This is a genomic window from Pseudomonas sp. LY-1 (genome assembly GCF_053502595.1).
Genome location: NZ_CP094353.1, coordinates 976,960 through 1,089,165 on the forward strand (window position 1 = coordinate 976,960; position 112,206 = coordinate 1,089,165).

Genomic DNA, 112,206 nt, shown 5'->3' on the forward strand with positions numbered 1-112,206 from the left:
CGGCGCGGGCGTTCGCGTGCCCAAGCCGTATGACTTCCTCGAAGGCGTGCTGTTGATGGAACTGGTGGCCGACGAGTACGGCGATGCGGCGCCGCGCCTGAACGACGTGGTGCTGGAGCCGGACCAGGCGCGCGAGTACCACGCGTTCCTGATCTCCCAGATCGTGCTGATGTTGTGTACCGGCCTGGTGCATGGTGACCTGTCCGAGTTCAACGTACTGCTCACGCCGACCGGCCCGGTGATCATCGACCTGCCCCAGGCGGTGGATGCGGCGGGCAACAACCACGCGTTCAACATGCTGGAGCGGGATGTGGGCAACATGGCTTCCTACTTCGGGCGCTTTGCCCCAGAGCTGAAGAAGACCAAGTACGCCAAGGAAATGTGGGCGCTGTACGAAGCCGGCACCTTGCACCCGGCCAGCATCTTGACCGGCGAGTTCGACGAACCGGAAGAACTGGCCGACGTGGGCGGCGTGATCCGCGAGATCGAAGCGGCGCGACTGGACGAAGAGCGGCGCCAGGCGGCTCGCGCGGCGGATGATGCGCCACCGAGCAAAACGCCTGACGAACCACCGCCACCGCCTTGGATGCAGTGACCCCCAAGCTGTTGTCGATCTAAACAGTGTGGAAGTGATCTTCAAACAATTGGAGATCTAAAAAGTGTAGAAGTGATCTTCAGGTAATTGGAGATCTAAAAAGTGTGGAAGTGATCTTCAGGTAATTGGAGATCTAAATGTGGGAGGGGGCTTGCCCCCGATGGCGCCATGTCAGTCGATACTTATATTGACTGATCCACCGCTATCGGGGGCAAGCCCCCTCCCACATTGGTTTTGTGTACACCCCTTACCCCCTTCAGACGCAACAACCACCCGACGTGTGGAAGTGATCTTCAGGCAATTGAAGATCTAAAAATATGGGAATGATCTTCAGGTAATTGGAGATCTAAAAATATGGGAATGATCTTCAGGCAATTGAAGATCTAAAAATGTTGGAATGATCTTCAGGTAATTGGAGATCTAAATGTGGGAGGGGGCTTGCCCCCGATGGCGCCATGTCAGTCGATACTTATATTGACTGATCCACTGCTATCGGGGGCAAGCCCCCTCCCACATTGGTTTCGTGTACACCCCTTACCGCCTCCCCTTTCAAGCGCAGCAACCTCCCGACGTGTGGAAGTGATCTTCAGGCAATTGAAGATCTAAAAATGTTGGAATGATCTTCAGGCAATAGAAGATCTAAAAATGTGGGAGGGGGCTTGCCCCCGATAGCGCCATGTCAGTCGATACGTGTATTGACTGGTCCACCGCTATCGGGGGCAAGCCCCCTCCCACATTGGTTTTGTGTACACCCCTTACCCCTTCAGGCGCAGCAACCACCCGACGCCAATTCCTTGAGAATCGGACAGTCCGGCCGATGATCGCCGTGGCAGTGTTCCACCAGGTCCTGCAACGTATCGCGCAACTGCCCCAGCTCCAGAATCTTTTGGTTCAGCTCCTCGATATGCTGGCGCGCCAGGGCCTTCACATCGGCGCTGGCCCGTTGCCGGTCCTGCCACAACGTCAGCAGCTTGCCGACTTCTTCCAATGAAAACCCCAGGTCCCGCGAGCGTTTGATGAACGCCAGGGTGTGCAAGTCGTCGGCACCGTACACGCGATAGCCGCTCTCGGTGCGATGGGCGGCTTTGAGCAGGCCGATGGATTCGTAGTAGCGAATCATCTTGGCGCTCAAACCGCTTGAACGCGCCGCCTGGCCGATGTTCATGCTCATGGATGTGGGTCCTCCAGATCCTTGGGTTTCCAGGTTTTCAACAACAGCGCATTGCTCACCACGCTGACGCTGGACAAGGCCATCGCCGCGCCGGCCAACACCGGGTTGAGCAGGCCGAATGCCGCCAGGGGAATACCGATCAAGTTATACACAAAGGCCCAGAACAGGTTCTGGCGGATCTTTGCGTAGGTCTTGCGGCTGATCTCCAGCGCGGCCGGCACCAGGCGTGGATCGCCGCGCATCAGGGTGATGCCGGCAGCGTGCATGGCCACGTCGGTGCCGCCGCCCATGGCGATGCCGATGTCGGCGGCGGCCAGGGCCGGGGCGTCGTTGATGCCGTCGCCGACCATCGCCACCACGCAGGTTTTTTTCAGTTCGGCGACGGTGGCGGCTTTGTCGGCCGGGAGCACTTCGGCGTGGACATCGTCGATGCCCAGCGCCTGGGCGACTACCCGCGCACTGCCGCGATTATCGCCGGTGAGCAAATGGCTGCTGATGTGCCGCGCCTTGAGTTGGGCCACGGCTTCCAGCGCACCGGGCTTGAGAGTGTCGCCGAAAGCGAACAGCCCGAGTACCCGCGGTTGCGCGCCTTGCTCGATCAGCCAGGACAAGGTGCGGCCTTCGGCCTCCCAGGCCTTGGCCGAAGCGTTCAGTGCGCCCGCGTCCAGCCCGTTGTCTTCCAGCAGGCGGCGGTTGCCCAGGGCCAGCGGCCGACCGTCGAGGGTGCCGGCAATGCCGCGCCCGGTCAGGGACTGGCTGGCGCTCACATCGGCCACGTTTAGCCCTTGTTCGCGGCAGGCATCCAGCACCGCCTTGGCCAGCGGGTGTTCGCTGCCGCGTTGCAAGGCGCCGGCCTGTTGCAGCAGCAGCGGTTCGTTGCCGTCGACTGCCGCCAAGTGGGCGATCTTCGGCGTGCCGGAAGTGAGCGTGCCGGTTTTGTCGAATACCACCGCGCTGACGGCGTGGGCGCGCTCCAGCGCTTCGGCATCCTTGATCAGGATACCGTGACGCGCCGCTACGCCGGTGCCGGCCATGATCGCGGTCGGTGTGGCCAGGCCCAGGGCGCACGGGCAGGCGATCACCAGCACCGCGACCGCATTGATGATCGCAGTCTCCAGCGAAGCGCCATACAGCCACCAGCCGAGCAGCGTGAGCAAGGCCAGCACCAGCACCGTCGGCACGAACACCTGGCTGACTTTATCCACCAGTTTCTGGATCGGTGCCTTGGCCGCCTGGGCGTCTTCCACCAGGCGGATGATGCGCGCCAGCACGCTTTCCGCGCCGAGGGCCACGGTGCGGACCAGCAAGCGCCCTTCGCCGTTGATCGCGCCACCGGTGACCTTGTCGCCCGGTTGTTTCGGCACTGGCAGGCTTTCGCCGCTGATCAGCGCTTCGTCGGCATGGCTTTGGCCGTCCACCACTTCCCCGTCCACCGGGAAGCGCTCGCCGGGTTTGACCAGCACGTGGTCGCCGAGCTTGAGCGCATTGATCGCGACGTCTTCTTCGCGGCCGTCAACCACCCGAATCGCGCGCTCCGGGCGCAAGGCTTCCAGGGCCCGGATGGCGCTGGCGGTCTGGCGTTTGGCGCGGCTTTCCAGGTATTTGCCGAGCAGCACCAGGGCGATCACCACCGCCGAGGCTTCGAAATACAGGTGCGGCATGCTGCCGACGGGCGCGGTGAGCCATTCGTACAGGCTCAGACCGTAACCGGCGCTGGTGCCGATCGCGACCAGCAGGTCCATATTGCCGGCGCCGGCGCGCACGGCTTTCCACGCGGCGATGTAAAAGCGCGCACCGAAGATGAACTGCACCGGCGTGGCCAGGGCGAACTGGACCCAGGCCGGCAGCATCCAGTGCAGGCCGAAGGGCTGTGCCAGCATCGGCAGCACCAGCGGCAACGCGAGCACAATCGCCAGCAGCAGCGCCCAACGCTCGTGGTGCAGGCGCTGGGCTTGATCGGCATCGGTCTTGGTTTCGCTTTGGGGCAGCGACGCGCTGTAGCCGGCCTTGTCGACGGCGGCGATCAGCACGGCGGGGTCCATCTGGCCGAGCACCTCGATATGGGCGCGCTCGTTGGCCAGGTTCACGCTGACACGTTGCACCCCCGGCACCTTGCCCAGCGCGCGCTCGACACGCCCGGCGCAGCTGGCGCAGGTCATGCCGCCGATGGGCAGGTCAAACGTGGTGGTTCCATTCATGGGGCAGTCCTCCTGAAGAAGTTGCCCCTAGGATCAACCTTGACCTGTGGGGAAGGTCAAGCGTCTTTAGTATCCCAATGTCGCAGGTTTGAGGTACATGCCTTCCGGGCCTTGGGCGATGCGTAATTTGCGCACGTCACCGACCTTCAGCGTGATGTTCTGCGCGGCTGGCGCCAGCAGGCCCGGTAGGCAACCCGGCGCTTGGCCCGGCAGCAGCTTCAGGCGCAGCGACACATTGCCGGCCGGCAGGTTGAACGCGGTGGACTGTTCCTGGAACAGGCGCCCGGCCAACTGGTCCTGGATGTACAGGCCGATCTCGCAGTTGGTCGGTACTTCCAGGCGTTCGCGGGAAATGATCAGCACCGCATAGTCTTCGGCCGCGCTGGCCATGGGCGCAGCGGCAGACAAACTCATCAGGCCGACAAGGCCAAAAAACGACCAGCGCATGGCGAATGCTCCGTGGTTCACATCAAAGATGGGTGAAGCTTGGCCGACTGCGTCACCGAATACCAGCCCGGCGGCTATTTTTGCCGCTTGACCTTGCCATCGTGACAAGGTCGATACTGCGTCCACCCTCATTAAAGGAGTCATGTCATGCAAGTATTCAACGTTGAAGGAATGACCTGCGGCCATTGCGTCCGGGCAGTGACCCAGGCGGTGCAGAATCAGGACCCGGCAGCCGAAGTGAAAGTCGACCTCGCGGCCAAGCAAGTCAGCGTGCAAAGCCAGTTGAGCCGCGACGTGATCGCCGGCTTGATCCGTGAAGAAGGCTACAGCGTCGCCTGATTTAATAGTTAGCGAGCTATCGTAATGTTCAACGCACCCAAGCGCGGCTAGACTGTCGGGCTGCCGACATACTTGGGTGCCTGATGAACCTGCGCATACTCCTGATTTTGGGCGCCTTGAGCGCCTTCGCGCCGCTGGCGATCGACTTTTACCTGCCGGGTTTCCCGGCGATGGCGACGGCGTTCGCCACCGATGAAAAACATATCCAGCTGACCTTGGCGGTGTATTTCGGCGGCCTGGCCATCGGCCAATTGATCTACGGCCCGCTGGCGGACCGCTTTGGTCGTCGTGTGCCGCTGCTCAGCGGGGTCACGTTGTTTACGCTGGCCTCCTTCGCCTGCGCCTATGCGCCGTCTTTGGAATGGCTGATCGGCGCACGTTTCGTGCAGGCCCTCGGCGGTTGCGCGGGCATGGTGATTTCCCGCGCGGTGGTCAGCGACAAGTGTGATGTAGTGACCTCGGCCAAGGTGTATTCGCAACTGATGCTGGTGACCGGCCTGGCGCCGATCCTTGCGCCATTGGCGGGCGGGCTGATGGTCGGGGTGTGGGGCTGGCAGTCGATCTTCCTGGCCCTGACGGTGTTCAGCGTGATGGCCGCGATCGCAGTGGCGGTCGGTTTGCCGGAAACCTTTCCGGCCCATCAGCCTCGGCAACCGTTGTCCGGGTCGCTGCGCCGCTATATCGACCTGTTGTCGGACCGGGTCTACCTCGGTTACGCCCTGACCGGGGGCATTTCGATTGCTGGGATGTTTGCCTACATCGCCGGTTCACCCTTCGTCTTTATCAAGCTCTATGGTGTGCCCGCCGAGCATTTCGGCTGGGTATTCGGCTCCAACGCCGCCGGCTTTATCCTGATGGCCCAAGTCAATGCGCGCTTGCTCGCCAAGCGCGGGCCGGCGTTCTTGCTGTCGCGCACGGTGTGGCTCTACATGCTGGCGGCGTTGGCGCTGCTCGGCGTCGCGGCCTTGCGCACCGATGCGTTGTGGCCGTTGCTGCTGCCGCTGTTTATCTGCATCGCCAGCCTGGGCTGCATTTTGCCCAACACCTCGGCCTGCGCCATGAGCGGGCAGGGCGCGCGAGCCGGTAGCGCCTCGGCAATGCTCGGTTGCATTCAGTTCGGCGTGGCGGCGGGGGCGGCTTCGTTGGTGGGCGTGTTGCACGACGGCACGGCGATGCCGATGGCGATGGTCATCAGCTTGTGCGGGGTCTTGGCGGTGACGATTGCACTGTCGACCCAGCGCCTGCAACGGGCACGTGCCCTACAGGCGCAGGTCTGAAAGACGTCAGCCAGCGGCAGCGGAGCGTTGCTGGTCGAGTGGGAAACGGTGGGGCGCCTGGATGCGCGCTTGCAGGGTCTCGGCGAAGGCGCGGGCTTCGGCCTCACTGCGGAAGGTGATGGCTTCGCCGTCGAGACGGACCTGCCATTTATTGCCCGGGGATTTTGCTAACGCTTTTATCAGGATCTTCATTGCTGACTTCCTCACGTAAAAGAATCGTGGCAAAGGCCGCCAATATAAACCCGAATACGTTCACAATGATGACAAAGGTCAATTCCCTGACTAGTGGTGTCGTCCATCACTTACACGAATGACGGACGACACTGACAGACCTCTTTTAGAACCCTTCCAGCACGATCTTACCCTTGGCCTTGCCGCTCTCGAGCAGCGCGTGGGCGCGGCGTAGGTTCTCGGCGTTGATCACGCCGAAGTGCTCGCCCACGGTAGTTTTCAGAGTGCCGGCATCGATCAGCTCGGCGACGCGATTGAGCAGGTTGTGTTGCTCGATCATGTCCGGCGTCTCGAACATCGAGCGGGTGTACATGAACTCCCAATGCAGCGACAGGCTCTTGCGCTTGAGTTTGCTCACGTCCAGGGCCTTCGGATCGTCGATCAGCGCCAGCTTGCCTTGGGGCTGCAGGGCTTCGACCAGTTGATCCAAATGGTGGTCGGTCTGGGTCAGGCTGGCGACGTGGGTCACCTGGGCCACACCCGCGTGTTTCAGGGCGTCGCTCAGCGGCTGGCTATGGTCGATCACCAGGTCGGCGCCAAGGGCCTTGGCCCAGGCCTGGGTTTCCGGGCGCGACGCGGTGCCGATGACCTTCAGTGCGGTGAGCTGGCTGGCCAATTGGGTCAGGATCGACCCCACGCCGCCGGCAGCGCCGACGATCAGCAGGCTCTGGCCTTCGTCCTTGTTACCCTCGCGCACTTGCAGGCGTTCGAACAACAGTTCCCAGGCGGTGATGGCGGTCAGCGGCAAGGCGGCCGCGTCGGCAAAACCCAGGCTCTTGGGCATATGGCCGACGATGCGCTCGTCCACGGTGTGCAGTTCGCTGTTGCCGCCCGGGCGTACCAGGGAGCCGGCGTAGAACACGTTGTCACCGGCCTTGAACAGCGTCACTTCACTGCCGACGGCCTTGACCACACCGGCCACGTCCCAGCCGAGCACCTTGGCGGCGCCGTTTTCCGGGGCGACGTTCTGGCGGACCTTGGTGTCCACCGGGTTGACCGAGATGGCTTTGACTTCCACCAGCAGGTCGCGCGGGCCGGCGACCGGTTCCGGCAGCTCGATGTCTTGCAGGGATTTCGGATCGTTGATCGGCAGTGAGGCGTAGTAGGCAATGGCTTTCATGGGGGCTCCAGAAGTAGGGAGTTGACTGTAGGAGCGAGCTTGCTCGCGAAAAACTCACAGGGGCCGCGCTGAATCAAAAGCGCGGCGTCATCGTTTACGATTTTCGCGAGCAAGCTCGCTCCTACAAAAAAGGGCGGTGATCAGGCAAGAAATTTCAGGCGCTTGAGTTCGAAGTGCGCGAGTACGTCGGCGGCCTTGGCGCGGAAACTCTGGATGTGTGCGCTCTGGTCGTGGTCGGCCAGGGCCGCGTCGTCGCGCCAGCGTTCGAGCATGTAGAACGTCTCGGGATGTTGCAGGTCCTGGTGCAGGTCGTACTGTTCGCAACCGGCTTCCTGGCGGGTCGGTTCCAGCAGGCCGCGCAGCAGCGACTCGAGGGTGTGTTGTTGGCCAGGTTTGGCGATCAGCGTGGCGATGACGTTAAAGGCAGCGGACATATTCGACTCCTGACACGGGCTGTATGGGATGGGCAGATGATTGGCTATTTCCGATGCAGATAAAAGCGGCTAAAACAGCAGTCTGTTTCAACAATATTTTGATAATGGGTGGAATTGGATGCTGCGCTTTGATGATTTGCAGTTGTTCGTGCGCGCAGCGGACCTGGGCAGTCTGTCGGCCGCGGCGCGGGTCATGGACCTGTCGCCGGCGGTGGCCAGCGCGGCGTTGAAGCGTATCGAACAGCAACTGGGCACGCGCTTGCTGGCGCGCTCCACTCGCAGCCTGCGCCTCACCGCTGAAGGGGACGGCTTTCTCGGATATGCGCGTGCCGCACTGAGCTCGCTGGACGAAGGGCGGCGGTTATTGGCCAGTGGCCAGGACCATGTCAGCGGTGTGCTGCAACTGTCGGCACCCTCGGATTTTGGTCGCAACCAGCTGTTGCCCTGGCTCGACGAGTTCCAGCGTGACTATCCGCAACTGACGGTGCGCCTGTTGCTGGGCGACCGCATTGCCGACCTGTTCCGCCAGCCGGTGGATATCGCCCTGCGCTATGGCGAACCGGAGGATTCCAGCCTGGTCGCGCTGCCCGTCGCGCCGGATAACGTGCGCGTGCTGTGCGCGGCCCCCAGTTATCTCGAGCGCCACGGCGAACCGCGGCATCTGGAGCAACTGGCCCAGCACAATTGCCTGCTGTATATGCTCGGCACTCGCGTGCATGACCACTGGACGTTTCATGACGGCAAACGCGAAGTCAGCCTGACTGTCGGCGGCGACCGCTTCAGTGACGATGCTGACGTGGTACGGCGATGGGCTGTCGCCGGGGTGGGCATCGCCTACAAGTCCTGGTTGGATGTGAGCAGCGACGTCCGCGCCGGACGCTTGCGCGTGATTCTGCCTGAGCTGCGCGGCGAGCGGACGCCGCTCAACCTGTTATGCGCGCATCGCGCGCAGTTGAGTAAGCCCATCAAACTGCTGCGGGAAATGCTCGTGTCCCGTTGTGCGACATTGACCGCGCAGTGGTCGGAACAATTCACCAGTGCGTAATAGCCTCCACTAAAGCCGGAAATTTCACTCAGATCCTGTCCCTATCCGCGCTGTCAGACGCCGGGGAACTGGCTGCTTGCGCACCTATACTTTGGCGCCAACCACAGCAGAGAAATGATTTAACAAGGAGTGAACACATGGAACAGGCACCTTGCATCAGTCAGATAGCCAGCTTGCTCGCCGAGCCAAAACGCACCGCCATGCTCTGGGCCTTGATGGACGGCTCGGCCAAGTCTTCCCAGGAACTGGCGACGCTCACGGGGTTGTCGCCGGCCTCGGCGAATGCCCATCTGGCGCGGCTTACCGGCGGCGGTTTGCTGCGTGTCGAAGCGCGTCGCGGCAAGCGGTTGTTTCGTGTGGCGGCGGCGGATGTCAGCACCGCCATCGATGCCTTGGCCAGCACCACCATGGCCAGTGCGGCGCGCAGCTCACCGCAGGCTTCACCGCTGACCCTGGCGGCGCCGGCCCCGCTGCGCCATGCGCGGTTATGCCATGGGCACCTCGGCGGCGAACTGGCGGCGCAACTGTATCAGCGGATGATCGCGGCCGGCTGGATCGAGCGCCACGAGCTCCGCACCCAAGTCACGGTCAAAGGCGCGCAGCACCTGGCTGGCCTGGGCATTTTCACCCAGGCGCTGGCCTTGCCGCTGGTGTGCGACTGTTTCGATTGGAGCCAGCAGCAACCGCACCTGGGCGGCGCGCTGGGAGCCGGGCTATTGCAACTGTTTTTGCAGTCGAACTGGATCCGTGCGGTCAACGAGTCCCGCGCCTTGCTCGTCAGCGACACCGGGTTGGCGGAAATCACCCGGTTGGCCGTGCCCGACGCGCTCTGACCCGGATGACGTCGTTCAGAGTTGCGATCAGGTCGCACCCAGCAATAACCCGGAAAAACCATGGCCCACACTCCCAGAGGGGATTATTCACACAGGGGATGGGGCATGGGTACGCACGGCTATAGCGCGGCAGAACGGCTGGAACGGTTGCCCATCAGCGGTTACCACCGAGTCATTTTTATCATCATCGCCCTGGCGTTTTTCTTCGACTCCATGGATCTGGCGATGATGACTTTCCTGCTCGGCTCGATCAAAGCCGAGTTCGGCCTGAGCACGGCCCAGGCTGGCTTGCTGGCCAGTTCGAGTTTTTTCGGCATGGTGGTGGGCGCGTCGTTGTCCGGGATGCTCGCCGATCGCTTCGGGCGCAAGCCGGTGTTCCAGTGGAGCATCGTGTTGTGGGGGATCGCCAGCTACTTATGTTCCACGGCGCAGACGGTGGAGACGCTGACGCTGTTTCGCATCCTGCTCGGCATTGGCATGGGCATGGAGTTTCCGATCGCGCAGTCGATGCTCTCGGAGCTGATTCCGGCCAAGGGGCGCGGGCGCTATATCGCGTTGATGGATGGCTTCTGGCCGTTGGGTTTTGTGGCAGCGGGGGTGCTGTCGTACTTTTTGCTGCCGCTGATCGGCTGGCGCGACATCTTCCTGGTGCTGGCGGTGCCGGCGGTGTTTGTGCTGGCGATCCGGTTTTTTATCCCGGAGTCGCCGCGCTGGCTGGAGCAGGCCGGGCGGCATGCGGCGGCGGATAAGGTGTTGCTGGGGATCGAGACGAAAGTGCGCGACTCCCTGGGCCGCGCCGAGTTGCCGCAGCCGATTCGCCTGCCGCGGGTGGAGAGTGTGCCGGGCAACTTCTTCTCGGCGTTCCAGCAATTATGGTCGGCGCAGTATCGTCAGCGCACGATGATGATCTGGAGTGTGTGGTTCTTCGCCTTGCTCGGCTTTTATGGGCTCACTTCCTGGTTGAGTGCCTTGCTGCAGCAGTCGGGGTTTGCGGTGACCCAGTCGGTGTATTACACGGTGATCATTTCCCTGGGCGGGATTCCCGGCTTCCTGATGGCGGCCTGGCTGGTGGAGCGTTGGGGGCGCAAGCCGGTGTGCGTGGTGACCTTGCTCGGCGGCGGGGTGATGGCGTTTCTGTATGGGCAAAGCGCGGTGTTCGGCGGCAATGTCGGCCTGCTGATCGCCTCGGGGTTGTTGATGCAGTTCTTTCTGTTTGGCATGTGGGCGGTGCTGTACACCTACACGCCGGAGTTGTACCCCACCTCGGCGCGGGCGACGGGGGCCGGGTTCGCTTCGGCGATCGGGCGGGTCGGGTCGTTGCTCGGGCCGTTGGTGACCGGGCTGGTGTTCCCGATTACTGGGCAGGGCGGGGTGTTTGCCCTGGGCGCATTGTGCTTTGCGGTGGCGGCGCTGGTGGTGTGGGTGTTTGGGATGGAGACGAAGGGCAAGACCCTGGAAGAGTTGAGCGAGATCTAACCGGCAATCCACAACGAATGTGGGAGCGCGCTGGCTCCCACATTGTCAGTCGCGGTTTACGCCGTCAGGGCTTCACCAGCCGCGCATCCAGGCTGTTTTGCGCCAGGCGTTTGGCCTGGTCCTGGGTCATGCCCAGGGCGGTGTACAGCGCATGGAAGTTCTCGGTGACGTAGCCGCCGAAGTACGCCGGGTCGTCCGAGTTCACCGTCACCTTCACCCCACGCTCGAGCATGTCGAGGATGTTGTGCTGGGCCATGTCGTCGAACACGCGCAGCTTGGTGTTGGACAGCGGGCACACGGTCAGCGGGATCTGTTCGTCGATGATCCGTTGCATCAGGCGCTCGTCTTCGATGGCGCGCACGCCATGGTCGATACGCTGGACTTTCAGCAGGTCGAGGGCTTCCCAGATGTACTCGGGCGGGCCTTCTTCGCCGGCGTGGGCCACGGTGAAGAAGCCTTCGTTGCGGGCACGGTCGAACACACGCTGGAACTTGCTCGGCGGGTGGCCCATTTCCGAACTGTCCAGGCCCACGGCCACGAACGCATCGCGAAACGGCAGCGCCTGGTCGAGGGTTTTCTCGGCTTCGGCTTCGCTCAAGTGGCGCAGGAAGCTGAGGATCAGGCCGCTGGTGATGCCCAGTTGCTGCTCGCCATCTTTGAGCGCGGCGGCGATGCCGTTGAGCACCACTTCGAACGGCACGCCACGGTCGGTGTGGGTTTGCGGGTCGAAGAAGGGTTCGGTGTGGATCACGTTCTGCGCTTTGCAGCGCAGCAGGTAGGCCCAGGTCAGGTCGTAGAAATCCTGGGAGGTGCGCAATACATCGGCGCCCTGGTAATACAGGTCGAGAAACTCTTGCAGGTTGTTGAAGGCGTAGGCCTTGCGCAGGGTGTCGACGTCGTTCCATGGCAGCGCAATCTTGTTGCGCTCGGCCAGGGCGAACAGCAGCTCAGGCTCCAGCGAGCCTTCCAGGTGCAGGTGCAGTTCAGCCTTGGGCAGGGCGTTGAGCCAATCGTACATGTCTAAAATCTCATCGGGTGCAATGGCGGCATTCTACAGGCCATGACTGAAATAATCGGCAAAACCTGACCAAGAGGAGAGTATTGGATCTATTCGCGCAGGGGCGCTGCGAACTAAGATGTAACGAAACGTTAGCGATGTACTGCAGTCTGTACCCCGTCAATGACTGATTTGCCGCACAAAAGGCCCGCAATGCTCACCTCTCTCAAGCAAGAAAAATTCATGCTGCTGGCGCTGATCGCCGCCGTCGCCGCGTACCCGCTGGAGCACTGGATGCTCCATAACGGGCAAATGGTCGCGCTGCTGGCCGGCCTGGCGCTGATCGGCTTTATCGTGGTGGCGTCGATGCGCGTCGCTCACCATGCCGAGCAGTTGGCGGAAAAGGTCGGCGACCCCTACGGCACCATGATCCTGACCCTGGCCGCCGTGCTGGTGGAAGTGGTGATCCTGGCGATCATGATGAGCAACGAACCGTCGCCGACCCTGGTGCGCGACACCATCTACTCGGCGGTGATGCTCGATATCAACGGCATCCTCGGCCTGGCCGCGCTGATGGGGGGCATCAAGCACGGCGAACAGTCCTACAATGACGATTCGGCGCGCACCTACAGCGTGATGATCCTCACCGCCATGGGCGTGTCGATGGTGGTGCCGGAATTCATCCCCGAAGCGGACTGGAAAATTTACTCGGCCTTCACCATCGGCGCGATGGTGGTGCTCTACACCCTGTTCCTGCGCATGCAGGTGGGCCCGCACAGTTATTTCTTCAGCTACAGCTACCCGGAAAAACGCCGCAAGACGTTGCCGGAAGAACAGGCGCCGCCGGTGAACCTGGCATATGCCATCGGTACGCTGGTGTTCGGGGTGGTTGTGATTGGCGCGCTGGCCGAGGTGATGTCCAAGACCCTCGACCTGGGCCTGGAAGGCACGGGCGCTCCGCCGGTGATGACGGCGATTGTGGTCGCGGCCATCTCGGCGGCACCGGAGATTCTGACCGCCTTGCGCGCCGCCCTGGCCAACCGCATGCAGTCGGTGGTGAACATTGCACTGGGCGCATCGTTGTCGACGGTGATCCTGACGGTGCCGGTGATGGAAGCGATGGCGCTCTACTCCGGCCAGCCGTTCCAGATGGCGATGACGCCGGTGCAAAGCGTGATGGTGTTGATCACGCTGATCGTCAGTGCGATCAACCTCAACGATGGCGAAACCAACGCCATCGAAGGGATGACCCACTTTGTGTTGTTTGCGACCTTTATCATGTTGTCGCTGTTAGGGGTGTAGGCGTGAGCTTGCTCGCGAATAATCTGAGAGCGCCGTGTGAATCAGAACACCTGCGTTAGCGTTGACGTTTTTCGCGAGCGAGCTCGCTCCTACAAAGGGTTGATCAGGTTACGGGCGGCCTGGCTGTGATCGGCAATCAAGCCTTTGAGGTCGAGGCCCTCGACCTGGCCGTCGATCACCCGCCATTGCCCGCCGATCATCACCCGGTCCGCCCGGTCGGCGCCGCACAACAGCAGCGCCGAAATCGGATCGTGACTGCCGGAGAAGCGCAGTTCGTCCAGCTTGAACAGCGCCAGATCGGCCTGCTTTCCTACGGCTAACTCACCGATATCCGAACGACCGAGCAACTGCGCCGAGCCTTTGGTCGCCCAGCCCAGCACGCCTTGCGGGGTGATTTTTTCCGCGCCATAACGCAGGCGCTGGATGTACAGCGCCTGGCGGGCTTCGAGGATCATGTTCGACGCATCGTTGGAGGCCGAACCGTCCACGCCCAGGCCGATCGGGGCTCCGGCGGCGAGCAGGTCCAGGGTCGGGCAGATGCCGGAGGCCAGGCGCATGTTCGAGCTTGGGCAATGGCAGATCCCGGTGCCGGCGGCGCCCAGGCGGGCGATTTCATCCGGGTTGAAGTGAATGCCATGGGCCAGCCAGGTGCGCGGGCCGAGCCAGCCGACGCTGTCGAGGTAGTCCACGGTGCGCAGGCCGAAGCGTTGCAGGCAGAAGTCTTCCTCGTCGAGGGTTTCCGCCAGGTGCGTGTGCAGGCGCACGTCGAGGCTCGCGGCCAGTTCGGCGCTGGCTTGCATGATTTGCGGGGTGACGGAAAACGGCGAGCAGGGCGCCAGGGCGATCTGGATCTGCGCGCCGTCGCCGCGTTCGTGGTACTGGCGGATCAGGCGCTGGCTATCGTCCAGAATCACCGCGCCCTGTTGCACGGTTTGCTGCGGCGGCAAGCCACCGTCGGCTTCGCCCAGGCTCATGGAGCCGCGAGTGAGCATGGCGCGCATGCCCAGTTCGCGCACTACGTCGACTTGCACGTCGATGGCATGTTCCAGGCCGTCCGGGAAGAGGTAGTGGTGGTCTGCCGCCGTGGTGCAGCCTGAGAGCAGCAATTCCGCCAGCGCGACTTTGCTGGCCAGGGCGAGTTTTTCCGGAGTCAGCCGCGCCCACACCGGGTACAGGGTCTTCAGCCACGGGAACAACGGCTGATTGACCACCGGCGCCCAGGCGCGAGTCAGGGTCTGGTAGAAGTGATGATGGGTATTGATCAGCCCCGGCAGCACCACATGTTCGCGGGCGTCGAACACCTGCGTACAGGGCTGTGCAGGCGCTTGCCCGATGCCCAGCAGTTCGCTGATCACACCGTCTTGCAGCACCAGGCCGCCACGGGCATCGAGGCCATTGGCAGTGAAAATCGCGAGGGGGTTTTTTAACCAGATACGGGTCGCAGGCATGGGCCGGCTCCTCTGAATGATGGGTTCAGGTTTGCCAGCTCAGTGTTGCCCTGTCTGCTGATCCAGGGTCGCCGGTGAAGGCGAGGTGGCTAGATTACGTGTAGTTCTAGATCGGGTCTACCGGTAGGAACGCGCTGCTCTCGAGAAGCGTGTTCCCACCTTTGATGGCGGCTTACCAGGGAATGGTATGGCCCCGGTAGTCCACGAAGTGGTGGCCGCCTTTGCCGGTGTAGGCATTCACCTGATCAAGCAGGCCGCGCACGCTGGTCTCGACGTCGATGTGTGCGTTTTCGCCGCCCATGTCGGTCTTCACCCAACCCGGATGCAGGGAAAGCACTGTCATTTTTTGCTCGCCGAGTTGGGTGATGAAGCTGTTGGTCATCGAGTTGAGGGCTGCCTTGCTCGCCTTGTAGAGCGCCAGCTCGGAACCGTCGGGGATGGTCACGCTGCCCAGGACTGAACTCATGAACGCCAGCACGCCGGAATCTTTGCGGATCTGCCCGACAAAGCGCTGGGCCAGGTTGATCGGCGCCACGGCGTTGGTGAAGAACAACTGGCCGACTTCCGCCAGGGTGGCGTGGCCAGGTTCCTGGTTCGCCGGGCCCTTGACGCCGGCGTTGACGAACAGCAGGTCGAATGTGCGTTCCTTGAGGCGCTGGCTCAGGGCGATCACGGCTTGCTGATCGTCCATGTCGAGTTTCTCGATCTGTACCGGGCCCACGGCTTTCAGGGCGTCGGCCTTGTTCGGGTCACGCACGGTGGCGGTCACGTCCCAGCCATCCTTGAGCAATTGCTTGACCAGGCCAAGGCCCAGCCCGCGTGAGGCGCCGATGATCAGTGCGGTTTTTGGCGTAGACATGCAGAGCTTCCTTTGACGTCGCGGTTCAGGGCGTTCAGCGAACAACATTAGCAGTTTCAACGTTGCAGCAGGATACGCCCCCGGCTCAGGTCGGCAAGCTGGTTTTGCAGGGTGTCGATGTGTGCTTCGCCCAGGGCCAGTTGCAGCTCCACGCCGTTGGCGGTGAAGTGTTCCTCCAGCACCAGCCCGCCGAGTTCGGCGACCCGCAACTTGACCAGGTTCAGTTCGGAAAACCCGCAGTCGCAGCTCAACGGCACGCGGCTGATCAGCTCGATGCGCTCGGCGGTTTGCAGGCATTTGTTCGCGCCGCCGCCATACGCCCGCGCCAGCCCGCCGGTGCCCAGTTGGATGCCGCCGTACCAGCGAATCACCAGCACCACCACCTGATCGAAGCCCTGGGCCTCGATGGCGGCGAGGATCGGTCGCCCGGCGGTGCCGCCAGGTTCGCCGTCGTCGTTGCTGCGGTACTGGTCGGCGAGTTTCCAGGCCCAGCAATTGTGCGTGGCGTTCAGGTCGCTGTGCTGCTCGATGAACGCCTGGGCTTCTTGCGCGCTGGTGATCGGTGCGGCCAGGGTGATGAAGCGGCTTTTGCGAATTTCTTCGCGGAATTCGCAAAAGCCGGTGAGGGTGAAAGGCATAGGCGGTGTCGTCTAGAGGGCGGGCTTGATGCCACAGCCTTTGAGAATGATGTGGATCAGGTTGGTGCCGGCGTCTTCCATATCTTGTTTGGTCAACTTGGTGCGCCCGGTGACGCGGCAGATCTGGCTGGCGAAGTCGGCATAGTGCTGGGTGCTGCCCCACAGCAGGAAGATCAGGTGGACGGGGTCGATGGGGTCCATCTTGCCGGCATCGATCCAGGCCTGGAACACGGCCGCCCGGCCGCTGAACCAGGCGCGGTAGTCCTGGCCGAAGTATTCGGTAAGGCATTCGCCGCCGCTGATGATCTCCATGGCGAAGATCCGCGAGGCTTGCGGCTGTCGTCGGGAAAACTCCATCTTGGTGCGGATGTAGCGGGTGAGGGCCACGGCCGGGTCGTCCTCGGCGGTCAGCGCGTTGAAGGTGCTGTCCCACAGTTCGAGGATATTGCTGAGCACCGCGACGTACAGGCCCATCTTGTTGGTGAAGTAGTAGTGCAAGTTGGCCTTCGGCAACCCGGCGCTGGCAGCGATGGTGTTCATGCTGGTGCCCTTGTAGCCGTGACGCGCGAACTCGTCTTCGGCCGCTTGAAGAATCGCTTGCTCGTTCTTTTGCCGAATGCGGCTGGCGGGCTTCCCGGCGTGGGTGCTGTGGGCAGGAACTTCGAGGCTCATGGAGGTTTCCGTGCTGATCGATAGAGACGATGTATGCACAGATAACCCACCCTCAAGCCTCAGACAAGTCCTGATGCAATAAAACCCTCAAAGCGGTTCCAGCGTATCGCCATGTGGCGCGCTGTTTGCTGCGGGGCTCGCTTTGGCTTCCGGCAGTAACAGGCACAATGCGATGGCGGTCAGCCCGCCGCTGGTGATGGCCGAGTCGAACAGGTTTTGCACCAGCGTCGGCATCAAGTGCAGCAGGTTCGGTTGGGCGGCAATGCCCAGGCCGACGCCGAACGAGGTGGCGATGATCAGCATGCTGCGTCGGTCCAGCGGCGCCTGGGCGAGAATACGCACGCCGGCCGCCGCCACGCTGCCGAACATCACCAGGGTCGCGCCGCCCAATACCGGTTTGGGGATTTGCTGCAGCACCGCGCCGATCGATGGAAACAAGCCGAGGCAAAACAGCACCACGCCGATGTACAGGCCGACATAGCGGCTGGCCACACCGGTGAGTTGGATCACGCCATTGTTCTGGGCGAACGTGGTGTTGGGGAACGCGCTGAAGGTGGCGGCGATCATGCAGCTCACCCCGTCGCCGAGTACGCCGCCCTTGAGCCGGTTTATATAAGACGGGCCGCTGATGGGCTGGCGGGCGATCATGCAGTTGGCGGTGAGGTCACCCACGGTTTCGATGCTGCTGATCAGATAAATCAGCGCGATGGGTAGGAAGGCGCTCCAGTCGAAGTTGAAACCATAACGAAACGGCATCGGCAGGCTGATCAACGGCAGGTCGGGCAGGGCCTGGGGCACCAGTTTGCCGCTGAACCAGGCCGCGAGGCTGCCGAGGGCCAGGCCGATGATGATCGCCGAGAGGCGTACCCAGGGTGTGTTCGAGCGGTTGAGCAGGATGATCGTCAACACCACGAACAGGCCCAGTGCCAGGTTGATGGGCGCGCCGAAATCGGCGGCATTGAACCCGCCGCCGAGGTCGGTGATACCCACTTTGATCAGGCTGATGCCGATCAGGGTAATCACGATCCCGGTGACCAGCGGCGTGATCACCCGGCGCAGTTGCCCGATAAAACGGCTCAGCACGATTTGTACGGCGGCACCGAAAAAGCACACGCCGAAGATCATTGCCAGGATGTCTTCCGGGCTGCCGCCGCGTTGCTTGACCAGGAAGCCCGCCGACAGCACGGCGCCGAGAAACGCAAAGCTGGTGCCCTGCAGGCAGATCATGCCGGCGCCGATGCCAAACGGCCTACGCGCCTGGATGAAGGTGCCGACACCGGACACCATCAGCGCCATGCTGATCAGGTACGGCAGGTGAGCCGCCAGGCCCAGGGTCGAGCCGATGATCAGCGGGGGCGTGATGATGCCGACGAAGGCGGCCAATACATGTTGCAGGGCGGCCAGTAGGGCGGGCAGGGGTTTTGGGCGGTCGTTGAGGCCGTAGATCAGGTCGCTGGGGCTGGACGTTTCTGGTGGCATGGCGGGCAAACTCGAGTCGGACGGTTCTAGGTCCTTGTGCTCTTGCAAAAAGCTGTCCACTTGCTCAGCTTTTTGTGCGAGGCCCGAATTAGCGGGTTGCCGCCAGGCTGTCGAGGAAACTTTCCAGCACCAAATGAGGGCGCCGCCCCTTGCGCGTGACCGATGCCAGGCTTAAATCGTAAAAACGTGTAGCCGGTTTCAGCGCGCGTAGTCGGCCTTGTTGCACCCACAGGCTGGCGTAGTGATCGGGCAGGTAGCCGATGTAGCGGCCGGTGAGGATCAGGAACGCCATGCCTTCGCGGTCCGAAGCGCTGGCGGTGCAGTTGAGGGCCTGGTAGTGGGCCTGGATCTCGGCGGGCAGGCGGAAGGTGGGGGCGATCGCATCCTGGTCGTCGATGCGTCCATCCTCCAACTGCTTGTCGTCGGCATAGAACAGCGGGTGGCCGACGGCGCAGTAGAGCAGCGAGCGTTCGCTGTACAGCGCCTGGTATTCCAGGCCGGACAGCGCGCTGGCCTGGGGCACCACGCCGACATGCAGGCGGCCGTCGAGCACGCCTTGTTCCACTTCATTGGGGGCAATCATGCGGATCTGGATCTGCACGTCCGGGCCGCGTTCCTTCAATTGCGCCAGGGCATGGGTGATACGCATGTGGGGCAGGGTGACGAGGTTGTCGGTGAGGCCGATGATCAGTTCGCCGCGCAAATGCTGATGCAGGCCGTTGACCTCGGTGCGAAAGCTTTCCAGGGCGCTCAAGAGTTGCAGTGCCGACTGATAGACCTCGCGGCCTTCCTCGGTCAGCGAGAATCCGGCACGCCCGCGCTGGCACAGGCGCAATCCCAGGCGTTGCTCCAGATCGCTCATTTGCTGGCTGATGGCCGAGCGGCCGATGCCGAGCACGGTCTCCGCCGCCGAGAAGCCGCCACACTCCACCACACTGCGAAAGATGCGCAACAGGCGAATATCGAAGTCGCTGACTTGGGCCAGGGGGTCGGGTCGACGGATGCTCATAGTTTAGTCAGGGCCTGACTGAAGGTTAGAAGAGTTGGATTTCACAGACTTTATCCTCGTGGCAATTTAGCTGCAAGAACGCTTTTCAATCCCGGCGCTGCTTTTTGCCTTGCGAGGTTTTGCTGATGAACATGTCCGAAAACGCCCCTTCGTCCCTGGCCAGCCAACTGAAGTTGGACGCTCACTGGATGCCTTACACCGCCAACCGTAACTTCCAGCGTGACCCGCGCCTGATCGTGGCCGCCGAAGGCAGCTGGTTGACCGATGACAAGGGCCGCAAAGTCTACGATTCGTTGTCGGGGCTGTGGACCTGCGGCGCCGGGCACACCCGCAAGGAAATCCAGGAAGCGGTCGCCAAGCAACTGGGCACGCTGGACTACTCGCCGGGCTTCCAATACGGTCATCCGCTGTCGTTTCAACTGGCGGAAAAAATCACCGACCTGACCCCGGGTAACCTCAATCATGTGTTCTTCACCGACTCCGGTTCCGAGTGCGCCGATACGGCGGTGAAGATGGTGCGTGCGTACTGGCGCCTAAAAGGCCAGTCTACCAAGACCAAGATGATCGGCCGCGCCCGTGGTTATCACGGGGTGAACATCGCCGGCACCAGCCTGGGTGGCGTCAACGGCAACCGTAAGATGTTTGGTCAGGCGATGATGGACGTTGACCATCTGCCTCACACCTTGCTGGCGAGCAATGCATTCTCGCGCGGCATGCCGGAGCAGGGCGGTATTGCCCTGGCCGATGAACTGCTCAAGTTAATCGAGTTGCACGACGCGTCGAACATCGCTGCCGTTTTTGTCGAGCCGATGGCCGGCTCCGCTGGCGTGTTGGTGCCGCCACAGGGTTATCTCAAGCGTCTGCGTGAAATCTGCGACCAGCACAACATCCTGTTGGTGTTCGACGAAGTGATCACCGGTTTCGGCCGTACCGGCTCGATGTTCGGCGCCGACAGCTTCGGCGTGACCCCGGACCTGATGTGCATCGCCAAGCAAGTCACCAACGGTGCGATCCCGATGGGCGCGGTGATTGCCAGCAGCGAGATCTATCAGACCTTCATGAACCAGGCGACGCCGGAATACGCGGTGGAATTCCCCCACGGCTACACCTACTCGGCACACCCGGTAGCCTGCGCGGCTGGCCTGGCGGCATTGGACCTGCTGCAGAAGGAAAACCTGGTGCAGAGCGTCGCCGAAGTCGCTCCGCACTTTGAGAATGCGCTGCATGGTTTGAAGGGCAGCAAGAACGTGATCGACATCCGCAACTACGGTCTGGCCGGCGCGATCCAGATTGCCCCGCGTGACGGTGATGCCATCGTGCGTCCGTTCGAGGCTGGCATGGCCTTGTGGAAAGCCGGTTTCTACGTGCGTTTTGGCGGCGACACCCTGCAGTTCGGGCCAACCTTCAACAGCAAGCCGCAGGACCTGGATCGCCTGTTCGATGCCGTCGGCGAAGTGCTGAACAAGATCGACTGATTTCTCCTTCTATATAGAACAACTTTTCAGGAGCCCTGCATGAGCCTTATCCAGCATTTGATCGACGGCCAGTTGGTCAGCGAATCCGGTCGCACCGCCGATGTGTACAACCCGTCCACCGGCCAGGTGATTCACCAGGTGCCGCTGGCCAGTCGCGAAACCATCCAGCGCGCGATCGACTCGGCCAAGGCCGCATTCCCGGCCTGGCGTAATACGCCCGCGGCCAGGCGTGCCCAGGTGATGTACCGTTTCAAGCAGTTGCTGGAGCAGAACGAAGCGCGCATCTCGCAGTTGATCAGCGAGGAGCACGGCAAGACCCTGGAAGACGCGGCGGGGGAATTGAAGCGTGGCATCGAGAACGTGGAGTACGCGTGCTCGGCGCCGGAAATTCTCAAGGGCGAGTACAGCCGCAATGTGGGGCCGAACATCGATGCCTGGTCGGATTTCCAGCCGTTGGGCGTAGTGGCCGGGATTACCCCGTTCAACTTCCCGGCGATGGTGCCGTTGTGGATGTACCCGCTGGCGATCGTCTGCGGCAACTGCTTTATCCTCAAACCGTCGGAGCGTGATCCGAGTTCGACGCTGCTGATCGCGCAATTGCTGCAGGAGGCCGGCCTGCCTAAGGGCGTGCTGAGCGTGGTGCATGGCGACAAGGGCGCGGTGGATGCGCTGATCGAGGCGCCGGAGGTCAAGGCCTTGAGCTTTGTGGGCTCGACGCCGATTGCCGAGTACATCTACGCCGAAGCGACCAAGCGCGGCAAACGCGTGCAAGCGCTGGGCGGCGCGAAGAACCATGCGGTGCTGATGCCGGATGCCGATCTGGATAATGCGGTCAGTGCCTTGATGGGCGCGGCCTATGGTTCCTGCGGTGAGCGTTGCATGGCGATCTCGGTGGCGGTGTGTGTGGGTGACCAGGTGGCGGATGCATTGATCGCCAAGTTGGTGCCGCAGGTCAAGGCGCTGAAGATTGGCGCGGGCACCTCGTGCGGCCTGGATATGGGGCCGCTGGTCACCGGCCAGGCGCGGGATAAGGTCAGCGGCTATATAGAAGACGGTGTGGCGGCGGGCGCTGAGCTGGTGGTCGATGGTCGTGGCTTGAGCGTTGCCGGGCATGAACAGGGGTTCTTCCTCGGCGGCAGTTTGTTTGACCGCGTGACGCCGCAGATGCGTATCTATAAAGAAGAGATCTTCGGGCCGGTGTTGTGCGTGGTGCGGGTCAATAGCCTGGAAGCGGCGATGCAACTGATCAACGATCACGAGTATGGCAACGGCACGTGCATCTTCACCCGTGACGGTGAAGCGGCGCGTCTGTTCTGTGACGAGATTGAAGTGGGCATGGTCGGCGTGAACGTTCCACTGCCGGTGCCGGTGGCCTACCACAGCTTTGGCGGCTGGAAGCGCTCGTTGTTTGGCGACTTGCATGCTTACGGGCCGGATGGGGTGCGTTTCTATACCCGGCGCAAGGCTATTACCCAGCGCTGGCCGCAGCGGGCCAGTCATGAAGCGTCACAGTTTGCCTTCCCTAGCTTGTAAGACGCGTTGAAAGCCGGCCCTAAGGGGCCGGCTTTCGCGTTTTTGCGGCCTTTTTGACCGATATGACAGAATTGTGAAGAAAGGTGTTGACGGCAAATCCTGGACGTCTATAATTCGCCCCACTTCCGGCGCAGTCGAAACGGAAAACTCATTGGTAAACAAAGAGTTACGCAAGATTCGACAGCGACCTGCTTCAGTTCATCGAAGCCTGGAAGGAGTTGGTAGAGCAGGGTTGTTTGGCTCTATTAACGTTTCGGTCTTCTCGGTCGAAAGCGGAGAAAAAGAGGTGTTGACAGCAGCGTGTAACGCTGTAGAATTCGCCTCCCGCTAACGAGAGATCGGAAGCGCAAGTGGTTGAAGTTACAAAGGAAACTTTGAAAACTTCTGAAAATAATCACTTGACAGCAAATGAGGCTGCTGTAGAATGCGCGCCTCGGTTGAGACGAAAGATCTTAACCAACCGCTCTTTAACAACTGAATCAAGCAATTCGTGTGGGTGCTTGTGGAGTCAGACTGATAGTCAACAAGATTATCAGCATCACAAGTTACTCCGCGAGAAATCAAAGATGTAACCAACGATTGCTGAGCCAAGTTTAGGGTTTCTTAAAAACCCAAAGATGTTTGAACTGAAGAGTTTGATCATGGCTCAGATTGAACGCTGGCGGCAGGCCTAACACATGCAAGTCGAGCGGTAGAGAGAAGCTTGCTTCTCTTGAGAGCGGCGGACGGGTGAGTAATGCCTAGGAATCTGCCTGGTAGTGGGGGATAACGTTCGGAAACGGACGCTAATACCGCATACGTCCTACGGGAGAAAGCAGGGGACCTTCGGGCCTTGCGCTATCAGATGAGCCTAGGTCGGATTAGCTAGTTGGTGAGGTAATGGCTCACCAAGGCGACGATCCGTAACTGGTCTGAGAGGATGATCAGTCACACTGGAACTGAGACACGGTCCAGACTCCTACGGGAGGCAGCAGTGGGGAATATTGGACAATGGGCGAAAGCCTGATCCAGCCATGCCGCGTGTGTGAAGAAGGTCTTCGGATTGTAAAGCACTTTAAGTTGGGAGGAAGGGCAGTTACCTAATACGTGATTGTTTTGACGTTACCGACAGAATAAGCACCGGCTAACTCTGTGCCAGCAGCCGCGGTAATACAGAGGGTGCAAGCGTTAATCGGAATTACTGGGCGTAAAGCGCGCGTAGGTGGTTAGTTAAGTTGGATGTGAAATCCCCGGGCTCAACCTGGGAACTGCATTCAAAACTGACTGACTAGAGTATGGTAGAGGGTGGTGGAATTTCCTGTGTAGCGGTGAAATGCGTAGATATAGGAAGGAACACCAGTGGCGAAGGCGACCACCTGGACTGATACTGACACTGAGGTGCGAAAGCGTGGGGAGCAAACAGGATTAGATACCCTGGTAGTCCACGCCGTAAACGATGTCAACTAGCCGTTGGGAGCCTTGAGCTCTTAGTGGCGCAGCTAACGCATTAAGTTGACCGCCTGGGGAGTACGGCCGCAAGGTTAAAACTCAAATGAATTGACGGGGGCCCGCACAAGCGGTGGAGCATGTGGTTTAATTCGAAGCAACGCGAAGAACCTTACCAGGCCTTGACATCCAATGAACTTTCTAGAGATAGATTGGTGCCTTCGGGAACATTGAGACAGGTGCTGCATGGCTGTCGTCAGCTCGTGTCGTGAGATGTTGGGTTAAGTCCCGTAACGAGCGCAACCCTTGTCCTTAGTTACCAGCACGTAATGGTGGGCACTCTAAGGAGACTGCCGGTGACAAACCGGAGGAAGGTGGGGATGACGTCAAGTCATCATGGCCCTTACGGCCTGGGCTACACACGTGCTACAATGGTCGGTACAGAGGGTTGCCAAGCCGCGAGGTGGAGCTAATCCCAGAAAACCGATCGTAGTCCGGATCGCAGTCTGCAACTCGACTGCGTGAAGTCGGAATCGCTAGTAATCGCGAATCAGAATGTCGCGGTGAATACGTTCCCGGGCCTTGTACACACCGCCCGTCACACCATGGGAGTGGGTTGCACCAGAAGTAGCTAGTCTAACCTTCGGGGGGACGGTTACCACGGTGTGATTCATGACTGGGGTGAAGTCGTAACAAGGTAGCCGTAGGGGAACCTGCGGCTGGATCACCTCCTTAATCGACGACATCAGCTGCTCCATAAGTTCCCACACGAATTGCTTGATTCATTGAAGAAGACGATAAGAAGCAGCCCGAAATTGGGTCTGTAGCTCAGTTGGTTAGAGCGCACCCCTGATAAGGGTGAGGTCGGCAGTTCGAATCTGCCCAGACCCACCAATTTTGTGTGGGAACCTGTAGAAATACGGGGCCATAGCTCAGCTGGGAGAGCGCCTGCCTTGCACGCAGGAGGTCAACGGTTCGATCCCGTTTGGCTCCACCACTACTGCTTCTAGAAGTTAAAAGCTTAGAAATGAGCATTCCATCGTGATGATGGTGAATGTTGATTTCTAGTCTTTGATTAGATCGTTCTTTAAAAATTTGGGTATGTGATAGAAAGATAGACTGAACGTTACTTTCACTGGTAACGGATCAGGCTAAGGTAAAATTTGTGAGTTCTCTTAATTGAGAAATTCGAATTTTCGGCGAATGTCGTCTTCACAGTATAACCAGATTGCTTGGGGTTATATGGTCAAGTGAAGAAGCGCATACGGTGGATGCCTTGGCAGTCAGAGGCGATGAAAGACGTGGTAGCCTGCGAAAAGCTTCGGGGAGTCGGCAAACAGACTTTGATCCGGAGATGTCTGAATGGGGGAACCCAGCCATCATAAGATGGTTACCTTACACTGAATACATAGGTGTAAGGGGCGAACCAGGGGAACTGAAACATCTAAGTACCCTGAGGAAAAGAAATCAACCGAGATTCCCTTAGTAGTGGCGAGCGAACGGGGACTAGCCCTTAAGTGGCTTTGAGATTAGCGGAACGCTCTGGAAAGTGCGGCCATAGTGGGTGATAGCCCTGTACGCGAAAATCTCTTAGTCATGAAATCGAGTAGGACGGAGCACGAGAAACTTTGTCTGAATATGGGGGGACCATCCTCCAAGGCTAAATACTACTGACTGACCGATAGTGAACTAGTACCGTGAGGGAAAGGCGAAAAGAACCCCGGAGAGGGGAGTGAAATAGATCCTGAAACCGTATGCGTACAAGCAGTGGGAGCCTACTTTGTTAGGTGACTGCGTACCTTTTGTATAATGGGTCAGCGACTTATTTTCAGTGGCGAGCTTAACCGAATAGGGGAGGCGTAGCGAAAGCGAGTCTTAATAGGGCGTCTAGTCGCTGGGAATAGACCCGAAACCGGGCGATCTATCCATGGGCAGGTTGAAGGTTGGGTAACACTAACTGGAGGACCGAACCGACTACCGTTGAAAAGTTAGCGGATGACCTGTGGATCGGAGTGAAAGGCTAATCAAGCTCGGAGATAGCTGGTTCTCCTCGAAAGCTATTTAGGTAGCGCCTCATGTATCACTGTAGGGGGTAGAGCACTGTTTCGGCTAGGGGGTCATCCCGACTTACCAAACCGATGCAAACTCCGAATACCTACAAGTGCCGAGCATGGGAGACACACGGCGGGTGCTAACGTCCGTCGTGAAAAGGGAAACAACCCAGACCGTCAGCTAAGGTCCCAAAGTTATGGTTAAGTGGGAAACGATGTGGGAAGGCTTAGACAGCTAGGAGGTTGGCTTAGAAGCAGCCACCCTTTAAAGAAAGCGTAATAGCTCACTAGTCGAGTCGGCCTGCGCGGAAGATGTAACGGGGCTCAAACCATACACCGAAGCTACGGGTATCACGTAAGTGATGCGGTAGAGGAGCGTTCTGTAAGCCTGTGAAGGTGAGTTGAGAAGCTTGCTGGAGGTATCAGAAGTGCGAATGCTGACATGAGTAACGATAATGGGTGTGAAAAACACCCACGCCGAAAGACCAAGGTTTCCTGCGCAACGTTAATCGACGCAGGGTTAGTCGGTCCCTAAGGCGAGGCTGAAAAGCGTAGTCGATGGAAAACAGGTTAATATTCCTGTACTTCTGGTTATTGCGATGGAGGGACGGAGAAGGCTAGGCCAGCTTGGCGTTGGTTGTCCAAGTTTAAGGTGGTAGGCTGGAATCTTAGGTAAATCCGGGATTCTAAGGCCGAGAGCTGATGACGAGTTATCTTTTAGATGACGAAGTGGTTGATGCCATGCTTCCAAGAAAAGCTTCTAAGCTTCAGGTAACCAGGAACCGTACCCCAAACCGACACAGGTGGTTGGGTAGAGAATACCAAGGCGCTTGAGAGAACTCGGGTGAAGGAACTAGGCAAAATGGCACCGTAACTTCGGGAGAAGGTGCGCCGGTGAGGGTGAAGGACTTGCTCCGTAAGCTCATGCCGGTCGAAGATACCAGGCCGCTGCGACTGTTTATTAAAAACACAGCACTCTGCAAACACGAAAGTGGACGTATAGGGTGTGACGCCTGCCCGGTGCCGGAAGGTTAATTGATGGGGTTAGCTAACGCGAAGCTCTTGATCGAAGCCCCGGTAAACGGCGGCCGTAACTATAACGGTCCTAAGGTAGCGAAATTCCTTGTCGGGTAAGTTCCGACCTGCACGAATGGCGTAACGATGGCGGCGCTGTCTCCACCCGAGACTCAGTGAAATTGAAATCGCTGTGAAGATGCAGTGTATCCGCGGCTAGACGGAAAGACCCCGTGAACCTTTACTATAGCTTTGCACTGGACTTTGAATTTGCTTGTGTAGGATAGGTGGGAGGCTTTGAAGCGTGGACGCCAGTTCGCGTGGAGCCAACCTTGAAATACCACCCTGGCAACTTTGAGGTTCTAACTCAGGTCCGTTATCCGGATCGAGGACAGTGTATGGTGGGTAGTTTGACTGGGGCGGTCTCCTCCTAAAGAGTAACGGAGGAGTACGAAGGTGCGCTCAGACCGGTCGGAAATCGGTCGTAGAGTATAAAGGCAAAAGCGCGCTTGACTGCGAGACAGACACGTCGAGCAGGTACGAAAGTAGGTCTTAGTGATCCGGTGGTTCTGTATGGAAGGGCCATCGCTCAACGGATAAAAGGTACTCCGGGGATAACAGGCTGATACCGCCCAAGAGTTCATATCGACGGCGGTGTTTGGCACCTCGATGTCGGCTCATCACATCCTGGGGCTGAAGCCGGTCCCAAGGGTATGGCTGTTCGCCATTTAAAGTGGTACGCGAGCTGGGTTTAGAACGTCGTGAGACAGTTCGGTCCCTATCTGCCGTGGACGTTTGAGATTTGAGAGGGGCTGCTCCTAGTACGAGAGGACCGGAGTGGACGAACCTCTGGTGTTCCGGTTGTCACGCCAGTGGCATTGCCGGGTAGCTATGTTCGGAATAGATAACCGCTGAAAGCATCTAAGCGGGAAACTAGCCTCAAGATGAGATCTCACTGGGACCTTGAGTCCCCTGAAGGGCCGTCGAAGACTACGACGTTGATAGGTTGGGTGTGTAAGCGCTGTGAGGCGTTGAGCTAACCAATACTAATTGCCCGTGAGGCTTGACCATATAACACCCAAGCAATTTGCGAACTCGAAAGAGACCAGATTGCGGTGTGTGAAGACGAAACGAACCGAAAGTTCGACTCTTACAAAACACCGAAAGCTATCACATACCCAATTTGCTGAAGCGAGGCCAGCTGGCCACGACTCAGTACCCGAATTTCTTGACGACCATAGAGCATTGGAACCACCTGATCCCATCCCGAACTCAGCAGTGAAACGATGCATCGCCGATGGTAGTGTGGGGTTTCCCCATGTGAGAGTAGGTCATCGTCAAGATTAAATTCCAGAACCCCTGTTTGCTTACGCAGACAGGGGTTTTGTTTTGGGCGGTCGGAAAGGCTCAAGTGGCTCGCCCCCCTCGGTACTCGACAAAATTGCGCAGTTATTTCTGAACCAGACCACTAGAATAGGTACCTAACCTTTTTTAGCGTCCGAGCCCTATCTATGCCCGATCCGGTTGATGCCCCCAAGGTGTCGGATTTACCCCTGGACGACCTGGTGGCATGCCATGAGTGCGATTTATTGATGCGCAAACCTGTGCTCGCCCTCGGCGAAAAAGCCCAGTGCCCGCGCTGCGGTTACGAGCTGTACGCGCATCGCCACAACGTCGTCGAACGAAGCCTCGCCTTAGTCTTGGCAGCGCTATTGCTGTACATCCCCGCGAACTTTTTGCCCATCATGCAGCTCAATCTACTCGGGCAGTCCTCGGAGGACACCGTGTGGACCGGCGTCGTCGGCCTGTTCGACACCGGCATGCACGGCGTCGCTGCCGTCGTGTTCCTGTGCAGCATGGGTATTCCCCTGCTCAAGTTGCTCTGCCAATTGGCGGTGTTGCTCAGCATCCGCTGGAACATCGGTCGCAGTTACGGGCTGCTGCTCTACCGCATTTACCATCACCTGAGAGATTGGGGGATGTTGGAGGTGTACCTGATGGGCGTCCTGGTGGCGATCGTAAAGCTCGCCGACATGGCCTCCATCACGATTGGCCTGGGTCTGGTCTGCTTCGTCAGCCTATTAATGGTTCAGGTTCTGCTTGAGGTGGTGATGTCGCCCCACCAGATCTGGCAAGCACTGTCAGGAGAGGATGATCATGCGGGCGATTGATGCAGGCATTCTGATTTGTACCGAATGCCACGAATTGAACAAGCAAGAACCGGACACCGATGAGCAAACCTGCACCCGTTGCGGTGCGCTGGTCCATGCCCGTCGCCCCAACAGCCTGACGCGCACCTGGGCCTTGCTGATCACCGCTGCGATTCTCTATATCCCGGCCAACCTGTTACCGATTATGACCGTCAATTCCCTCGGCCAGGGCGATCCCAGTACCATCATGTCCGGCGTGATCCAACTGGTGCAGCACGGCATGTTCCCCATCGCCGCCGTGGTGTTCATCGCCAGCATCCTGGTGCCGACGTTCAAGCTCGTAGGTATTGGTCTGCTACTGTTCTCGGTGCAGCGTCACCAACCGCTGTCGGCGCAACAACGGATTATCATGTACCGCTTTATCGAATTCATCGGCCGCTGGTCCATGCTGGATATCTTCGTGATCGCCATCCTGGTGGCGGTTGTAAACTTTGGACGGCTTGCCAGTGTCGAGGCCAACCTCGGCGCGGCGGCGTTCGCCAGTGTGGTGATCTTGACGATGCTTGCCGCAGTAACTTTTGATCCCCGACTGATTTGGGATAACACGGAGTCGGACGACGACCATGAGTGATTTGCCTAAAGCTAAAACCCGCCCGGCTTCCAACTGGTCGGCTATTTGGGTACTGCCCCTGATCGCCCTGATCATCGGCGGTTGGTTGGGCTGGCGTGCCTACTCTCAGCAAGGCATCGAGATCCAGGTACGCTTTGAAAGCGGCGAAGGCATCCAGGTCAACAAGACCGAAGTAGTCTACAAAGGCATGCCCGTGGGCAAGGTCAAGACCCTGGCCCTGGACGACGAAGGTAACAATCGCGGGGTGATTGCCACCATCGAGATGAACAAGGACGTCGAGCAATACCTCAAGACCAATACGCGCTTCTGGCTGGTCAAACCCAGCGTCAGCCTCGCCGGCATCACCGGCCTGGAGACCCTTGTGTCAGGGAACTACATTGCCGCCAGCCCCGGCGACGGTGAGCCCACGCGCAAATTCAAGGCGCTGTCCGAAGAACCGCCCTTGTCCGACGCCAAGCCAGGCCTGCACCTGACCATCAAGGCCGACCGCCTTGGCTCGCTCAACCGCGGCAGCCCAGTGTTCTACAAGCAGATCCAGGTCGGCCAGGTCAAAAGCTACCTGTTGTCCGAGGACCAGAGCACCGTCGAGATCAAGGTCTACATCGAACCGACCTACGCCAGCCTGGTGCGCAAACACACGCGTTTCTGGAACGCCAGCGGCATCAGCATCGACGCCAACCTCTCCGGTGTGAAGGTGCGCAGCGAATCGCTCTCCAGCATCGTCGCCGGCGGTATCGCCTTCGCCACCCCGGAGAATCGCAAGGACAGCCCGCCGACCGACCCGAGCCTGCCCTTTCGCCTGTATGAAGACTTCGACGCCGCCGCCGCCGGCATCAAGGTCAAGGTCAAACTCACCGATTTCGAAGGCCTGCAGGCCGGGCGCACCCCAGTGATGTACAAAGGCATCCAGGTCGGCAGCCTGAAAACCCTGAAGATCGACCCGGACCTGTCCAGCGCCAACGCCGAACTGACCCTCGACCCATTGGCCGAAGACTACCTGGTACAGGACACCCAGTTCTGGGTGGTCAAGCCGTCGATTTCCCTGGCCGGTATCACTGGGCTCGAGGCGTTGGTCAAAGGTAACTACATCGCGATTCGTCCCGGTGACAAAGGCACTCCACCTCAACGGGAATACGTGGCTCGCGCCAAGGCGCCGCCCTTGGACCTGCGTTCCCCTGGCCTGCACATGGTGCTGTTCACCGACAGCCTCGGCTCGCTGGATGTCGGCAGCCCGATCCTCTACAAGCAGGTCAAGGTCGGCTCGGTGCAGAGCTACCAGTTCTCGCGCAAAAACAAACAACTGGTGATCGGCGTCCATATCGAGAAGGAGTACGCCAACCTGGTCAATGGTTCGACGCGTTTCTGGAACGCCAGCGGCGTGACCCTGACCGGCGGCCTCACCGGCGGTATCCAGGTGAAAAGCGAATCCCTGGCCAGCCTGATGTCCGGCGGTATCGCCTTTGAAACGCCGGAACCGAACGTGCCGCTGAAAAAACGTATCCCACGTTTCCGCCTGTTCGCCGATCGTGAAACGGCCAATCAGAGTGGCACCCTGGTGACCATCAAAGTCGACCGCGCCGACGGCCTGCGCCCCGGCACCCCGGTGCGTTTCAAAGGCCTGGACGTCGGTAAGATCGAGAGCGTCGACCTCAGCGCCGATCTGCAATCGGTGCTGCTCGGTGCGCGCATCACCCAGGTCGTGGATCGCATCGCACGCGTCGGCAGCCAGTTCTGGGTGGTCAAGCCGGAACTGGGCCTGATGAAAACCTCGAACCTGGAAACCCTGGTCACCGGCCAATACATCGAAGTGCTGCCCGCGCTGAAAAACGCCGGGCCGCAGAAGAGCTTCGTCGCGTTGGACCAGCCACCCGAAGCCGTCCATCAGGAGGCTGGCCTGAGCCTGGTACTGAGTGCCGCACGCCGTGGTTCGCTCAAAGAAGGCGTGCCCGTCACTTACCGCGAAGTCACTGTGGGCAAAGTCACCGGCTACGAATTGGGCCAGACCGCCGACCGCGTGCTGATCCACATCCTGATCGAGCCCAAGTACGCGGCGTTGGTGCGCAGCGGCAGCCGCTTCTGGAACAGCAGCGGCTTCGGTCTCGACTTCGGCCTGTTCAAAGGCGCGACGGTACGCACCGAATCCCTGGAAACCCTGGTTGCCGGCGGCATCGCCTTCGCCACGCCCGATGGCGAACGCATGGGCAGCGCCGCGCGGCCGCAGCAAACCTTCCCGCTGTTCGACAAGTTTGAGGATGAGTGGCTGACCTGGGCGCCTAAGATTCCGCTGGGCAAGTAGGCCGAGGCGCGGCTATCGCGGGCAAGCCCCCTCCCACAGATGAGCGCATTCCTACAGGATAAACGCGGTCACTTGTGGGAGGGGGCTTGCCCGCGATGAGGCCCTCAAAAACACCACCAAACCCCAGCCCACAAAAAAGGCCGCGATCCATAAGATCGCGGCCTTTTAGCATTTCACCGCCGAACGTCAGACCTCATCCAACTCCGGCTCATCCGCCTGCACAGTCACCGTTGCCTTCACCGCATCATGGCGCCGGATGTACTTCCAGTCCGCCTCATCGATGTAGATCCCGTTCGGCCCGCTGCCGCCCTCCAGGTCGATCGCTACCTGGGCCGACACCTGCGGCTTCACGCTCGCCAGGATCGGCACGAAGCCCAGCTGCAGGCTGGTTTCCAGCAGCGCTGCCTGGTTCTTCTCATCGATGTCGGCCGCTTCGTCGAGGTAGTACGGCAAGCGCACGCGCCCGGCCTGGTCGCGGTCCATCAGGTGCAGCAACAAATACATGTTGGTCAGCGCCTTGATGGTCATGGTGGTGCCGTTGGACGCCGCGCCATCGATGTCGGTGTGAATCACCGGCTGGCCATGCACCTTGGTGATCTCGAACGCCAGCTCGAACAAGTCCTTGAGGCCCAACTGGTTGTGGTTGGCCGCCACCAGGCGCGCCAGGTATTCCTTGGCCTCTTCGTTCTTGTTGTCCTGCTCGGCGCTCTGGCTCAAGTCGAACACCGACAGGGTTTCGCCTTCTTCGTACTGACCGGCGCTGTGGATGATCTGGTCGATATGCTTGAGCGCTTCCTTGTTCGGTGCCAGCACGATGCGGAAACTCTGCAGGTTCGACACCTGGCGCTTGTTGATCTCGCGGTTGAACAAGGCCAGCTGGTGTTCCAGGCTGTCGTAGTCGCTGCGGATATTGCGCAAAGTCCGTGCGATATCGGTGACCGCCGCGCGCCGTGCCTTGCCCAGGGTCAGGGCTTCGTCGGTACGGTGAGCATAGGCGTTGATCAGCAGTTGCAGGCGCCGCTCCACGTCATCCTCGCTGTCGAACTTGGCCACGCCCTTGAGGCGAACCTGGGCGTAAAGCGCTTCGATCTGGCCATCAGCGCGCAGCAAGCCTTGCCAGCTGTCCTGATAGTCATTGAGCAGCGGCAGCAGGTTGTCCATGGAATCGTCGACCGGGTCCATGAACGGCGTGCCGAACGGCAAGTCCGCCGGCAGCAACTGGCGACGGCGCAAAGCGTCATCCAGGGTGCGTTGCTTGGCTTCCATATCGCCGATCTGGCGACCGACCAGTTGCAGCTTGGCCGACAGTTGCTGGACACGTTCGGTGAACGCGTCGCTGGAGCGCTTCAATTCATCCTGGGCGGCTTCCATCTGCGCCAGCTGTTCCAGCTTCTCACCTTCTTCGGCGCTCAGGGTTTGCGCACGGCGGAAATCTTCCAGGGCCTTTTGCGCGTCCAGCACTTGCTGGTACAGCGCTTCGGTCTGGGTTTTGCTCGCGGCGCGGTCAGAGGCCACCGCCTGCTGCGTCTTGAGCTGCTTGAGTTCTTTTTCCAGGCGCTCTTTCTGGTCGCGCAACGCCGCGCGATCCGCCAGGGCCTGCAAGGCGGGCGGTTCGATGTGGGAGATGTCGATCGACAGCCCCGGCACTTCAAAGCGCTCGCCCTTGAAACCATCGAGGATCAGTTCCAGGGATTTGACCCACTGGCCGTCCTCATCCAGCGTGATGCCATGCTCACCCAGCGGCAGGCTGAACAGCGAACTGTTGAACAGACGCATCAGACGCTCGACATCCTGCTGTGAGAATTCTTCGCGCAGCTTGGCGTAGCTGTTGTTGTCTGCGTGATCGAGCTGTTGCTTGACCGACTTCAGGCGTTTTTCCAGCTCGCGCAGGCGCTCGTCCAAGTCCTCGGCGCTGAACTGCCGCGACTGCGCCAGGGCGCCGGCGAGTTCATCGTGGGCATCCTTGGCTGCCAGCAGTTGCTGTTCCAGCACCCTGACATCATCGACCAGCGCAAAGCGATGCTTGAGCACCGACAGCTCGCCCAGCCAACGCTGGATACCGCTGATTTCGCGCTCCAGGCGCATCAGCTCCTGGGTGCCGCCACGTTGGTCGTGCTGCAGCGCGTCCTGCTCGTTGCGGTAGTGCTCGGCCTGGATGGTCAGCTCTTCCTTGCGCGCACTGGCGTAGTCCGACCAGGTGCCCAGCAGCGAGTCCAACAGCGGCGACAGGCGATGCAATTTGCCGCGCAGGATGTCGCGTTGTTTCACGCCATTGGCCAGGGCCTCGACCAGCGGGCCGGCGGCGACCAGGGAGTTGTAGTCCTGCTCCATGCGTCGCACGTCGCGGAAGGCTTCTTCACACGCGGCGATGTAATCGACACTGCCGGAGCGCAGGCTGTGCTCGAACGCATCGAGGAACAATTGCTTGAGCTTGGCTGCGGTGATTTCGCGCATGTGCAACAGGTTGATAAACAGCGCGCGGAAGGTCTTCAGGCTCTGTTCGCTGGTGGAACGCAGCGGGATCAGCGTCAGGTCCAGTGGGATCGACGTGTGGCCGCCGACCAGCAAACGGCGTAGTTCATCGGGCTTGAGTTCGTAGGCTTTCAGGCCCTCGCGCTCCAGGTTGGTGAACAGCTCTTTCTGGCGCAGGCAGGTGTCGTTTTTCTGGTAGTGGGCCAGGTCGAGCTTGCCGGCGTAGGCAAAGAACTGGTGACCGAAACCACCGCCCGGGCCGCGCCCGACCACGCCGATCACATGCGGGCCGTGGGGCAGGGAGACTTCCACGAGGATGTAGCTGGTGTCGGTGGCGAAGTAGAAGCGCCGCGATTGTTCCAGGGTGTACTTGCCGAAACTCATGTCCGACATGCGCGCCAGGATCGGGAACTGCAAGGCGTTGATCGATGCGGATTTACCCAGGTTGTTCGCGCCGTACACCGACAGCGGCTCTTCGAGCGGGAACAATCCGAGGCTGTAGCCGGCGGTATTCAATAGGGCGAAGCGGCGGATGCCGTAGCGTTCCTTGCTCATGCGTCGGTCTCCTGTTCTTCGGCAATGGCGCGGGCCAGGGCGTCTTCTTCGCTTTCGTCGGCAAAGTCGCTCAAGTCCAGCGGGTCATCGGTCTTCAGCAGTTTTTCATCGCTGTCTTCGTCGATGATCACCGGTGTCGGCAATGGCAGCACGCTGTGGATGCTGGCCGCGAGGTCGCGGTCCTGTTGCACCGACAGGCACACATCGAGGAAGCGATGCATCGGCGGCAGGAAGCGATAGATGCCGTTTTCTTCGCTGGCAAAACCCAGTTGGGTCATGCGGCGCATGATTTTCTCTTCGAGCTCTTCCTGGGTTTGCACTTCGGCCTGGATAAACAGGTCGCGGTATTTTTCCAGCAGCGACGGCAGTTCATCGCGGCCGAGGCTGCCGCCGTCGAGCACGGCAATCGGGTCGCGGCCCTGGTCGGCCAGGTGCTCGACGATGATAAAGGTGAACAGCGCCAGGCGCTGCGCGGTCTTGTTCACCTGCGCGCTGGCGATGGCCGAATCCGGCACGAAGTAATAGAAACCACGGGTATCGCACACCAGTTCAAAGCCCAGGGCCTTGAACAGCGTGCGGTACTGGTCCTGGAAATTCGACAGTTGCGCGTACAGCTCCGGGTCGCGGCGGCTGACGTGGTAACCCTTGAACAGCTCGCGAAAGATCGGCGCCAGCTGGGACAGTTCGGATAGATCAAGATGCATAAGGGGTGCTCGCAGAATTCTCGGCGGCGTCGGGCGTGGCCGGGAGCAGGGCGAATGAGCGCAGGCTGACCTGATGCTCGTGTGTGTGGTAATCGCGGCGTTCCAGGCGCTCGCGCTTGAAGCGTTTTTCGCGGGACAGGCGCGAGAACCAGTAGAGCAATTCGTCGGTGGCGCCGTCCGGTTCCTGTTCCAGCAGCCATGTCATCAGGTCCGGCATCGGCAGCGCGTCTTCGCAGCGTTCGAGCATTTCCTTGACCGTGCGCGGTGCGCGCTGGGCTTCGCCTTTATGGGACTTGTGCGCCTTGGGGAAGCGCGCCGGTTTCGGCTCGAAGTTCGCCAGGGCGTACACGTAGGCCTCGACCTGGCTCGCGCTGCCGAGGAAGGTGCTTTGCGGCCGGGTAAACATCGGCATCGCGGCCTGCGGCACCGCGTCCAGGCCTTTACGGCGAATGGCCGACAGCGCCAGCGCGGCGCCACGGGTCACGGCGTTGTGCCGACGCGCTTCTTCACGCAGCGGCAGCAGCAGCTCGCGGGCGTGACGCAGGGTCAACTGGGCGCTGGTCTGCATTTCGAGGATGCGCGCGTGGGTGCGCAACAGCATGTCGTCGTCGACCAGATGGCCGAGGCGCTGCTGCTCGGTGAGCAGGCGCAGCAGCACGTTTTCGACCTTGCGCACGCCTTGTTCGAAGGCGCCGTCGGCGTTCACCAATTGGATCATCGGTTCGACGTATTCGTCCCAGGTCGCCAGCACTTCGGCGTAGCGCTGACGCAACGGGATCTGCCGGTCGCTGGTCTTGGCGCGGTCGGCCACGGCGGCGAGGGCTTGTTCGTCGTTGGCGAGTTTTTTCAGCACGTCGCGCACGCGCATGTCGAGCAGGCGCAGTTGCCGGGCCAGGTCGTGGCCGTCACGGATGTCGAAGGCGTCCTGGATATAACCGGCCAGGCGCTCGAGGTGGCGCAGGTAGGCTTCGATTTCCAGGCACAGGCCAAGCCGGTGCTCCTTGCGAAGATAGGCGAGGAAGTCGTGGATCTGCGCATTGAGCTCGAAACGGTTCGGGCTCTTGGCGACAGGCACCAGGATATCCAGGCGAATCCACACGTCCAGCAGGCTGGTGATGTCCTGGGGCGTGCTGTCCAGTTGTTGGGCGGCCAGTTGTGCGCGCAGCTCGCCGAGGCTCAGGGTGCCTTGGTCGAAGTGTTCGCACAGTGGCTCAAGTAAGGCCCAGTGTTCGGCGAGGGCGCGCAGGACGCGCTTGGGTTCGATCATGGGAATGGCCGGCTGGTTGGCGATTAAAAGTCGCGATTGTACTGCATCAGGCGCGGGATTTATCCACAGCCGGTCAGTGCGCAGTGGGCGATTGTTACCGAACAGCGGTAGAATCCCCGCTCTTTACTTATCCACAAGTGGCCGAGCTGTGCTTATCGAGTCCCGACGTCGCGCTTACTTGACCGCCATGCAGGTGGTCAACTGGCTGCCCCGCACCGAACTGCCGTTTGCCGCCCCGTCGCGGCCCGAGCTGCTGCAGGCGCTCGAGCCCGATGACGGATTGGAAACGTCGGGCGAGGAGGCGGCTGCGCCCGTGGCGGTGGTCAAGCCTGAGCCGCCGACGCGGCCGGTGGTCGAACGCGCCAAGGTCGAGGTGCCACGCCCGTCGCCGATGGCCAAGCCGGCGGTGGCTGAAGAGGCGGCCCCGGTGGTCAAGGCGCCTGTCGTCCCACCGCCGCGGTTTGCCCTGCAATTGCTGCGGGCCGGGCGTTGCCTGTTGCTGGTCGAGCTGCCTACCGGCGAGCGCTTCCAGACCCGCGACCCGGCCTACATGCTGCTCAAGGACATGCTGCGCGCTGCCGGCCTGCCCGACAGCCCGCAAATCGTCGGCGACCCGGTGCGCTGGCCGTTGCTGGTGCGCGGCACCATGGACCAGGGCCCGGACGCCGCGCGGGATTTTGTGCAAGGTTTTGTGTCGGCACGCCTGGAAGACGAACCCTGCGTGTGCCTGTGGCTGATCGGCCTGCCCGCCGTGCGGTTTGCAGGCGAAGCCGATGCCGAAGTCTGGTACCGCGAACTGCAGGTCGAAGGCCTGGGCTCGGTATGGGCCCTGCCGGGCCTGGAATTATTAATGGAAGAGCCACAGCGTAAGGCTGATGTCTGGCAAGCCATGCGCCGGCTGATGGCGCGCTGGAAAACAATCGATGAGTGAGGCTTTATCCTTCCGCCCGATGACCGAGGCCGACCTCGACGCCGTGCTGAAAATCGAATACGCGGCATACAGCCACCCCTGGACCCGCGGGATCTTTCTCGACGGGCTGGGCAAGTACCAGATCTGGCTGATGTTCGAAGGTGAGCAGCAAGTGGGCCACGGGGTGGTGCAGATCATCCTCGATGAAGCGCATTTGCTGAACATCACCGTCAAACCGGAAAACCAGGGCCGCGGCCTCGGCCTGGCGCTGCTCGAGCACCTGATGTCCCGCGCCTATGCCGCCAGCGCACGGGAATGTTTCCTCGAAGTGCGTGACAGCAACGCCAGCGCGTTCCGGCTGTATGAACGCTATGGCTTCAATGAAATCGGCCGTCGGCGCGATTACTACCCAGCCGTCGGCGGTCGCGAAGATGCGGTCGTGATGGCCTGCACCCTGGTCGACTGAACACGCAACCCATGTGGGAGGGGGCTTGCCCCCGATGGCAGTGTGTCAGTCAACACATGTATTGTTGACAGTGTGCTATCGGGGGCAAGCCCCCTCCCACATTTGGATCTACGGTGTGTCAGCGGTTGCCGTTGACAGGCTCGCGCTCGGCCAGTTCGGCTTCGTCCAAGCCATTGCCGCCGCCAATTTCATCCTCGTCGACGATGCTCAGGTCCCAATCGGCCTGTTCGCCTTCGCCTTCTTCCTGTGCATCCCGTGCGCCGTCCTCGCGGATCAGGTTTTCCGGGCTCATCTCGTCATCGGTCGTCTCGGCCTCGCCCACCCGTTCGTCGCGCATCCGGCGTTTGCGCTCGACAAGCGGCAGTTCATCGCCGATTCCCGCCTTCGGCTCTTGATCGTCAAAGTCCAGCTCGCGCACCGAGCCCATGCGATCCTCATTGTCATCAATCGGTTCCGGCTGTGTAGCGCCGTATGGACGTCGTGATTCAGTCATGGCCAATCCTCATACTGTGGGGCTTATAGTGTGTGGACAGGCCTGGCGCACCAAGATTCAAGTCATCGCCTGCCGTCTATCTTTATTCCGGGCGTGACCCGGACGGGCGGTCGTCTGTCAAAGCTGCGCATCATTCCTGAGGCTTTCCCTGATGAACGAACTACAAGAGCTGCTTGATAACAACGAACGCTGGGCGGATGCGATCAAACAGGAAGATCCCGAATTCTTCGCCAAACTGGCCCGCCAGCAAGCACCGGAATACCTGTGGATCGGCTGTTCCGACGCCCGCGTACCGGCCAACGAAATCGTCGGCATGCTGCCGGGTGATCTGTTCGTACACCGTAATGTGGCCAATGTGGTGCTGCACACCGACCTCAACTGCCTGTCGGTGATTCAGTACGCCGTCGATGTGCTCAAGGTCAAACACATCCTGGTCACCGGCCACTATGGCTGCGGCGGTGTGCGGGCGTCGATGCAGGACCGTCAGTTCGGCCTGATCGACGGCTGGCTGCGCACCATTCGCGACCTCTACTACGAAAACCGCGATCTGCTGGCCAAGCTGCCGACTGAGGAAGAGCGCGTCGACCGCCTCTGCGAATTGAACGTGGTTCAGCAGGTGGCCAACGTCGGTCATACCAGCATTGTGCAAAACGCCTGGCACCGGGGGCAGAGCCTGTCGATCCACGGTTGCATCTACGGCATCAAGGATGGCCGCTGGAAGAGCTTGAACACCACCATCACTGGTTTTGAGCAGTTGCCGCCGCAGTATCGCTTGCGCCCGCTGGGTGAAGCCTAAGGGCGCTTGCGCTCGCGCCACAGGGTCATGAACGTCTGCCCTTCGGCGTTCAGTGGCTCCTGGCTGCCGGTGATCCAGCCCCGGCAGTTCAGCTCGCCGCATTGGCACGCGAACTGCCGGAACAGCGCGTCCTCGGTGCTGGCGTAATCCAGGGTCAACAGGGCGCCGGCCGCGATGGGCTGCACGGTCCAGAGCTCCAGGTAGGTGGTGTCCAAAAATACATTCGGGTTGCAGGAGTGGCGCAGCAGGCCGCAGAACCAACAGTCGTACAAGTGGATGCGCGGCGACAGTTGCAAGGTGTGTGGGCGTCGCTCGTTCACCGCGTAGCCGGAGACCTTGGCAATGCGTATGCGACTCTCAAAGGCGATGCGCGCCTTGACCCTGGCCCCGGCGCCGTCCCTGGCGTGGCTGACCTGGAAGTGTTTGGACGAAGGGTAGCCCTGCCCGACGAACAGTGTCTTGAACGGGTAAAGGCAGTCATTCACAGGGTTTACAGCCTTATCCATGGCGCGAGTTTTCATAACTCTCCTGGGTTGGGCTGCATCGACTTGCGGGTGATGTCTGACTGGCAGTCTTGCAGCGGAAGGGCCCGGATCAAGACTCGCTGAACATAACGCCGATTTCTACTGTCAACTTTGACAGTAGAAATCGGCGTTTTTTTGCGCTTTTACAGCGCCGGGGCGCTGATCGTCGGGGTGGGCGCGGCGTCTTTCAGCTGTTTGAGCTGGGCTTTGATCGCGGACGTGGCGCATTTGGCGTTGGCCTGTTCCGGGGTCAGGTTGCGCACCGAGGTGTAGAACAATTCGCAGGTCTGTTCTTTACGCGTGACCTGCCAGGTGTTCATGCACGCCTTGAGCAGCACATTCGCATCGCTCGCCGGTTTCTGGCCCATTCCGGCTTGCCAGCAGGCGGCGCTCAAATCCTGGCCCATCACTTTCAAACCGGCCTCGTCGGCCTTCTGCTCGTTACCGTCATACGTGTCGGGGCTTGCCGCGTACCAGATGTAACTGGGGTGGTTGGCGCCCAGGACCGAGACGGTTTTGCCGGGGATCGGGCTGATTTGCGCCAGGCCCAGCACACCCACGGTTTGCCCGTATTGTTGCTTGATCCAACTGCGCACCGGTGCGCCGAACGCGACCATCGGCAACGCACCTTTGGGCGGCAGGCTCAGTTCCTTGACCATGCGTGTCTGGTAGTCGGTGAAGTAGCTGTAGACGTTTTCCAGGTCTTTCCCGGCGTTGGACGGCGCGGCGATCGGGGCGATGTCGATGATGGTCTGGTAGGCCGGGGTTTCGCTGGCCGGAATGCCATTGTCGACGAGCAGGGTGGCCCAGCGGTCGGTGGTGGCCGATTCCAGGTAATCCTGGGCCTGGGTCAGCGAGTAATCCGGCGGAAAGTGCAGCAGCTCGATGCTTTTGCGGTTTTCCAGGGCCATGCCCAGCGGCAGGAACAAGTACCAGTTGTAAGCCCACTTGCCATCGCTATTGAGCCGGCTCGCGCCCTGGTAGGCCAGGTCGGCGGTAGCGAGCAAGCTCGTCAGCGGCTGGCCATAGTTGTCGGGCACGCCGCTGAAGGTCGCCGCGACCTGGCCGTCATGCTTTCTGACGCTGACCTTGGCACGGCTGTAACCGTCGCGCTGCAGGCTCTGGTTGAGGTAGTGCTCGACGGTCTGCTCCAGCGTCCACGGCCGGAAGCAGATCACGTTGCAGTTATTGGGGTAAGCGAACAACTGGGTAACCCGTTGCGTGCTGCCCAGCGGTACTTCGATGTCGGCCTGTACGACCGCACTCGCGATCAGTGCGGCCAAGGTGAAGGACAACCTGGTCGGTTTAAACATAGATGATTCCTTGTCAGCGAGAGCCCGTCTGCGCGGGGTGAAAGCCCACCTCCACACAGTAGCGGCTGACCAGGAAAACCGCGTGCAAAATCGCCGGGCGTGTCGCTATTGGATAAGCCGTCCTACACCTCGAACTGCAACGCATTGCTCAAGTCGCCCATCGGTTTCTGGCCGCGGGCGATCATGGCGTCGTCGCGCCGCTTGAGCCCGTCCAGTGTCTCCAACTGGAAGACGCGGGTGATCAGGCGCAGGATCGACGCGGTGTCGTACACCGTATGGTCCACCGTGCCTTTGCGCGCGAACGGCGACACCACCAGGGTCGGAACCCGTGTGCCAGGGCCCCAGCGGTCGCCCTTGGGCGGTGCCACGTGGTCCCACCAGCCGCCGTTTTCATCGACGGTCACCACCACCACCATGTTTTTCCACTGCGGGCTTTCCTGCAGCACCTTCAGGGCGCGGGTGATATGGCGGTCACCCGAGGCCACGTCGGCATAACCGGCGTGCATGTTGAGGTTGCCCTGGGGTTTGTAGAAGGTTACGGCGGGCAGCTTGCCCGCCTGCGCGTCGGCAAAGAACTTGTTGGTGCTCGACTCATCGCCCAGGCCCGCGTCGCGCAGGCGCTTGTCACGCTCCGCGCGGTTTTCCGGGCCCTGTTGCTTGAAGTAGTTGAACGGCTGGTGGTGATACTGGAAGTTGGGGATCTTCGGAATGCCGCCCGAGTCCTTGAACTGTTCCAGCGTCGCTTGCCAGGCCCCGGCGTACCAGGCCCAGTCGATGTTCTTTTTCGACAGCTTGTCGCCGATGTGTTCGTGGGTCTGCGGCACCAGTACGTTGGGCAGGTCGGGCTTGGCGTAGTCCGGGTTTTGCGGGTCGCGAATCCAGGTCGGCCAGTAGGGCGGGGCCAGGGTGTTCACGGCGTAACCGTCCGGGGTCAGCGCGCTCGGGCCGAACTGCGGCGGGCCGCTCATGGCGCTGGCCGGGGATTTGTCCAGGGGCTTGAGGCGTGGGTCGGTGGGATCGTCGCTTTGCAGCGTGGCGATCTGCGCCTTGGCCACCGACTGCGCGGCGTTCGGATAAACCGGCGCGGTCGCGCTGATCAGGTATTGGTGGTTGAGGAACGAGCCGCCAAATGCGCCCTGGAAGAAGTTATCGCAGAGCACAAACTCCTTGGCCACGTCCCACAGGCGCAGGGAATAACGGCTCTGGGCGTAATGCCCCATCACCAGGCCGCCGGAATCGGCCCAGGCGACGAAATTGTCGTTCTTGCCGCCGTTGATCTGCATCTGGTTCTGGTAGAACACGTGCCACAAATCCCGGGTGACCAGGCTCAAGGGCAGGTCTTCGGCGTTCGGGCCCTTGAGGGCGAACGGGGCGTTGGGCAGGTTTTCCTGGAATTGCACTTCGCTGGGGTAGGTCACCCCGTCGACGCTTTGCGAGCCGACTTGCAACACACCACCCCACACCGGGGGCAGGGTGGTCAATACGCTGGCGTCGCGGTCGCGCTGCTGATAGTCGGCGGGAGACAACGCCGACAGCGGTTTCTCCAGCCCGGGGAAATCGGCAAACAGGTTGTTGAAGCTGCGGTTTTCGGCGTAGATCACCACGACGGTTTTCACTTGGTCGTGTAATGCCTTATCCAACTCTTGCGGCGTGAGCGGCCGAGGCAGCGGTTTGCCCGGCGCGTCGCCGGGATTGCCGCAGGCACTCAAGGTCGCGCCCACCCCCAGCACCGCTGCGCCGCCGAGGAAGCGCCGCCGGCTGGTGTCTACCGGCGGTTGATCGATGGAATCGGGGGCCGGGCGGTCTTCGTGCTCGTCACTCATTGCGGGAGTCCTTGCTGGCGGTTTGTTGCAAGATATTTCGCCAGGACGGTAGCAGTGGAATGTGACGCAGGGAAGACAGCTTGAAGTTACACGCGTTAAGCGGAAAGCCTGGAGCTACAAACCTCAAGCTTGCCGCTGCGTTTAAGGCATCACCGGCGGCAAATACTTCAACGTCGTCCCCAACGCCCACAACAAAAACAACACCAACGGCGCGTGTACCAGCAACTGCACGAACGAAAACCCGATCAGATCCCGCGCCTTCAGCCCCAACACGCCCAGCAACGGCAGCATATAAAACGGGTTGATCAAATTCGGCAGCGCCTCGGCCGCGTTGTAGATCTGCACGGCCCAGCCCAGGTGGTATTGCAGGTCAGTGGCCACTTGCATCACGTAGGGCGCTTCGATGATCCACTTGCCGCCGCCCGACGGGATGAAGAAACCCAGCACCGCCGAGTACACGCCCATCAACAGGGCATAGGTGTCGTGGGAGGCGATGGAGGTGAAGAAGGTCGAGATATGGTGAGCCAGGGTCTGGCCGTCGCCGCCCTTGACCACCGTCATCAGCGCGGCAATCGAGCCGTACAGCGGGAACTGGATCAGCACGCCGGTGGTGGTCGGCACCGCGCGGGCGACCGCGTCCAGAAAACTGCGCGGGCGCCAGTGCAGCAGCGCACCGACCATGATGAACAGGAAGTTATAGGTGTTCAGCCCGGAAATCGCGCTGATCGCCGGTTTGGTCGAGAACTCGTGGAACAACCAACCTGCCGCCAGCACCGCCAGCAGGATCGTCAGCACCGGGCTGTGTTCCAGCCATTCGCCCGGGCGTGTCGGGGCCTGCGGCGTGGGCAGGTTGAAGGCCGGGTCGACCCCGCAGGCCTTGGCGTCACGGGCGCTGTTCGGGCCGGGCGCGGTGGCGTAGGCGATGATCAGCGAGACCACGATCAGCGCCAGCAGCAGTACGCCGGATTGCCACAGGAAGATGGTGTCGGTGAACGGGATCACCCCGGTGATCGACAGGATCGACGGCGGCAGACTGGCCGGGTTGGCCTGCAACTGCGCGGCCGACGACGACAGCCCGAGCGCCCATACCGCGCCGAGCCCCAGGTAGGCCGCGGCACCGGCAGCGCGGTAGTCCATGCGCAAGTCCGTGCGCCGCGCCAATGCGCGCACCAGCAAACCGCCGAACACCAGGGACAGGCCCCAGTTGAGCAACGAGGCAACCATGGAAATCAACGCCACCCAGGCCACGGCCGAGCGGCCGTTCTTCGGGATGCGCGCCAGGCGGTCGATCAGTTTCACCGCTGGTGGCGAACTGGCGACCACGTAACCGCCGATCACCACGAAGGCCATCTGCATGGTGAACGGGATCAGGCTCCAGAACCCATCGCCAAACGCCCTGGCGGCTTCGGTCGGCGCGGCGCCCATGCCCAGGGTCGCCACGGCGACAATGATCACGGCGAGGGCGGCAAACACCCAGGAGTCGGGAAACCAGCGTTCGGCGAAATTGGAGCAGCGCAGGGCAAATCGGGCATAGCGGCTTTCTTCGATAGCATCGGCCACGAGTCATTCCTCTTGTAATTGTTATGGTTTTGGCAGTTTTACGGCATGTTCCGCTACGGCCATTGATATGGGAATGCAGTTATCTTCATCGATCATTGAGGAAAACAAATATATCCGCCGCGATTGCCATCATCCGGCGCAGCTCATAACCTGCACGCCATTTTGTTTGTCTGCCGAGCCTCAACATGACTGCCACCTCGCTTGCCCAGGCGCAGCGTTTTTCCCGCTCCGACTACAAAACCCTGGGCCTGGCCGCCCTCGGCGGCGCCCTGGAAATCTACGACTTCATCATTTTCGTGTTTTTCGCGCTGACCCTCAGCCAACTGTTCTTCCCGCCGGAAATGCCCGAGTGGCTGCGCCTGCTGCAAAGTTTCGGGATCTTCGTCACCGGCTACCTCGCGCGCCCGCTGGGCGGCATCCTGATGGCGCACTTCGCCGATCACCTGGGGCGCAAGCGCGTGTTCAGCCTGAGCATCCTGATGATGGCCTTGCCCTGCCTGCTGATCGGGATCATGCCGACCTACGCGCAAATCGGCTATTTCGCACCGCTGATCCTGCTGGTGCTGCGCGTGCTGCAAGGTGCGGCGGTGGGCGGTGAAGTGCCCAGCGCCTGGACCTTTGTCGCTGAGCACGCGCCGCCCCATCACCGCGGTTACGCCTTGGGCTTTTTGCAGGCCGGCCTGACCTTCGGCTACCTGCTCGGCGCACTGACCGCCACGCTGCTGGCGCAAATCTTCACCCCGGCGGAGATCCTCGACTACGCCTGGCGCTTCCCCTTCCTGCTCGGCGGCGTCTTCGGCGTGATCGGCGTGTGGCTGCGCCGCTGGCTCAACGAAACCCCGGTATTCCTCGACATGCAGGCGCGCCGCCAAGCCGCCGCCGAACTGCCGCTGCGCACCGTATTGCGCGACCATCGCCGCGTGTTGCTGCCGGCGATGATCCTCACCTGCGTGCTCACCTCCGCCGTGGTGGTGCTGGTGGTCATCACCCCGACCATGATGCAGAAAACCTTCGGCATGACGCCCAGCCACACCTTCGCCCTGAGCGCACTGGGCATTGTGTTCCTGAACATCGGTTGCGTACTCGCCGGCCTGCTGGTGGACCGCATCGGCGCCTGGCGCGCGGTGCTGGTCTACAGCCTGTTGCTGCCACTGGGGATCGCCGTGTTATACGCCAGCCTGATCGCCGGTGGCGTCTGGCTCGGCGCGGCATATGCCGTGGCAGGCTTGAGCTGCGGCGTGGTCGGCGCAGTGCCGTCGGTGATGGTCGGACTGTTCCCAGCGCCGGTGCGGGTGTCAGGCATTTCCTTCACCTACAACATTGCCTACGCGCTGTGGGCGAGCACCACGCCCTTGATGCTGATCGCACTGATGCCGACCAGCCCGTGGATTTGCGTGGGTTATTGCGTGGTGATGGGCGCGGTGGGGGTGGTGAGCGTGGTGCTGTTCAGCAAGCGCCATACGTTGGCGGCCTGAGGAAGTGCCGACCCCATCCGAATCTTCTGCTAGGGCGCTATGATTCATCCAACCACACCCCACGAGGATGTTTCATGAGCGCAGGACACAACCACGCCCAGGTACGCGCCGGCCACGAACGGCAGTTGTGGATGGCCCTCGGGCTGACCAGCAGTTTCATGATTGCCGAGGTGATCGGTGCCTTTATCACCGGCAGCCTGGCGCTGTTGTCCGATGCCGCGCACATGATGACCGACGCCCTGGCCATGGCGATTTCCCTGGTGGCGATCCAGATCGCCAAGCGCCCCGCCGACCGCAAGCGCACGTTCGGCTATGCCCGCTTTGAAATCCTGGCGGCGGCGTTCAATGCCTTGCTGCTGTTTGCGGTGGCGTTCTACATCCTTTATGAGGCCTATCAACGCCTGCAGGCACCCGCCGAAATCCAGTCGACCGGCATGCTGGTGATCGCCGTGCTGGGGCTGCTTGTCAACCTGATCTCCATGCGCCTGCTCAGCGCCGGCAGCGGCGAAAGCCTGAATGTCAAAGGCGCGTACCTGGAGGTCTGGAGCGACATGCTCGGCTCTATCGGCGTGATCATCGCGGCCGTCGTGATCATGTTGACCGGCTGGGCTTGGGTCGACTCCGTGGTGGCGGCGGCGATTGGTTTCTGGGTGTTGCCGCGCACCTGGGTGCTGCTCAAGGACAGCATGAATGTGCTGCTGCAAGGCGTGCCCGACGGCGTCGATATCGACAGCGTGGAGCAGGCCATGCGTGGCGTGCCCGGCGTGAAGGACGTACACGACCTGCATATCTGGGCGCTCACCAGTGGCAAGAACGTGCTGAGCAGCCATCTGGTGGCGGATGCGATGCCGGGCACCGAACAGCAGGTCCTCGCTCAAGTGACGCAATTGCTGCATGAACAATTCGATATTTCCCACGTCACGCTGCAGGTCGAGGGCGAGGGTTTTCATCGTGACGGGCCCGAAGACGCCCATGCTTGAGCCTTGCTAACGGATTTGTAATGTTCGCCCCACCGCCCTGATAAGTACCGAAAGTTACAGTGCCACGGCTTGGATTTATCCGCCATTTCATGGGCCTGGAACTCTCGTTATGCCAACTCGTGCAAGAACTCTACTGTGCTCGATCATCGTGTTGCTGGCGACAGCACAAGGGGTCGGCGCTCAAACCCTGACCCTCGACGCCGCCCTGCAAACCGCCTTCGCCAACAACCCCGACCTGGCCGCCGCGCAATGGGAGATCGACATCGCCAGCGGCGGCCGCCAGCAGGCGGGGCTGATCCCCAACCCGGTGGCCTCGTGGGATGCCGAAGACACCCGCCGCGACACCCGCACCACCACGCTCAAGTTAAGCCAGACCCTGGAACTGGGCGGCAAGCGCGGCGCGCGCATCGAGCTGGCCACGCGCGGCCAGGACGTCGCGGCGCTGACCCTCGAACAGCGCCGCAACGGCTTGCGCGCCGAGGTGATCGACAGTTATTACGGCGCCCTTCGCGCCCAGGAGCGCCTCGACCTGGCGCAACGCTCCCTGGCGTTGGCCGAGCGCGGCCTGGTGATCGCCAATGGCCGCGTCAACGCCGGTAAATCGTCGCCAGTGGAAGCCACCCGCGCCCAGGTACAGTTGTCGGAAATCCGCCTGGAACTCAACCGCGCCCAGATGGGGGTCAGCGATGCCTATCGTCGCCTGGCTGCCAGCACCGGCAGCGCCGCGCCCGACTTCGCCGCTGTCGCCACGCCAAGCAGCGTCCCGGCGACGTTGCCGCCCGCCGCGCAACTGCTGGCGCGTCTTGAGCAGACCGCCGAGCTGCGCCTGGCCGAACTGCAAATCCTGCAGAACGAAGCCAGCATGGGCCTGGAAAAAGCCCAGCGCATCCCCGACCTCGATGTGTCGATTGGCAGCCAGTACGACGCCAGCGTGCGCGAGCGCGTGAACCTGGTGGGCGTGTCGATGCCGATCCCGCTGTTCAACCGCAACCAGGGCAACGTGCTCGCTGCCACCCGCCGCGCCGACCAGGCCCGTGACCTGCGCAACGCCGCCGAACTGCGCCTGCGCACCGAAACCCGCCAGGCCCTGGACCTGTGGCAAACCGCGAACACCGAAGTGCGCGCGTTCAACCAGCAGATCCTGCCCGCCGCCCAGAGCGCGGTGGACAGCGCCACCCGAGGCTTCGAAATGGGCAAGTTCAACTTCCTCGACGTCCTCGACGCCCAGCGCACCTTGATCGCGGCCCGCAGCCAATACCTCACGGCGACCGCCCAGGCCACCGACGCCTGGGTACGCATCGAACGGATCTACGGCGACCTCGCCCGTTTCTGATTTTTTTTGGAGTCCTCTATGCAGACTAAACATGGCGTGGCGCTAGCCCTTGTGCTGGGCCTGATGCTGTCCGGCCTGGCAAACGCCGAGGAAGAAGAAGGCACACTCGAACTCACCGAGCAGCAGATCGAGGCCGCCGGTATTCAACTGGCCCAGGCCCTGCCGCGGCCGATCAGCACGGTGCTGTCGTTGCCGGGTGAAGTGCACTTCGATGAAGACCGCACGTCGCACATCGTGCCGCGTGCGGCGGGGGTGGTGGAGGCAGTGAAGGTCAACCTCGGCCAGGCGGTCAAGCAAGGCGAGTTGCTGGCGGTGATCGCCAGCCAGCAGATTTCCGATCAGCGCAGCGAGCTGGCCGCCAGCCAGCGCCGCCTCGAACTGGCGCGCACCACCTTCCAGCGCGAGCGCCAACTGTGGCAGGACAAGATCTCCGCCGAGCAGGATTACCTGCTGGCGCGCCAGGCCTTGCAGGAAGCCGAAATCGCCCTGAACAACGCCCGCCAGAAGATGACCGCCCTCAGCGGCAGCGCCGTGCCGGCCGGCGGTAATCGCTATGAATTGCGCGCACCGTTCGCCGGCGTGGTGGTGGAGAAACACCTGGGTGTCGGCGAGGTGGTCAGCGAGACCAGCAACGCCTTCACCTTGTCGGACCTGTCGCAGGTGTGGGTCACGTTCGGCGTCTTTCCCAAGGACTTGAACAAGGTCCGCGTCGGCAAGCCGGTGAAAGTCAGCTCCACCGAAATGGGCACCGAAGTACTCGGTACCGTGGCCTATGTGGGCAACTTGCTGGGCGAGCAGACGCGCACCGCCACCGTGCGCGTGACCGTGCCCAACCCCGATGACGCCTGGCGCCCGGGGTTGTTCGTCGCCGTACAGATCGCCACCGACACCTACCAGGCCAAGGTCACCGTGCCCGAGGCCGCGATCCAGACCGTCGAGGACAAGCCCTCGGTGTTCGTTCGCACGGCGGACGGGTTCGTCACCCGCCATCTGGAACTGGGCGTCAGCGAAAACGGCTACGTCGAAGTGCGCCGGGGCCTCGACGCCGGGGCACAGGTGGCCACGGTTGGCAGCTTCATCCTCAAGTCCGAACTGGGCAAAGGCTCGGCCGAACACGCCCATTGATCCTGCGAGTGATTTCCCATGTTTGAGCGCCTTATCCAATTCGCCATCGAGCAGCGCATCATCGTGCTGTTGGCGGTGCTGTTGATGGCCGGTGTCGGCGTCGCCAGCTATCAGAAACTGCCCATCGACGCGGTGCCCGACATCACCAATGTGCAGGTGCAGATCAACTCGGCGGCGCCCGGTTTTTCGCCGCTGGAAACCGAACAGCGCATCACCTTTCCCATCGAAACCGCGATGGCCGGGTTGCCGGGGTTGCAGCAGACCCGTTCGCTGTCGCGCTCCGGTTTGTCCCAGGTCACGGTGATCTTCAAGGACGGCACCGACCTGTTCTTTGCCCGCCAATTGGTCAACGAACGCCTGCAAGTCGCCCGTGAACAATTGCCCGTCGGTATCGAAACGGCGATGGGGCCGATTTCCACCGGTCTTGGGGAAATTTTCCTATGGACCGTGGAAGCCGAAGAGGGCGCGCGCAAGGACGACGGCACGCCCTACACGCCGACCGACCTGCGCGTGATCCAGGACTGGATCATCAAGCCGCAACTGCGCAACGTGCCCGGCGTGGCCGAGATCAACACCATCGGTGGTTTTGCCAAGGAATACCAGATCGCCCCCGACCCCAAGCGCCTGGCGGCCTATAACCTGACCTTGAGCGATCTGGTCACCGCGCTGGAACGCAACAACGCCAACGTCGGTGCCGGCTACATCGAGCGCAGCGGCGAGCAATTGCTGATCCGCGCACCGGGGCAAGTGGCGTCGATCGACGATATCGCCAACATCGTCATCACCACCTCGGACGGCACGCCGATCCGCGTGCGCAATGTGGCCCAGGTCGAGATCGGCCGTGAGCTGCGTACCGGCGCCGCCACCGAAAACGGCCGTGAAGTGGTGCTGGGCACGGTGTTCATGTTGATCGGCGAAAACAGCCGCACCGTGTCCCAGGCCGTGGCTGCGCGACTCGAACAGATCAACCGCTCGCTGCCCGAGGGCGTGGTCGCCGTGACCGTCTACGACCGCACCAACCTCGTCGAAAAAGCCATCGCCACCGTGAAGAAAAACCTCTTCGAAGGCGCGCTACTGGTGGTCGCGGTGTTGTTCCTGTTCCTCGGCAACATCCGCGCGGCGCTGATCACCGCGATGGTGATCCCGCTGGCGATGCTGTTCACCTTTACCGGCATGTTCACCAACAAAGTCAGCGCCAACCTGATGAGCCTCGGCGCGCTGGACTTCGGCATCATCGTCGACGGCGCGGTGGTGATCGTCGAGAACGCGATCCGCCGCCTGGCCCATGCGCAACAGCGACACGGCCGCCTGTTGACCCGCAGCGAGCGCCTGCACGAAGTGTTCGCGGCGGCCAAGGAGGCGCGGCGCGCGCTGATCTTCGGGCAACTGATCATCATGGTGGTGTACCTGCCGATCTTCGCCCTCACCGGCGTGGCCGGGAAAATGTTCCACCCCATGGCCTTCACCGTGGTGATCGCCCTGTTCGGCGCGATGATCCTCTCGGTGACCTTTGTGCCGGCGGCGATTGCGCTGTTTGTCACCGGCAAGGTCAAGGAAGAAGAAAACCTGGTGATGCGCAGTGCGCGCCGGGTCTATGCGCCGGTGCTCGATGGGGTGATGGCGCGGCGCCCGCTGGTGTTCGGTTTGGCGCTGTTGACCATCGTCGCCTCGGGGCTGGTGGCCAGCCGCATGGGCAGCGAATTCATCCCCAGCCTCAGCGAAGGCGACTTCGCCCAGCAAGCCCTGCGCGTGCCCGGCACCAGCCTGACGCAGTCGGTGCAGATGCAACAGCAGTTGGAAAAAACCTTGATGGCCCAGGTGCCGGAAATCGAACGGGTCTTCGCCCGCACCGGCACCGCGGAGATCGCCTCCGACCCGATGCCACCGAACATTTCCGACAGCTACGTGATGCTCAAGCCCAAGGATCAGTGGCCTGATCCGCAGAAATCCCGTGAGACGCTGATCGCCGATATCCAGCGCGCCAGTGCGATTGTGCCGGGCAGTGCGTATGAACTGTCGCAACCGATCCAACTGCGCTTCAACGAGCTGATTTCCGGGGTGCGCAGCGACGTGGCGGTGAAGGTATTCGGCGACGACATGGCGGTGCTCAACGCCACCGCCGGGGAAATTGCCGAGACCTTGCAAGGCCTGAACGGCGCCTCGGAAGTGAAGGTCGAGCAGACCTCCGGCCTGCCGGTACTGACCATCAATATCGACCGCGACAAGGCCGCGCGGTTTGGCCTGAACGTCGGCGATGTGCAGGACACGATTGCCGTCGCAGTCGGTGGGCGCCAGGCCGGAACGTTGTACGAAGGTGACCGACGTTTCGACATGGTCGTGCGTTTGTCCGACGCATTGCGCACCGATATCGACGGCTTGTCGCGGCTGCTGATCCCGGTGCCGGCGCTGGCCGGTAACGCCTCCGGGCAACTGGGCTTTATCGCCTTGTCCCAGGTCGCCAGCCTCGACCTGGTGCTGGGCCCGAACCAGATCAGCCGCGAGAACGGCAAGCGCCTGGTGATTGTCAGCGCCAACGTGCGGGGGCGTGATATCGGCTCGTTTGTCCAAGAGGCCGAAGCTGCCATCGGCGCCCAGGTCAAAGTGCCGGTTGGCTACTGGACCACCTGGGGCGGGCAGTTCGAACAGTTGAAGGAGGCCTCCGACCGCCTGCGCATCGTGGTGCCGGTGGCGCTGCTGCTGGTGTTCGGGCTGTTGTTCATGATGTTCAACAACCTCAAGGACGGGCTGTTGGTGTTCACCGGGATTCCGTTCGCCTTGACCGGTGGGATCATGGCGCTGTGGCTGCGCGATATTCCGCTGTCGATCTCGGCCGGGGTGGGCTTTATCGCCTTGTCCGGCGTGGCGGTGCTCAACGGCCTGGTGATGATCGCGTTTATCCGCAACCTGCGCGAGGAAGGGCGCTCGCTGTCGATGGCCATCAACGAGGGCGCGCTGACCCGGCTGCGCCCGGTGTTGATGACGGCGCTGGTGGCGTCCCTCGGGTTTATCCCCATGGCCCTGGCCACCGGCACCGGCGCCGAGGTGCAGCGGCCGCTGGCGACGGTGGTGATCGGCGGGATCATTTCCTCTACGTTGCTGACCTTGCTGGTGCTGCCGGCGTTGTATCACTGGGCGCATCGCAAGGACGAGGAAACACCAGGCTGAAGCGCGTAAAACGCCCCGGCTGGCTGCTGACATCGGCGTGGCCCTGATGCAGGTGCATGATCGACTGCACGATGGCCAGCCCCAGGCCGGTGCCGCCCTCGGCGCGGGTACGGCTGCTGTCGGCGCGGTAGAAGCGTTCGAACAAGTGCGGCAGGTGGTGCGCTTCGATGCCGCGCCCGGGGTTGCCGACCGACAGCGATACACGCTGGCCGTAGGTTTCCACCAGCAACAACACGGTAGACGCGGTTGGCGTGTGGCGGATGGCATTGGACAGCAAGTTGGAGATGGCCCGCTGGATCATCAGGCGATCGCCCATCACCCAGGCGTCGCCGCGCAGGTTCAGGGTCACCTGCTTGTCCTCGGCGCTCAAGGCAAACAGCTCCATCACCCGCTGCGCTTCGTCACCCAACGACACCTGGGCAAACCCGGCCCGCGCCGCCGGATGGCTGACCTGGGCCAGAAACAGCATGTCGGAGACGATGCGCGACAGGCGTTCCATTTCCTCGACGCAGGATTCCAGGCCCGCTTGGTATTCCTGCGAAGGCCGCTCGCGGGACAATGTCACCTGCGCCTTGCCCATCAGGTTGGTCAACGGCGCGCGCAGTTCGTGGGCCAGGTCATCGGAGAACTGCGACAGTTGCCGCACACCGTCGTCCAGGCGGTGCAGCATGAAGTTGATGCCCTGGGCCAACTCGCCCAGCTCCTTGGGCAGGTTGTCCAGCGCCAGGCGATGGGTCAGGTCCTGGGTGCTGACCTGCGCCGCCACACGGCTGAACTGCTGCAACGGCGCCAGCCCGCGCTGCACCAGCCACCAGGCGCCCATGCCGATCAGGATCAGCAGCAGCGGCAGGGCGATCACCGTGGAGCGCAGGTAGGCACTGAGCAACGCTTCATCGTCGGAGCGGTCCAGCGACAGCAGCACGCGCACGTTCTCGCCATTGCGCAGCGCCACCATGCGCGAGGCGCTGAGGATGCGGTTGCCGTGCCCGTCCACCCAGTTCAGGTAGGCCAGGGTCTTGCCGGCCGGTACGTCGAGCAACAACGGCTGCTGGGGTTTTGCGCCCACGCTGAGGAGCACCGGCGTATTGGCCTGGGTGCTCATGATGGTCAGGTAGATATTGTCGTGGCCCATCACCAGGTCCAGCAGCGAGTGGGGGCGGCTGCTGATGTCGCGGGGGGCGAGGCTCTGGCTCAGGCTGTGTTCCAACTGCTCCAGCTTGTTTTCCAGGCCCTTGCGCGCGAGTTTGTCCAGCTCGTGGGTCAAGGCCAGGTAAGCCAGGGTCGCCAGCAGCACGACCAGTCCGGCGCCCATCAGGCTGACCGTCAGGCCCAGGCGCATCGACAGGCTGCTGGTCCTCATTGACGCGCCTCCAGCACGTAACCGACGCCGCGAATGGTGTGGATCAGCTTGACCTCGCTCTGGTCGTCGACCTTGCCGCGCAGGCGGCTGATGGAGACTTCGACGACGTTGGTGTCGCAGTCGAAGTTCATGTCCCACACCAGCGAGATGATTTGCGTGCGGGTCATCACCTCGCCGGCCTGGCGCATTAATACGTGCAGCAGGGCGAACTCCTTGGTGGTCAGGTCGATGCGTCGTGTGCCGCGGTAGGCGCGGTGGCGGCGTGGGTCCAGCTCCAGGTCGGCGACGCGCAACACGTCCGGCAACGGAATGTGCTCGCTGCGCCGCAACAGCGTGCGCACGCGTGCCAGCAGTTCGGGGAATTCGAAGGGTTTGACCAGGTAATCATCGGCGCCCATGTCCAGGCCCTTGATCTTGTCGGTCAGCCGGCCGCGGGCGGTCAGCATCATCACCCGCTGGTTGCCGTCGCGGCGCAGGTGTTCCAGCACTTCCCAACCGTCGGTGTTGGGCAGGTTCACATCGAGGATCACCAGTTCATAGGTGTGTTGCCGGGCCAGGTGCAGGCCGTCGACGCCACTGGCGGCGCAATCGACGACATAGCCGCTTTCGGTCAGGCCCTGCTGCAAGTAATCGGCGGTTTTCTGCTCGTCCTCAACCACAAGGATACGCATGGGGATTTACCTTCAAAGGAAACGGAGAGGGGGCATGGCCTCATAGAGGCGCTGAATTTGGCTGTAGGAAAACTCTGAGCCGTGAAGTCGCTATAGGGTCAAGCCACGTCAGGTAGCTGCGACGATTCGCCGCTGTGCGAGTGAACAAAAAAAACGCCCCAAACGGGGCGTAAAAAGTTCATCTCCGTTCCAAAGGAGCCACACAAAAGCTGCAGAGATGAATAGTGCTCGATGCGCAGTATAAAAACTGCAACTTAACGCGAAGGTGAGGCCGATATTACAGTTCTGACAGATTTGAACCTGTGAAGAGATGTACTTCATCGGCAAGTTAATGTAAGCGTTGCTTAGAGCACCGCCAGTGGATATTCGATAATGACCCTTACTTCTTCCAGGTCCGACTCAAATGCACTTGAGCGCACGCTCGCCTGGCGCAGGCGCAGGGATAAGTCCTTCAGCGTGCCGGCCTGCACCACGTACTTGGCTTCGATATCGCGTTCCCAGCGGCGCTGATCGGTGAGCGGATTACCGGCGGCATCGCGGCGCATATACACCGCGTTGGCGTTGCTGTAGTCGGCACCGCTGCCTTTGGCGTAGCGGGTCATGAACGTCAGGCCGGGAATGCCGAAGGCCTGCATGTCCAGGTCGTAGCGCACCATCCATGAGCGTTCCTTGGGCGAGTTGAAGTCGCTGTACTGGATCGAGTTGTTGAGGAAGATCGAGTCCGACTGGCGCAGGTAATCGAAGTCGTCGTCGCCATTGTTGCGCTGGTGCGACACGGCAACGCTGTGGGCGCCGACTTTCACCCCGAGCCGGGCGCTCCAGATGTTGTTGTCGAATGTGCCCAGGCGCTTTTTGCCCTCGTCCACGGCCTTGTAGTAATTGACGTCGCCGAACAGCGAAACGTCGTCGGTGAGCGGGTAACTGGCGGTGCTGCCGACGTAGTATTGGTCCCAGGCGTCTTTCAGGCGGCTGCTGTACAGGCTGAAACCGAGGTGCTTGTTGAGTTGATAGTCTCCGCCGAAATAGCCGATCCAGGGCGAGTCGACCGGGCCCGCATAAAACGTCGCGAAGCCTTTGTTCATGCCGCTTTCATTGGGCTGGCTCATGCCGCTCAGGCGTCCGCCCTGCAGGCTCAGGCCGGTGAGGCTGGTGTTTTGCACGGTGACGCCACGGAAACTTTCCGGCAATACACGGGAGTCGCCGTAGGCCACCACCGGCGTCAGCGGGAACACGTCGCCGGCCTTGATCACTGTGTCCAGCACGCGCAATTTCGCGGCGCCGCCGACCTTGCTGTAGCTGTCTTCGGGGCGGTTGTCGCGGTCCACCGGCAACATGCCGAACGAGCCCTTGCCGCCGCTGCGGCCGGTGCCCGAATCGAGTTTCACGCCGACCATGGCAAACGCATCCAGGCCAAAGCCCACGGTGCCTTGGGTGAAGCCGGACTCGAACTTGCCGATCAGCCCCTGCGCCCAGGCTTCTGAATAGCCGTTGCCGGTCGGGCTGGATTGGCCTTTGCGATCATCGCGGTTGAAGTAAAAATTACGTGCCAGCACGTTCAGGCGGCTGCCTTCGATAAAACCGTCGGGCTGGTCTTCCACGGCCAGCGCTGCCAGGGGCAAGGCGGCGATGAGTGAGAGGGGGAGGGTGTAATAACGGATATGCATGTTTCGCTCCTCGGTATTGGCAGTGATCAGCTTCTTATGGAAGCGGGCGTTCTTATTGATTTGGCCCGGGCTGATAGTTGCAAACCGTGGATAACGGCTGTGTTGCGCGAACATTACAATTCTGGAACCTTAGTGCCACCTAACAAATACGTAATCTTCTGGTGAACATCGCGTCAGGGTTGTTTAGTTAGTCTCGACACTGAACTTTCAGTCGAGGAATGAACAATGAACTTTTATAAAACCAGCCTGGGTATATTGACGGCCATCCTGTCCTTCGGTGCATTGGCCGAAGGCGGCGGCGATCGCACGTTTGCGCTGATGATGGAGCGCAATGAACAAGCCATGACCGAGTACGCGGCCAGAGAGGGCAAAGCGGCCCCGCTGGTGCAGACCTATCGCTATGGCATGACCCTGGACATCGCCAAGGTGGTCAACGTGACACCACCGATCCGCTCATGCAGCCCCGTGCCCTCGCGCATGACCTACGAAGACACCAGCGGCAAGCTCAATACCCTGGAATATCAAGTGATGGGTATCTGCCGGAACAATGGCAGCTGACCGCTGTAAAAAGAGTGACGCCGGGCATTGAAGCGCTCTTCAGAAAACGCCGGCCACACCGATGAAGGCCGGGTGGAATGGTCGAATGCCAACTTCCTGCAGGAGCTGGCTTACTCGATGTCGCAACTGCAGGCGCGCGGCGAACACGTTGCCGATGCGGTGCGCCTGATGAGCGACGGCCGCCAGCAAGCCGAGCAGGGCCTGGCCCTGGCGGCCGAAGCCGGCACGGTGATCGTGGACATCCAGGACGGCGCACAAAAGGTCGTCAGCGCAGTCGGGCAGTTCGCCAACCAGCTCTCGAGCTGACCCGTAGGGCTTGTGCTTGAGGTATCGTAGGTTTTTTCACGATTGAAGAGCCGATCCTCCATGAGCCCCGACCACTGCCGCCCCGTTCCGCTGTCCAAGGCCTACCGCTTGCTCAACCACGGCCCGACCGTGCTGGTCAGCGCCGCGCATGACGGTCAGCGCAATATCATGGCTGCCGCCTGGGCCATGCCGTTGGATTTCGAACCGCCGAAAGTCGCCGTCGTGCTGGACAAGGCCACCTGGACCCGGCAACTGCTGGAACGCGCCGGCACCTTCGTGCTGCAGGTGCCCTGCGCGGCCCAGGCCGATCTCGTCCAGACGGTGGGCACTACCAGCGGCGCGGAACTCGACAAATTCGCCGCCTATGGCCTGCGCACCTTCAACGGTGAACACACTGAGGCGCCTTTGCTCGAAGGCTGCGTCGCCTGGTTGGAATGCCGCCTGTTGCCTGAGCCGCACACCCAGCAGACCTACGACCTGTTCCTCGGCGAAGTGGTCGCGGCGTATGCCGACGAGCGCGTGTTCAGCGAAGGGCACTGGCACTTCGAAGGCTTTGATCAACTGCGCACCTTGCACCATGTGGCGGGCGGGCATTTCCTCACGATCGGCCAGCCGATTGACGGGCAGCAGCTGACGCCCGCCGGTTGAGCGCGTTCAGCGCCCGAGCATCTTCACCCAGCGCGCCGGCGGCATGCCGTAGGTGCTGTGAAATTGCCGGGTCATGTGGCTCTGGTCGGTGAAGCCGGCGATCATCGCTGCGTCCACCAGCGTTTTGCCCTGGGCCAGCAGGCTGCGTACCAGATCCAGCCGGCGCATGGTCAGGTAGCGGTAAGGGCTGGTGCCGAACAACAAACGAAAATCCCGCGACAAGGCCCAGCGGTCGCGGCCGGCGTGTTCGGCGATTTCATCCAGGGTGATGCTGCGGCCCAGGGCGCTGTGGATAAATTCCCGGGCGCGTTCGGCGGCGACGTAATCGAAGGTCTTGCGGGTGGTGATCGCTCCCGAGGCGTTGTTCAAGGCTTGGGCCAGGTCGAACAGGGCGTCCTGCTCCTGCAGCCGGTCGATCGGGCAGTCCAGGCTTTGCAGCAACACTTCGCTGGCGCGAAACAGCCACGGGTCGGTGGACACCCCGCCGGGGATAAACGGCAACGGCTTGCCGCCGAGGATCTGTTGGACCAGCGCCGGCTCCACATAGATCATGCGGTACTTGAAGCCTTCCTCGCTGCCAGCGCGGCCGTCATGGGTCTCGTCGGGATGAATCACCATGGTGGTGCCGGGCAGGCCATGGGTCATGCCGCCGCGATAATGAAAACTCTGCACGCCGAACAAGGTGCGACCGATGGCATAGGTGTCATGGCGATGCAGGTCGAACGCGATGCCGGCGAAGTACGCCTCGATACGGTCCAGGCCACTGGCATGCGGCGCGCGGTGGACCCAGTCGAGGGTGGGGGTGGGTTTACCCATGGTGACTTGTCACAAGAAGAGGTGGAAACACGTTAACCGAGTCTGAGGCCCTTGTCTGCCGGGGTCTTGTACGATTGTGCAGGGGGGCAGGCGAGGCCTATGATCGCTGTTCGTGCCCTGTGCTGATGGAGTTGCCCGCCATGGATTTGCTCAACCCCGCCTACGTGACGCCCCTGATCTCGCTGGCCCTGCTGTGGACGGTGGCGGTGGTCACGCCCGGGCCCAATTTCTTCAACACCGCGCAACTGGCCGCCAGCTGTTCGCGCCGCCATGGCGTGGTGGCCTCGGCGGGTGTCGCGACTGGGACGATCCTGTGGGGGCTGGCCGGTGGGCTGGGCATAAAGTCGCTGTTTACCGCCGCTCCCATGCTGTACCTGGCGTTCAAGATCATCGGTGGCTGCTACCTGATCTACCTGGGGTTGAAGCTGTTCAAACGCTCGGCGCCGGCGATGGGGCAGAGCCGCTTGCCGGGCGGGCCCCGGCGCTCGTTGTTTTCCGCCTGGCGCCTGGGGTTGCTGGGCAATCTGTCCAATCCCAAGGCCGCGCTGTTCGTCGCCACCATCTTCGCGTCCACCATGCCGCCGTCGCCATCGCCGATGCTGTTGACCCTGGCGGTGATCATCATGGCCACCTTGTCGTTCAGCTGGTATTCCAGCGTGGCCCTGGTGTTTTCCAGTGCGCGCATGGCCGACCTCTACAGCCGCTCGCGTAAGTGGCTCGACCGTTTTGCCGGGAGTTGCTACATGCTGTTCGGTGTACATCTGGTAGCGAATCGCTGACCGCTCATGGTAAGAAGCCTTACTTTCAACAGTGAGGTCGGGTCATGAGCAAGGTGCGCGTAGGGATTATTTTTGGTGGCCGTTCGGCCGAGCACGAAGTCTCGCTGCAATCGGCGCGCAATATTGTCGATGCCCTCGACCGCTCGCGCTTCGAGCCGGTGCTGATCGGCATCGACAAGGCCGGTCACTGGCACCTTAACGACACCTCGAACTTCCTGATCAACCAGGAAAACCCGGCGCTGATCGCCCTCAACCAGTCCAACCGCGAACTGGCGGTGGTGCCGGGCAAGGCCAGCCAGCAAGTGGTGGAAACCGCCGGCAGCGGCCTGCTCGCGCACATCGATGTGATCTTCCCCATCGTCCACGGCACCCTCGGCGAGGACGGTTGCCTGCAAGGCCTGCTGCGCATGGCCGACCTGCCTTTCGTCGGCTCCGACGTGCTCGGCTCGGCGGTGTGCATGGACAAAGACATCAGCAAACGCCTGCTGCGCGACGCCGGCATTGCCGTCACGCCGTTTATCACCCTCAACCGCAACAACGCCGCGCGCACGTCGTTCGACATGGCGGTGGGCAAGCTCGGCCTGCCGATGTTCGTCAAACCCGCCAACCAAGGCTCTTCGGTGGGCGTGAGCAAAGTGAACGACGAGGCCGAATACCACGCCGCCGTCGAACTGGCCCTGGGCTTTGACGAGAAAGTGCTGGTGGAGTCCGCCGTCCACGGCCGCGAAATCGAATGCGCCGTGCTGGGCAACGAACATCCCATCGCCAGCGGTTGCGGCGAGATCGTGGTGAGCAGCGGCTTCTATTCCTACGACAGCAAGTACATCGACGACCAGGCGGCCCAAGTGGTGGTGCCGGCCGATATCAGCGTGCAAGCCAGCGAGCGGATTCGCCGCCTGGCCGTCGAAGCGTTCGAGGTGTTGGGGTGCGCAGGGCTGGCGCGGGTCGATGTGTTCCTCACCGAGGACGGCGAAGTGCTGATCAACGAAATCAACTCGTTGCCGGGTTTTACCCGGATCAGCATGTACCCCAAGCTGTGGCAGGCGGCGGGGATGAGCTACAGCGAGTTGGTCAGCCGCTTGATTGAACTGGCGTTGGAGCGGCATGCGGGGCGCAAGGGGTTGAAGATCAGCCGATAGTCATCGCCCGGCGCGTCAGTAACGCCATCAGGCGTTACTGAGGACTTCCCGGAAAACGTCCGGTCTTATAGCCGCAATATGCAGCAGCGAACGTGCTGCGCCGGAGGGGGAGCGACGCCCTTGTTCCCACTCTTGAAGGGTTCTTATCGACACCCCCAACAGCTCGGCAAATTTGGCTTGCGACAACCCAGTCTTACTTCTTGCGTCCGCGGCTTGAGTGATTTCAACCTGGTGGACTGCGCCGTAAAGCCCCGCTTTGACATCCTGAATGGCTGCCAGTAATTCTTCGCCGATAGTGCGCTTGGCGTCACGTTCCTTCAGCTGTTTCTCAGTGAGTGGCATGGTTCATGTCCTTCGCGATTTTGTACAGGATATGCGCTGGAATAGGCTCGGTAGCGCCCTTGCCGTAAATCGGCAGGGCTACCACCGCTCCACACGACAATTGTGTGGTGTAGGCCTTTGTTAATCAGCTTGTACGAGCAATCCACGAATACAACAACGTCTTCGCCTCTTGCGGTTGATGCGTGCGTCGGCGGTAGCTGGCAAACGTCGGTGATGTGCAATAGGTACACACCTCACTCACTTCAATCTGCTCGCGCCGAATGCCCGCCGCTTGCAGCAGCATCAGCCCATACCCGCTCAAGTCAAACCATGCGCTGCCCGCTTGTCTCGCCTGGGGCGGTGCAATTTCCGGCGTCAGCAGCGGTGCCGGTTGCTCAGCGCTCCATGGCGCCTGGCGGTGTGGCCACAGGTGCCCTTGGTCCGACTGGAACTCGGCAATAAACGCCGCGCTCACCTCATAACAACAGGGCTTGATCGACGGCCCGATTGCCACCTGCAATTGATCGACAGCCACTCCTTCAGCGGCAAAGCGCTGCACGGCGCTGGCGATGATCCCGCGTTGCAGGCCCTTCCAGCCACCATGCACAGCGGCCACCCAGTCACCGTTGTTCGAGGCGAACAGAATGGGCAGGCAGTCGGCGGTGATCACCGCGATCGGGTGGTGATGGCGCGTCAACACGCCATCGGCTTCGACCGTATTGGCCACCCGATCTGCCTGCCATTCCATCACCGACGCACTGTGTATCTGCTTGCAGATGAATACCTCTTCCGGCCGCTGCGGGTCATTGATCGAACAAAAACCGTGGTCGACACCAGGAACGGAACCGAGATTGTTTGCCTTGCGCACTGTGCTGTTCTCCGTGCATTAACGATCAATCGCCCAACGCCTCCCCCTCCCGCCGAGGGTCGGCACCGCCGCTCAGCAGCACCTTGCCCTGCGCATCCCGCGTGCGAACGATGGCCTGGACGCCACTGGTCATCTCGATCTCGCTGAGTGCATGGCCCTTGTCCCTGAGCGCCTGTTTCAACGCCGGGCTGAACAGGCCGGTTTCCAGTTCGGTAGCGCCATTGCGGCTGCCGAAGTTGGGCAGGCTGATTGCGGCTTGCGGGTCGAGTTGCCAGTCGAGCATCGCCACCAGGGACTTGCTCACGTATTCGATGATCTGCGAGCCGCCCGGCGAACCCAGGGCGGCCAGCAACTCACCGCTGTGGCGGTCGAACACCAGGGTCGGCGCCATGGCCGAGCGCGGGCGTTTGCCGGGTTGCACGCGGTTGGCCACCGGCTGGCCGTTTTCTTCGGGAATGAACGAGAAGTCGGTCATCTGGTTGTTGAGCACAAAGCCCTGGACCATCAGGTGCGAGCCAAATGCGGACTCCACCGTGGTGGTCATCGACACGGCGCCACCCTGGTCATCCACCGCCACCACTTGTGAGGTGGAGATGCGCAGCGGCGAGCGGTCCGGGGCATACGCCACTTGAATGCCCGCCGGTTGGCCCGGCTGCGCGATGCCCAGGCTGCGTTCACCGATCAAGGCGGCGCGCTGGGCCAGGTAGTCGGGGGCGACCAGGCCGGCGACCGGCACCGGCACAAAGTCGGCATCGGCTACATACAGGGCGCGGTCGGCAAAGGCCAGGCGCCCGGCTTCGGCGATCAGGTGAACCGCCTCGGGCGTGGGCTCAAGGCCGGCGGGGGAGGCGCTCTTGAGCGGCGTCATGGGCGCGATGGCCAGGCGTGGGTCGCGGGCTTGCAGGGCCTGCAACGTGCCGAGGATCTGCGCGATGGCAATCCCGCCCGACGACGGCGGCGGCATGCCACAGATTTTCCAGCGCTTGTAATCGGTACACAGCGGCGCGCGTTCCTTGGCCGCGTAGCCTGCAAGGTCGGCCTCGGACAGGCTGCCCGCGTTGCGGTGGCCCTGCACTTTGCGTGCGATCTCGTCGGCAATCGGGCCTTGGTACAGCGCGTCCGGGCCTTCCTCGGCGATGCGCTTGAACACGGCGGCCAGCGCCGGGTTTTTCAATAGGGTGCCGGTGGCTTTGGGCGTGCCATCGGCGTTCAGAAAGTAGGCCGCCATCTCCGGCGACTGTGGGATAAAACGGTCAGCGGCTATCAGGCTGTGCAAGCGCGGCGAGATGGCGAAGCCGTGTTCCGACAGCCGGATCGCCGGCTCGAACAACCGGGCCCAGGGCAGATGCCCGGTCTTTTTGTGCGCCAGCTCCAGCGCTCGTAATACCCCCGGCGTGCCCACCGAACGCCCGCCGATCTGCGCTGCGGTAAACGCCATCGGCTGCCCGTCGGGCTTGAGGAACAAGCGCTCGGTCGCCCCGGCCGGTGCGGTTTCCCGGCCGTCATACGCCTGCACGCGGTTCCCGTCCCACAGCATGATGAACGCGCCGCCGCCAATCCCCGACGACTGCGGCTCCACCAGCGTCAACACCGCCTGCATGGCAATCGCCGCGTCGATCGCCGAACCGCCCTGGCGCAACATCTCGCGCCCGGCTTCGGCCGCCAGCGGGTTGGCCGCCGCCGCCATATGCTGCGCGGCGTGGCGCGGGCTGAGGTCGGTGCGATAGCCCGAGCCCAACTCCGGCGCTGCTGGCGGTTCGTTGACCGGGGAGTGGCAGGCTACCAGGGCCAGGGCTGCGGCAATGACCGTCAGGTGACGGCGGGCAATCGAAAACACGCGTTGAACTCCGTTCATTTTGCGAATGATCTGTCGTTCTTGGGGAGTGCGTTTTACAGGTAGATCGAGCCCTGCATATACAGCACAGCCTTGCCGGAAATAATCACCCGGTCGCCCTTGAGGGCACAGCGCAACTGGCCCTTGCGCGTGCCGCCCTGCTCGGCGCTCAGGCTTGTCTTGCCCAGGCGCTCGGCCCAGAACGGCGCCAGCGAGGTGTGCGCCGAACCGGTGACCGGGTCTTCATTGACCCCCACATTCGGGCCGAACCAACGGGAAATGAAATCGAACCGCGCACTCTTGGCCGTCACCGCAATCCCGCGTTTGGGCAGGCCCTTGAGCCGGGCGAAATCCGGGGTGAGCGCGGCGACCTGGGCTTCGTCGTCGAGCAACACGATGTAGTCATCGGTGCCGAACACCTCGGCGCGTTCAATCCCCAGCGCGCTCAACATTCCGGCAGGCGGCTCGCACGCTTGTGGCGCTTTCGCCGGGAAATCCATCGCCAGTTCATCGCCCTCGCGGGTTACCCGGAGCTCGCCGCTGCGCGTTGCAAACCGCAGCACGTCAGGCGCATCCGCCAACGCATTGATCAACACCCACGCCGCTGCAAGCGTGGCATGGCCGCACAGGTCGACTTCGACGGTCGGGGTGAACCAGCGCAACTCATAGAAATCGTCACGGGGTACGAAGTAGGCGGTTTCGGACAGGTTGTTTTCGGCGGCGATGTTTTGCAGTTGCGCGTCGCTCAGCCACTCGGTCAGCGGGCACACCGCAGCGGGGTTGCCGCCAAAAGGGTGTTGGCTGAAGGCGTCGACTTGGTAGATGTCCAGTTTCACCGTGGTGTACTCCATGTGCGAGGGGGAGGCTGGACACTAACAGCGGGCTGCGGGGAGCGTCAAAATACAGATGGGCTGTTTTTTTGCGCGCATGCAGGATGCCGCGAGGGACGCGGCAGGGCTTTTTCGATGTTGCGGAAAAAAATGCCCCGACAGGCTGGGGCATTTTCAGCTCGCGGTGTTACATGCTCCGAGGTTATTTCTCCGCGCGGTTTTGCTGGCCGCCTGCCCCGCCCCGACCAGGACGGCCAGCAGGGTCAGCTGGTAAAACGCACGTCGGCACCGGTGTCGTCCTGTTGGGCGTACAGGTCGATCCAGCCGGCGAACAGGCTGCCGGGGCTGTAGTACTTGGTGCCGTTGGCGACCCATTGCTCGCCCTGGCGGCTGATGCGGGTAATCACCTGGCCGATCTTCACGTCACCGACTTCGGTCCAGGTATTACCGACCAGTTCCCCGGCCACAAACCGCTTGAACCAGGCATTCTGTGGGCTGAATGCCTGGGCGTTGAGGCGGTGTTCGGGTCAGATACGGAAACTGCCCACCAGATGCTTCAAGCGTGCCGCCTGCTGTTCCAGGTCGGCGCAGGCGCGCAGGGTCGACTGCAGGTTTTCCACGCCTTCCTGATTGAGCGTGTTGATTTCGGTGATGTCCATGTTGATCGACTCCACCACCGAGGTCTGCTCCTCGGTGGCGGTGGCGACCGACTGGTTCATCCCATCGATCTCGCCGATGCGCTGGGTCACGCTGTTCAAGCGTTCGCCGACCTGGTTGGCGATCTCTACGCTGTCGAGGCTGTGGCGCTGGCTTTCGCCCATGGTGTTGACCGAATCCCGGGCGCCGACTTGCAGCTCCTCGATCATCGTTTGCACCTGTTGCGCCGACTCCTGGGTGCGGTGCGCCAGGTTGCGCACTTCATCGGCCACCACGGCAAACCCACGCCCGGCATCACCTGCCCGGGCGGCTTCGATGGCTGCGTTGAGCGCCAGCAGGTTGGTTTGCTGGGAGATGCTGGTGATTACTTCGAGAATCTGCCCGATATTCACCGTTTTGCTGTTCAGCGACTCGATATTCGTACTCGACGCGCTGAGCATTTCCGACAGCTGATTCATTGCACCGATGTTGCGTTCCACCACTTGCTGACCCTGCTCGGCCATCCCGCGCGCGTCGCTGGCCTGGTGCGAGGCCTCAGCCGCATTACGGGCTATTTCCTGAGCCGCGGCCCCCAGTTCGTTGATGGCGGCGGCCACACTGTTGGTTCGGCTAGCCTGTTCGTCAGAGTTGAGCATGGATGAGTTGGAGGCGCTGACCACGCGCATTGCCACTTCGTTGACGTGCTCGGTCGCCGACGAGACCTCTCGGATCGAGGTGTGAATACGTTCGACAAAACGGTTGAACGCATTGCCCAGCATGCCGAACTCGTCATGCGTGTGGATGACCAGGCGTTTGGTGAGGTCACCTTCGCCTTGGGCAATGTCCTCCATTGCGCGGGTCATCGCGTGCAGCGGTTGGAGCAGTACGCGGATCAGCAGGCTCAGCAGGACGATGATGATGACCACCGCAACGATGGTGGCAATCACCGCCGAATAGCGGAACTTGCTCAGCGTCGCGTAAGCCTTGTCTTTATCGATAGACAGGCCGATGTACCAGTTGGCCGAAGGGAGACCTTTGATCGGTGCGAAGGTCAGCAAGCGGGCTTGCCCGTTGACCTGGACCTCGGTCAGCTCGCCGGAAAGTTTCGGGGTGTGTGTAGGGTACAAATCCGAAAGCGACTTCATGACCAGCGCTTTGTCCGGATGGACCAGGATCTTGCCCTGATCGTTGACCAGGAAGGCATACCCCATGCCGCCAAAGTTCAACGAGTTGATGATTTCCACCAGGCCATCCAACGCCAGATCGCCGCCGACCACGCCGATGTTGCTGGAAACCTTGCTGATGACACCAATGACCATCTTGTTGGTGGCCATATCGATATAAGGCTCAGTCAGCATGGCGCCGCTGGCGTTCATAGTCGCTGCGCTGACCAACAGCTAACCCAGGCAGTGTGTCGCGCATGATGTACATCAATCTTATTGCAGCAATTACGAGTACGTTGCAGATAACAGTAATCGACGTTAAGCGATGTACCAGCTCCTGTGGAGCGTCGGCGATGGTTGCTCATCGTGCGAAACCATCTATTTGTCGTATGGATTGGGAGCGTGCTCGATGGACCGTGAACTTGTACTTGCGATGGCTGTGCTCGGCTTAGGTTCGATCACGCCAGCCAGCGCGGCGCCTATCAGCGCCACGCTGAAGAAGGCCGACACGCGCGAATTTCCTGGCCTGCCTATCGGCACTTTCGTCGCACTTCCTCAGGTCGTGCTTTCAGCGACCCGCGACGACAACATCTACGCCCAGCGTACCGATGAAACCGAAGACACCATCTTCACCCTGTCACCGTCGCTGCTACTGCAATCGGACTGGGAACGGCACGAACTGAGCGTGGATCTCGGCGCCGACCTCGACCGCTATCAGGACGCCGATTCCGAAGACGTGGAGGACTTCTGGTTGGGCCTCGACGGTACCCGCGAGTTGACCGAGCAAACGCAAGTATTCGGGGGCGTACGCCACACCCGCGATCATGAGGATCGCTATGTCCCCGGCGCTGCCTGGCCGGAGTTGCAACGCGAGCCCACCCGCTACGAGCACGATGAAGCATACCCGGGGGGTGCCAGCGAGATCGGCCGCCTGCGTCCTACGACAGCGACGACTACTACAACGCTCGCACCCTCGCCGGCGGTCGCATCGACAATGCTGATCGCAAGCACAACCTGAGTTCGCTAGCTGCGGTAAGGGACCGAAGTACATGGGCGACCAGCCCAGCGATGAGGAATCATCGCACCACCCCGACGACGAAGAGCACGAGCGTTGATGCGTCGCCGGTAATATTCAGACGAGGAGATACCCATGAAAAGCATCAAATTCGCCATCGGCCTTTCAATGGCCCTACTATCCGGTGCAGCGTTGGCGCAGTCCTCCGACGTCCAGGGCGCGGCCGGTAACAGCGAGCAGGTCTTCGGCTCGCAGATCATGACCCAGCAAGAACGCCTGGAATACCGCAACCGCATGCGCCAAGCCACCACTCAACAGGAGCGCGAGCAGATTCGCGTCCAGCACCATGAACAGATGCGTGAGCGAGCCAAAGAACGGGGTGTGACGTTGCCGGAAGATCCACCCGCGCGCGGCATGGGCGGCGGCATGGGCGGCGGCGCAGGCGGTGGTATGGGTGGCGGCATGGGTAAAGGGGGAAGCTGAATCGACTTACGAAGTTGGGCGCGCTGAGCCACTTACGGGCGCTTTATTACGGGCGGTCCGTGGGTTCTAGTTTCACCGCGCTACGCCCGTGCTCGCAAAGCGACGCCCAATTCGCAGCTTGAAGTAAAGGCAGTACTGGTCGAACGCAGCGCCTTTCAGCGTCTGCTTCTGGCCGAGGCTGTGTAAAAACGTTTTTGAGCGCGGCAGGTACTCAAAACCGGACTGAAAGTCGCGCTTCTACGCGAAATCCACATCTGCTGACGTGCCGATAAATTTCAGATTTAACGTAGATGCGGACACTTCAATTTTGGCGAAGCGTTTTTACACACTCTGGGTCGAAAGTGGCCACGACGCGTCAGGCCTGCGATGTCGGAATCAGCCCCGCTTCCCGGTAGCTGAGGATAAGATCGTCGAATAGGCCAATATCGAGCCGAGTCCGGGCAATCAATTGAGCGCCGGCAACGGAGGTGTAAATGGCGCGGGCACGTCGTTCACAACTTTCTGCGCTGCCCATTCCTGCGTCAGCCAGCACCTGTGTCAACCACATCACATTGATGTCTGCAAACGCCTTGACCTCGCGCCTGACCTCCTCGGGCAAATCTTCGTATTCCGCTGCCATGAAGCTGGACAGACAAAGCCTGTTGCCGTCTTCCAGCGATGTTCGAAAGATCGACGGGTAGATTTCCAGGCAACGAATCGGATCGGGGTTCGACTCGCGAATCGCTTGCAAAACGCTGGCGGTGTCTTGCCAGTAGCGTGCAGCAACTGCAACGCCAAGGTCGGCCTTGCTCGAGAAGTGGTAATAGATACTCGCGTTTTTGATCCCCACCGCGGCACCGATACTTCGAAAATTTATGCCGTTGTATCCATGCCTCTGCGCCGCCGTTTTCGCAGCCGCCAAGATGGCTTCCCGCGCGTTTTCGCTCACGTTTGTGTCCTCAGGTCATCCAATGAGGTGAATTCTACTCGCTGCCTCGAATACCTGCCAACTGGAAGGTAGGGGTTGACGGCGCAAAAACAAGCGCCCAATCTTTACCTACCAACTGACAGGTAGATAGGTGAATACCATGAACTCTTCAGAACCGCAGTTAGACGTATCCATGCTCCCTATGATGAAAATCCACGACTGGTTCGATGGCCCCTACCCCGCTCGCGTGCGCATCGCATTGGCAGAAAAAGGCATGCTTTCCCGAATCGAATTTGTATCGGTCAACCTATGGAAAGGCGAACACAAGAAACCTGAGTTTCTGGCCATCAATTACTCCGGAACGCTTCCCGTGCTGGAGTTGAACGACGGTACGCTCATTGCCGAATGCACGGCCATTACTCAGTACCTGGACGTGCTGGATGGTAGCCCCATCCTTACCGGGCAAACGCCTGTAGAGAAAGGCCTCATCCACATGATGACCAAGCGTGCTGAAATCGAGTTTCTCGATGCGGTCAGCGTGTACTTCCATCACGCTACCCCGGGCCTTGGGCCGCAGGTCGAGCTTTCTCAAAACGCCGAATGGGGCGGTCGCATGCGCGACAAGGCGGTCATCCACGTCACCTCCATCCAGAGTCGGCTGCCACTGCCGGAAGCTACAACAGCTTACGCGGCGGCCAAGGCCGCACTTTCGACGTACAGCAAAAGTTTATCGAAAGAGGTTTCGCCCAGAGGCATCCGCGTGGTTCGGGTTTCGCCGGGCTGGGTTGAAACCGAAGCGTCGGTCGCATTAGCCGAGCGACTCGCGCAGGAGGCAGGTACTGACTATCAAGGTGGTAAAGAGATCATCATGAAAGCACTTGGAGGTATCCCGCTCGGCCGCCCGTCGACGCCTTCCGAAGTTGCTGACCTGATCGGTTTCCTGGCTTCGCCGCGAGCAGCATCTATCACGGGAAGTGAGTTTGTGATCGACGGCGGAACGGTACCAACGGTTTAGCCGTCGGTTTGCAGGAAGGCGCAAAATACTGCCACAGCGGCCTCTCGTAAACACTGACACCACGGTCGTCACACCGCCCATTTTGCTCAACGTCAGAAGTTCTCAAGACTGACTTTGAGGCCCGCACGTCCGGCCAGCTCAATGGTTTCTTCCACCCGATCAGCGTCAACAACAAAACCATCGTAATTGTCACTTCCGGAGTCCAAGTGAAGATAACGCTTACCAGACCGAACCAACCATTGGTCGAATTCATCAAGCACCTCTGGCATTGATGAAGCGCTGTTTCGCACGTAGACGTAGGGCTCTTTCAAGCCGTTGGCGCTAACCAGATAGGGAGCCTGATACTCAAACACATCATAACTTTTCCAATCCAGACTCATTAGAACGAGGTGTTCAAGTTTTTGCCCCTTTGAATCATCCAACAATCCATCTGTGAGGGCACTGCATGCGTTATCTCCCATCGCGTATCTACGCATGACGCGCCTGACAAGTCTGGCGCCTTCTTTTTCCGGAACCACAGCCAGCAGCGCTCGGGCAAAAGTCTCGAGTGCCTTTTTCTGTGCGGGATCGGGTGGGCCGGGCCGTAATTCTTTCATGATCGCTGAAGCGCTGAGGTTAGTTTCCTCGGGTGGAGGCATGGTAAAGCGCCCACCAAACAACCGATCCAAAATGCCCATACCACTCCTTGGAATATCTTGGGGAAAGCGACTTTTCTTTTACCGGCGACAGTCGCTGTTTGTTTTAAGAGTTGTCTTGCAGTTGAGCCTATGTCTCCAGGTGGGGTTTGTCGATAGACCGCCTTTTTGACTGCTGAACGGGACCTGATCCGACCGTCCGCTTCTGGCCGATTGTGTTGAAAAATTCGGTTTTCTGAAACAGCCAGGAGAGCGATCGAGAAAACGCTTTTTTAGGACGCTTTCACGTGAAATCTGAGTCCGGCAACCTCTGTTGGAAGTAAAGATTTCATTCTCGGACGCATGCTTTTCTGCTGCGGAAACCGTGGTCGACTTTTTCAACAGAATCGACCAGAAGCGGCCACTGGACAGTCCGCCTCCGAATGAGTAGCGTGCAATCGAATATCATCTAGTTAGAGTTAGCTCATGGTTTCTATGGCTGTTCAGGAAGAGGTTCGAAGCCGCCTACGCCGCGCGGAGGACGAGCATGACGTGAAAATGCTTTTAGCGGTTGAGTCTGGCAGTCGCGCCTGGGGATTTGCCTCTCCCAACAGCGACTACGACGCACGCTTCATCTACGTAAATAAACCTGAGTGGTATCTCTCGGTCGGCCTTGAGGAGCAACGCGACGTCATCGAGTATCCGATCATTGACGACATGGACATCAATGGCTGGGATCTACGAAAAGCGCTTAGGCTATTCTGGAAGTCAAACCCAGGCTTTGTGGAGTGGGTGCAGTCGACCATCATTTACGAACACTCTGGATCCTTTCACGAGCGGGCTAAAGAGTTACTGCCGCACGTGTATTCGGTAGAGAGTGGCATCTACCATTATCGCAGCATGGCAAAAACCAACTATAGGGGATATTTGCAGAACCCTCAGGTACCGCTGAAAAAATACTTTTACGTACTGCGCCCCTTGTTATCGGTGCGGTGGCTGGAACAGTTTAATACGCCCGCCCCCATAGAGTTTGACAAGCTACGCGGTGTGATCGAAAGAGAGCCCGAGCTTCAGCAAGCTATTGATGACTTACTTGTGATTAAGCGCGCGTCTCCGGAGATGGGCCTATCGCCCCAGATCATCCCCATCCAGCAATTTATTGAGCGTGAACTGCATCGATTTGAAACCATTAAGCCGATCCGTAGCGAACGCAAAGAAGTTGAACCATTACTTTCCGAACTGTTTCGCTCTGTGCTGAGAGAAGCTTGGGGGTGAAGGCTTGCGTCGGAATGCTCTGTAGTAGTCAGGCACATCTTGCTACCTACTCAGACGACGATGTCAGCCTTCGTATCATAATGATGTCCATTATGGGTCGATAACTGCCTGTCGTGAAGGGCTGCAATCGACCCAGGCTGTGTGAAAACGCGCTAAATGCGTCGAAAACAGTGAGTCGCGAGGGTTGCCTGTGGAATCAGTGGGCGGAAGTGCGAATTACCTTAGTCAGCTACATAGACGTTCGTAATGCCGTTTGGGGCGCGTCAGCGGCCCAAACGGCTACTCACGGGCGAGCAAGCGGCTGGATTCACGCCCTGATCGCCTCAAGCAGTCCTGCGACGCCGAAGATGCTCATCATTCGTTTGAGGTTGTATGCGAGCACGTGAAGGCTCATTTCGGTACTTACCCGCGGAAGTGTTTTGGTCAGGAAGTGGGTGGCTCCCATCCAATATTTGAGCGTTCCAAAAGGATGCTCAACGGTCTGTCGACGAACCCTCATCATCGCTGGATCATGTTCTAGCCGAACCTGCATCGCGTCGACTACCGCCTCATGTTCCCAGCGCTTCATCCGGCGCTCCTTACCCGTCGTACATTGCTTTTGCATTGAGCAGGACTGGCAGCCCGAGAAGTAGTAACAATGCAATAACATGCCGTCTTCCATCGACGAATGCCGCCTGGTTAGAAACTGTCCCGCAGGGCATCGATACTCGTCCGACGCAATCAGATAAATGAAATCCTGCTTGCCGAATCTGCCTTCGGCTTTGCTGCCAGATGTGAGGGGTTTCGGTACGTAGGTAGTGATGCCGGCTTGCTCGCAAGCAAGGATTTCCAGACCTTTGTAATAGCCTCGGTCGGCCACCACCGTTAGCGATTCAGCCTCGATTTCTTCACGCGCCTGGTTCGCCATATTGCTCAGTTGCCCACGATCATTACCCACGTTGGTCACCTCATGGGCAATGATCAGATGGTGTTTGTCGTCGACAGCTGTTTGTACGTTGTAGCCAACGGTTCCGGTGCCTCGGCCGCTCGTGGCCATTGAGCGTGCATCTGGGTCTGTGAGGGAGATCTGCTGGTCTGGACTTTCGTGGAGCTGCGCCTTGATTTTCTGCTTTTTCAGTGTTTCTATCTTTTCTTTAAGCCGCTCTGCTTTGGCCTCGGCCACTTCGGGCGTGGCCCGATCCGCCGAATCCATCGCCGCCAGATAGCGATCAATGCTCTGCTCAATCTGCTGCATGCGTGCCTTCACCTTGCCCTGAGTGAAGTTGCGGTCGCGATTATTGACGGCTTTTGAATTTGCTGCCGTCGATAGCGATGATCGACTGAGAGAAGAGATTGAGGTTGCGGCAAAGAACTACGAACTGGCGGCATACGCTGCGAATGGCTTTGCCGTTGTCTTTGCGAAAGTCGGCAATGGTTTTGAAGTCCGGAGCCAAACGCCCCGTTAGCCACATCAACTCGACGTTGCGCTCGGCCTCACGCTCAAGTCGGCGGCTGGACTGAATCCGATTGAGATAGCCGTAGATATAGATCTTCAGCAACACCGCTGGGTGGTAGGCCGGACGACCCGTTGCGGCAGGATCGACGCCCCCAAAACCAAGTGCGCCCAGGTCGAGTTCATCGACGAAAACGTCGACCACTCGGACTGAATTTTCTTCGGCTACGTAATCGTCCAGACACTCCGGCAGCAAGGTGACTTGCGTCCGAGCCTCACCTTCAATAAATCGCTTCATGATCGCCCCCGCTACGATCTCGACGAAAGAAGTTTAGACAAGCCAAGACCATTTCACCCTGTCTGGTTTGAAAGCGCCTCCTGGTGGAGGCGCCTTAAAGATCACAGACTCCGAGTCATTCCTGAGGCCAGCACCAACCGTTCAAGTCCGATGCCGAACCCAGCTCCTTCTCGATAGGCACCGCCGCCGACAACTTGTTGTTGTGCGCCCAATACGGGACAACGCACCTCGAAGCCATTCCCCTCAAGGTAATAACTTAGTCCACGCTTCACTGCGAGACTGAGTTCATATTCCAGTCCCAGCGAATCAAGAAAGCCAGTGCAAATTGTTTGGCTACGCGCCAAAGCCTGTGCTGGTGTGGGACTAAGAATTTCGAGTCCCAGTTGAGTGAATTCGCGATAACGACCGGCTTGGGGTCGTTCATACCGGTAACATCGCGCCACATAGAAAAACATCGCTTCTTCTCGTGACCCGAGAAGCACATCGTTGCGCTCCTGAAAGAGCGCGGTTGCTTCTGGGATGAGGCAACAAGGACGTCCGGCCTTGTCATTGAAGGCCCACATTTGTCCGATGATTTCACTCCCGCCGGTTTTCTCAATAAAAGTGTCCTGGCCCCATAGCGCAGGAACTATGGCCTCTTCAGCCCCGGCATTGATGAAGATAGCTCCGAAAACGGCCTTCTATCTCACGCATGATTGCAGCTTCTTTCCCAGTCACTATTCGAGTTCCACGAAGCATAGTCATTTTCATAATCTCCAAATTACAGGCAATAAAAAAGGCGCCATTGGCGCCTTGGTTTGGTTCACTGAGTGGTCAGAATCGATGTTTCGAACTCTGATTAATCGATGAGCGTACGCAACCGCGGCACCCTGAGCGAGGTCCGTGATGATGATGGCGATTGCTTGGAATAAATTGAGTCATAGCGAATCCTTGCACAAAAGCGGGAGCGCCTACAAGCCACCGCATTTTTTGACAAACCGGCGACGCGTCCCACCGAAGCCGTTTTCACACAGCCTGGGTCGAAAGCGGTCAGTCATAAGCGGCTATGTCCGGCCAGGAGCGAACATCGAGTGCCTGCGAATTCAGGGCCGACTCATTCTGCACCAGACTGTAGCGCCCAAATACCCCCCCGCTGTATCTGCTTCTACCTGAACATTGCCGGTTAGCATGGCTCCTCATCCAAGGAGGTATTGCGCGATGCCAGACGCTACGAATCTCTACCTGTTCATTGTTGCCGCCTTGCTGCTGCTTATTGTGCCGGGCCCTAACATGGCAATCGTCACCAGCCACGCAGTTGCCCACGGCTGGCGAGCTGGCCTCGCGGCAGCACTCGGAATAACCCTGGCCGATTTGCTGATGACCGTCCTGGTTAGCGCGGGTCTAGGGGCGCTGGTGATGAGTTGGACACCGGCGTTCGACTTGCTGCGGTGGGCAGGCGCTTGCTATCTGATGTGGCTGGCTTGGCAAGCATTGAAGGCTCCCCCTTCGGGTACTGACACTCAACCTACACAGGCTTCATTGCGGAAAATCTTTACCCGAGCCACGCTCAATAGCCTGTTAAACCCAAAAGCGCTGTTGTTCTTCATGGTATTCCTACCGCAATTCGTCACCGTAGGTGGGGTGCCGCGTCGCGGCATCTACGACAACATGAAAACGGCTGTCGACAAGGTCAATAAAGGCAAGGGCCGCACGGTCAATGCACGGTTTGCCGTGATGTGCGCGCACTACCTGTTCGATCCGGATTTCTGCAACGTAGCCTCTGGCTGGGAAAAGGGCATTGTCGAGAAGAACGTTCAAGACAGTCGACGGCGCATTTGGCTTGACGCTCAAAACTGCATGTTCCGCACCTTCGAGGAACTGAATGCCTGGCTCGGCCTACGCTGTCGTGCGCTCTGGAGCGAGCTGCTGCATCCGCAGTACAACGGGCTGACGGTGGCGGAAGTTTTGGAGCTGGAGCGGGTCGAAATGATGCCGATGCCGACCGCCTTTGATGGCTACGTCGAGCGCACCGTAAGGGTCTCCAGCACCTGCCTGATCAGCGTGGCACGAAATCGCTACTCGGTGCCTTGTGAGCGAGTCGGCCAGTGGGTCAGCAGCCGTCTTTACCCATCCCGGATCGTGGTCATCGCCGATGACATGATGATCGCCAGCCACGAGCGTCTCTTTGATCGAGATCAGGTCAGTTTTGACTGGCAGCATTACATCCCACTCATCGAGCGCAAGCCGGGTGCACTGCGCAATGGCGCACCGTTTGCCGATCTGCCCAATCCGTTGCGGCTTCTCAAACGGGGCCTGAGACGTCACAGCAACGGTGATCGAATCATGACGCAGGTGCTGGCTGCCGTGCCCATCGCCGGTCTCGACCCGGTGCTGGTAGCGGTAGAACTGGTGCTTGAGTCGGGAAGCTTGAGCGCCGATCACATCCTGAATGTTCTAGCTCGACTGACCTCCACCGCACCACCGCCTTCCGTAGAAACCAGCCTGCAACTCAAGGTGGCTCCCGTTGCCAACACGGCCCGATATGACCAACTCCGTACAACAGATGAGGAGAGCCGCAATGCGTGACTTGATGGCAGAACTTAAAGAACTGCGTCTGCATGGCATGGCGCAGGCTTGGGAAGAACTGGCGGCCCAGGGAGAAGCTTCGACGGCATCCTCGAAATGGCTGCTTGAGCATCTGCTCCAACAGGAGCAGGCAGATCGCGCCGTGCGCTCTGTGAATCATCAGATGAACATGGCAAAGCTCCCCATGCACCGTGATTTAGCTGGCTTTGACTTCAGCGCTTCCAGCGCTGATGCCCGTCTGGTCAAGGAATTATCCAGCCTTGAGTTTACGGAGACTGCGCAAAATGTCGTGTTCATCGGTGGGCCTGGAACCGGAAAAACACACCTGGCCAGTGCCTTGGCCGTGTCCGGAATCACCACTCATAACAAACGAGTACGGTTCTTCTCCACGGTCGATCTCGTCAACCTGCTGGAACGTGAAAAGTACGATGGTAAGGCAGGCAGAATCGCCCAGGGACTGCTTCGGACAGACCTAGTGATACTCGATGAGCTTGGGTATTTGCCCTTCAGCCAGAGTGGTGGCGCGCTGTTATTTCACCTGCTTTCCAAGCTGTACGAACACACCAGCGTGGTCATCACCACCAACCTCAGCTTCTCGGAATGGTCGAGTGTGTTTGGTGACGCCAAGATGACCACAGCGTTACTGGATCGGCTGACACACCACTGCCACATCGTCGAAACGGGCAACGAGTCCTACCGCCTGCAACACAGCACCTTGGCCGCCCAGACAAAGATCAAATCGCGTGAACGAAAGCGCAAGGACGAAGATGGTATCGAGGACGATGAGCCGTTTTGATCTGCACCGTAAACACCCTTCCGCATGCCTGCATGCGGTGGGGCCCGATGCGTCTTCAATCAAGACACTACTGCTAAGCTTATCCACAATTGCTGGGACAAAAATCAGCAATCCGCCCTGGGTCAATTTTCAATCGGCAGGGTGGGTCAGTTTTCAATCAGCGCCAACATTTTTACTCACTCTCGGCCACGAGCGGTCGTTCGTTCGACATAATTAAGGCGGTCGCTGTAATTAGTGGCAGCGGGTATAGGGGAAATCACAAAGGCTGGATGAGTCAGCCCATGGAGCTTAATAAGGAGAAGACCGTTCCAAACACGTGAGGTTGAGTATCGGGGGTGACTTGGCAGGGCCGTGGAATCTTCGGCAAAATGCAATCAGCTATCACACGGAGGTCGACAATGAGCTTTCACACTGATGTTTGGGTCCAATCGCTAGACGGAGACTTGCTGGTACTGGACAGCGTGCGGTCTGAGTTGATCGCATACCTAGACAGTAACGCCCTCAGCCAAGACGTTTATACCGACCTCGTCACCGCATGCACCGAACCCAATGCGTACTTTCCGTTAGATAGCTGGTCAGTTCGTGCACTATTCGAAGTGGTCGCACGTTTATTGCCGAAACTCAGTTTCGCGGTCAAAGGCGTGGGTGAAGAGATGCGCGACATTTGGGTGCGAGAGTTTACGAACGGACAAATCTCCTTTGAGGCAGGGCCGTTCAACGAAGACTGACCCAACTGGGTTGGCACGACTGGCCGCAGAGGATCGGCTGCCGACCATTGCGACCTGCGACACCCAACTTAATGCAGACATTGAGCGGCAACACAAATTGGCCAGAATAGGAAATGGTCTGGATAACCTAAAAGGGCCTCGGCGATTCTGACAGTGGCAAGATTTGTGATGTTCTACCGTTTTTTTAGGTTTTGCGTCACGATATCAGCCCAAACGCTGAGCGATGGAGCACGAATGCGTATCGTCCAAGACCTCCGCTCAGACGAAATCCTCAGGCTTGAGCATCTTTTGTACGGTTTCAACTATGCCGTCTGGGTAAACACCTACGGACCTTTTGACCTAAGCAAAACACTTGAGGCACAACTATCCCATGCCATTGGTAATGAAGTAATCATTGGTAGCAAGTCTTGCGTGACCGCAAGCGAAGCCCGCAGTGAGATCACAGAGCACATGCTGCATTTGGGGGATGGCGGTTATGGTCCAATAGATCTAGCGGAGAAACGCTCAGAAATTCTGATCCTCTTAGAGACCCTATTCGCGCGTGTGAACCTCGACCAAGCCAGCGCCATCACTTCATTTTGGCTAACAAAAGGCCATCCTGCGTATCCAGTGTTCTGGGAATTCTCGTTCGATATTACTGCCCATGGTAAACGATGGATTCTGATGGGTAGCAGCAGCGACTAGGCTAAGGGGACTTGGCTTTTCAAACTCCGTTTTAGCCCATTTCAACCTGCTACCAATGACCGCATTGGGTCGGTAGTAGCCTGTAATGAAGCGCTGCTATCGACCCGAAGCGATCGTAACGCAGCTTCCAAATCAGGGCGTGAATGGATCAATCCAGCCAGGCCGAAGTCCTGCCTCGTATTCTTTGCGTACGTAGGCGAGCGACTCTGCGCATCCCATTTCCGCCTCGATAGCGCCTAGGGGCGCTTGCCGAATACCGGGAAGACGTGACGTTCCAGGGCGCCGATGATTCGCTTGGCGGTACCCGCATCCCAGTTGGTGAGACGTGAGGCGTACCACTCTCTCGCCAGTGGCTCGAATGTCTCGCCGGCGATATCCCTCTCTGCTTTCTTGCGGGCTTGCTTGGTAACGATCGGGTTTTTGCCGTCGGCGGCGTCGGTGCGCAATTCGGCAGCTTTCTGCCTGGCGACTGATCCGCTTACCTCGGGGTAACCGCCAAGCCCAAGCCATGACCACTTGCCGTCGGGCTTCTTGTATCGGAGCTGCCAGGACTTTTGGCCATCAGGCTTCACTCGGAAATAAAGGCCGCTCCCGTCCAGCTCGCGGTACTCGTTGGCATCAGGCTCCAGGCCGGCCAATGCGGTATCGGAAAGGGGGCGGCGTTTTATCTCGGATCGCTTCATTTTGGCTTGTATCCCCTCGGTTCAATTATTTGTCGAGGATACACAGGGGGATACACGGAGGGAAGGTATAGGGGGATACAAGGAGAGATAGCCAGAAACAAGAAAACCCGCACGAGGCGGGCTTCTTGAGGTGATTCATAGACTGCTGTAGACGTCTATGGATCGGTACTTGGTGGCTACACAGGGACTTGAACCCCGGACCCCAGCATTATGAATGCTATGCTCTAACCAACTGAGCTATGTAGCCAAGTGGCGCGCATTATTCGCGGAGAACGACAAAGCGTCAAGCGTTTTTATTGAATTTTTATCTACGCTTTCAATTGTTTAACGAAAAGCCCTGGCTGGGCCGACGGGTGGCAGGGGGATTTGCAGGTCTTTATGGCACGCCCCGGTCTCCCACATTTGATCGGCGTTGGCTGTCAGGACGTGCGGGGCATGCAGTCGATGGAGCGGTCGACCACGGTCTTGGCCATTTCCAGCAGGTGCCACACGGCGTGGATTTTGGCGCGGTCGTGGGGGGGCAGGTGGTCGCCGCAGTCCAGCACGGTGGCCGAGGCGCTGTGGATCAGGTGGGCGATGTAGAGCTGGGCGTCTTCGAAGCTGAGGTGTTCGTTGACGGCGAGGCAGTCGACCGGGGGATCGGGGAGTGCTTTGGTCATGGTGTAGCTCCTATTGAACGAGAGAGCGACCCCCCACGCTGCTAAACGAGGGGTGGTAGCTGTACGCGGGTTAGCAGACCGGTCAATAGGAAAACCAGCGCACCCGAAGGCGCCCCACGCACAGCCACCATAAGCGGTGACATGAACCATGCGTCTATTGAAACGGGCTGCTAAACCCGATCACTGATTCCAGTGACGGATCGAAGACTAGCCAGCGGTTTCCACAGGCACAAGGCGCCGGGGATTGTCTAGGAAACATCCTTCAAATTAAAGCGATCCACCCTGCTGGCCTTTTACAAAGCGTGACCGCTACAGTCGTTAGCTCCCTAACGGGATAGCCTTGCCATGGGCAAAAGTGGCACATTGTCGCACCTGCACCTGTGCATTCCCCCGCTGTACGGAACCCTCTTATGGCTCTTAGCAATTCCCCCGCCGCCGGGCAGACCAGCCCGCTGGTCATGCGGATCATCGGCGCGGTGGCGCTGGCGCATTTGATCAATGACTTGATCCAGTCGGTGCTGCCCTCGATCTACCCGATGCTCAAGGCCAGCTATGGCCTGACGTTCACCCAGGTCGGGTTGATTACCCTGACGTTCCAGCTCACCGCGTCGCTGTTGCAGCCGTGGGTGGGTTTTTACACCGACCGGCATCCCCAGCCGTTTCTGTTGCCGTGCGGGATGGTCTGCACCCTGGTGGGGATTGTGATGATGTCCCAGGTCGGCAGCTTCCCGCTGATTTTGCTGGCGGCGGCGTTGATCGGGATCGGTTCGTCGACTTTTCACCCCGAGGCGTCCCGCGTGGCGCGGCTGGCGTCGGGCGGGCGCTATGGCCTGGCGCAGTCGACGTTCCAGGTCGGCGGCAACGCGGGCTCGGCGTTCGGCCCGTTGTTGGCGGCGGCGATCATCATTCCGTTCGGCCAGGGCAATGTGGCCTGGTTCGGCCTGTTCGCGGTTTTTGCGTTGGTGCTGCTGTATGCGATCAGCCGCTGGTATCGCACGCACTTGAACCTGTTCAAGCTCAAGGCCGGTCAGGCGGCGACGCATGGCTTGTCGAAACGGCGCGTGATGGCGGCGCTGGTGGTGCTCGGGCTGCTGGTGTTTTCCAAGTATTTCTACATGGCGAGCATCACCAGTTACTTCACGTTTTACCTGATCGAGAAGTTCGACCTGTCGGTGGCCAGTTCGCAGTTGCACCTGTTTCTGTTCCTCGGCGCGGTGGCGGCGGGCACGTTCTTTGGCGGGCCGATTGGCGACCGCATCGGGCGCAAGGCGGTGATCTGGTTTTCGATCCTCGGCGCGGCGCCGTTCACGTTGTTGATGCCCCATGTGGACCTGTTCTGGACCAGCGTGCTCAGCGTGATCATCGGCTTTGTACTGGCCTCGGCGTTCTCGGCGATTGTGGTGTACGCGCAGGAGTTGGTGCCGGGCAATGTGGGGATGATCGCCGGGGTGTTCTTCGGGCTGATGTTCGGGTTTGGCGGGATCGGGGCGGCGCTGCTGGGGCACCTGGCGGACAGTCACGGCATCGAGTACGTGTACCGCTTATGCGCGTTCTTGCCGTTGTTCGGGCTGCTGGCGATCTTGCTGCCGCGCACGAAAAAGGTCTGATACGGTTGGGCAGATATCCCTCTCGCCCAACGGTTGCCAGCTAGGGCTGGACTACGGTTGCAACGGGTTGCGGGTGGCGCGCTTGAGGTGTTCGCGGGCCCGGGACAGGCGTGAACGCACGGTGCCGATGGGGATGTCCAGGGCGTCGGCGGTGTCCTGATAGCTGCCATCGGTTTCCAGCGAGGCGTACAGGGTTTTGCGCATCTCGGTGGGCAGGTCCTTGATGGCGACCAGGGTTTTTTCCAGGCGGCGGTTGACCTCGAACTCCCAATCCAGGTTCTGGCTGTCTTCCTGGCCGTGCCACAGCGCTTCATCGAATTCGCAATGCACCGGTTTGGCGTACATGCGCCGGAAGTGGTTGCGGATCAGGTTCTGCGCAATGCCGCACATCCAGGTGCTAAGGGTTGCCTGGCCGCTGAAACGCTCCCTGCTGCGCCAGGCCTCCAGGTACGTCAACTGCAGAATATCGTCCGCATCTTCCGGGTTGAGTACGCGCTTGTGGATGAAGCGCCGGAGTTTTTTTTGCTGGTCGTCCGTCAGGTGGAGCATGAATTGAGGCGAGTCGCCAACAAAGTGAGCTAAAGCACCAATAGGGATATCCATGATTTTTTCCTCAGGGTGGGCGCGATCGAAATGGTTTCGATGGGAACCCCTTTAGCACCGGCTGTGCCAAACAGAAAAAAATCGCAACGTGTTGATTTATATAAATAAATATTTTTTGTTCAGAGGGTTTTGTGCGGTTTCTTGCAAAAGCCCAGGCGGGTTTGTGCCGGTAATTTCAAAACACCGCAGAGGGGAAATTTGTTGGAACCGTAAAGCCAGCGTTTGCCACATAGGGACACAATCTCTTTGTCCTGGCCTGCCCCATGAAAGTCGAATCGATCAACGATGTGCAACCGCTCCAACGCGTGGACCCACCCCGCGTCAGCCCTGAAAAAACAGCGGCCGTGGCGACGGGTTTCGATGAGGTTGCGCAGGTTTTCAATCAGGAAGTCGCGCTCAACAATCAAGCGTTGAACCGGCGCTCGATGGGCCTGGCGGTGCCTGCCGTCGAGCAGCTCGTGCGGCTCTATGATCAGCTTGGCCATCCGGCCCAGGAGACCATCGCGTCCATGGCGCGCCGGGTGCGTTCGCAACTGGCGCACAACGTCAGCGCGGACAAGTGGCTGGCGCTGACCGGCGGCGACCCGGCGCGGGCGTTCGTGGTGCTCAAGTATGTGGCCGCGCAAGCCGAAGCCCGCGCCGCCGACGTGGCCTTGGCGCAAGAGGCGATCGATCGGTTGCAGGTGCGCTACAGGGGCGAGATCCAGGCCGGCCTGAACATTGCCGCCGTGCTGGAGCAGGCCGCCGGCGACCCACAAGAGCGCCAGGCCGTGCGTGGGCTGTATTACGCCAGTGTGGTCACGCGCCAATCCCTGACCTCGATGATGCAATCGTTGTTGGGGCTGTTCGGCGGGGACCGCTTCGCAGACGGCCTCAACGTGATGCGCCGGGCCCTGGCCGATGACATCGCCGCCCACTCGCCTTCGGTGCCCACGGCGCAGTTGCGCACGCTGCTGTTGGGGTTGCAAAGCTGCGCTCAGTTGGGCGGGGCGTTAGCCAATTGCCAGGCATTGCTGCAGCGCCTGAGCACCGATCAGGACTCGGTGAGTCTGTTGCAGCGCCTGTTGGGGTATACCGCCACGGGTGTCGATTCGGGCGAGGTATTGCGCCTGGCCGAAGACCTCGGTGGCGAGCTGGCGAGCGGCCAACTGGTGTCCCTCAACGCCCTGTACCCGGTGATCCAGCGCCTGCCGCAGACCTTGTGGCGTGACAGCCGGGGGCGCCAGGAGGCGCTGCACAAATTCTTGTTGGTGATGGACGAGTTCGCGCGCGTGGAGCGGGGCAGCCCCCGCATTGCCGGCGAGTCAAGGGGGAACGCATGACGGTGCTGGCGACCATCAACGCTGCGTTGCTCAAGGTGGCGCGGCGTGCCGAAGTCTTGGGCGCGGTGGTGGTCATGGCCATTGTGTTCATCTTCATCGTGCCGTTGCCGACCTGGCTGGTGGATATTCTGATCGCGCTGAATATCTGTATTTCCTGCCTGTTGATCGTGCTGGCGCTGTACCTGCCCGGGCCGTTGGCGTTCTCTTCCTTTCCCTCGATTCTGCTGTTGACCACCATGTTTCGCCTGGCGCTGTCGATTGCCACCACGCGCTTGATCCTGTTGGAGCAGGACGCGGGCGATATCGTGGAAGCGTTCGGCAACTTTGTGGTGGGCGGCAACCTGGCGGTGGGGCTGGTGATTTTCATGATCCTCACGCTCGTCAACTTCCTGGTGATTACCAAGGGCTCGGAACGGGTGGCCGAAGTGGCGGCGCGCTTCAGCCTCGACGCGATGCCGGGCAAGCAGATGTCCATCGACAGCGATCTGCGCGCCGGCTTGATCGACGGCGGCCAGGCCCGCGACAAGCGTGAGCAACTGGGCCGCGAGAGCCAGTTGTTCGGCGCAATGGACGGCGCCATGAAGTTCGTCAAGGGCGATGCGATTGCCGGGCTGGTCATCGTGGTGATCAACCTGTTGGGCGGGTTTTCCACCGGCATGTTCCAGCACGGCATGAGCGCCGGCGATTCGATGGCGCTGTATTCGGTGCTGACCATCGGGGACGGCCTGATTGCGCAGATCCCTGCGCTGCTGATCTCCCTGACCGCCGGCATGATCATCACCCGTGCGGCGCCGGATGGGCGCAAGGGTGCCAATAACATGGGCGCGGAAATTGCCCGGCAGATGACCAGCGAGCCCAAGAGCTGGATGATCGCGTCGGTGGGCATGCTGGCTTTCGCCGCCTTGCCTGGCATGCCGACCGTGGTGTTCATCCTCATTTCGCTGATGACCGGCGCCCTCGGTTACTACCTGATGCGCCAACGCCAACGCGAGGAACAGCCCGAAGCCGAAGCCACCGAGGCGGTGCGCCCCGAGGACAACGGCGACGAGGATTTGCGTGGGTTCGACCCGTCGCGGCCCTACCTGTTGCAGTTCTCCCCGGTTCTGCAAGGCTCGCCCGAGGTCACGGAACTGATCCACGGGATCCGCCAGGCGCGTAACGCGATGGTGGCCCATATCGGTCTGACGCTGCCGCCGTTCGAGGTCGAACTCGATGCCTCGCTGGCCGACGATGAGATGCGTTTTTGCGTTCACGAAGTGCCGATGATCAAGGCGTCGGTGGTCACGCTCGTCGCGGTGGAGCGCAAGGCGCTGGCGTCCGAGCCGGCCCACGCGGTGCCGGGGTTGCCCGAGCGCGACGAGCAGGACTGGCTCTGGCTGCCGCCCGACGATCCGCTGCTGGATGACCCGCAGTTGGAACGCTTCAGCGCCACCAGCCTGATCATCGACCGCATGAAGCAGGCCATGATGCTCAGCGGCCCTCAGTTTCTCGGGATTCAGGAGAGCAAGGCGATCCTCGGCTGGCTTGAGCACAACCAGCCGGAGCTGGTGCAGGAGCTGCAGCGGATCATGCCGCTGTCGCGCTTCTCGGCGGTGCTGCAGCGCCTCGCGGGCGAAGGCGTGCCGTTGCGTGCCGTGCGCCTGATCGTCGAGTCGCTGATCGAGTACGGCCAGCATGAACGTGAGCCGGACGCCTTGGCGGACTATGCGCGCATCGCCCTTAAATCGCAGATTTTCCACCAGTACAGCGAGGCGGACGGTCTGCATGCCTGGCTGTTGTCGCCGCAGACCGAAAACGTGCTGCGCGAGGCACTGCGCCAGACCCAGACCGGGGTGTTCTTCGCCCTCGATAACGACAGCAGCGCTTCGCTGATCAACCTGCTTAACCAAGCGTTTGCCGTGCGGCCCAAAAGCAAGCGCGTGATGTTGGTCGCCCAGGATCTGCGCAGTCCCTTGCGGACCTTGCTGTTGGAAGAGTTCAGCCATGTGCCGGTGCTGTCGTTTGCTGAGCTGGGAAGTGCATCGAAGGTCAAGGTGCTGGGGCGCTTTGACCTGGGCCAGGACGAACTGATGCGAGGAGCGGCAGCATGAGTGCAACGTACATACCCACGCCAGGGAGGGCTTGCTGATGTTTGAACTGCGCGTGTTGGAGGGGTTGAATCAGGGCGCTGCGCTGCCGTTGTTTGGCGAGCAGTGGAGCCTGGGTTGTCACACGGACGCCGACCTGCTGCTGACCGACGCCGGTGTGGTCGAGCATCATGCGCGGCTGCGGTTGATCGACGGGTTCTGGTCGGTGCAGGCGGAAGCCGGGCTGTTGCAAAGCAGCACCGGGCAGGCGCTGGCACAGATCGCCGACCTGGCGCTCAATACGCCTTTTTCGCTGGGCAGCATTCGCCTGTGCGTCGCCTTGGCCGACCAGCCTTGGCCCCGGGCGGCGGTCGCGCAGGTCACGCCAGCCGCCGAGCCGCGCCAGGAGGCGCCGCCCGCGCTGGTGCTGTCGTCCATCCCGCCGTTTCAGCAGAAGCGCCTGATCAGCCTGCTGCTGGTGTGTGCGGTGATTATCGTGGCGGTCGGCATGGCGTCCACCGGCGAGCATGAGGCCCAGGCGTCGTTGATGCCCGTCGAGCCGCAAAAGCCCAACCTCGGTTCACCGCTCGAGGTGCGTCAGCAGTTGCTCAAGATGCTCGGCGAGCGCGAGCTGGACCATCGCGTCGGCTTGCAGGTGATCAATGGGCAGATCGCCCTCAATGGCGATGTGTCCCAGGAAGAGGTCGAACTCGTGGCGCGCATGCTCAGCCGCTTTGCTGAACAGTTCGATACCGCCGTGCCGGTGATCAGTCGTGTGCGGGTACGTGACAACATCCTGCCGTTCAAGATCTTGCAGATCGTCGGCGGGCCGAGCGGTCATGTGGTGTTGGAACACGGCGACCGTTTGTTCGTCGGCGATGAAGTGGATGGCCTGCGGCTGGTGCTGATCGACAACAGCAAGGTGGTGTTCGACGGCGCGCAACGCTATGAGGTGCGCTGGTGAGCGGCACGGTGCAGGAGCGTCTCGACGCGTGGCAATTGATTCAGTCCCAGGGCCTGGCCCGTTTCGCGCCGGTGTCGATGCGTGGGCGTATCCAGCGTGTCAACGGCATGCTGTTGCAGTGCCGGCTGCCCCAGGCGCGTATCGGTGATCTGTGCCAGGTCGAAAAAAAGCCTGGCGATTACATGTTGGCCGAAATCATCGGGTTCGATCAGCAGGATGCGGTGCTCAGTGCCCTGGGCAATCTGGAGGGGGTGCGCGTCGGCGCCGCGGTGGAGCGCCTGGGGGTGCCGCACCGGGTGCGGGTCAGCGACGAGCTGTTGGGCCAGGTGCTGGATGGTTTTGGTCGGCCGATTGCCGGCGAGGGCCCCAGTGCGTTCGTCGAGGCGGATACGCCCGACGCGACCACGGTGTTGTGCGAGGCGCCATTGCCCACGGAGCGCCCGCGCATCAGTCGCGCGTTGGCCACCGGCGTGCGCTCGATCGATGGCTTGATGACGTTGGGCGAGGGCCAGCGCGTCGGGCTGTTCGCCGGCGCGGGTTGCGGCAAAACCACGTTGTTGGCCGAGATCGCCCGTAACGTGGAATGCGATGTGATTGTGTTCGGCCTGATCGGTGAACGGGGCCGCGAATTGCGCGAGTTCCTCGATCACGAACTGGATGACCAGTTGCGTGCCAAGGCCGTGCTGGTGTGCGCCACGTCCGACCGCTCCAGCATGGAGCGCGCGCGTGCCGCGTTCACGGCGACGGCGCTGGCCGAAGGTTTCCGGCGCAAGGGCAAGCGGGTGTTGTTGCTGATCGACTCGTTGACCCGTTTCGCCAGGGCCCAGCGTGAAATCGGCCTGGCCGCCGGCGAACCGTTGGGCCGCGGTGGTTTGCCGCCGTCGGTGTACAGCTTGTTGCCGCGCTTGGTGGAGCGCGCCGGGTTGACGCGCGAAGGCGTGATCACCGCGATCTACACCGTGCTGATCGAGCAGGACTCGATGAGCGATCCGGTGGCCGATGAAGTTCGCTCGCTGCTCGACGGCCATATCGTGCTGTCTCGCAAGCTGGCCGAGCGGGGCCACTACCCGGCCGTGGATGTGCTGGCCAGCCTTTCGCGAATTTTGAGCAACGTTGCCGAGCCTGGGCACATCCAGTCGGGCACGGCGTTGCGCCGCCTGTTGTCGGCTTACCAGCAGATCGAGTTGATGCTCAAGTTGGGCGAGTACCAGCCCGGCAACGATGCGCTGACCGATCTGGCCGTGGACAGCCGCCAGGCGGTGGATGACTTCCTGCGCCAGGACCTGCGTGAACCCTCGCCCATCGCCTCGACCCTGGATCACCTGATGGAGCTGACTGCCTATGTCCCTTTCTGAAGTATTGCCGAGTGACATCGACACCTTGCGGCGCTTGCGTCGATACCGCGCAGACCGCGCCGAGCGGGCGCTGCGCGAGGCCAAGCGGGCGCATCAAACGCTGGTGGTGCATATCCAGCAGGCCCAGGAGACGCTGGAGCAAACGCGCCAGGAAGAGGCCCGGCAATGCGCGCAACTGTTGAATGAACACCAGGGCCAGGTGGTGACCTTCAAGGCACTGAAAACCTGGAGCGCCAAGGAGCAGCACTTGTCGGCCGGCACCCGCCGCGAAGAAAGCCAGTTGAAGACCCTGCAAGGGCAACGCGAAGAGCAGGCGGTGCAGGTCGGCAGTGCGCAAAAGCACGTGACCTTGTGTCTGCGTCAGGTGGAAAAAATCCAAGAACTCTCCCATTTACTCGCGCAGGAACCGCTATGAACCACGTTTCAGTCAACCCGTCTGAGCGCCAGTACCCGCTTGAGTTCTGGGGCGACCGTGTGCCGGCAATCGACGCGCTGGCGCCTTGGGAGCAACGGCTGTTTGCCCAGTTGTTGAATGATGACAGCGACGACGCGAGCCAATGGCAGTTCCTGGCCGGAATCAAGGCTTCGGGGGAAACCGCCAGGGTCGATGCGTTGAGCGAGCAATTGGTTTCGCGGATGGACGGCGTGTCGCAGTGGCCGCTGACGGCGGTCTTGTATTTGCCGCACCTGGGGCGGATCGACAGCAGCATCGGCCGAGAGCAGGGCGCCTGGAGGGTCGAGTTGCGCGCCGAGCGAGAGGGCACGACGCGCTGGCTCAGCGGGGTACGGCAACAGTTCGAGCAAAGGCTCGCCGCGAGCCTGGCACGGCCGGTCAGCGTGCATTTGGCACATACGGCGCTGGCATGATGATGCCCTCCCTGGCGTTACCCACGGTCAAGGGCGATGTGGCGGCGGCGCGGCGACGGTTGGGGCGCGGATTGCGCATGTCGTACCAGGTTGGCGAGCTGCGCGGAGAGTTGCGGCTGGAGCCCGGGGCGGCCCCCATGGGCGTCCAGCCGCTCTGTTTCGAAACAGCCTGCGGCGTATTGGGGTTCAGTGAGCCGGGGCCGCAATTCAGCTTGCTGGGCGAATGCCCGGTGACGTTGGCGCAGGCGGGCAACGATCCGGACTCCTGGTTCTGGGCCCTGTTTCAACATCATTTGAGTGCCCAGGTGCGGGCGCTGTTGGGGCATCTGCGGCTATTGCCCTCTGCCCGGCCGTTGAACTTCGGTTGCCGGTTGTGCGTGACGCTCGGCGCTTCCCACGTGGTGGGCTATCTGTGGCTGTCGACCGAGAGCTTTCTGGCGTTGTGCGAGGCCGGGCCGTGGCGCCGCATGGCCAGCCCGATGCCGACGCGTTTTCAGTTGGCGCTGCCCGTGACGATCGGGCGCCTGCGCGTGCCCCTCAGCCAATTGCGCGGCCTGCGCGCCGGCGATGTGCTGATGTTCGAGCAGGTGTATTTCCAAGCCCATGGCAACGGCCATGTGCAGGTCGGCAGGCAGCGCCTGTGCGTGTTTATTGATGATGAATCCGGGCCTGTCTGCCTGACCCTTACTTCGATCGAGGAAGCGCCTTTGGAAGAGGATTTCGCAACACCGCCCTATGCAGGGCATGAAGACGACACGCCGGTGGTGGATGTCTTCGGGCATGAACCGTTCGACGAACTGAGCATGGCGCTCAATGTGCGATGCGGCACGCTCAACCTGACCCTCGGCGAGCTGCGCAACCTGGCGCCCGGCGCGGTGCTGGGCATTTCCGGGTATGCGCCGGGCATGGCCGGGTTGTATTACGGCGACCGCCCGCTGGGCGTGGGGCAATTGGTGGAGGTGGACGGTCGCCTGGGGTTGCAGATGTCTCGTGTGATTTTTTCCCGATGAGTTTTCAAGGCGTAGACCCGATTGTCCTGGCCGTGTTCGTGGGTGCCTTGTCGTTGATGCCCATGCTGTTGATCGTCTGCACCGCGTTCTTGAAGATCGTGATTGTGCTGATGATCACCCGCAACGCGATCGGTGTGCAGCAGGTGCCGCCCAGCATGGCCATCAACGGCATCGCATTGGCGGCGACGCTGTTCATCATGGCGCCGGTGGGCTATGAGATCGCGGAGGTCGTCAAGGTATCGCCCCTGGACTTGAGCAACGTGAGCACGCTGCAACAGACCGGGCTTGAGGCGGTGCAGCCGTTGCGGACGTTCATGGTGCGCAACAGTGACCCGGACATCCTCACCCACCTGCTGGAAAACACCGCGCGCATGTGGCCGCCGGCCATGGCGCAGGAGGTCCAGCGCGAAGATCTGATCCTGCTGATCCCGGCGTATGTGTTGTCGCAGTTGCAGGCGGGGTTCGAGATCGGCTTCTTGATCTACATCCCCTTTATCGTGATCGACCTGATTGTCTCCAACCTGCTGCTGGCGCTGGGGATGCAAATGGTTTCGCCCATGACCATCTCCCTGCCGCTCAAATTACTGCTGTTTGTGATGGTGTCCGGCTGGTCGCGGCTGCTGGACAGCCTGTTCCTTTCCTATCTCTGAGCTGCCTATGGAACCGATCGTACTGTTCAAACAGGGCATGCTGCTGGTGGTGGTGCTGACGGCGCCGCCGCTGATTGTCGCGGTGATCGTGGGCGTCCTGACGTCACTGATCCAGGCGCTGATGCAGATACAAGACCAGACGCTGCCTTTCGGCGTCAAGCTGGTCGCCGTTGGCGTCACGTTGGTGGTGACCGGGCGTTGGATTGGCCTGGAGTTGGTCCAGTTGATCAACCTGACGTTCGACATGATCGCCCGTTCGGCCTTGAATTGAGGCGTGCCCATGCTGCTCTATCTTGATTTACTGCCAAGCCTGCTGATTGGCATGGCACGCATCTACCCCTGCGCTTTTCTGGTCGCGGCGTTCTGTTTCCAGCACATTCGCGGCATGCCCAGGCACGCCGTGGTGATGGTCATGGCGTTGATGCCCGCGCCGGGTATTCATGCGGCGCTGATGGGGCAGGAACTCTCCGCGATGATGTTGGGCGCACTGGTGCTCAAAGAGGCGATCCTGGGCGTTTTGCTGGGGGTGTTGCTGTCGATGCCGTTCTGGATGTTCGAGTCGGTCGGGGCGCTGTTGGACAACCAGCGCGGGGCTTTGGCCGGCGGTCAGCTCAACCCGTCGCTGGGCCCCGACGCCACGCCGATCGGGCATTTGTTCAAGCAACTGGCGATTTTTTTATTGATGGCCAGCCTGGGCCTGGGCGCACTGACCCAGGTGATCTGGGACAGCTACCTGATCTGGCCGCCGACCGTGTGGTTTCCGTTGCCGGCGGCCAATGGCCTCAGTGTGTTTGTCGAGTTGGTCGGCGACACCTTCACTCACATGATGCTGTACGCCGCGCCCTTTATCGCCGTACTGCTGTTGCTCGAGTTCGGCGTGGCACTGTTGGGGATCTACAGCCCGCAACTGCAGGTGAGTACGCTGGCCCCGCCGATCAAATGCCTGGCCGGCATCGGTATTCTGCTGCTGTATTTCGCCCTGCTGCAGGACTTGATCGTCGGGCGCATGGCGCTGCTGAGTGACCTCAAGCATTCCCTGGGCCTGCTGTTCAAGGGGCCTTTTACATGAGTGACTCAGGGGAAAAGAAACACCCCGCCAGTGCCAAGAAACTGCGTGACCAGCGCAAGAAAGGCCAAGTCGCGCAGAGCCAGGACGTGGGTAAGTTGCTGGTACTGACGGCCTTGAGCGAGATCGCCTTGTTCACGGCCGACACCAGCATGCAGCGCTTCCAGCAGATGATCGCACTGCCGCTGGCGCGCATAGGGCAACCCTTTGCGCGCGCCCTGGAAGAAGTGCTGACGGAGGCGCTGGTGTTGTTTTTCTCCTTCGGCCTGCTGATGGTCGGGGTCGCGATCGGGGTGAAGCTGATCAGCAGTTGGATGCAGTTCGGCTTGCTGTTCGCCCCCGAATCCCTGAAGTTGGACTTCAACCGGTTGAACCCGCTCACCCAGCTCAAGCAGATGTTCTCCGCCCAATCCCTCATGAACTTGTTGATGGGCATCGGCAAGTCATTGCTCCTGGGCTTGATACTGTACGTGGTGATTGGCCCGTCGCTGGGCGCCCTGATCAACCTTGCCAACAGCGATCTGCAAAGCTACATCCTCGCGCTGATCACACTCTTCCGGCACTTGTTGCATGCGTGTCTGGGGGTGCTGCTGGTGCTGGCGCTTATTGACCTGACGTTGCAGAAGTACTTTTTTGCCAAGCGCATGCGTATGACTCAGGTCGAGGTGGTCAAAGAGTACAAAGACATGGAGGGCGATCCCCACGTCAAGGGCCAGCGGCGCTCGTTGGCTTATCAGTTGGCCCAGGAAGAACCCAAGGTCAAGCTGCCCAAGCTGGAGGAGTCGGACATGCTGGTGGTCAACCCGACGCACTTTGCCGTCGCGTTGTATTACCGCCCCGGCCAAACGCCGCTGCCAAAATTGGTGGCCAAGGGCACGGACGCGAATGCGCGTAAGCTGATTGATCGAGCCAAGGCGGCGGATGTCCCGGTGATTCAATGCGTATGGTTGGCCCGCACGCTGTACGAGGCAAAACTGGGGGCGGGCATTCCGCGTGAAACCTTGCACGCGGTGGCGTTGATCTACCGTACCTTGCGCGACCTCGACGATGAGGCCAAGCGTGAAACCCTCGAGTTGCCGGAGCTGGAGCAGCGCTGATCAGCGGTTGGCAAAACCATCCAAGGCGTCGAGGTCGGCCAGCGACAGCATTCGGCTGAGGACTTGATCCACGGCCTGAAGCTCGGCGGGCAGGGCGTGCCAGATCACCAGTGCGCCCTGGGCATCGAGGTAGATATAGCAGCCATCAAATACCACTGCCTGATCGAAGCGGCGCTCCAGCACGCGTTGCAGTTGCCCGGCTTGCAAGGCCGCCTGGCTGATGTGCAATGCCAACCCCGGGCGGGCGTTGGCGTGCCGTGTGTGCAGGGCGATGCCCAGGCACAACGGCAGGTGAGCGGCATCGCCGCTCACCAGGCTATCGAAGAATGCCTGCCGATGCCGCTCATCGTCCGGCACCCTCCCGACGTTCATCGTTCCAGCGACACCGTTTGATAGTCCGAACGCTCCCCGGCCGGGCCGGGTTCGACGCGCATGTGCGGCGGCCACCAGATCACCAATTTATTGCTGGTCGATTGTGGGCGTGAGCAGGAGTCCCCTTTGCAGGTCGGGGTGCAACCGCTGATGAACAACGCGGCAATCATCAGGGTGGCGCACAACAGTCTTGGCTTCATGGCGTGGTCTTCCGGGTTGGCGTGAGCAGGGACGGGCGCGGCACACTCAGGTGTTCATCCTTCACCACCGGGCGCATGGCGATGAACACTTCGGCTTCTTCGCCCGGCTTGAGCCAGGCGCGTGGCCAGACGGTGACCGCCAGGGTCTCGGAGTTGCTGCATTCCTTTTCATCGATGCGGACATTGCGCTTGTACTGATTGCGCAGCACCACCACGGCCACGTTGAACTGCGGGCCGGCATACCACTGGCTGCGCTCGGTATTGAGCGCCAATAGCTCGCGAGGGGTACACAACGTATTCAGCGCCAGCGGCATCGGTGCGGCCTTGAAGGCTTTGGGCACTTGCCCGCTGACCAGATGCGCCAGGATGCTGGTGATGTCGCTGCGGTTGATCACCGGCTGATGTGGGGCCAAGCGCCGTGCCAGGGGTTTGAGGGCGGCCTGCAACTCGCTCTGGTCGGCCTGCGGCAAGTAACGTGATGGGTCGGACTGATCGCCGATCACGCGCGGGGTGAGAATGAACAAACGTTCGCGCCGGTTGTTCTGGCGTTCCGTCGAAGAGAACAGCGCTTTGCCCAGCAACGGAATGTCCCCCAGCAAGGGGATCTTGTTTTGCTTGTCCGCGCTGTTCGTTACATGGAAACCGCCCACCACCAGGGAGCGTTTTTCCGCCATGACGGCCTGGGTGCTGACCTTGCCTCGACGCACATCGGGGCCGATGCGTTCGGGGTTGGACTCGTCGAAGTTACCGTCTTCGATATCCACCGCCAGGTGGATCTGATGGCCACCGCGGCTGGTGATGACGCGAGGCACGACCTGGAAACTGGTGCCGACGGTGATCGGCAGGATGGTCGCGTTCTCGTTGCCGGCCGTCAGGTACTGGGTGCGGTTGAAGTCGATCACCGCCGGTTGGTTTTCCAGGGTGAGCACCGATGGGTTGGAGACCATGGTTGCCAGCCCGCGCGCTTCCAGGGCGCGCACGTCGGCGTAAAAACGGTCGCGGTTTTCGATCGACAATTGTGATGAGGTGCCGGGCGCCATGTTGACCGCGCCGCGGAAGCGACTGTTTTGAAAGCCCCAGTTGACGCCGAACTCACGTAATTGGGTGCGTTCGATGTCGAGGATGATGGCGTCGATTTCCACCAGTTTGCGCGCCACGTCGAGCTGACTGATCAGCTCGCGGTACATCCCCTGACGCTCCGGCAGGTCATAGATCAGAATCGCGTTGTTGCGCACATCGGCCTCGACGCGGATTCGGCTGGGGTTGACCGGCGCCCGCGACGTCAGCGCTATGCCGGCGTCCACCGGCCCGGTTGGCGCGGGTGTGCCGAGCATCTGCCCCAGCAGCGGGTTGCTCAGGCGCGGGAACGCCGGCGTCAGGGGCGCGGGCTGGGACTGCGCGGGGGAGCGCTGAGTCATGCCGGCGAGCATCGCGGGATTGCGTGGGTCGAGCAGCCCGCGCAGCATGGTAGCCACGCCGGGGATGGTGATTCTTTCGTTGCGGTATTCCATTTGGCGGTCCGCGGCGTTGGCGAACTTGAGCGGATAGCTCAACACGCTCTGCTTTTCGTCCGGTGAACGGCGCTGGCTGCTGAACTGCTTGATCTGTTCGATATAGCGCCGGGGGCCGGAGACCAGGACGACACCGTCCTCCGGCAATTCGCCCCAGCCGAAACGACTGTCGAGCAGGCCGATATCGGTCAGCGCCTGCTTGAGGTCGGCAATGGTTTCGGACGACACCTCCAGGCGTGCGGACTCTTGCTGATCGAGGGTGCTGATGTGCAGGGTGTTGTTGTAGAGATACCACTGGAAGCGGTGTTCAACGCCCAGCCTGTCGAGCAGCGACTGCGGGGTATTGGCGCGTATCTTGCCGTTGACGTTGCCCTCCAGCAGGCCCTCGATCTGGAGTTGAGTGCCGAAGGTCTGGGCAAAATCTTCCAGGACTTCACGTAACGGCTTGTGCTGGGCTTCATAGGCGTATGCCGTGTTCTTCCATTCGGCGGGGATGGCGGCGAGGGCGCCTGGCGCCGGGGCCAGCAAGCAGGTCAGGGCGATCAGGCACCGCCAATCGGCGCGTCCGGATGAAGTTTCGGGCGGGTCAATGCGCAAGCTGTCGCGCTTGTGGATCTTGTTATGCATAGAAGCTTCTCTGATTAGTACAGCAACGAACGTAGGGAGGTGGGGTTGCGTCGAGGCGCCGGTCTGTGGAGGCGCGCGACGGTGGCGCGCCAGGTATCGCGTTGGTTGAGCAGGGACTCGAGGCAGAGCTGCAGCTGCTGTTCGTCGTGCTTGTCATGCAGGCAATGCATCAGCCAGAGCGCGCCACTGGCCGGCGCCTGGGCGAGAGCGCCTGGAAAGTGTTCCAGGCTGACCTCGCCCAGGCGCAGCCAGCTCAGCAGCAATGATTTGTCCGGGCGAAGTGGCGTCAACTGGACACTGAGCAACAGGCTGTTCGAACAATGACGCAGGATAATTTCGTCATTGTTTTCGAATAACCTCAATTCTCCGGAGCCGCGTTTCAAACACTCGGCCAGCAGCGCGTTCAAGTTACTGACCGCTATCCAGGCCTGACTTCAGGAGCATATGTTTGACGCGGGCATGCTCATTGAAGACGTATTCGGAAGTTCGATGCTTGGCGACAAGATCGAAAAAAAAGGCAAGGTCTTCTTCAGACCCTGAATTGGTTTCTGCGGCGAGGTTGAGGTCACGTTTAACCTCCCTTGCGTCGTTTAAAAGCCGATTGCTGTAACCGTCGTAATAGTTCATGGATTCACTCCGTTGGGATGTTCTCCTTTTTGGTTTGTATTTCGAATTGGTTCCATGTGCGGCAATTTTTATTTCATGAAGTGTGTTTAAAACCCGTTGTCTGAAGGGCTGTCATCGGGCTTCATGAAAATATTGATCAAGGACGTCCAGTCAATCCGGAAGTCCCCTTCTTCGGTGGTCAATATGAGCGATTGGAGTTTGATCGTATCGTCGGCGCGCAGTGTCCAGTGCGTGCTGCCGCGGTTGGTCAGGCATGCCCGCACCGCCTCCAATTCGAGCGGGTGGCAAACCAGTGTTGCCTTCACCGCTGGCACATGGCTCGCCAGTAATTGCTTGATCAGGGCGGCCATGCGTTGGGGGGCGGGGGTGTCTTCTAGCAGCAGGTGAATGGCCTGGTTGGCGATCGAGGTGGCGTATTGTTCAAGGCTGTCGCACAGGGCCTGACGCTCGATTTCCCAGCGTTTGAGTTGTGCATTGGCACGTTGCCATACTTCAACGCTGACTTTTTCGAGCAGCGCTTCACGTTGGGCGTGTGCCGTCTTCAGCAACTGCCTGGCCTCGGCTTTTGCCTGGTCCACCACATTGCTGGCCTGGGTATAGCTCGCCAGTGTTTCGCAAGAGATCAGGCTCCCCGGCAAGGGCGGCGCGCCCCCGGGCGAGCTGATTTTATATCGGCATAACATCGTTAATCTCCGTGCCCCTCTGAGGCGGCAGCGCTACTGTTCCTGTTCATCGCGCCAATGCGCCACGCCACCGCATGCCAAAGGGTATCGAGGCGGCTATGGGAGTCGCCGAGCGACAGGGCTTTTTCGTCCAGATCCAAAATGCGCCGGCGCGCAAAGCGCAACCGGATGCGCTGCCAGGTGGCCGGCGTGACCCAGGCGCGGAGCAATTGCAGCGGGTCATTATCGGGTTGCACCATATCCAGAGGCAGGGCCTTGGCCAGCCTGTTGCACCACTGCCGATGGTTGTCATCGAGTGCGGTGGCATAGGCGGGACGGCAGATGCCGTCAATCAGGGCGAGCCCCAGGTCGAGTTGATCCGCCGGGGCGAGTGCCAGTTGCAGGAGTGCGGGGTCGGGCATTGGCGGCAGGCAAGGGGCAACGCCATAAGGCGTGCCCGTGACGACCTGCCGGCTGCGGTGCAGCTCATTCAGCGCGGCGTGTTGAACGGGGGCTTTCCAGTCTTCGTGGGCACACAACCAGGGCGCGGACCACCATTGGGCCCATGAGAGATTACTCATTGCGGGCCTGGACAGGTGCATCCGGGGATGGGCCGTCTGACAGCGCGTCTGCGGCTCTTTGTGTGCGTTTATGCCAGAACATGCCCGCCGCGATCATCAGCGCCAGGGCGATCAGCCCGAATGTCACACTGGCCCGCCAAAAACCGATGTCATCTCCCGGAACCAGGAACGGCCCGAAGTAAGCCAACCGTTGCTGCTCTAAGTAAGCGGTTGCCGGCACGAAGACGACCGTCAGTTTTTGCGGGTTTTCCACCGCGGCGGTCATCCCCGGAATACTGCTTGCAACCATCCTGCGCACCCGGGCCCTGATATTGTCGGGGTCGAGTCGCGGGTCATGCTTGATGAACACCGAGGCGGAGGCGGGTTGTACCGGTTCCCCCGGAGCGACGCGCTCGGGCAGCACCACGTGTACGCGAGCCACGATGACGCCATCAATGTTCGACAGCGTGGTCTCCAGCTCCTGGGACAGGGCATAGATGTAGCGTGCTCGTTCTTCAAGCGGGGTGGAAATAACCCCCTCTTTGCGAAAGGTGTCGTCCAGCGTCGCGCGCGCGACCCGCGGGAGGCCGGCAGCCTCCAGCGTTCGCACAGCGCGGCCGATATCGGTTGAGTTGACCACCACCACAACGCCATCTTTCGCGGGAACCTTGGTGGCGCGGATATGTTTGTCCGCCAGTTCCGCAACGACCTCATTGGCCTCTTGTTCGGTTAACTGACGATGAAGTTCGACACGGTCACTGCAGGCATTGAGCAAGAATGAGAGCGACAGGATTACTAGGATAAGCCGCGGGCGAGTCATGTTGGCCTACTGGAGGTTGCTGATTTTATCGATGCACTGCGCGGTTTTACCGACGCTCTTCGACAACATGTGCGTCAGCAGGAGTGCGTCGGAAAGTTGCCCCGGATATTTTCGCGCCTCTTCCAGTTTGTTCTTGCTGCTTAATGCACGCAGGCTTTTGGTCATACGCTCAGTCATGGAATTGAGCTTGCCTGCGGCTTCGGAAAGCACATTCGGTGGCAGCGCATGATCGACCGCGGTATTCGCAACTGGGGAAGGCATGAGCGTTGAGTTGAAAAAGCTGACATCGGTGGCCGAGTGGGAGGCCTCCTGTATGCCTGAGGTGCCAGGGAGTTGATTGATTTCAGTCGTGCGGATGCTGCCTATCATCATGTTGCCCTGTCAGATAAGGGTTAGAAGATGAGCGTGTATATGACAACGCTCGTGGCGATGTGGCCTTCCCGGCATCGACTGTCGAGAAGGCCAGCAAGCGTTCAGCTATTACAGGCGGAGCATGTCAGCGGCTGCTTTAATACCGTTGGTATTAGCGTTCTCTGCTGCTTTATATGCGTTTTTTACACCATCTTTGCGCTTCTTTGATTCTACAGCCTCCATCCCAGCATCTGCTTCATCAGCAGACATATTGTTGGCGTCACCGCCACCATAGGAGGCGCCAGAATACGAGCCAATCGAACCGATAGTCATGTTGTTTTCTCCGTGCTTAACGTTAGTTTCACTGGAGTCAGCGATACATCAAAAGACGCTGTTGCACACCTGTATCGCTGTTCCATGACTTATGTGGCTAAACGGATTCATGCGTTCCATATGTTGCGGGAAGGTATGTTTCAAAAGATGTTATTGCGTTAACAGGGGGCGGCACCCTGTTTCAGTTGAGTGATATTCCCAAATGCTTTATTCGGTGGTACAGCGTTCGCTTGGCGACGCCTAAAGCGATTGCCACACTGTCCACACAGTGGTCGTGTTGACGAAGCGATTCTTCAATCAGCGATTTCTCCATCTGTTGCAATCGTGTCTTCAGGTTCAATTCAAGTTCATGTCGGTTGATCACCGCGGTGGATAACGGCGGCAGGCCCAACACGAAGCGCTTGGCCGTCGAGCGCAGTTCGCGCACATTGCCCTTCCACGGGTGGCACAGCAGTTGTTGCAATAACTGCTTGCTGGGGGGCGATGGCGCGGCGAGCCGGAAGTGATCGGCCTCTTGCTCAATCATGTCCAGGAACAAGGGAATGATCCGCTCTCGCCGATCCCGTAAGGCTGGAAGGTGGATATTGACCACATTCAGACGGAAGTAGAGGTCGCGTCGGAAAGTGCCTTGCTCGACCATTTCGTGCAAGGCGTGCTGGGCCGAGGCGATCACACGCATGTCTACCGGGATAAATCGTGTAGACCCCAGGCGTTCGACCCCGCGCGATTCCAGTACACGTAACAGCTTGGCTTGCAGCGACAGCGGCATGCTGTCGATTTCGTCGAGGTATAGGGTGCCCAGATGGGCGGCTTCGACAAACCCCGCGCGAGATTGCATGGCGCCCGTGTAGGCGCCGCTGTTGACACCGAACAGTTGGCTTTCGGCCAGGGTTTCCGGGATGGCGGCACAATTAACTGCTACGAAGTTTCCTTTGCGACGAGACAGCTGATGGATGCGTTGCGCCAACGTATCTTTACCTGTGCCGGTTTCTCCCAAGAGGAGAATATCGATATCGAGAACGGCCGTATTGTTCACGGTCGTTTCGATGGCCGGGCAATCGCTAAAGGTCATGTCCGTTATAAGAACGTTTTCGCAGAGCGTCGACATCGTGTTGTGCTCCGATACTGTTGCCACGTCAGGAGGGCAATTAACCTATGGGTCGACGTGCAGTTAAACAGGAAAACTTAGTGTTGTCATGATGCGCTGCCGGCGTTAAAAGTGGCACCGGGTATAGGGAGGGCAAGTGCTCTGAAGTTGCAAGTGCTAGTTGAGATGGTTATCCGTGGTCGGCGTAAGATTATTCTTAGAGTGGTGAAGAATAGTTGGGAAGTTTTAATGCTTCGCAGATATGTTGCGGTGTGTGTTCTAAAGTCCTCTTATTTATAATGTATGGCAATGTTTCGCTCTCATGAGTCTTTCACCCACAAAAAAGCCGATGCAGGGCATCGGCTTCTTTATATCGCGACGTCTGCCGCGATCAATGTTTACACGTTGAAACGGAAGTGCATCACATCGCCGTCCTTGACGATATATTCCTTACCTTCCAGGCGCCATTTACCGGCTTCCTTGGCACCGGCTTCACCCTTGTACTGGATGAAGTCGTTGTAGGCGATCACTTCGGCGCGGATAAAGCCTTTTTCGAAGTCGGTGTGGATCACGCCGGCGGCCTGTGGCGCGGTGGCGCCGACCTTGACGGTCCAGGCGCGGACTTCTTCGACACCGGCGGTGAAGTAGGTCTGCAGGTTGAGCATTTCGTAACCGGCGCGGATCACGCGATTCAGGCCAGGCTCTTCCAGGCCCAGGGCCTCGAGGAACATGTCTTTTTCTTCGCCGTCATCGAGCTCGGCGATTTCCGCTTCGATCTTGTTGCACACCGGAACCACGATCGCGCCTTCTTCGTCAGCGATGGCCTTGACCACGTCGAGCAGCGGGTTGTTCTCGAAGCCGTCTTCGGCGACGTTGGCGATGTACATCACCGGCTTGGTGGTCAGCAGGTGGAAGCCCTTGACCGCGGCCTTCTCGTCAGCACCCATGGTCTTCATCAGGCTGCGTGCCGGCTTGCCCAGGGTGAAGTGGGCGATCAGTTGCTCCAGCAGGCCTTTCTGGACCACGGCGTCCTTGTCGCCACCCTTGGCGTTACGCGCGACTTTCTGCAGTTGCTTCTCGCAACTGTCGAGGTCGGCGAAGATCAGTTCCAGGTCGATGATCTCGATGTCGCGTTTCGGGTCGACGCTGTTGGAGACGTGAATCACGTTCTCGTCTTCAAAGCAGCGGACCACATGGGCGATGGCATCGGTTTCGCGGATGTTGGCCAGGAACTTGTTGCCCAGGCCTTCACCTTTCGACGCACCGGCCACCAGGCCGGCGATGTCGACGAATTCCATGGTGGTCGGCAGGATGCGCTTGGGGTTGACGATCACCGCCAGGGCGTCCAGGCGTGGGTCCGGCATCGGCACGATACCGCTGTTGGGTTCGATGGTGCAGAAGGGGAAGTTCTCCGCCGCAATACCGGACTTGGTCAGCGCGTTGAACAGGGTGGATTTGCCGACGTTGGGCAGGCCGACGATGCCGCAATTGAATCCCATGGTGTTTCCCCTCGGAAAAGAGTCAGGCCTTCTGGCTGTGCAGGTTTTTCATCGCGCGGTTCCATTCCCCGGCGAGGATATCCGGCAGCACGCCGAGGGCAAAGTCGATGCAGGCATCGAGTTTTTCCTGTTCGGCGCGTGGCGCACGACCCAGGACGAAATTTGAAACCATACTGGCAACGCCTGGGTGGCCAATGCCGAGCCGCAGACGGTAAAAGGTATTCTGATTGCCCAGCTGCGCGATGATGTCGCGCAGGCCATTGTGCCCGCCATGCCCGCCGCCTTGCTTGAGCTTGGCAACGCCGGGAGGCAGGTCCAGTTCGTCATGGGCCACCAGGATTTCTTCGGGTTTGATCCGGAAGAACCCCGCAAGCGCCGCGACAGCCTGGCCGCTGCGGTTCATGTAGGTGGTGGGAATCAACAGACGAACATCCTGACCCTGATGCGAAAAGCGTCCGGTCAGGCCGAAATACTTGCGATCGGCCACCAGGTTTACACCTTGGGCGTGGGCGATGCGCTCAACAAAAAGGGCCCCCGCGTTATGCCGGGTCTGTTCGTATTCTGCGCCTGGATTTCCCAGGCCAACGATCAGTTTAATGGCAGTCACGACAGGGGCCCTTCCTTTGGAGTTGTGGATAACAATGCCGACCTGAGTGCGGCGAAAGTGGACGACAAGGGATCATTTACTCAAGAGTAAACGTCGCGTTATCGCCCGCTTTCTCGCTACGTTTCGGTCCGCGATGTTTCCTCAAGCTCCGGCAATACAGAGTGAATTACTCTGCAGCGCCTTCTTCAGCTTCTGGAGCAACGCGTGGAGCGTGAACGTTGGCAACCGCTTTGTCATCACCGTGAACCAGTGCGACAAACTCAACGCCTTTAGGGGCTTTGAGGTCGGACAGGTGCAGGATTTCGCCGATTTCCAGAGCCGACAGGTCGACTTCGATGAACTCAGGCAGGTCTTTCGGCAGGCAGGTCACTTCGATCTCGGCAACAACGTGCGAAACTTCGCCGCCTTTTTTGATCGGAGCTTCTTCACCAACAAAGTGTACCGGCACGACGGCGGTCAGTTTCTGGCCGGCAACGACGCGAACGAAGTCAGCGTGCAGCACGTGGCCTTTAGCTGGGTGACGTTGCAGGGCCTTGATGATGACGTTCTGCTTGGTGCCGCCGACGTTCAGCGAAATGATGTGGCTGTAGGCCGCATCGTTTTCCAGCAGTTTGGCAACTTCTTTGGCCAGCATGCTGATGGATTCAGGGGCTTTGTCGCCACCGTAAACTACAGCTGGAACCAGGCTTGCGAGACGACGCAGGCGGCGGCTCGCACCTTTCCCCAGGTCGGAACGCACTTCAGCATTCAGAATAAATTCGTTCATGTTGTATCTCCAAAATAACCACATTCGCCCCAGCGTTTGCGACCAGCGCTAAAGGCGATATGGGCAAAAAAGCCCCGCCCCGACAATATGCCGGGGCGGGGCGCTTTTCGTCAGTGAGGTGATCCGAAGGTTTGACCCTTAACGGAACATCGCGCTGATCGATTCTTCGTTGCTGATGCGGCGAACCGCTTCGGCAACTACCGGTGCGATATCCAGTTGGCGGATACGCGGACAGGCTTGAGCTGCAGCGGACAACGGGATGGTGTTGGTCACCACCAGTTCGTCCAGCATTGAGTTCTCGATGTTCTCGATCGCTCGGCCCGACAGCACAGGGTGTGTGCAGTAGGCGAAGACTTTTGCCGCACCGTGCTCTTTCAAGGCTTTCGCCGCGTGGCACAGGGTGCCGGCGGTGTCGACCATGTCATCAACCAGAATACAGGTACGCCCTTCGACATCACCGATGATATGCATCACTTCAGAGTGATTGGCTTTCTCGCGGCGTTTGTCGATGATCCCGAGATCAACGCCCAGGGATTTGGCGACAGCCCGTGCACGCACGACGCCACCAATGTCCGGGGACACGATCATCAGGTTTTCAAAGCGCTGGTCTTCGATGTCATCCACCAATACGGGGGAGCCGTAGATGTTATCTACCGGAATATCGAAGAACCCCTGAATTTGGTCAGCGTGCAGGTCAACCGTGAGAACACGGTCGATGCCTACCACGGTGAGCATGTCAGCCACGACTTTCGCGCTGATAGCTACACGTGCGGAACGCGGACGGCGATCCTGACGGGCATAACCAAAGTAAGGGATTACAGCTGTGATTCGAGTCGCTGAGGAGCGGCGGAAGGCATCAGCCATCACGACGAGTTCCATCAGGTTATCGTTGGTCGGAGCGCAGGTCGGCTGGATAATGAAGACGTCTTTACCGCGGACGTTTTCATTGATCTCGGCGGTAATTTCGCCGTCGGAGAATTTACCGACAGAGATGTCACCGAGAGGGATATGCAGCTGACGAACAACACGTCGAGCCAGATCGGGGTTGGCGTTCCCCGTAAAGACCATCATCTTGGACACGCGCAGTACCTAGAGGCTGAGGGTAACCTGGATGAGTAAAGGAAAATGGCAGGGGCGGCTGGATTCGAACCAACGCATGGCAGGATCAAAACCTGCTGCCTTACCGCTTGGCGACGCCCCTGTATCTGTTGCAACGAGTACCCAGTACTCGGTTCCTTTTAGAGCAGACTTTGCAGCTTGCGATGCAACATCGAAACGTTGCTTCCTTTCGCTACAAACCCTGTAAGGGTCTCTGTAAGAAGGGCCGAGACTTTATCAGCTTCAGCTTTGTTTGGGAAGCCCCCAAACACACAACTTCCAGTGCCGGTTAATTTTGCTTCGGTAAATTTACCTAACAAATTCAAAGCGTTACGTACTTCTGGATAACGCCTTGCTACAACCGGTAAGCAGTCATTTCGACTGTTTCCCTTGGGAACGGGGCGCACTTTAATGGGAGGAGAGTTACGTGTCAACAGTGGATCTGAAAAAATTTCTGCTGTACTTACAGATACTTGCGGGACAAGCACGACATACCAAGGCTCTTCGGGGTTTTCCGGGGTGAGTTTTTCTCCCACGCCCTCGGCAAAAGCCGCGTGCCCACGCACGAAAACCGGGACGTCGGCGCCCAGTGTCAGGCCCAGTGCGGCCAAGCGATCGAGGTCCCAGCCGAGCTTCCACAAGTGGTTCAGGCCCAGCAGTGTGGTCGCGGCATTCGAGCTGCCGCCACCGATGCCGCCGCCCATGGGCAGGATTTTATCGATCCAGATGTCGATGCCCAGGGCGCAACCGGATTGTGCCTGAAGTTTTTTCGCGGCCTTCACGATCAGGTTGCTGTCGTGGGGCACCCCTTCGAATTCGGTGTGCAGTCGGATCACGCCATCGTCACGCACGGCGAATGTCAGTTCATCGCCGTAGTCGAGAAATTGAAACAGCGTCTGCAACTCGTGGTAGCCGTCTTCGCGGCGCCCCAGGATGTGCAGCATCAGATTGAGTTTGGCCGGGGAGGGCAGGGTCAGTTTCTCTACGGTCACGTTATTGCCCCAGCTTGCGTGGTTGCCAGTCCTTGATCACCAGCGTGATATCAAGGTCGGTGCCGTGCAGTTTGATCCGCTCGGGCAGCCAATAACCGCTCTGTTGCACGTAGCTCAGGTATTCGACCTGCCAGCCGTCCTGCTCCAGGGAGGCCAGGCGGCTGTCGCCATTGAGGCTCAGGCGGCTTTTGCTGTCGGGGGCGGGCAAGCCGCGTACCCACCAGACCAGGTGCGACACCGGCAGTTTCCAGCCGATCTGCTCTTCCAGCAGCGCCTCCGGGGAGACGGCTTCGTAGCGACCCTGGTTGGCCACTTCGAGGCTGACTTGCCCCGGTCGGCCGGTCAGGCGGGCGGCGCCGCGCCCCAATGGGCCGGACAGGCGGATATCGTAGTAGTCCTGGCGTTGCAGCCAGAACAAGGTGCCGCTGCCGGAATCTTTCGGCGCGCGTACCCCGACTTTTCCTTCGATCTGCCAGCCATCGATGCTGCTGAGCTGGGCCTTGTGCTGTTTCCATTGCGCCGGGTTGCCCTGGCCCTCAACGGACTCGCGGGCACCGAAGCCCGCGCAACCGGCGAGCAAGGCGATGAAGCTGAAAACGATAAAGTGGCGCAAGAACATAAACTTAAAGGGTCTCGGAACCGGTCAGGCGCTTGATGGTGCCGCGCAGGATGGGGCTTTCGGGTTGTTCCTTGAGGAACTTCTCCCAGATTTGCCGGGCTTCGCGCTGTTTGCCATTGGCCCAGAGCACTTCGCCCAGGTGGGCGGCGACTTCCTGGTCGGGGAAGCGCTCCAGCGCCTGGCGCAGCAGGCGCTCAGCCTCGTCCAGGTTGCCCAGGCGGTAGTTCACCCAGCCCAGGCTGTCGAGTACGGCCGGGTCTTCCGGGTTGAGCTTGTGGGCCTGTTCGATCAGCACCTTGGCTTCGACGTAACGCGTGGTGCGGTCGGACAGGGTGTAGCCCAGGGCATTGAGCGCCATGGCGTTGTCCGGGTCGCGCTTGATGATCAGGCGCAGGTCTTTTTCCATCTGCGCCAGGTCATTGCGTTTTTCCGCCTGCATCGCACGGGTGTAGAGCAGGTTCAGGTCGTCGGGGTATTGCAGCAAGGCTTGTTGCAAGACTTTCCAGGCGCGCTCGGCCTGATTGTTGGCCGACAAGGTTTCGGCCTGGATCAGGTACAGCTGGATCGCGTAGTCCGGTTCAGCCTCGCGCGCCGCGACCAGGCGTTTTTCCGCCTCGTCGGTGCGCCCGTTGCTCATCAGGATGTCGGCCTGGCGCAACTGGGCGGGCAGGTAGTCGTTGCCGGGGCCGACCTTGGCGTATTCGAGCAGGGCGGCCTGGGGGTCGTTGTTTTCTTCGGCGATGCGGCCGAGGTTCAGGTGCGCCGAGTCCACATGGCTTTCGCGCTCGATCAACTCTTCCAGATAGCCCTTGGCCTCGTCCCAGGCCTTGGCTTCCAGGCACACCAGCGCCAGGGAGTAGCGTAATTCGTCATCGTCCGGGTATTGCTGGACCAGGTTGGCGAACTGCACTTTGGCGTCCTCCATGCGGTCCTGCTCCACCAGCGTGCGTGCGTAAGTCAGGCGCAGGCGCTTGTCTTCCGGGTACTTCTTGATGCTTTTTTCCAGCAGCGGAATCGCTTCCTTGCCGCGATTGAGGTTCTGCAACAGGCGTGCGCGCAGCAGGATCGGCGCGATCTCGCCTTCTTCCGGCGGGTTCTGTTCCAGCAGCTTCAGCGCGGCTTCGGCTTCGTCGTCCTGTTGCAGCAGCAAGGCCTTGCCGAACACGAGCTGGCTGTTCTTCGGGTGTTTTTGCAGCAGGCGGTCGAAACTTTTCATCAGCCCGTTGCGCGTGTCCTGGTCGGTATCGGCCGCCGACAGCGCAAGAAAGTCGAAATGCGTGTCGCCCTTGCCCTGCAGGACTTTCTCCATATAGGTCATGGAGTCGTCGTAGCGCCCCGAGCGCGCCAATTGAATGGCTGCCGCCCGTTGTGCTTCCAGGTCGTGCGGCGCGTTTTTCGCCCAGATCAGCGAGGTGTCCAGCGCAGCCTGGTCGGCCCCCAGGTACTCGGCGATGCGAAACGCCCGCTCCGAGATGCCCGGATCTTGCGTATTGATGGCCTGGGTCACGTAATTATCCAGCGCAATATCGAAACGATTGCGCTGGCCGGCCAGTTCTGCGGTCAGCAGGCTGTACACCGTATCTTCAGTGAACGAGGAGTAAACCTTGGGCTTTTCAGGGGCTGGGGTGCTCTCTTCCACCGGCGGTGTACCGTCGGTCGACACGGGGGCCATGGCCTGGCAGCCGTTGAGGAAGACAAAAGCGAGGAGCAACGCGGAGGATCTATTCATATAGGAAGAGGACGACTAACCTGCGGTCGGATCATCATGACACAAGCCTTCGGCCAAACATAACCGAGTCTCAGTGGATGCCTTTATAGGCACAACGTATAGGGACAATAGACGACGGTGGTTGTTCTGAATCTATCGAAGTAGGACAATTGTCGGCTTCCCGACATCATCAGCGATATTGAATGGCCTTCCTCGCACTCGGTATTAACCACAAGACTGCCTCCGTAGACGTGCGCGAGCGCGTGGCGTTTACGCCTGAGCAGTTGGTTGAGGCCTTGCAGCAGCTCTGCCGACTCACCGACAGCCGCGAAGCTGCGATCCTTTCCACCTGCAATCGCAGCGAGCTTTATATAGAGCAGGAGCATCTTTCAGCGGATGTCGTGCTGCGCTGGCTGGCCGATTACCACCATTTGGACTTCAATGACCTGCGCGCGAGCGCTTATGTGCATGAGGACGATGCGGCAGTTCGTCACATGATGCGTGTGGCGTCCGGTCTCGATTCGCTGGTCTTGGGCGAGCCGCAGATCCTCGGCCAGATGAAATCCGCCTACGCCGTGGCGCGTGAGGCTGGCACCGTGGGGCCGCTGCTGGGGCGCCTGTTCCAGGCCACGTTCAATTCCGCCAAGCAGGTACGCACCGACACCGCCATCGGGGAAAACCCGGTATCCGTGGCGTTTGCCGCCGTCAGCCTGGCCAAACAGATTTTCAGCGACTTGCAGCGCAGCCAGGCCTTGCTGATCGGTGCCGGCGAGACCATCACCCTGGTCGCCCGTCACCTGCACGACCTCGGCGTGAAGCGTATCGTGGTGGCCAACCGCACCCTGGAGCGTGCCAGCATCCTCGCCGAACAGTTCGGCGCCCACGCCGTGCTGCTGGCCGATATCCCGGCCGAGCTGGTGCGCAGCGACATCGTCATCAGTTCCACCGCCAGCCAGTTGCCGATCCTGGGTAAAGGCGCGGTAGAAAGCGCGCTGAAGCTGCGCAAGCACAAGCCGATCTTCATGGTGGATATTGCCGTTCCCCGGGATATCGAGCCTGAAGTCGGCGAGTTGGACGACGTTTACCTGTATAGCGTCGACGATCTGCACGAAGTGGTCGCCGAAAACCTCAAGAGCCGTCAGGGCGCAGCCCAGGCCGCCGAGGAAATGGTCAGCGTCGGCGCCGAAGACTTCATGGTGCGCCTGCGCGAACTGGCGGCGGTGGACGTGCTCAAGGCGTATCGTCAGCAGGGCGAACGCCTGCGCGACGAGGAGTTGAGCAAGGCCCAGCGCTTATTGGCCAATGGCGGCAACGCCGAAGACGTGCTGATGCAACTGGCCCGCGGCTTGACCAACAAGTTGCTGCACGCTCCCAGCGTACAACTGAAAAAACTCACTGCCGAAGGCCGCCTCGATGCGCTGGCCATGGCGCAGGAACTCTTTGCCCTCGGTGAGGGCGCGTCAGATAGCTCTTCGGATAAAAAACCGTAATGAAAGCGTCACTGCTCAACAAACTGGACGTGCTCCAGGACCGTTTCGAAGAACTGACTGCGTTGCTCGGCGACGGCGAGGTCATCTCCGATCAGGCCAAGTTCCGCGCTTATTCCAAGGAATACGCCGAAGTTGAGCCCATTGTGCTCACCTATCAGAACCTGTTGAAAGTACAGGCCGACCTGGAGGGCGCCCAGGCCCTGCTCAAGGACAGCGACCCGGACATGCGTGAAATGGCCGTGGAAGAAGTCCGTGAAGCCAAAGACAAACTGGCCGAGCTCGAAGGCGACCTGCAACGCATGCTACTGCCCAATGACCCCAACGACGGGCGCAACGTCTTCCTCGAAATCCGCGCCGGCACCGGCGGCGACGAGGCGGCGATTTTCTCCGGCGACCTGTTCCGCATGTACTCGCGTTATGCCGAGCGGCGTGGCTGGCGCGTCGAGATCCTGTCCGAGAACGAAGGCGAACACGGCGGCTATAAAGAAGTCATCGCCCGCGTCGAAGGCGACAACGTGTACGGCAAGCTGAAATTCGAGTCCGGAGCGCACCGCGTGCAACGGGTGCCGGCCACTGAATCCCAAGGCCGTATCCACACCTCGGCGTGTACCGTGGCGGTGTTGCCCGAGCCGGACGAGCAGGAAGCCATCGAGATCAACCCGGCGGACCTGCGCGTCGACACCTACCGTTCATCCGGTGCCGGTGGTCAGCACATCAACAAGACCGACTCGGCGATCCGCATCACGCACTTGCCGTCGGGCATCGTGGTTGAATGCCAGGAAGAGCGTTCGCAGCACAAGAACCGGGCGCGGGCCATGTCCTGGCTGTCGGCCAAGCTGAATGACCAGCAGACCAGCGCCGCCGCCAACGCGATTGCCAGTGAACGCAAACTGCTGGTGGGCTCGGGCGACCGTTCCGAGCGCATCCGCACTTACAACTTTGCCCAGGGCCGGGTCACCGACCACCGGGTCAACCTCACGCTCTACTCCCTGGACGAGATTCTCGCCGGTGGCATCGACGCGGTGATCGAGCCTTTGCTCGTCGAATACCAGGCCGACCAATTGGCGGCGATAGGTGAATAAATGACCATCATCGCCAGCCTGCTGCGCGCCGCCGACCTGCCCGACTCGCCCACCGCACGCCTGGACGTGGAGCTGTTGCTCGCGGCTGCCCTGGGCAAGTCCCGCAGCTACCTGCACACCTGGCCGGAAAAAATCGTCAGCAGCGAAGCCGCGCTGACCTTCGCCGATTACCTGCAACGCCGCCGCGCCGGTGAGCCGGTGGCCTACATCCTCGGCCAGCAAGGTTTCTGGAAGCTGGACCTGGAAGTCGCGCCCCACACGCTGATCCCGCGCCCGGACACCGAACTGCTGGTCGAGGCGGCCCTGGAATTGTTGCCCGCCACGCCGGCCAAGGTGCTCGACCTCGGCACCGGCAGCGGCGCCATCGCCCTGGCCCTGGCCAGCGAGCGCCCGGCCTGGCACGTCACCGCCGTCGACCGCGTGCTCGAAGCCGTGGCCCTGGCCGAACGCAATCGCCAGCGCCTGAACCTGCACAATGCCACTGTGCTCAACAGTCATTGGTTCAGCGCGTTGCAAGGCCACACCTACGACCTGATCATCAGCAACCCGCCCTACATCGCCGCCAACGATCCGCACCTGGCGGCCGGCGACGTGCGCTTTGAGCCGGCCAGCGCGCTGGTGGCGGGCCATGATGGGTTGGACGACCTGCGGCTGATCATCGCCGAGGCGCCGGCCCACCTCAACGCGGGCGGTTGGTTGTTGCTGGAACACGGTTACGACCAGGCCGCGGCGGTGCGTGACCTGCTGCTGAGTCAGGGCTTTGAAGGCGTCCACAGCCGCATCGACCTCGGCGGCCACGAACGCATCAGCCTGGGGCGCCGGCCATGCTGAGCGACCAGGATCTGTTGCGCTATAGCCGACAGATTCTGTTGAAACAGGTCGACATCGACGGCCAATTGCGCCTGAAAAACGGTCGCGCCTTGATCGTCGGCCTCGGCGGCCTGGGCGCGCCGGTGGCGCTGTACCTGGCGGCGGCCGGGGTCGGCGAGTTGCATCTGGCGGATTTCGACACCGTCGACCTGACTAACCTGCAACGCCAGATCATCCATGACACGGACAGTGTCGGCCTGAGCAAGGTCGATTCGGCCATCCGCCGTCTGACCGCGCTCAACCCCGAGGTCAAACTGCTCACCCATCGCACTGCGCTAGATGCCGACTCCCTGGCCGCGGCAGTGGCGGCGGTGGATGTGGTGCTCGACTGCAGCGACAATTTTTCCACCCGCGAAGCGGTCAACGCCGCCTGCGTGGCCGCCGGCAAGCCGTTGGTCAGCGGCGCGGCGATCCGCCTGGACGGGCAACTGTCGGTATTCGACCCGCGGCGCGCCGACAGCCCGTGCTACCACTGTTTATACGGGCACGGCAGCGACACCGAACTGACCTGCAGCGAAGCCGGCGTGGTCGGCCCGCTGGTCGGTCTGGTCGGCAGCCTGCAGGCCCTGGAAGCATTGAAGTTGCTCGCCGGTTTCGGTGAGCCCCTGGTCGGACGCTTGTTGCTGATCGATGCCTTGACCACGCGTTTCCGTGAGTTGCGCGTCAAGCGCGATCCCGGTTGCAGTGTGTGTGGGACGCAGCATGGTTAAGGATGCACCGATCGGTGTGTTCGACTCCGGTATCGGCGGGTTGACGGTGCTCGAGGAAATCCAGCAACTGTTGCCCCATGAGTCGCTGCTGTACGTCGCCGATTGCGGGTACATCCCCTACGGCGAGAAAACGCCGGCCTTTATTTGCGAACGTTTACACCGGGTTGCAGAGTTTTTCCGCGAGCGCGGCGCCAAAGCCTTGGTGATTGCCTGCAACACGGCGACCGTTGCTGCTGTGGCCGACTTGCGCAAGAGCTACCCCGACTGGCCGCTGGTGGGGATGGAACCCGCCGTCAAACCCGCTACCGCTGCGACCCGCAGTGGCGTGGTCGGCGTACTCGCCACCACCGGCACCCTGCAGAGCGCCAAGTTCGCCGCGTTGCTCGACCGTTTCGCCACCGATGTGCGGGTGATCACCCGGCCGTGCCCAGGCCTGGTGGAACTGATTGAAACCGGCGACCTGGGCAGCCCGGCCCTGCGCCAGTTGTTGCAAAGCTACGTCGAACCGTTGCTCAGCGCCGGCTGCGACACCATCATCCTCGGTTGCACCCACTACCCCTTCCTCAAGCCGCTCCTGGCGCAGATGCTGCCCCCCGGCATCAGCCTGATCGACACCGGCGCTGCCGTGGCCCGCCAGCTCAAGCGCCTGCTCGGCGAACGCGATCTGCTGGCCGCCGGCACTCCAGGCCCTGCCCAGTTCTGGACCAGCGGCGATGTGTGTCATCTAAGAAATATCCTACCGACACTATGGAAACATCCCGGAGTTGTGAGAAGCTTCGGCTCGTGAAAATTTCGTCAAAATTCGCCGTTAGACGCTGAATTTCTGGCAGTAAGTCGGCTTCTATAAGCGAGATTTCCCTGTGTAAAAACCTATAACTTCGTTCGGAAAGGATGTTTCTTATGAAGCGCTTGTTCTGTTTGGCCGCGATTGCGGCCGTTGTGGTGGGACACTCTTTTTCGGCGCAAGCCGCCGGCCTTGAGTTTGGCCTGGGGACCACCGGTGATTCGACGCTCACCTATCGATTGGGGCTGACGTCGGATTGGGATAAGAGCTGGATGCAGAGCGACGTCGGTCGCCTGACTGGCTATTGGAGTGGTGCATACACCTATTGGGAAGGTGATCACCGTGCAGGCGCGAGCAGCCTGTCGTTCTCC

General features: G+C 60.6%; 101 protein-coding genes, 4 tRNA genes, 3 rRNA genes and 7 pseudogenes (2 of these 115 cut by a window edge). 57 read left to right on the forward strand and 58 right to left on the reverse strand.

The annotated features are described in order from the left end of the window. Positions 1-595 carry the 3' portion of a PA4780 family RIO1-like protein kinase gene (locus MOQ67_RS04285; protein WP_017849647.1) on the forward strand. The gene continues 305 nt to the left of window position 1, outside the view, so only the last 595 of its 900 coding nucleotides appear in the window; its start codon lies beyond the left edge, outside the window; it ends in the stop codon at positions 593-595. A 763-nt stretch (positions 596-1,358) separates the two neighbouring features. On the opposite strand, the gene cueR is transcribed toward MOQ67_RS04285, so the two are convergent. From cueR to MOQ67_RS04300, 3 genes are all read right to left on the reverse strand, one after another. Further along, entirely contained in the window at positions 1,359-1,760 is a 402-nt protein-coding gene (gene cueR, locus MOQ67_RS04290) for a Cu(I)-responsive transcriptional regulator (RefSeq protein ID WP_026140370.1), read from the reverse strand. A gap of 2 nt (positions 1,761-1,762) precedes the next feature. Further along, positions 1,763-3,964, reverse strand: coding sequence for a heavy metal translocating P-type ATPase (locus MOQ67_RS04295; protein ID WP_448675818.1), 2,202 nt, complete (start codon positions 3,962-3,964; stop codon positions 1,763-1,765). Between the two features lie 66 nt (positions 3,965-4,030). Then, positions 4,031-4,411 carry a hypothetical protein gene (locus tag MOQ67_RS04300; protein ID WP_017849644.1) on the reverse strand — a complete coding sequence of 127 codons (381 nt, stop codon included), beginning with the start codon at positions 4,409-4,411 and terminating at the stop codon, positions 4,031-4,033. Positions 4,412-4,558: 147 nt separating this feature from the next. Between MOQ67_RS04300 and MOQ67_RS04305 the strand changes: the two genes are divergently transcribed. Together MOQ67_RS04305 and MOQ67_RS04310 are read left to right on the forward strand one after the other, a co-directional pair. After that, positions 4,559-4,750, forward strand: a complete 192-nt coding sequence (locus MOQ67_RS04305; RefSeq protein ID WP_017849643.1) for a heavy-metal-associated domain-containing protein — start codon at positions 4,559-4,561, stop codon at positions 4,748-4,750. Between the two features lie 83 nt (positions 4,751-4,833). Then, a complete protein-coding gene (locus MOQ67_RS04310; protein WP_017849642.1) occupies positions 4,834-6,027 on the forward strand; it encodes a multidrug effflux MFS transporter in 1,194 nt (397 codons plus the stop codon). A 6-nt stretch (positions 6,028-6,033) separates the two neighbouring features. Here the strand turns inward: MOQ67_RS04310 and MOQ67_RS04315 are convergent, their stop codons facing one another. The 3 genes from MOQ67_RS04315 to MOQ67_RS04325 all read right to left on the reverse strand — a co-directional run bounded on the left by MOQ67_RS04315 (position 6,034) and on the right by MOQ67_RS04325 (position 7,812). Then, positions 6,034-6,219, reverse strand: coding sequence for a hypothetical protein (locus tag MOQ67_RS04315; RefSeq protein WP_017849641.1), 186 nt, complete (start codon positions 6,217-6,219; stop codon positions 6,034-6,036). Between the two features lie 145 nt (positions 6,220-6,364). Then, positions 6,365-7,378 (reverse strand): zinc-binding alcohol dehydrogenase family protein, encoded by a 1,014-nt coding sequence (locus MOQ67_RS04320; RefSeq protein WP_198731725.1) that lies wholly within the window; start codon positions 7,376-7,378, stop codon positions 6,365-6,367. A gap of 140 nt (positions 7,379-7,518) precedes the next feature. Beyond that, entirely contained in the window at positions 7,519-7,812 is a 294-nt protein-coding gene (locus MOQ67_RS04325) for a putative quinol monooxygenase (protein WP_017849638.1), read from the reverse strand. A gap of 118 nt (positions 7,813-7,930) precedes the next feature. On the opposite strand from MOQ67_RS04325, the gene MOQ67_RS04330 reads away from it, so the two are divergent. From MOQ67_RS04330 to MOQ67_RS04340, 3 genes are all read left to right on the forward strand, one after another. Continuing rightward, complete coding sequence (locus MOQ67_RS04330; RefSeq protein ID WP_104904017.1) at positions 7,931-8,857, forward strand: LysR family transcriptional regulator; 927 nt, start codon at positions 7,931-7,933, stop codon at positions 8,855-8,857. Between the two features lie 137 nt (positions 8,858-8,994). Further along, a complete protein-coding gene (locus MOQ67_RS04335; protein WP_017849636.1) occupies positions 8,995-9,690 on the forward strand; it encodes an ArsR/SmtB family transcription factor in 696 nt (231 codons plus the stop codon). A 105-nt stretch (positions 9,691-9,795) separates the two neighbouring features. Continuing rightward, on the forward strand, positions 9,796-11,166 hold the full coding sequence (locus MOQ67_RS04340; protein WP_448675819.1) for an MFS transporter: 1,371 nt from the start codon (positions 9,796-9,798) through the stop codon (positions 11,164-11,166). A gap of 64 nt (positions 11,167-11,230) precedes the next feature. Here the strand turns inward: MOQ67_RS04340 and MOQ67_RS04345 are convergent, their stop codons facing one another. After that, positions 11,231-12,184 (reverse strand): adenosine deaminase, encoded by a 954-nt coding sequence (locus MOQ67_RS04345; protein WP_017849634.1) that lies wholly within the window; start codon positions 12,182-12,184, stop codon positions 11,231-11,233. Positions 12,185-12,376: 192 nt separating this feature from the next. Between MOQ67_RS04345 and MOQ67_RS04350 the strand changes: the two genes are divergently transcribed. Next, positions 12,377-13,465, forward strand: coding sequence for a calcium:proton antiporter (locus tag MOQ67_RS04350; protein WP_017849633.1), 1,089 nt, complete (start codon positions 12,377-12,379; stop codon positions 13,463-13,465). A gap of 89 nt (positions 13,466-13,554) precedes the next feature. Here the strand turns inward: MOQ67_RS04350 and MOQ67_RS04355 are convergent, their stop codons facing one another. From MOQ67_RS04355 to MOQ67_RS04380, 6 genes are all read right to left on the reverse strand, one after another. Continuing rightward, complete coding sequence (locus MOQ67_RS04355) at positions 13,555-14,913, reverse strand: 8-oxoguanine deaminase (RefSeq protein WP_017849632.1); 1,359 nt, start codon at positions 14,911-14,913, stop codon at positions 13,555-13,557. Positions 14,914-15,085: 172 nt separating this feature from the next. Next, positions 15,086-15,772, reverse strand: coding sequence for an SDR family oxidoreductase (locus tag MOQ67_RS04360; RefSeq protein WP_017849631.1), 687 nt, complete (start codon positions 15,770-15,772; stop codon positions 15,086-15,088). Positions 15,773-15,828: 56 nt separating this feature from the next. Continuing rightward, complete coding sequence (locus MOQ67_RS04365; RefSeq protein WP_198718268.1) at positions 15,829-16,410, reverse strand: IMPACT family protein; 582 nt, start codon at positions 16,408-16,410, stop codon at positions 15,829-15,831. 12 nt (positions 16,411-16,422) lie between these two features. Beyond that, complete coding sequence (locus MOQ67_RS04370; protein WP_017849629.1) at positions 16,423-17,082, reverse strand: TetR/AcrR family transcriptional regulator; 660 nt, start codon at positions 17,080-17,082, stop codon at positions 16,423-16,425. A gap of 87 nt (positions 17,083-17,169) precedes the next feature. Next, positions 17,170-18,561, reverse strand: a complete 1,392-nt coding sequence (locus MOQ67_RS04375) for a uracil-xanthine permease family protein (protein ID WP_017849628.1) — start codon at positions 18,559-18,561, stop codon at positions 17,170-17,172. A gap of 88 nt (positions 18,562-18,649) precedes the next feature. Beyond that, positions 18,650-19,570, reverse strand: coding sequence for a LysR family transcriptional regulator (locus MOQ67_RS04380; protein WP_017849627.1), 921 nt, complete (start codon positions 19,568-19,570; stop codon positions 18,650-18,652). 125 nt (positions 19,571-19,695) lie between these two features. Here MOQ67_RS04380 and MOQ67_RS04385 point away from each other — a divergent pair, with 125 nt between their 5' ends. The 10 genes from MOQ67_RS04385 to MOQ67_RS04430 all read left to right on the forward strand — a co-directional run bounded on the left by MOQ67_RS04385 (position 19,696) and on the right by MOQ67_RS04430 (position 32,145). Continuing rightward, positions 19,696-21,045, forward strand: coding sequence for an aspartate aminotransferase family protein (locus tag MOQ67_RS04385; protein ID WP_017849626.1), 1,350 nt, complete (start codon positions 19,696-19,698; stop codon positions 21,043-21,045). 39 nt (positions 21,046-21,084) lie between these two features. Beyond that, a complete protein-coding gene (locus tag MOQ67_RS04390; protein WP_017849625.1) occupies positions 21,085-22,578 on the forward strand; it encodes a CoA-acylating methylmalonate-semialdehyde dehydrogenase in 1,494 nt (497 codons plus the stop codon). Positions 22,579-23,201: 623 nt separating this feature from the next. Beyond that, a 16S ribosomal RNA gene (locus MOQ67_RS04395) occupies positions 23,202-24,738 on the forward strand. An 82-nt stretch (positions 24,739-24,820) separates the two neighbouring features. Continuing rightward, a tRNA-Ile gene (locus tag MOQ67_RS04400) sits at positions 24,821-24,897 on the forward strand. Positions 24,898-24,924: 27 nt separating this feature from the next. Beyond that, a tRNA-Ala gene (locus MOQ67_RS04405) sits at positions 24,925-25,000 on the forward strand. Between the two features lie 247 nt (positions 25,001-25,247). Continuing rightward, a 23S ribosomal RNA gene (locus MOQ67_RS04410) occupies positions 25,248-28,139 on the forward strand. A gap of 156 nt (positions 28,140-28,295) precedes the next feature. After that, positions 28,296-28,411 (forward strand): 5S ribosomal RNA (rrf, locus tag MOQ67_RS04415). Together the 16S, 23S and 5S rRNA genes with 2 tRNA genes alongside form the textbook arrangement of a ribosomal RNA operon. Before the next feature lie 168 nt (positions 28,412-28,579). Further along, positions 28,580-29,239 carry a paraquat-inducible protein A gene (locus MOQ67_RS04420; protein WP_046384830.1) on the forward strand — a complete coding sequence of 220 codons (660 nt, stop codon included), beginning with the start codon at positions 28,580-28,582 and terminating at the stop codon, positions 29,237-29,239. Continuing rightward, positions 29,226-29,849 (forward strand): paraquat-inducible protein A, encoded by a 624-nt coding sequence (locus MOQ67_RS04425; protein ID WP_046384829.1) that lies wholly within the window; start codon positions 29,226-29,228, stop codon positions 29,847-29,849. Before MOQ67_RS04420 ends, MOQ67_RS04425 begins: the two co-directional genes overlap by 14 nt. Then, positions 29,842-32,145: a PqiB family protein gene (locus MOQ67_RS04430; protein WP_046487496.1), complete on the forward strand. Its 2,304-nt coding sequence runs from the start codon at positions 29,842-29,844 to the stop codon at positions 32,143-32,145. Before MOQ67_RS04425 ends, MOQ67_RS04430 begins: the two co-directional genes overlap by 8 nt. A 186-nt stretch (positions 32,146-32,331) precedes the next feature. On the opposite strand, the gene mksF is transcribed toward MOQ67_RS04430, so the two are convergent. From mksF to mksB, 3 genes are read right to left on the reverse strand one after another with little or no spacing between them, the layout of a single operon-like run. Further along, positions 32,332-35,172, reverse strand: coding sequence for an Mks condensin complex protein MksF (mksF, locus tag MOQ67_RS04435; RefSeq protein WP_017844513.1), 2,841 nt, complete (start codon positions 35,170-35,172; stop codon positions 32,332-32,334). Beyond that, positions 35,169-35,876 carry an Mks condensin complex protein MksE gene (gene mksE / locus MOQ67_RS04440; protein ID WP_017844512.1) on the reverse strand — a complete coding sequence of 236 codons (708 nt, stop codon included), beginning with the start codon at positions 35,874-35,876 and terminating at the stop codon, positions 35,169-35,171. The genes mksF and mksE overlap by 4 nt, the downstream gene beginning before the upstream one ends. Continuing rightward, on the reverse strand, positions 35,866-37,143 hold the full coding sequence (mksB, locus tag MOQ67_RS04445; protein WP_017844511.1) for an Mks condensin complex protein MksB: 1,278 nt from the start codon (positions 37,141-37,143) through the stop codon (positions 35,866-35,868). The genes mksE and mksB overlap by 11 nt, the downstream gene beginning before the upstream one ends. 187 nt (positions 37,144-37,330) lie before the next feature. Between mksB and MOQ67_RS04450 the strand changes: the two genes are divergently transcribed. Both MOQ67_RS04450 and rimI read left to right on the forward strand, forming a co-directional pair. Next, positions 37,331-38,074, forward strand: a complete 744-nt coding sequence (locus MOQ67_RS04450) for a hypothetical protein (RefSeq protein WP_017844510.1) — start codon at positions 37,331-37,333, stop codon at positions 38,072-38,074. Continuing rightward, complete coding sequence (rimI, locus tag MOQ67_RS04455; RefSeq protein ID WP_017844509.1) at positions 38,067-38,519, forward strand: ribosomal protein S18-alanine N-acetyltransferase; 453 nt, start codon at positions 38,067-38,069, stop codon at positions 38,517-38,519. The genes MOQ67_RS04450 and rimI overlap by 8 nt, the downstream gene beginning before the upstream one ends. Before the next feature lie 118 nt (positions 38,520-38,637). On the opposite strand, the gene MOQ67_RS04460 is transcribed toward rimI, so the two are convergent. Continuing rightward, entirely contained in the window at positions 38,638-39,012 is a 375-nt protein-coding gene (locus tag MOQ67_RS04460; RefSeq protein ID WP_102618032.1) for a serine kinase/phosphatase, read from the reverse strand. Positions 39,013-39,163: 151 nt separating this feature from the next. Between MOQ67_RS04460 and can the strand changes: the two genes are divergently transcribed. After that, entirely contained in the window at positions 39,164-39,808 is a 645-nt protein-coding gene (gene can / locus MOQ67_RS04465) for a carbonate dehydratase (RefSeq protein ID WP_017844507.1), read from the forward strand. Here can and MOQ67_RS04470 read toward each other — a convergent pair. From MOQ67_RS04470 to MOQ67_RS04485, 4 genes are all read right to left on the reverse strand, one after another. Next, positions 39,805-40,329 (reverse strand): hypothetical protein, encoded by a 525-nt coding sequence (locus MOQ67_RS04470; RefSeq protein WP_017844506.1) that lies wholly within the window; start codon positions 40,327-40,329, stop codon positions 39,805-39,807. The genes can and MOQ67_RS04470 overlap by 4 nt on opposite strands. Positions 40,330-40,475: 146 nt before the next feature. Further along, positions 40,476-41,645 (reverse strand): hypothetical protein, encoded by a 1,170-nt coding sequence (locus tag MOQ67_RS04475; RefSeq protein WP_169885728.1) that lies wholly within the window; start codon positions 41,643-41,645, stop codon positions 40,476-40,478. A 122-nt stretch (positions 41,646-41,767) separates the two neighbouring features. After that, entirely contained in the window at positions 41,768-43,468 is a 1,701-nt protein-coding gene (acpA, locus tag MOQ67_RS04480; RefSeq protein WP_017844504.1) for an acid phosphatase, read from the reverse strand. 141 nt (positions 43,469-43,609) lie between these two features. Then, positions 43,610-45,028, reverse strand: a complete 1,419-nt coding sequence (locus MOQ67_RS04485) for a short-chain fatty acid transporter (protein ID WP_046487482.1) — start codon at positions 45,026-45,028, stop codon at positions 43,610-43,612. 185 nt (positions 45,029-45,213) lie between these two features. Here MOQ67_RS04485 and MOQ67_RS04490 point away from each other — a divergent pair, with 185 nt between their 5' ends. The 5 genes from MOQ67_RS04490 (at position 45,214) to MOQ67_RS04510 (ending at position 53,106) form a co-directional block, all read left to right on the forward strand. Beyond that, entirely contained in the window at positions 45,214-46,503 is a 1,290-nt protein-coding gene (locus MOQ67_RS04490; protein WP_046487479.1) for an MFS transporter, read from the forward strand. 74 nt (positions 46,504-46,577) lie between these two features. Then, complete coding sequence (locus MOQ67_RS04495; protein ID WP_046384819.1) at positions 46,578-47,483, forward strand: cation diffusion facilitator family transporter; 906 nt, start codon at positions 46,578-46,580, stop codon at positions 47,481-47,483. Positions 47,484-47,592: 109 nt separating this feature from the next. Continuing rightward, the gene (locus MOQ67_RS04500) at positions 47,593-48,816 is read left to right on the forward strand and encodes a TolC family protein (RefSeq protein WP_198717961.1); all 1,224 of its coding nucleotides are present in this window, start codon (positions 47,593-47,595) and stop codon (positions 48,814-48,816) included. An 18-nt stretch (positions 48,817-48,834) separates the two neighbouring features. Next, positions 48,835-49,941 carry an efflux RND transporter periplasmic adaptor subunit gene (locus tag MOQ67_RS04505; protein ID WP_198717962.1) on the forward strand — a complete coding sequence of 369 codons (1,107 nt, stop codon included), beginning with the start codon at positions 48,835-48,837 and terminating at the stop codon, positions 49,939-49,941. An 18-nt stretch (positions 49,942-49,959) separates the two neighbouring features. Next, the gene (locus MOQ67_RS04510; RefSeq protein WP_057005638.1) at positions 49,960-53,106 is read left to right on the forward strand and encodes a CusA/CzcA family heavy metal efflux RND transporter; all 3,147 of its coding nucleotides are present in this window, start codon (positions 49,960-49,962) and stop codon (positions 53,104-53,106) included. On the opposite strand, the gene MOQ67_RS04515 is transcribed toward MOQ67_RS04510, so the two are convergent. The 3 genes from MOQ67_RS04515 to MOQ67_RS04525 all read right to left on the reverse strand — a co-directional run bounded on the left by MOQ67_RS04515 (position 53,030) and on the right by MOQ67_RS04525 (position 56,801). Continuing rightward, positions 53,030-54,466, reverse strand: coding sequence for a heavy metal sensor histidine kinase (locus tag MOQ67_RS04515; RefSeq protein ID WP_198717963.1), 1,437 nt, complete (start codon positions 54,464-54,466; stop codon positions 53,030-53,032). The genes MOQ67_RS04510 and MOQ67_RS04515 overlap by 77 nt on opposite strands. Then, positions 54,463-55,137: a heavy metal response regulator transcription factor gene (locus MOQ67_RS04520; protein WP_017844493.1), complete on the reverse strand. Its 675-nt coding sequence runs from the start codon at positions 55,135-55,137 to the stop codon at positions 54,463-54,465. The genes MOQ67_RS04515 and MOQ67_RS04520 overlap by 4 nt, the downstream gene beginning before the upstream one ends. A 344-nt stretch (positions 55,138-55,481) precedes the next feature. After that, the gene (locus MOQ67_RS04525) at positions 55,482-56,801 is read right to left on the reverse strand and encodes an OprD family porin (RefSeq protein WP_198717964.1); all 1,320 of its coding nucleotides are present in this window, start codon (positions 56,799-56,801) and stop codon (positions 55,482-55,484) included. Between the two features lie 225 nt (positions 56,802-57,026). Here MOQ67_RS04525 and MOQ67_RS04530 point away from each other — a divergent pair, with 225 nt between their 5' ends. From MOQ67_RS04530 to MOQ67_RS04540, 3 genes and pseudogenes are all read left to right on the forward strand, one after another. Next, a complete protein-coding gene (locus tag MOQ67_RS04530; RefSeq protein ID WP_017844491.1) occupies positions 57,027-57,359 on the forward strand; it encodes a DUF2790 domain-containing protein in 333 nt (110 codons plus the stop codon). Positions 57,360-57,515: 156 nt separating this feature from the next. Further along, a pseudogene (locus tag MOQ67_RS04535) lies at positions 57,516-57,665 on the forward strand (chemotaxis protein); the annotation flags it as partial. A gap of 60 nt (positions 57,666-57,725) precedes the next feature. Further along, positions 57,726-58,313 carry a flavin reductase family protein gene (locus MOQ67_RS04540; RefSeq protein WP_046384811.1) on the forward strand — a complete coding sequence of 196 codons (588 nt, stop codon included), beginning with the start codon at positions 57,726-57,728 and terminating at the stop codon, positions 58,311-58,313. 6 nt (positions 58,314-58,319) lie between these two features. Here the strand turns inward: MOQ67_RS04540 and MOQ67_RS04545 are convergent, their stop codons facing one another. After that, complete coding sequence (locus MOQ67_RS04545) at positions 58,320-59,129, reverse strand: AraC family transcriptional regulator (protein ID WP_102618041.1); 810 nt, start codon at positions 59,127-59,129, stop codon at positions 58,320-58,322. A 140-nt stretch (positions 59,130-59,269) separates the two neighbouring features. Here MOQ67_RS04545 and MOQ67_RS04550 point away from each other — a divergent pair, with 140 nt between their 5' ends. Both MOQ67_RS04550 and ddlA read left to right on the forward strand, forming a co-directional pair. Next, on the forward strand, positions 59,270-59,908 hold the full coding sequence (locus MOQ67_RS04550) for a LysE family transporter (RefSeq protein WP_102618042.1): 639 nt from the start codon (positions 59,270-59,272) through the stop codon (positions 59,906-59,908). Between the two features lie 44 nt (positions 59,909-59,952). Continuing rightward, positions 59,953-61,047 (forward strand): D-alanine--D-alanine ligase, encoded by a 1,095-nt coding sequence (ddlA, locus tag MOQ67_RS04555; RefSeq protein ID WP_017844486.1) that lies wholly within the window; start codon positions 59,953-59,955, stop codon positions 61,045-61,047. 27 nt (positions 61,048-61,074) lie between these two features. Here ddlA and MOQ67_RS04560 read toward each other — a convergent pair whose 3' ends face one another. From MOQ67_RS04560 to MOQ67_RS04585, 6 genes and pseudogenes are all read right to left on the reverse strand, one after another. Next, complete coding sequence (locus MOQ67_RS04560; protein ID WP_046487461.1) at positions 61,075-61,389, reverse strand: helix-turn-helix domain-containing protein; 315 nt, start codon at positions 61,387-61,389, stop codon at positions 61,075-61,077. 124 nt (positions 61,390-61,513) lie between these two features. Then, entirely contained in the window at positions 61,514-62,236 is a 723-nt protein-coding gene (gene pgeF, locus MOQ67_RS04565; RefSeq protein WP_057005643.1) for a peptidoglycan editing factor PgeF, read from the reverse strand. A gap of 25 nt (positions 62,237-62,261) precedes the next feature. Further along, positions 62,262-64,091: a gamma-glutamyltransferase gene (gene ggt, locus MOQ67_RS04570; protein WP_198717965.1), complete on the reverse strand. Its 1,830-nt coding sequence runs from the start codon at positions 64,089-64,091 to the stop codon at positions 62,262-62,264. A 35-nt stretch (positions 64,092-64,126) separates the two neighbouring features. Next, entirely contained in the window at positions 64,127-64,906 is a 780-nt protein-coding gene (locus MOQ67_RS04575) for a PhzF family phenazine biosynthesis protein (RefSeq protein ID WP_017844482.1), read from the reverse strand. Between the two features lie 272 nt (positions 64,907-65,178). Then, positions 65,179-65,424: pseudogene (locus tag MOQ67_RS04580) on the reverse strand (monooxygenase); the annotation flags it as partial. 3 nt (positions 65,425-65,427) lie between these two features. Then, positions 65,428-66,900: pseudogene (locus MOQ67_RS04585) on the reverse strand (methyl-accepting chemotaxis protein); the annotation flags it as partial. Positions 66,901-67,108: 208 nt separating this feature from the next. Here MOQ67_RS04585 and MOQ67_RS04590 point away from each other — a divergent pair. Further along, on the forward strand, positions 67,109-67,717 hold the full coding sequence (locus MOQ67_RS04590; RefSeq protein ID WP_158683876.1) for an outer membrane beta-barrel protein: 609 nt from the start codon (positions 67,109-67,111) through the stop codon (positions 67,715-67,717). 132 nt (positions 67,718-67,849) lie between these two features. After that, positions 67,850-68,197, forward strand: a complete 348-nt coding sequence (locus MOQ67_RS04595) for a hypothetical protein (RefSeq protein WP_017844468.1) — start codon at positions 67,850-67,852, stop codon at positions 68,195-68,197. Positions 68,198-68,552: 355 nt separating this feature from the next. Here the strand turns inward: MOQ67_RS04595 and MOQ67_RS04600 are convergent, their stop codons facing one another. Then, positions 68,553-69,125, reverse strand: a complete 573-nt coding sequence (locus tag MOQ67_RS04600; RefSeq protein ID WP_104903999.1) for a TetR/AcrR family transcriptional regulator — start codon at positions 69,123-69,125, stop codon at positions 68,553-68,555. A gap of 184 nt (positions 69,126-69,309) precedes the next feature. Here MOQ67_RS04600 and MOQ67_RS04605 point away from each other — a divergent pair, with 184 nt between their 5' ends. Next, a complete protein-coding gene (locus MOQ67_RS04605; RefSeq protein ID WP_448675947.1) occupies positions 69,310-70,119 on the forward strand; it encodes an SDR family oxidoreductase in 810 nt (269 codons plus the stop codon). A 92-nt stretch (positions 70,120-70,211) separates the two neighbouring features. Here the strand turns inward: MOQ67_RS04605 and MOQ67_RS04610 are convergent, their stop codons facing one another. After that, on the reverse strand, positions 70,212-70,796 hold the full coding sequence (locus MOQ67_RS04610) for a DUF6630 family protein (RefSeq protein WP_104903990.1): 585 nt from the start codon (positions 70,794-70,796) through the stop codon (positions 70,212-70,214). Positions 70,797-71,219: 423 nt separating this feature from the next. Here MOQ67_RS04610 and MOQ67_RS04615 point away from each other — a divergent pair, with 423 nt between their 5' ends. Further along, positions 71,220-72,008, forward strand: coding sequence for a nucleotidyltransferase domain-containing protein (locus MOQ67_RS04615; RefSeq protein ID WP_198717970.1), 789 nt, complete (start codon positions 71,220-71,222; stop codon positions 72,006-72,008). Between the two features lie 307 nt (positions 72,009-72,315). On the opposite strand, the pseudogene MOQ67_RS04620 reads toward MOQ67_RS04615, so the two are convergent. Together MOQ67_RS04620 and MOQ67_RS04625 are read right to left on the reverse strand one after the other, a co-directional pair. Next, positions 72,316-73,738, reverse strand: a pseudogene (locus MOQ67_RS04620) (IS1182 family transposase). Between the two features lie 101 nt (positions 73,739-73,839). Further along, complete coding sequence (locus MOQ67_RS04625) at positions 73,840-74,400, reverse strand: ATP phosphoribosyltransferase regulatory subunit (protein ID WP_080943288.1); 561 nt, start codon at positions 74,398-74,400, stop codon at positions 73,840-73,842. A gap of 535 nt (positions 74,401-74,935) precedes the next feature. Between MOQ67_RS04625 and MOQ67_RS04630 the strand changes: the two are divergent. The 5 genes and pseudogenes from MOQ67_RS04630 to MOQ67_RS04650 form a co-directional block, all read left to right on the forward strand. Then, positions 74,936-75,358: pseudogene (locus MOQ67_RS04630) on the forward strand (LysE family translocator); the annotation flags it as partial. Further along, positions 75,347-76,303, forward strand: a pseudogene (locus tag MOQ67_RS04635) (Mu transposase domain-containing protein); the annotation flags it as partial. The pseudogenes MOQ67_RS04630 and MOQ67_RS04635, both read left to right, overlap by 12 nt. Further along, positions 76,296-77,099: an IS21-like element helper ATPase IstB gene (gene istB / locus MOQ67_RS04640; protein ID WP_130209155.1), complete on the forward strand. Its 804-nt coding sequence runs from the start codon at positions 76,296-76,298 to the stop codon at positions 77,097-77,099. The pseudogene MOQ67_RS04635 and the gene istB, both read left to right, overlap by 8 nt. 398 nt (positions 77,100-77,497) lie before the next feature. Beyond that, the gene (locus MOQ67_RS04645) at positions 77,498-77,827 is read left to right on the forward strand and encodes a hypothetical protein (protein ID WP_198717973.1); all 330 of its coding nucleotides are present in this window, start codon (positions 77,498-77,500) and stop codon (positions 77,825-77,827) included. A gap of 234 nt (positions 77,828-78,061) precedes the next feature. Then, positions 78,062-78,511, forward strand: a complete 450-nt coding sequence (locus MOQ67_RS04650) for a hypothetical protein (protein WP_198717974.1) — start codon at positions 78,062-78,064, stop codon at positions 78,509-78,511. Positions 78,512-78,753: 242 nt separating this feature from the next. Here the strand turns inward: MOQ67_RS04650 and MOQ67_RS04655 are convergent. The 3 genes and pseudogenes from MOQ67_RS04655 to MOQ67_RS04665 form a co-directional block, all read right to left on the reverse strand. Next, positions 78,754-79,194, reverse strand: a pseudogene (locus MOQ67_RS04655) (tyrosine-type recombinase/integrase); the annotation flags it as partial. A gap of 170 nt (positions 79,195-79,364) precedes the next feature. Continuing rightward, positions 79,365-79,441: transfer RNA gene (locus tag MOQ67_RS04660), tRNA-Met, on the reverse strand. Between the two features lie 172 nt (positions 79,442-79,613). Beyond that, the gene (locus MOQ67_RS04665) at positions 79,614-79,853 is read right to left on the reverse strand and encodes a hypothetical protein (RefSeq protein ID WP_017844433.1); all 240 of its coding nucleotides are present in this window, start codon (positions 79,851-79,853) and stop codon (positions 79,614-79,616) included. Between the two features lie 410 nt (positions 79,854-80,263). Between MOQ67_RS04665 and MOQ67_RS04670 the strand changes: the two genes are divergently transcribed. After that, a complete protein-coding gene (locus MOQ67_RS04670) occupies positions 80,264-81,460 on the forward strand; it encodes an MFS transporter (RefSeq protein ID WP_104903978.1) in 1,197 nt (398 codons plus the stop codon). A 51-nt stretch (positions 81,461-81,511) separates the two neighbouring features. On the opposite strand, the gene MOQ67_RS04675 is transcribed toward MOQ67_RS04670, so the two are convergent. Further along, on the reverse strand, positions 81,512-82,063 hold the full coding sequence (locus MOQ67_RS04675) for an RNA polymerase sigma factor (RefSeq protein ID WP_026139726.1): 552 nt from the start codon (positions 82,061-82,063) through the stop codon (positions 81,512-81,514). Positions 82,064-82,326: 263 nt separating this feature from the next. On the opposite strand from MOQ67_RS04675, the gene MOQ67_RS04680 reads away from it, so the two are divergent. The 11 genes from MOQ67_RS04680 to sctU are packed head-to-tail and all read left to right on the forward strand — an operon-like array spanning position 82,327 to position 92,460. Then, positions 82,327-83,385: a TyeA family type III secretion system gatekeeper subunit gene (locus MOQ67_RS04680; RefSeq protein ID WP_102618060.1), complete on the forward strand. Its 1,059-nt coding sequence runs from the start codon at positions 82,327-82,329 to the stop codon at positions 83,383-83,385. Next, positions 83,382-85,475, forward strand: a complete 2,094-nt coding sequence (sctV, locus tag MOQ67_RS04685; RefSeq protein WP_017844429.1) for a type III secretion system export apparatus subunit SctV — start codon at positions 83,382-83,384, stop codon at positions 85,473-85,475. The genes MOQ67_RS04680 and sctV overlap by 4 nt, the downstream gene beginning before the upstream one ends. Before the next feature lie 37 nt (positions 85,476-85,512). Continuing rightward, positions 85,513-86,415 (forward strand): FHA domain-containing protein, encoded by a 903-nt coding sequence (locus MOQ67_RS04690; protein WP_198717100.1) that lies wholly within the window; start codon positions 85,513-85,515, stop codon positions 86,413-86,415. Continuing rightward, positions 86,412-87,770 (forward strand): FliI/YscN family ATPase, encoded by a 1,359-nt coding sequence (locus MOQ67_RS04695; protein ID WP_017844427.1) that lies wholly within the window; start codon positions 86,412-86,414, stop codon positions 87,768-87,770. Before MOQ67_RS04690 ends, MOQ67_RS04695 begins: the two co-directional genes overlap by 4 nt. Beyond that, on the forward strand, positions 87,757-88,185 hold the full coding sequence (gene sctO, locus MOQ67_RS04700; RefSeq protein ID WP_046384777.1) for a type III secretion system stalk subunit SctO: 429 nt from the start codon (positions 87,757-87,759) through the stop codon (positions 88,183-88,185). The genes MOQ67_RS04695 and sctO overlap by 14 nt, the downstream gene beginning before the upstream one ends. After that, a complete protein-coding gene (locus MOQ67_RS04705) occupies positions 88,182-88,637 on the forward strand; it encodes a type III secretion system HrpP C-terminal domain-containing protein (protein ID WP_046384776.1) in 456 nt (151 codons plus the stop codon). Before sctO ends, MOQ67_RS04705 begins: the two co-directional genes overlap by 4 nt. Next, positions 88,634-89,647 carry a FliM/FliN family flagellar motor switch protein gene (locus MOQ67_RS04710; protein WP_046488026.1) on the forward strand — a complete coding sequence of 338 codons (1,014 nt, stop codon included), beginning with the start codon at positions 88,634-88,636 and terminating at the stop codon, positions 89,645-89,647. The genes MOQ67_RS04705 and MOQ67_RS04710 overlap by 4 nt, the downstream gene beginning before the upstream one ends. Continuing rightward, complete coding sequence (gene sctR / locus MOQ67_RS04715) at positions 89,644-90,297, forward strand: type III secretion system export apparatus subunit SctR (protein WP_046384774.1); 654 nt, start codon at positions 89,644-89,646, stop codon at positions 90,295-90,297. The genes MOQ67_RS04710 and sctR overlap by 4 nt, the downstream gene beginning before the upstream one ends. A gap of 7 nt (positions 90,298-90,304) precedes the next feature. Next, positions 90,305-90,568, forward strand: coding sequence for a type III secretion system export apparatus subunit SctS (gene sctS, locus MOQ67_RS04720; RefSeq protein ID WP_017844422.1), 264 nt, complete (start codon positions 90,305-90,307; stop codon positions 90,566-90,568). Positions 90,569-90,577: 9 nt separating this feature from the next. Then, the gene (sctT, locus tag MOQ67_RS04725; protein ID WP_017844421.1) at positions 90,578-91,366 is read left to right on the forward strand and encodes a type III secretion system export apparatus subunit SctT; all 789 of its coding nucleotides are present in this window, start codon (positions 90,578-90,580) and stop codon (positions 91,364-91,366) included. Then, complete coding sequence (sctU, locus tag MOQ67_RS04730; RefSeq protein WP_017844420.1) at positions 91,363-92,460, forward strand: type III secretion system export apparatus subunit SctU; 1,098 nt, start codon at positions 91,363-91,365, stop codon at positions 92,458-92,460. Before sctT ends, sctU begins: the two co-directional genes overlap by 4 nt. Here sctU and MOQ67_RS04735 read toward each other — a convergent pair whose 3' ends face one another. The 19 genes from MOQ67_RS04735 to MOQ67_RS04825 form a co-directional block, all read right to left on the reverse strand. Continuing rightward, positions 92,461-92,832, reverse strand: coding sequence for a transcriptional regulator (locus MOQ67_RS04735; protein ID WP_198717099.1), 372 nt, complete (start codon positions 92,830-92,832; stop codon positions 92,461-92,463). Further along, positions 92,829-93,032, reverse strand: a complete 204-nt coding sequence (gene hrpT / locus MOQ67_RS04740; RefSeq protein ID WP_177031543.1) for an HrpT family type III secretion system protein — start codon at positions 93,030-93,032, stop codon at positions 92,829-92,831. Before hrpT ends, MOQ67_RS04735 begins: the two co-directional genes overlap by 4 nt. Next, positions 93,029-95,170, reverse strand: a complete 2,142-nt coding sequence (gene sctC / locus MOQ67_RS04745) for a type III secretion system outer membrane ring subunit SctC (RefSeq protein WP_126587238.1) — start codon at positions 95,168-95,170, stop codon at positions 93,029-93,031. The genes hrpT and sctC overlap by 4 nt, the downstream gene beginning before the upstream one ends. Before the next feature lie 14 nt (positions 95,171-95,184). Continuing rightward, positions 95,185-95,577: a hypothetical protein gene (locus MOQ67_RS04750; RefSeq protein WP_046488034.1), complete on the reverse strand. Its 393-nt coding sequence runs from the start codon at positions 95,575-95,577 to the stop codon at positions 95,185-95,187. 1 nt (position 95,578) lies between these two features. Beyond that, entirely contained in the window at positions 95,579-95,797 is a 219-nt protein-coding gene (locus MOQ67_RS04755; protein WP_026139725.1) for a hypothetical protein, read from the reverse strand. A gap of 86 nt (positions 95,798-95,883) precedes the next feature. Further along, positions 95,884-96,480: a type III secretion system stator protein SctL gene (gene sctL / locus MOQ67_RS04760; RefSeq protein ID WP_017844414.1), complete on the reverse strand. Its 597-nt coding sequence runs from the start codon at positions 96,478-96,480 to the stop codon at positions 95,884-95,886. A gap of 2 nt (positions 96,481-96,482) precedes the next feature. Next, entirely contained in the window at positions 96,483-97,040 is a 558-nt protein-coding gene (locus tag MOQ67_RS04765; protein WP_126588917.1) for a type III secretion protein, read from the reverse strand. Continuing rightward, positions 97,033-97,839, reverse strand: coding sequence for a type III secretion system inner membrane ring lipoprotein SctJ (gene sctJ, locus MOQ67_RS04770; RefSeq protein ID WP_448675820.1), 807 nt, complete (start codon positions 97,837-97,839; stop codon positions 97,033-97,035). The genes MOQ67_RS04765 and sctJ overlap by 8 nt, the downstream gene beginning before the upstream one ends. A 6-nt stretch (positions 97,840-97,845) precedes the next feature. Next, on the reverse strand, positions 97,846-98,208 hold the full coding sequence (locus MOQ67_RS04775; RefSeq protein WP_232925850.1) for a hypothetical protein: 363 nt from the start codon (positions 98,206-98,208) through the stop codon (positions 97,846-97,848). A gap of 111 nt (positions 98,209-98,319) precedes the next feature. Then, complete coding sequence (locus MOQ67_RS04780; RefSeq protein WP_017844410.1) at positions 98,320-98,523, reverse strand: hypothetical protein; 204 nt, start codon at positions 98,521-98,523, stop codon at positions 98,320-98,322. 181 nt (positions 98,524-98,704) lie between these two features. After that, a complete protein-coding gene (locus MOQ67_RS04785) occupies positions 98,705-99,631 on the reverse strand; it encodes a sigma 54-interacting transcriptional regulator (RefSeq protein ID WP_017844409.1) in 927 nt (308 codons plus the stop codon). A gap of 377 nt (positions 99,632-100,008) precedes the next feature. After that, positions 100,009-101,109, reverse strand: a complete 1,101-nt coding sequence (gene ychF / locus MOQ67_RS04790) for a redox-regulated ATPase YchF (protein WP_046384760.1) — start codon at positions 101,107-101,109, stop codon at positions 100,009-100,011. A gap of 22 nt (positions 101,110-101,131) precedes the next feature. After that, positions 101,132-101,716: an aminoacyl-tRNA hydrolase gene (gene pth / locus MOQ67_RS04795; RefSeq protein ID WP_017844407.1), complete on the reverse strand. Its 585-nt coding sequence runs from the start codon at positions 101,714-101,716 to the stop codon at positions 101,132-101,134. Between the two features lie 166 nt (positions 101,717-101,882). Continuing rightward, positions 101,883-102,482 (reverse strand): 50S ribosomal protein L25/general stress protein Ctc, encoded by a 600-nt coding sequence (locus MOQ67_RS04800; protein ID WP_017844406.1) that lies wholly within the window; start codon positions 102,480-102,482, stop codon positions 101,883-101,885. Positions 102,483-102,620: 138 nt separating this feature from the next. Continuing rightward, on the reverse strand, positions 102,621-103,562 hold the full coding sequence (locus MOQ67_RS04805) for a ribose-phosphate pyrophosphokinase (RefSeq protein WP_017844405.1): 942 nt from the start codon (positions 103,560-103,562) through the stop codon (positions 102,621-102,623). Between the two features lie 46 nt (positions 103,563-103,608). Then, positions 103,609-103,683: transfer RNA gene (locus tag MOQ67_RS04810), tRNA-Gln, on the reverse strand. 37 nt (positions 103,684-103,720) lie between these two features. Beyond that, positions 103,721-104,524, reverse strand: a complete 804-nt coding sequence (ispE, locus tag MOQ67_RS04815; RefSeq protein WP_186354582.1) for a 4-(cytidine 5'-diphospho)-2-C-methyl-D-erythritol kinase — start codon at positions 104,522-104,524, stop codon at positions 103,721-103,723. A 49-nt stretch (positions 104,525-104,573) separates the two neighbouring features. Continuing rightward, positions 104,574-105,191, reverse strand: a complete 618-nt coding sequence (gene lolB, locus MOQ67_RS04820) for a lipoprotein insertase outer membrane protein LolB (protein WP_046488043.1) — start codon at positions 105,189-105,191, stop codon at positions 104,574-104,576. 4 nt (positions 105,192-105,195) lie between these two features. Next, a complete protein-coding gene (locus MOQ67_RS04825; protein WP_198717098.1) occupies positions 105,196-106,920 on the reverse strand; it encodes a tetratricopeptide repeat protein in 1,725 nt (574 codons plus the stop codon). A gap of 182 nt (positions 106,921-107,102) precedes the next feature. Here MOQ67_RS04825 and hemA point away from each other — a divergent pair, with 182 nt between their 5' ends. The 6 genes from hemA to MOQ67_RS04855 all read left to right on the forward strand — a co-directional run. Beyond that, positions 107,103-108,389 (forward strand): glutamyl-tRNA reductase, encoded by a 1,287-nt coding sequence (gene hemA, locus MOQ67_RS04830; protein ID WP_017844401.1) that lies wholly within the window; start codon positions 107,103-107,105, stop codon positions 108,387-108,389. Further along, positions 108,389-109,471, forward strand: coding sequence for a peptide chain release factor 1 (prfA, locus tag MOQ67_RS04835; RefSeq protein ID WP_198717097.1), 1,083 nt, complete (start codon positions 108,389-108,391; stop codon positions 109,469-109,471). Before hemA ends, prfA begins: the two co-directional genes overlap by 1 nt. Continuing rightward, complete coding sequence (gene prmC, locus MOQ67_RS04840) at positions 109,472-110,302, forward strand: peptide chain release factor N(5)-glutamine methyltransferase (protein WP_017844399.1); 831 nt, start codon at positions 109,472-109,474, stop codon at positions 110,300-110,302. After that, entirely contained in the window at positions 110,296-111,051 is a 756-nt protein-coding gene (locus MOQ67_RS04845) for a molybdopterin-synthase adenylyltransferase MoeB (protein WP_448675821.1), read from the forward strand. The genes prmC and MOQ67_RS04845 overlap by 7 nt, the downstream gene beginning before the upstream one ends. Further along, a complete protein-coding gene (gene murI / locus MOQ67_RS04850; RefSeq protein WP_104903974.1) occupies positions 111,044-111,838 on the forward strand; it encodes a glutamate racemase in 795 nt (264 codons plus the stop codon). The genes MOQ67_RS04845 and murI overlap by 8 nt, the downstream gene beginning before the upstream one ends. Before the next feature lie 113 nt (positions 111,839-111,951). Further along, on the forward strand, positions 111,952-112,206 hold the start of the coding sequence (locus MOQ67_RS04855; protein WP_017844396.1) for an acyloxyacyl hydrolase. Its footprint extends 264 nt past the window's final position; 255 of the gene's 519 nt are visible here — the first part of the coding sequence; it begins with the start codon at positions 111,952-111,954; the stop codon falls past the right edge of the window.

What these genes read in the sequence shown, in the direction of transcription:
- MOQ67_RS04320 (WP_198731725.1), bottom strand. Translation starts at nt 7,378, where the DNA reads ATGAAAGCCATTGCCTACTACGCCTCACTGCCGATCAACGATCCGAAA.
- MOQ67_RS04340 (WP_448675819.1), top strand. Translation starts at nt 9,796, where the DNA reads ATGGGTACGCACGGCTATAGCGCGGCAGAACGGCTGGAACGGTTGCCC.
- MOQ67_RS04645 (WP_198717973.1), top strand. Translation starts at nt 77,498, where the DNA reads ATGAGCTTTCACACTGATGTTTGGGTCCAATCGCTAGACGGAGACTTG.
- MOQ67_RS04425 (WP_046384829.1), top strand. Translation starts at nt 29,226, where the DNA reads ATGCGGGCGATTGATGCAGGCATTCTGATTTGTACCGAATGCCACGAA.
- sctO (WP_046384777.1), top strand. Translation starts at nt 87,757, where the DNA reads ATGTCCCTTTCTGAAGTATTGCCGAGTGACATCGACACCTTGCGGCGC.
- MOQ67_RS04380 (WP_017849627.1), bottom strand. Translation starts at nt 19,570, where the DNA reads ATGAGCATCCGTCGACCCGACCCCCTGGCCCAAGTCAGCGACTTCGAT.
- MOQ67_RS04615 (WP_198717970.1), top strand. Translation starts at nt 71,220, where the DNA reads ATGGTTTCTATGGCTGTTCAGGAAGAGGTTCGAAGCCGCCTACGCCGC.
- MOQ67_RS04325 (WP_017849638.1), bottom strand. Translation starts at nt 7,812, where the DNA reads ATGTCCGCTGCCTTTAACGTCATCGCCACGCTGATCGCCAAACCTGGC.
- mksB (WP_017844511.1), bottom strand. Translation starts at nt 37,143, where the DNA reads ATGATCGAACCCAAGCGCGTCCTGCGCGCCCTCGCCGAACACTGGGCC.
- MOQ67_RS04755 (WP_026139725.1), bottom strand. Translation starts at nt 95,797, where the DNA reads ATGAACTATTACGACGGTTACAGCAATCGGCTTTTAAACGACGCAAGG.
- prmC (WP_017844399.1), top strand. Translation starts at nt 109,472, where the DNA reads ATGACCATCATCGCCAGCCTGCTGCGCGCCGCCGACCTGCCCGACTCG.
- MOQ67_RS04385 (WP_017849626.1), top strand. Translation starts at nt 19,696, where the DNA reads ATGAACATGTCCGAAAACGCCCCTTCGTCCCTGGCCAGCCAACTGAAG.
- MOQ67_RS04360 (WP_017849631.1), bottom strand. Translation starts at nt 15,772, where the DNA reads ATGTCTACGCCAAAAACCGCACTGATCATCGGCGCCTCACGCGGGCTG.
- MOQ67_RS04690 (WP_198717100.1), top strand. Translation starts at nt 85,513, where the DNA reads ATGTTTGAACTGCGCGTGTTGGAGGGGTTGAATCAGGGCGCTGCGCTG.
- sctS (WP_017844422.1), top strand. Translation starts at nt 90,305, where the DNA reads ATGGAACCGATCGTACTGTTCAAACAGGGCATGCTGCTGGTGGTGGTG.
- sctV (WP_017844429.1), top strand. Translation starts at nt 83,382, where the DNA reads ATGACGGTGCTGGCGACCATCAACGCTGCGTTGCTCAAGGTGGCGCGG.
- ggt (WP_198717965.1), bottom strand. Translation starts at nt 64,091, where the DNA reads ATGAACGGAGTTCAACGCGTGTTTTCGATTGCCCGCCGTCACCTGACG.
- MOQ67_RS04520 (WP_017844493.1), bottom strand. Translation starts at nt 55,137, where the DNA reads ATGCGTATCCTTGTGGTTGAGGACGAGCAGAAAACCGCCGATTACTTG.
- MOQ67_RS04525 (WP_198717964.1), bottom strand. Translation starts at nt 56,801, where the DNA reads ATGCATATCCGTTATTACACCCTCCCCCTCTCACTCATCGCCGCCTTG.
- MOQ67_RS04675 (WP_026139726.1), bottom strand. Translation starts at nt 82,063, where the DNA reads ATGGATATCCCTATTGGTGCTTTAGCTCACTTTGTTGGCGACTCGCCT.
- MOQ67_RS04490 (WP_046487479.1), top strand. Translation starts at nt 45,214, where the DNA reads ATGACTGCCACCTCGCTTGCCCAGGCGCAGCGTTTTTCCCGCTCCGAC.
- MOQ67_RS04300 (WP_017849644.1), bottom strand. Translation starts at nt 4,411, where the DNA reads ATGCGCTGGTCGTTTTTTGGCCTTGTCGGCCTGATGAGTTTGTCTGCC.
- MOQ67_RS04470 (WP_017844506.1), bottom strand. Translation starts at nt 40,329, where the DNA reads ATGAAAACTCGCGCCATGGATAAGGCTGTAAACCCTGTGAATGACTGC.
- MOQ67_RS04365 (WP_198718268.1), bottom strand. Translation starts at nt 16,410, where the DNA reads ATGCCTTTCACCCTCACCGGCTTTTGCGAATTCCGCGAAGAAATTCGC.
- cueR (WP_026140370.1), bottom strand. Translation starts at nt 1,760, where the DNA reads ATGAACATCGGCCAGGCGGCGCGTTCAAGCGGTTTGAGCGCCAAGATG.
- MOQ67_RS04430 (WP_046487496.1), top strand. Translation starts at nt 29,842, where the DNA reads ATGAGTGATTTGCCTAAAGCTAAAACCCGCCCGGCTTCCAACTGGTCG.
- can (WP_017844507.1), top strand. Translation starts at nt 39,164, where the DNA reads ATGAACGAACTACAAGAGCTGCTTGATAACAACGAACGCTGGGCGGAT.
- MOQ67_RS04610 (WP_104903990.1), bottom strand. Translation starts at nt 70,796, where the DNA reads ATGGGCATTTTGGATCGGTTGTTTGGTGGGCGCTTTACCATGCCTCCA.
- MOQ67_RS04330 (WP_104904017.1), top strand. Translation starts at nt 7,931, where the DNA reads ATGCTGCGCTTTGATGATTTGCAGTTGTTCGTGCGCGCAGCGGACCTG.
- MOQ67_RS04670 (WP_104903978.1), top strand. Translation starts at nt 80,264, where the DNA reads ATGGCTCTTAGCAATTCCCCCGCCGCCGGGCAGACCAGCCCGCTGGTC.
- MOQ67_RS04335 (WP_017849636.1), top strand. Translation starts at nt 8,995, where the DNA reads ATGGAACAGGCACCTTGCATCAGTCAGATAGCCAGCTTGCTCGCCGAG.
- MOQ67_RS04780 (WP_017844410.1), bottom strand. Translation starts at nt 98,523, where the DNA reads ATGACTATCGGTTCGATTGGCTCGTATTCTGGCGCCTCCTATGGTGGC.
- MOQ67_RS04390 (WP_017849625.1), top strand. Translation starts at nt 21,085, where the DNA reads ATGAGCCTTATCCAGCATTTGATCGACGGCCAGTTGGTCAGCGAATCC.
- MOQ67_RS04540 (WP_046384811.1), top strand. Translation starts at nt 57,726, where the DNA reads ATGAGCCCCGACCACTGCCGCCCCGTTCCGCTGTCCAAGGCCTACCGC.
- MOQ67_RS04825 (WP_198717098.1), bottom strand. Translation starts at nt 106,920, where the DNA reads ATGAATAGATCCTCCGCGTTGCTCCTCGCTTTTGTCTTCCTCAACGGC.
- MOQ67_RS04355 (WP_017849632.1), bottom strand. Translation starts at nt 14,913, where the DNA reads ATGCCTGCGACCCGTATCTGGTTAAAAAACCCCCTCGCGATTTTCACT.
- sctU (WP_017844420.1), top strand. Translation starts at nt 91,363, where the DNA reads ATGAGTGACTCAGGGGAAAAGAAACACCCCGCCAGTGCCAAGAAACTG.
- MOQ67_RS04450 (WP_017844510.1), top strand. Translation starts at nt 37,331, where the DNA reads ATGCAGGTGGTCAACTGGCTGCCCCGCACCGAACTGCCGTTTGCCGCC.
- acpA (WP_017844504.1), bottom strand. Translation starts at nt 43,468, where the DNA reads ATGAGTGACGAGCACGAAGACCGCCCGGCCCCCGATTCCATCGATCAA.
- MOQ67_RS04590 (WP_158683876.1), top strand. Translation starts at nt 67,109, where the DNA reads ATGGACCGTGAACTTGTACTTGCGATGGCTGTGCTCGGCTTAGGTTCG.
- MOQ67_RS04775 (WP_232925850.1), bottom strand. Translation starts at nt 98,208, where the DNA reads ATGATAGGCAGCATCCGCACGACTGAAATCAATCAACTCCCTGGCACC.
- ddlA (WP_017844486.1), top strand. Translation starts at nt 59,953, where the DNA reads ATGAGCAAGGTGCGCGTAGGGATTATTTTTGGTGGCCGTTCGGCCGAG.
- MOQ67_RS04735 (WP_198717099.1), bottom strand. Translation starts at nt 92,832, where the DNA reads ATGAACGTCGGGAGGGTGCCGGACGATGAGCGGCATCGGCAGGCATTC.
- MOQ67_RS04530 (WP_017844491.1), top strand. Translation starts at nt 57,027, where the DNA reads ATGAACTTTTATAAAACCAGCCTGGGTATATTGACGGCCATCCTGTCC.
- MOQ67_RS04665 (WP_017844433.1), bottom strand. Translation starts at nt 79,853, where the DNA reads ATGACCAAAGCACTCCCCGATCCCCCGGTCGACTGCCTCGCCGTCAAC.
- MOQ67_RS04765 (WP_126588917.1), bottom strand. Translation starts at nt 97,040, where the DNA reads ATGAGTAATCTCTCATGGGCCCAATGGTGGTCCGCGCCCTGGTTGTGT.
- ychF (WP_046384760.1), bottom strand. Translation starts at nt 101,109, where the DNA reads ATGGGATTCAATTGCGGCATCGTCGGCCTGCCCAACGTCGGCAAATCC.
- sctC (WP_126587238.1), bottom strand. Translation starts at nt 95,170, where the DNA reads ATGCATAACAAGATCCACAAGCGCGACAGCTTGCGCATTGACCCGCCC.
- MOQ67_RS04345 (WP_017849634.1), bottom strand. Translation starts at nt 12,184, where the DNA reads ATGTACGATTGGCTCAACGCCCTGCCCAAGGCTGAACTGCACCTGCAC.
- MOQ67_RS04545 (WP_102618041.1), bottom strand. Translation starts at nt 59,129, where the DNA reads ATGGGTAAACCCACCCCCACCCTCGACTGGGTCCACCGCGCGCCGCAT.
- sctL (WP_017844414.1), bottom strand. Translation starts at nt 96,480, where the DNA reads ATGTTATGCCGATATAAAATCAGCTCGCCCGGGGGCGCGCCGCCCTTG.
- MOQ67_RS04500 (WP_198717961.1), top strand. Translation starts at nt 47,593, where the DNA reads ATGCCAACTCGTGCAAGAACTCTACTGTGCTCGATCATCGTGTTGCTG.
- MOQ67_RS04650 (WP_198717974.1), top strand. Translation starts at nt 78,062, where the DNA reads ATGCGTATCGTCCAAGACCTCCGCTCAGACGAAATCCTCAGGCTTGAG.
- MOQ67_RS04515 (WP_198717963.1), bottom strand. Translation starts at nt 54,466, where the DNA reads ATGAGGACCAGCAGCCTGTCGATGCGCCTGGGCCTGACGGTCAGCCTG.
- ispE (WP_186354582.1), bottom strand. Translation starts at nt 104,524, where the DNA reads ATGCTGCACATCCTGGGGCGCCGCGAAGACGGCTACCACGAGTTGCAG.
- sctR (WP_046384774.1), top strand. Translation starts at nt 89,644, where the DNA reads ATGAGTTTTCAAGGCGTAGACCCGATTGTCCTGGCCGTGTTCGTGGGT.
- MOQ67_RS04550 (WP_102618042.1), top strand. Translation starts at nt 59,270, where the DNA reads ATGGATTTGCTCAACCCCGCCTACGTGACGCCCCTGATCTCGCTGGCC.
- MOQ67_RS04460 (WP_102618032.1), bottom strand. Translation starts at nt 39,012, where the DNA reads ATGACTGAATCACGACGTCCATACGGCGCTACACAGCCGGAACCGATT.
- murI (WP_104903974.1), top strand. Translation starts at nt 111,044, where the DNA reads ATGGTTAAGGATGCACCGATCGGTGTGTTCGACTCCGGTATCGGCGGG.
- rimI (WP_017844509.1), top strand. Translation starts at nt 38,067, where the DNA reads ATGAGTGAGGCTTTATCCTTCCGCCCGATGACCGAGGCCGACCTCGAC.
- MOQ67_RS04680 (WP_102618060.1), top strand. Translation starts at nt 82,327, where the DNA reads ATGAAAGTCGAATCGATCAACGATGTGCAACCGCTCCAACGCGTGGAC.
- MOQ67_RS04420 (WP_046384830.1), top strand. Translation starts at nt 28,580, where the DNA reads ATGCCCGATCCGGTTGATGCCCCCAAGGTGTCGGATTTACCCCTGGAC.
- MOQ67_RS04350 (WP_017849633.1), top strand. Translation starts at nt 12,377, where the DNA reads ATGCTCACCTCTCTCAAGCAAGAAAAATTCATGCTGCTGGCGCTGATC.
- prfA (WP_198717097.1), top strand. Translation starts at nt 108,389, where the DNA reads ATGAAAGCGTCACTGCTCAACAAACTGGACGTGCTCCAGGACCGTTTC.
- MOQ67_RS04785 (WP_017844409.1), bottom strand. Translation starts at nt 99,631, where the DNA reads ATGTCGACGCTCTGCGAAAACGTTCTTATAACGGACATGACCTTTAGC.
- MOQ67_RS04710 (WP_046488026.1), top strand. Translation starts at nt 88,634, where the DNA reads ATGATGATGCCCTCCCTGGCGTTACCCACGGTCAAGGGCGATGTGGCG.
- MOQ67_RS04295 (WP_448675818.1), bottom strand. Translation starts at nt 3,964, where the DNA reads ATGAATGGAACCACCACGTTTGACCTGCCCATCGGCGGCATGACCTGC.
- hrpT (WP_177031543.1), bottom strand. Translation starts at nt 93,032, where the DNA reads ATGAAGCCAAGACTGTTGTGCGCCACCCTGATGATTGCCGCGTTGTTC.
- MOQ67_RS04595 (WP_017844468.1), top strand. Translation starts at nt 67,850, where the DNA reads ATGAAAAGCATCAAATTCGCCATCGGCCTTTCAATGGCCCTACTATCC.
- MOQ67_RS04705 (WP_046384776.1), top strand. Translation starts at nt 88,182, where the DNA reads ATGAACCACGTTTCAGTCAACCCGTCTGAGCGCCAGTACCCGCTTGAG.
- MOQ67_RS04375 (WP_017849628.1), bottom strand. Translation starts at nt 18,561, where the DNA reads ATGCCACCAGAAACGTCCAGCCCCAGCGACCTGATCTACGGCCTCAAC.
- MOQ67_RS04370 (WP_017849629.1), bottom strand. Translation starts at nt 17,082, where the DNA reads ATGAGCCTCGAAGTTCCTGCCCACAGCACCCACGCCGGGAAGCCCGCC.
- MOQ67_RS04310 (WP_017849642.1), top strand. Translation starts at nt 4,834, where the DNA reads ATGAACCTGCGCATACTCCTGATTTTGGGCGCCTTGAGCGCCTTCGCG.
- istB (WP_130209155.1), top strand. Translation starts at nt 76,296, where the DNA reads ATGCGTGACTTGATGGCAGAACTTAAAGAACTGCGTCTGCATGGCATG.
- sctT (WP_017844421.1), top strand. Translation starts at nt 90,578, where the DNA reads ATGCTGCTCTATCTTGATTTACTGCCAAGCCTGCTGATTGGCATGGCA.
- MOQ67_RS04800 (WP_017844406.1), bottom strand. Translation starts at nt 102,482, where the DNA reads ATGAACGAATTTATTCTGAATGCTGAAGTGCGTTCCGACCTGGGGAAA.
- hemA (WP_017844401.1), top strand. Translation starts at nt 107,103, where the DNA reads ATGGCCTTCCTCGCACTCGGTATTAACCACAAGACTGCCTCCGTAGAC.
- mksF (WP_017844513.1), bottom strand. Translation starts at nt 35,172, where the DNA reads ATGAGCAAGGAACGCTACGGCATCCGCCGCTTCGCCCTATTGAATACC.
- MOQ67_RS04605 (WP_448675947.1), top strand. Translation starts at nt 69,310, where the DNA reads ATGAAAATCCACGACTGGTTCGATGGCCCCTACCCCGCTCGCGTGCGC.
- MOQ67_RS04560 (WP_046487461.1), bottom strand. Translation starts at nt 61,389, where the DNA reads ATGCCACTCACTGAGAAACAGCTGAAGGAACGTGACGCCAAGCGCACT.
- sctJ (WP_448675820.1), bottom strand. Translation starts at nt 97,839, where the DNA reads ATGACTCGCCCGCGGCTTATCCTAGTAATCCTGTCGCTCTCATTCTTG.
- MOQ67_RS04495 (WP_046384819.1), top strand. Translation starts at nt 46,578, where the DNA reads ATGAGCGCAGGACACAACCACGCCCAGGTACGCGCCGGCCACGAACGG.
- lolB (WP_046488043.1), bottom strand. Translation starts at nt 105,191, where the DNA reads ATGTTCTTGCGCCACTTTATCGTTTTCAGCTTCATCGCCTTGCTCGCC.
- MOQ67_RS04510 (WP_057005638.1), top strand. Translation starts at nt 49,960, where the DNA reads ATGTTTGAGCGCCTTATCCAATTCGCCATCGAGCAGCGCATCATCGTG.
- mksE (WP_017844512.1), bottom strand. Translation starts at nt 35,876, where the DNA reads ATGCATCTTGATCTATCCGAACTGTCCCAGCTGGCGCCGATCTTTCGC.
- MOQ67_RS04475 (WP_169885728.1), bottom strand. Translation starts at nt 41,645, where the DNA reads ATGTTTAAACCGACCAGGTTGTCCTTCACCTTGGCCGCACTGATCGCG.
- MOQ67_RS04505 (WP_198717962.1), top strand. Translation starts at nt 48,835, where the DNA reads ATGCAGACTAAACATGGCGTGGCGCTAGCCCTTGTGCTGGGCCTGATG.
- MOQ67_RS04845 (WP_448675821.1), top strand. Translation starts at nt 110,296, where the DNA reads ATGCTGAGCGACCAGGATCTGTTGCGCTATAGCCGACAGATTCTGTTG.
- MOQ67_RS04305 (WP_017849643.1), top strand. Translation starts at nt 4,559, where the DNA reads ATGCAAGTATTCAACGTTGAAGGAATGACCTGCGGCCATTGCGTCCGG.
- MOQ67_RS04315 (WP_017849641.1), bottom strand. Translation starts at nt 6,219, where the DNA reads ATGAAGATCCTGATAAAAGCGTTAGCAAAATCCCCGGGCAATAAATGG.